At 34.5% G+C, this 115,343-nt stretch carries 104 protein-coding genes, 6 tRNA genes, 2 pseudogenes and 1 other annotated feature (2 of these 113 only partly in view); of the genes and pseudogenes, 32 read left to right on the top strand and 80 right to left on the bottom strand.

All coding sequences use genetic code 11. The features are described from left to right. The 12 genes from CaldiYA01_RS05030 to CaldiYA01_RS04975 form a co-directional block, all read right to left on the bottom strand. A tRNA-Leu gene (locus CaldiYA01_RS05030) sits at positions 1-4 on the bottom strand; it reaches 86 nt to the left of the window's first position. A gap of 2,602 nt (positions 5-2,606) precedes the next feature. After that, on the bottom strand, positions 2,607-2,768 hold the full coding sequence (locus CaldiYA01_RS05025; RefSeq protein WP_207182130.1) for a hypothetical protein: 162 nt from the start codon (positions 2,766-2,768) through the stop codon (positions 2,607-2,609). After that, positions 2,765-3,001, bottom strand: coding sequence for a hypothetical protein (locus tag CaldiYA01_RS05020; RefSeq protein ID WP_207182129.1), 237 nt, complete (start codon positions 2,999-3,001; stop codon positions 2,765-2,767). The genes CaldiYA01_RS05025 and CaldiYA01_RS05020 overlap by 4 nt, the downstream gene beginning before the upstream one ends. A gap of 154 nt (positions 3,002-3,155) precedes the next feature. Then, positions 3,156-5,027 (bottom strand): DnaB-like helicase N-terminal domain-containing protein, encoded by a 1,872-nt coding sequence (locus tag CaldiYA01_RS05015; RefSeq protein WP_207182128.1) that lies wholly within the window; start codon positions 5,025-5,027, stop codon positions 3,156-3,158. A gap of 230 nt (positions 5,028-5,257) precedes the next feature. Further along, entirely contained in the window at positions 5,258-5,437 is a 180-nt protein-coding gene (locus CaldiYA01_RS05010; RefSeq protein WP_207182127.1) for a helix-turn-helix domain-containing protein, read from the bottom strand. A gap of 295 nt (positions 5,438-5,732) precedes the next feature. After that, on the bottom strand, positions 5,733-5,945 hold the full coding sequence (locus CaldiYA01_RS05005; RefSeq protein WP_207182124.1) for a helix-turn-helix domain-containing protein: 213 nt from the start codon (positions 5,943-5,945) through the stop codon (positions 5,733-5,735). A 403-nt stretch (positions 5,946-6,348) separates the two neighbouring features. Further along, positions 6,349-6,678: a hypothetical protein gene (locus tag CaldiYA01_RS05000; RefSeq protein WP_207182123.1), complete on the bottom strand. Its 330-nt coding sequence runs from the start codon at positions 6,676-6,678 to the stop codon at positions 6,349-6,351. An 8-nt stretch (positions 6,679-6,686) separates the two neighbouring features. Beyond that, entirely contained in the window at positions 6,687-7,646 is a 960-nt protein-coding gene (locus tag CaldiYA01_RS04995) for a tyrosine-type recombinase/integrase (RefSeq protein ID WP_207182121.1), read from the bottom strand. Positions 7,647-7,920: 274 nt separating this feature from the next. Next, positions 7,921-8,005 (bottom strand) — tRNA-Leu (locus CaldiYA01_RS04990). Between the two features lie 139 nt (positions 8,006-8,144). Continuing rightward, a complete protein-coding gene (locus tag CaldiYA01_RS04985) occupies positions 8,145-8,537 on the bottom strand; it encodes a secondary thiamine-phosphate synthase enzyme YjbQ (RefSeq protein ID WP_207182119.1) in 393 nt (130 codons plus the stop codon). Positions 8,538-8,556: 19 nt separating this feature from the next. Further along, positions 8,557-9,069: a nitroreductase family protein gene (locus tag CaldiYA01_RS04980; RefSeq protein WP_207182108.1), complete on the bottom strand. Its 513-nt coding sequence runs from the start codon at positions 9,067-9,069 to the stop codon at positions 8,557-8,559. Between the two features lie 20 nt (positions 9,070-9,089). Continuing rightward, the gene (locus tag CaldiYA01_RS04975) at positions 9,090-11,453 is read right to left on the bottom strand and encodes an ATP-binding protein (RefSeq protein WP_207182106.1); all 2,364 of its coding nucleotides are present in this window, start codon (positions 11,451-11,453) and stop codon (positions 9,090-9,092) included. Positions 11,454-11,636: 183 nt separating this feature from the next. Between CaldiYA01_RS04975 and CaldiYA01_RS04970 the strand changes: the two genes are divergently transcribed. Next, a complete protein-coding gene (locus CaldiYA01_RS04970; RefSeq protein WP_207182100.1) occupies positions 11,637-12,395 on the top strand; it encodes a DUF6062 family protein in 759 nt (252 codons plus the stop codon). A gap of 8 nt (positions 12,396-12,403) precedes the next feature. On the opposite strand, the gene CaldiYA01_RS04965 is transcribed toward CaldiYA01_RS04970, so the two are convergent. The 4 genes from CaldiYA01_RS04965 to CaldiYA01_RS04950 form a co-directional block, all read right to left on the bottom strand. Next, the gene (locus CaldiYA01_RS04965; protein ID WP_207182098.1) at positions 12,404-13,213 is read right to left on the bottom strand and encodes an Asp23/Gls24 family envelope stress response protein; all 810 of its coding nucleotides are present in this window, start codon (positions 13,211-13,213) and stop codon (positions 12,404-12,406) included. A 47-nt stretch (positions 13,214-13,260) separates the two neighbouring features. Further along, positions 13,261-13,938, bottom strand: a complete 678-nt coding sequence (gene ispD, locus CaldiYA01_RS04960; protein ID WP_207182093.1) for a 2-C-methyl-D-erythritol 4-phosphate cytidylyltransferase — start codon at positions 13,936-13,938, stop codon at positions 13,261-13,263. 14 nt (positions 13,939-13,952) lie between these two features. Beyond that, complete coding sequence (locus tag CaldiYA01_RS04955; RefSeq protein ID WP_207182732.1) at positions 13,953-15,605, bottom strand: FAD-dependent oxidoreductase; 1,653 nt, start codon at positions 15,603-15,605, stop codon at positions 13,953-13,955. Positions 15,606-15,691: 86 nt separating this feature from the next. Next, on the bottom strand, positions 15,692-18,241 hold the full coding sequence (locus tag CaldiYA01_RS04950; RefSeq protein WP_207182090.1) for a cation-translocating P-type ATPase: 2,550 nt from the start codon (positions 18,239-18,241) through the stop codon (positions 15,692-15,694). Positions 18,242-18,435: 194 nt separating this feature from the next. Between CaldiYA01_RS04950 and CaldiYA01_RS04945 the strand changes: the two genes are divergently transcribed. Both CaldiYA01_RS04945 and CaldiYA01_RS04940 read left to right on the top strand, forming a co-directional pair. Then, positions 18,436-20,181, top strand: coding sequence for an ABC transporter ATP-binding protein (locus tag CaldiYA01_RS04945; protein ID WP_207182088.1), 1,746 nt, complete (start codon positions 18,436-18,438; stop codon positions 20,179-20,181). Beyond that, positions 20,178-21,971 (top strand): ABC transporter ATP-binding protein, encoded by a 1,794-nt coding sequence (locus CaldiYA01_RS04940; protein ID WP_207182086.1) that lies wholly within the window; start codon positions 20,178-20,180, stop codon positions 21,969-21,971. Before CaldiYA01_RS04945 ends, CaldiYA01_RS04940 begins: the two co-directional genes overlap by 4 nt. A gap of 50 nt (positions 21,972-22,021) precedes the next feature. Here CaldiYA01_RS04940 and CaldiYA01_RS04935 read toward each other — a convergent pair whose 3' ends face one another. The 15 genes from CaldiYA01_RS04935 to CaldiYA01_RS04865 all read right to left on the bottom strand — a co-directional run bounded on the left by CaldiYA01_RS04935 (position 22,022) and on the right by CaldiYA01_RS04865 (position 29,400). Then, positions 22,022-22,393: a hypothetical protein gene (locus tag CaldiYA01_RS04935; RefSeq protein ID WP_207182080.1), complete on the bottom strand. Its 372-nt coding sequence runs from the start codon at positions 22,391-22,393 to the stop codon at positions 22,022-22,024. Between the two features lie 136 nt (positions 22,394-22,529). Then, positions 22,530-22,919, bottom strand: a complete 390-nt coding sequence (rplL, locus tag CaldiYA01_RS04930) for a 50S ribosomal protein L7/L12 (RefSeq protein ID WP_011917713.1) — start codon at positions 22,917-22,919, stop codon at positions 22,530-22,532. Positions 22,920-22,957: 38 nt separating this feature from the next. Continuing rightward, the gene (rplJ, locus tag CaldiYA01_RS04925) at positions 22,958-23,482 is read right to left on the bottom strand and encodes a 50S ribosomal protein L10 (RefSeq protein ID WP_207182079.1); all 525 of its coding nucleotides are present in this window, start codon (positions 23,480-23,482) and stop codon (positions 22,958-22,960) included. A 22-nt stretch (positions 23,483-23,504) separates the two neighbouring features. Then, positions 23,505-23,705, bottom strand: a sequence feature (ribosomal protein L10 leader region). A 15-nt stretch (positions 23,706-23,720) separates the two neighbouring features. Beyond that, complete coding sequence (gene rplA / locus CaldiYA01_RS04920) at positions 23,721-24,413, bottom strand: 50S ribosomal protein L1 (RefSeq protein WP_207182077.1); 693 nt, start codon at positions 24,411-24,413, stop codon at positions 23,721-23,723. A 77-nt stretch (positions 24,414-24,490) separates the two neighbouring features. Continuing rightward, positions 24,491-24,916, bottom strand: a complete 426-nt coding sequence (gene rplK, locus CaldiYA01_RS04915; RefSeq protein WP_013290324.1) for a 50S ribosomal protein L11 — start codon at positions 24,914-24,916, stop codon at positions 24,491-24,493. Between the two features lie 41 nt (positions 24,917-24,957). Then, positions 24,958-25,482: a transcription termination/antitermination protein NusG gene (nusG, locus tag CaldiYA01_RS04910; RefSeq protein ID WP_207182075.1), complete on the bottom strand. Its 525-nt coding sequence runs from the start codon at positions 25,480-25,482 to the stop codon at positions 24,958-24,960. Between the two features lie 47 nt (positions 25,483-25,529). Continuing rightward, positions 25,530-25,799 (bottom strand): preprotein translocase subunit SecE, encoded by a 270-nt coding sequence (gene secE, locus CaldiYA01_RS04905; RefSeq protein WP_207182072.1) that lies wholly within the window; start codon positions 25,797-25,799, stop codon positions 25,530-25,532. A 23-nt stretch (positions 25,800-25,822) separates the two neighbouring features. Next, positions 25,823-25,987 (bottom strand): 50S ribosomal protein L33, encoded by a 165-nt coding sequence (gene rpmG / locus CaldiYA01_RS04900; protein WP_013290321.1) that lies wholly within the window; start codon positions 25,985-25,987, stop codon positions 25,823-25,825. A gap of 170 nt (positions 25,988-26,157) precedes the next feature. Next, a tRNA-Thr gene (locus CaldiYA01_RS04895) sits at positions 26,158-26,233 on the bottom strand. Between the two features lie 43 nt (positions 26,234-26,276). Continuing rightward, positions 26,277-26,350: transfer RNA gene (locus CaldiYA01_RS04890), tRNA-Gly, on the bottom strand. A gap of 50 nt (positions 26,351-26,400) precedes the next feature. Continuing rightward, positions 26,401-26,619 (bottom strand): DUF1858 domain-containing protein, encoded by a 219-nt coding sequence (locus CaldiYA01_RS04885; RefSeq protein WP_013290320.1) that lies wholly within the window; start codon positions 26,617-26,619, stop codon positions 26,401-26,403. A gap of 71 nt (positions 26,620-26,690) precedes the next feature. Further along, positions 26,691-27,443 (bottom strand): nucleotidyltransferase family protein, encoded by a 753-nt coding sequence (locus CaldiYA01_RS04880; RefSeq protein ID WP_207182070.1) that lies wholly within the window; start codon positions 27,441-27,443, stop codon positions 26,691-26,693. A gap of 16 nt (positions 27,444-27,459) precedes the next feature. Continuing rightward, positions 27,460-28,140 (bottom strand): GntR family transcriptional regulator, encoded by a 681-nt coding sequence (locus CaldiYA01_RS04875; protein WP_207182068.1) that lies wholly within the window; start codon positions 28,138-28,140, stop codon positions 27,460-27,462. A gap of 38 nt (positions 28,141-28,178) precedes the next feature. Further along, positions 28,179-29,033 carry a 4-(cytidine 5'-diphospho)-2-C-methyl-D-erythritol kinase gene (gene ispE / locus CaldiYA01_RS04870; RefSeq protein WP_207182065.1) on the bottom strand — a complete coding sequence of 285 codons (855 nt, stop codon included), beginning with the start codon at positions 29,031-29,033 and terminating at the stop codon, positions 28,179-28,181. 275 nt (positions 29,034-29,308) lie between these two features. Further along, a tRNA-Ser gene (locus tag CaldiYA01_RS04865) sits at positions 29,309-29,400 on the bottom strand. 140 nt (positions 29,401-29,540) lie between these two features. Here CaldiYA01_RS04865 and asnB point away from each other — a divergent pair. From asnB to argF, 4 genes are all read left to right on the top strand, one after another. Beyond that, positions 29,541-31,376, top strand: a complete 1,836-nt coding sequence (gene asnB / locus CaldiYA01_RS04860; RefSeq protein WP_207182063.1) for an asparagine synthase (glutamine-hydrolyzing) — start codon at positions 29,541-29,543, stop codon at positions 31,374-31,376. Between the two features lie 126 nt (positions 31,377-31,502). Continuing rightward, a complete protein-coding gene (carA, locus tag CaldiYA01_RS04855; protein WP_207182061.1) occupies positions 31,503-32,573 on the top strand; it encodes a glutamine-hydrolyzing carbamoyl-phosphate synthase small subunit in 1,071 nt (356 codons plus the stop codon). Between the two features lie 6 nt (positions 32,574-32,579). Continuing rightward, on the top strand, positions 32,580-35,813 hold the full coding sequence (carB, locus tag CaldiYA01_RS04850; RefSeq protein WP_207182050.1) for a carbamoyl-phosphate synthase (glutamine-hydrolyzing) large subunit: 3,234 nt from the start codon (positions 32,580-32,582) through the stop codon (positions 35,811-35,813). Next, a complete protein-coding gene (gene argF / locus CaldiYA01_RS04845) occupies positions 35,788-36,714 on the top strand; it encodes an ornithine carbamoyltransferase (RefSeq protein WP_207182044.1) in 927 nt (308 codons plus the stop codon). The genes carB and argF overlap by 26 nt, the downstream gene beginning before the upstream one ends. Positions 36,715-36,806: 92 nt before the next feature. On the opposite strand, the gene CaldiYA01_RS04840 is transcribed toward argF, so the two are convergent. The 15 genes from CaldiYA01_RS04840 to CaldiYA01_RS04770 form a co-directional block, all read right to left on the bottom strand. Continuing rightward, a complete protein-coding gene (locus CaldiYA01_RS04840; protein WP_207182041.1) occupies positions 36,807-37,094 on the bottom strand; it encodes a hypothetical protein in 288 nt (95 codons plus the stop codon). A gap of 87 nt (positions 37,095-37,181) precedes the next feature. Next, complete coding sequence (locus tag CaldiYA01_RS04835; protein WP_207182040.1) at positions 37,182-38,297, bottom strand: aminopeptidase; 1,116 nt, start codon at positions 38,295-38,297, stop codon at positions 37,182-37,184. Between the two features lie 30 nt (positions 38,298-38,327). Beyond that, on the bottom strand, positions 38,328-39,050 hold the full coding sequence (locus CaldiYA01_RS04830; RefSeq protein WP_207182730.1) for a pseudouridine synthase: 723 nt from the start codon (positions 39,048-39,050) through the stop codon (positions 38,328-38,330). After that, positions 39,043-40,233, bottom strand: coding sequence for a tRNA uracil 4-sulfurtransferase ThiI (thiI, locus tag CaldiYA01_RS04825; RefSeq protein WP_307729594.1), 1,191 nt, complete (start codon positions 40,231-40,233; stop codon positions 39,043-39,045). The genes CaldiYA01_RS04830 and thiI overlap by 8 nt, the downstream gene beginning before the upstream one ends. 3 nt (positions 40,234-40,236) lie before the next feature. Next, complete coding sequence (locus tag CaldiYA01_RS04820) at positions 40,237-41,385, bottom strand: cysteine desulfurase family protein (protein WP_207182038.1); 1,149 nt, start codon at positions 41,383-41,385, stop codon at positions 40,237-40,239. A 16-nt stretch (positions 41,386-41,401) separates the two neighbouring features. After that, a complete protein-coding gene (locus CaldiYA01_RS04815) occupies positions 41,402-42,133 on the bottom strand; it encodes a 16S rRNA (uracil(1498)-N(3))-methyltransferase (protein WP_207182036.1) in 732 nt (243 codons plus the stop codon). Positions 42,134-42,144: 11 nt separating this feature from the next. Continuing rightward, positions 42,145-43,059, bottom strand: coding sequence for a 50S ribosomal protein L11 methyltransferase (gene prmA / locus CaldiYA01_RS04810; protein WP_207182034.1), 915 nt, complete (start codon positions 43,057-43,059; stop codon positions 42,145-42,147). A gap of 38 nt (positions 43,060-43,097) precedes the next feature. Then, positions 43,098-44,264, bottom strand: coding sequence for a molecular chaperone DnaJ (gene dnaJ / locus CaldiYA01_RS04805; protein ID WP_207182026.1), 1,167 nt, complete (start codon positions 44,262-44,264; stop codon positions 43,098-43,100). Positions 44,265-44,405: 141 nt separating this feature from the next. After that, entirely contained in the window at positions 44,406-46,229 is a 1,824-nt protein-coding gene (gene dnaK, locus CaldiYA01_RS04800) for a molecular chaperone DnaK (RefSeq protein WP_207182018.1), read from the bottom strand. 51 nt (positions 46,230-46,280) lie between these two features. After that, a complete protein-coding gene (gene grpE / locus CaldiYA01_RS04795; RefSeq protein ID WP_207182012.1) occupies positions 46,281-46,949 on the bottom strand; it encodes a nucleotide exchange factor GrpE in 669 nt (222 codons plus the stop codon). A gap of 22 nt (positions 46,950-46,971) precedes the next feature. Then, entirely contained in the window at positions 46,972-48,003 is a 1,032-nt protein-coding gene (hrcA, locus tag CaldiYA01_RS04790) for a heat-inducible transcriptional repressor HrcA (RefSeq protein ID WP_207182010.1), read from the bottom strand. A 110-nt stretch (positions 48,004-48,113) separates the two neighbouring features. Further along, entirely contained in the window at positions 48,114-49,244 is a 1,131-nt protein-coding gene (gene hemW, locus CaldiYA01_RS04785; RefSeq protein WP_207182008.1) for a radical SAM family heme chaperone HemW, read from the bottom strand. Between the two features lie 28 nt (positions 49,245-49,272). After that, positions 49,273-51,081, bottom strand: a complete 1,809-nt coding sequence (lepA, locus tag CaldiYA01_RS04780) for a translation elongation factor 4 (protein ID WP_207181999.1) — start codon at positions 51,079-51,081, stop codon at positions 49,273-49,275. A 34-nt stretch (positions 51,082-51,115) separates the two neighbouring features. After that, complete coding sequence (locus tag CaldiYA01_RS04775) at positions 51,116-52,363, bottom strand: CapA family protein (protein ID WP_207181997.1); 1,248 nt, start codon at positions 52,361-52,363, stop codon at positions 51,116-51,118. Next, positions 52,360-53,298 carry an RluA family pseudouridine synthase gene (locus tag CaldiYA01_RS04770; protein WP_207181995.1) on the bottom strand — a complete coding sequence of 313 codons (939 nt, stop codon included), beginning with the start codon at positions 53,296-53,298 and terminating at the stop codon, positions 52,360-52,362. Before CaldiYA01_RS04770 ends, CaldiYA01_RS04775 begins: the two co-directional genes overlap by 4 nt. A 79-nt stretch (positions 53,299-53,377) precedes the next feature. On the opposite strand from CaldiYA01_RS04770, the gene CaldiYA01_RS04765 reads away from it, so the two are divergent. Both CaldiYA01_RS04765 and CaldiYA01_RS04760 read left to right on the top strand, forming a co-directional pair. After that, a complete protein-coding gene (locus tag CaldiYA01_RS04765) occupies positions 53,378-54,502 on the top strand; it encodes a glycosyltransferase family 4 protein (RefSeq protein ID WP_207181994.1) in 1,125 nt (374 codons plus the stop codon). Between the two features lie 40 nt (positions 54,503-54,542). Further along, positions 54,543-54,621, top strand: a tRNA-Pro gene (locus CaldiYA01_RS04760). 16 nt (positions 54,622-54,637) lie between these two features. Here CaldiYA01_RS04760 and CaldiYA01_RS04755 read toward each other — a convergent pair. Continuing rightward, the gene (locus CaldiYA01_RS04755; protein WP_238480599.1) at positions 54,638-55,801 is read right to left on the bottom strand and encodes a D-alanyl-D-alanine carboxypeptidase family protein; all 1,164 of its coding nucleotides are present in this window, start codon (positions 55,799-55,801) and stop codon (positions 54,638-54,640) included. 154 nt (positions 55,802-55,955) lie between these two features. Between CaldiYA01_RS04755 and sleB the strand changes: the two genes are divergently transcribed. After that, on the top strand, positions 55,956-56,636 hold the full coding sequence (gene sleB / locus CaldiYA01_RS04750; RefSeq protein ID WP_207181990.1) for a spore cortex-lytic enzyme: 681 nt from the start codon (positions 55,956-55,958) through the stop codon (positions 56,634-56,636). A gap of 22 nt (positions 56,637-56,658) precedes the next feature. Then, positions 56,659-56,964: a hypothetical protein gene (locus tag CaldiYA01_RS04745; protein ID WP_207181982.1), complete on the top strand. Its 306-nt coding sequence runs from the start codon at positions 56,659-56,661 to the stop codon at positions 56,962-56,964. 14 nt (positions 56,965-56,978) lie between these two features. Here the strand turns inward: CaldiYA01_RS04745 and CaldiYA01_RS04740 are convergent, their stop codons facing one another. From CaldiYA01_RS04740 to pepF, 4 genes are all read right to left on the bottom strand, one after another. Beyond that, positions 56,979-57,422 (bottom strand): Fur family transcriptional regulator, encoded by a 444-nt coding sequence (locus tag CaldiYA01_RS04740; RefSeq protein WP_207181981.1) that lies wholly within the window; start codon positions 57,420-57,422, stop codon positions 56,979-56,981. A gap of 265 nt (positions 57,423-57,687) precedes the next feature. After that, positions 57,688-59,511: a ferrous iron transport protein B gene (feoB, locus tag CaldiYA01_RS04735; RefSeq protein ID WP_207181979.1), complete on the bottom strand. Its 1,824-nt coding sequence runs from the start codon at positions 59,509-59,511 to the stop codon at positions 57,688-57,690. A 17-nt stretch (positions 59,512-59,528) separates the two neighbouring features. After that, entirely contained in the window at positions 59,529-59,750 is a 222-nt protein-coding gene (locus CaldiYA01_RS04730; protein WP_207181977.1) for a FeoA family protein, read from the bottom strand. Positions 59,751-59,981: 231 nt separating this feature from the next. Further along, positions 59,982-61,847 carry an oligoendopeptidase F gene (gene pepF / locus CaldiYA01_RS04725; RefSeq protein WP_238480598.1) on the bottom strand — a complete coding sequence of 622 codons (1,866 nt, stop codon included), beginning with the start codon at positions 61,845-61,847 and terminating at the stop codon, positions 59,982-59,984. Between the two features lie 302 nt (positions 61,848-62,149). Here pepF and CaldiYA01_RS04720 point away from each other — a divergent pair, with 302 nt between their 5' ends. From CaldiYA01_RS04720 to CaldiYA01_RS04690, 8 genes and pseudogenes are all read left to right on the top strand, one after another. Further along, on the top strand, positions 62,150-62,662 hold the full coding sequence (locus CaldiYA01_RS04720; RefSeq protein ID WP_207182728.1) for a flavin reductase: 513 nt from the start codon (positions 62,150-62,152) through the stop codon (positions 62,660-62,662). Then, positions 62,656-62,757 (top strand): annotated as a pseudogene (locus CaldiYA01_RS12545) ((2Fe-2S)-binding protein); the annotation flags it as partial. The gene CaldiYA01_RS04720 and the pseudogene CaldiYA01_RS12545, both read left to right, overlap by 7 nt. Positions 62,758-63,017: 260 nt before the next feature. Then, complete coding sequence (locus CaldiYA01_RS04715) at positions 63,018-64,733, top strand: permease (protein ID WP_207181968.1); 1,716 nt, start codon at positions 63,018-63,020, stop codon at positions 64,731-64,733. Between the two features lie 39 nt (positions 64,734-64,772). Further along, complete coding sequence (locus tag CaldiYA01_RS04710; protein WP_207181966.1) at positions 64,773-65,348, top strand: nitroreductase family protein; 576 nt, start codon at positions 64,773-64,775, stop codon at positions 65,346-65,348. 211 nt (positions 65,349-65,559) lie between these two features. Continuing rightward, entirely contained in the window at positions 65,560-65,979 is a 420-nt protein-coding gene (locus CaldiYA01_RS04705; RefSeq protein WP_238480596.1) for a sigma-70 family RNA polymerase sigma factor, read from the top strand. Between the two features lie 6 nt (positions 65,980-65,985). Beyond that, entirely contained in the window at positions 65,986-67,134 is a 1,149-nt protein-coding gene (locus CaldiYA01_RS04700) for an anti-sigma factor family protein (protein WP_207181960.1), read from the top strand. A 29-nt stretch (positions 67,135-67,163) separates the two neighbouring features. Continuing rightward, positions 67,164-68,063 (top strand): ABC transporter ATP-binding protein, encoded by a 900-nt coding sequence (locus CaldiYA01_RS04695; RefSeq protein ID WP_207181959.1) that lies wholly within the window; start codon positions 67,164-67,166, stop codon positions 68,061-68,063. Next, positions 68,063-68,917 carry an ABC transporter permease gene (locus CaldiYA01_RS04690; protein WP_207181958.1) on the top strand — a complete coding sequence of 285 codons (855 nt, stop codon included), beginning with the start codon at positions 68,063-68,065 and terminating at the stop codon, positions 68,915-68,917. Before CaldiYA01_RS04695 ends, CaldiYA01_RS04690 begins: the two co-directional genes overlap by 1 nt. Positions 68,918-68,963: 46 nt before the next feature. Here the strand turns inward: CaldiYA01_RS04690 and CaldiYA01_RS04685 are convergent, their stop codons facing one another. The 4 genes from CaldiYA01_RS04685 to CaldiYA01_RS04670 form a co-directional block, all read right to left on the bottom strand. After that, positions 68,964-71,195 (bottom strand): ABC transporter permease, encoded by a 2,232-nt coding sequence (locus CaldiYA01_RS04685; protein WP_207181957.1) that lies wholly within the window; start codon positions 71,193-71,195, stop codon positions 68,964-68,966. Beyond that, positions 71,195-71,893, bottom strand: coding sequence for an ABC transporter ATP-binding protein (locus tag CaldiYA01_RS04680; RefSeq protein WP_207181956.1), 699 nt, complete (start codon positions 71,891-71,893; stop codon positions 71,195-71,197). Before CaldiYA01_RS04680 ends, CaldiYA01_RS04685 begins: the two co-directional genes overlap by 1 nt. 82 nt (positions 71,894-71,975) lie before the next feature. After that, positions 71,976-72,611 carry a TetR/AcrR family transcriptional regulator gene (locus tag CaldiYA01_RS04675; protein WP_207181955.1) on the bottom strand — a complete coding sequence of 212 codons (636 nt, stop codon included), beginning with the start codon at positions 72,609-72,611 and terminating at the stop codon, positions 71,976-71,978. 240 nt (positions 72,612-72,851) lie between these two features. Continuing rightward, a complete protein-coding gene (locus CaldiYA01_RS04670) occupies positions 72,852-73,433 on the bottom strand; it encodes a SurA N-terminal domain-containing protein (protein ID WP_238480595.1) in 582 nt (193 codons plus the stop codon). A gap of 201 nt (positions 73,434-73,634) precedes the next feature. Here CaldiYA01_RS04670 and CaldiYA01_RS04665 point away from each other — a divergent pair, with 201 nt between their 5' ends. Continuing rightward, positions 73,635-74,957, top strand: a complete 1,323-nt coding sequence (locus CaldiYA01_RS04665) for an ATP-binding protein (RefSeq protein WP_207181954.1) — start codon at positions 73,635-73,637, stop codon at positions 74,955-74,957. A 54-nt stretch (positions 74,958-75,011) separates the two neighbouring features. On the opposite strand, the gene CaldiYA01_RS04660 is transcribed toward CaldiYA01_RS04665, so the two are convergent. The 4 genes from CaldiYA01_RS04660 to CaldiYA01_RS04645 all read right to left on the bottom strand — a co-directional run bounded on the left by CaldiYA01_RS04660 (position 75,012) and on the right by CaldiYA01_RS04645 (position 81,708). Further along, positions 75,012-76,760: a DUF262 domain-containing protein gene (locus CaldiYA01_RS04660; RefSeq protein WP_207181952.1), complete on the bottom strand. Its 1,749-nt coding sequence runs from the start codon at positions 76,758-76,760 to the stop codon at positions 75,012-75,014. Next, a complete protein-coding gene (locus tag CaldiYA01_RS04655; protein ID WP_207181950.1) occupies positions 76,760-79,423 on the bottom strand; it encodes a phospholipase D-like domain-containing anti-phage protein in 2,664 nt (887 codons plus the stop codon). The genes CaldiYA01_RS04660 and CaldiYA01_RS04655 overlap by 1 nt, the downstream gene beginning before the upstream one ends. A 96-nt stretch (positions 79,424-79,519) precedes the next feature. After that, positions 79,520-79,999: a hypothetical protein gene (locus tag CaldiYA01_RS04650; protein WP_207181948.1), complete on the bottom strand. Its 480-nt coding sequence runs from the start codon at positions 79,997-79,999 to the stop codon at positions 79,520-79,522. A 44-nt stretch (positions 80,000-80,043) separates the two neighbouring features. After that, positions 80,044-81,708 (bottom strand): hypothetical protein, encoded by a 1,665-nt coding sequence (locus CaldiYA01_RS04645; protein WP_238480594.1) that lies wholly within the window; start codon positions 81,706-81,708, stop codon positions 80,044-80,046. Between the two features lie 144 nt (positions 81,709-81,852). On the opposite strand from CaldiYA01_RS04645, the gene CaldiYA01_RS04640 reads away from it, so the two are divergent. Next, a complete protein-coding gene (locus CaldiYA01_RS04640; RefSeq protein ID WP_207178215.1) occupies positions 81,853-83,082 on the top strand; it encodes an IS256 family transposase in 1,230 nt (409 codons plus the stop codon). 7 nt (positions 83,083-83,089) lie between these two features. Here the strand turns inward: CaldiYA01_RS04640 and CaldiYA01_RS04635 are convergent. The 9 genes and pseudogenes from CaldiYA01_RS04635 to CaldiYA01_RS04600 form a co-directional block, all read right to left on the bottom strand. Next, a pseudogene (locus tag CaldiYA01_RS04635) lies at positions 83,090-84,256 on the bottom strand (DUF1156 domain-containing protein); the annotation flags it as partial. Between the two features lie 34 nt (positions 84,257-84,290). Further along, the gene (locus tag CaldiYA01_RS04630; protein ID WP_207181946.1) at positions 84,291-84,893 is read right to left on the bottom strand and encodes a DUF3780 domain-containing protein; all 603 of its coding nucleotides are present in this window, start codon (positions 84,891-84,893) and stop codon (positions 84,291-84,293) included. Then, positions 84,886-88,104: a DUF499 domain-containing protein gene (locus CaldiYA01_RS04625; protein WP_207181944.1), complete on the bottom strand. Its 3,219-nt coding sequence runs from the start codon at positions 88,102-88,104 to the stop codon at positions 84,886-84,888. The genes CaldiYA01_RS04630 and CaldiYA01_RS04625 overlap by 8 nt, the downstream gene beginning before the upstream one ends. A gap of 93 nt (positions 88,105-88,197) precedes the next feature. Continuing rightward, the gene (locus tag CaldiYA01_RS04620) at positions 88,198-90,402 is read right to left on the bottom strand and encodes an AAA family ATPase (RefSeq protein WP_207181936.1); all 2,205 of its coding nucleotides are present in this window, start codon (positions 90,400-90,402) and stop codon (positions 88,198-88,200) included. Positions 90,403-90,464: 62 nt separating this feature from the next. Continuing rightward, positions 90,465-93,749 carry a DEAD/DEAH box helicase gene (locus CaldiYA01_RS04615; RefSeq protein WP_207181934.1) on the bottom strand — a complete coding sequence of 1,095 codons (3,285 nt, stop codon included), beginning with the start codon at positions 93,747-93,749 and terminating at the stop codon, positions 90,465-90,467. Positions 93,750-93,963: 214 nt separating this feature from the next. Beyond that, a complete protein-coding gene (locus tag CaldiYA01_RS12280) occupies positions 93,964-94,041 on the bottom strand; it encodes a hypothetical protein (RefSeq protein WP_238480616.1) in 78 nt (25 codons plus the stop codon). A 34-nt stretch (positions 94,042-94,075) separates the two neighbouring features. Further along, the gene (locus tag CaldiYA01_RS12460; RefSeq protein WP_307729598.1) at positions 94,076-94,144 is read right to left on the bottom strand and encodes a hypothetical protein; all 69 of its coding nucleotides are present in this window, start codon (positions 94,142-94,144) and stop codon (positions 94,076-94,078) included. Positions 94,145-94,420: 276 nt separating this feature from the next. Continuing rightward, positions 94,421-95,359 carry a DUF4846 domain-containing protein gene (locus CaldiYA01_RS04605; RefSeq protein WP_207181932.1) on the bottom strand — a complete coding sequence of 313 codons (939 nt, stop codon included), beginning with the start codon at positions 95,357-95,359 and terminating at the stop codon, positions 94,421-94,423. Positions 95,360-95,372: 13 nt separating this feature from the next. Beyond that, a complete protein-coding gene (locus CaldiYA01_RS04600; RefSeq protein WP_045165448.1) occupies positions 95,373-95,576 on the bottom strand; it encodes a hypothetical protein in 204 nt (67 codons plus the stop codon). A gap of 301 nt (positions 95,577-95,877) precedes the next feature. Here CaldiYA01_RS04600 and CaldiYA01_RS04595 point away from each other — a divergent pair, with 301 nt between their 5' ends. Together CaldiYA01_RS04595 and CaldiYA01_RS04590 are read left to right on the top strand one after the other, a co-directional pair. Further along, complete coding sequence (locus CaldiYA01_RS04595) at positions 95,878-96,816, top strand: KaiC domain-containing protein (protein WP_207181930.1); 939 nt, start codon at positions 95,878-95,880, stop codon at positions 96,814-96,816. 34 nt (positions 96,817-96,850) lie between these two features. Beyond that, positions 96,851-97,234 (top strand): regulator, encoded by a 384-nt coding sequence (locus CaldiYA01_RS04590; RefSeq protein WP_207181929.1) that lies wholly within the window; start codon positions 96,851-96,853, stop codon positions 97,232-97,234. A gap of 10 nt (positions 97,235-97,244) precedes the next feature. On the opposite strand, the gene cysK is transcribed toward CaldiYA01_RS04590, so the two are convergent. The 6 genes from cysK to CaldiYA01_RS04560 all read right to left on the bottom strand — a co-directional run bounded on the left by cysK (position 97,245) and on the right by CaldiYA01_RS04560 (position 104,071). Beyond that, on the bottom strand, positions 97,245-98,171 hold the full coding sequence (gene cysK / locus CaldiYA01_RS04585; protein WP_207181927.1) for a cysteine synthase A: 927 nt from the start codon (positions 98,169-98,171) through the stop codon (positions 97,245-97,247). A gap of 96 nt (positions 98,172-98,267) precedes the next feature. Beyond that, on the bottom strand, positions 98,268-98,576 hold the full coding sequence (locus tag CaldiYA01_RS04580; protein ID WP_207181925.1) for a phasin family protein: 309 nt from the start codon (positions 98,574-98,576) through the stop codon (positions 98,268-98,270). 20 nt (positions 98,577-98,596) lie between these two features. Then, a complete protein-coding gene (locus tag CaldiYA01_RS04575) occupies positions 98,597-100,240 on the bottom strand; it encodes an ABC1 kinase family protein (RefSeq protein WP_207181923.1) in 1,644 nt (547 codons plus the stop codon). Between the two features lie 6 nt (positions 100,241-100,246). Further along, positions 100,247-102,268, bottom strand: coding sequence for an NAD-dependent DNA ligase LigA (gene ligA / locus CaldiYA01_RS04570; RefSeq protein ID WP_207181921.1), 2,022 nt, complete (start codon positions 102,266-102,268; stop codon positions 100,247-100,249). Positions 102,269-102,311: 43 nt separating this feature from the next. Beyond that, positions 102,312-103,412, bottom strand: coding sequence for a Nif3-like dinuclear metal center hexameric protein (locus CaldiYA01_RS04565; protein ID WP_207181919.1), 1,101 nt, complete (start codon positions 103,410-103,412; stop codon positions 102,312-102,314). Then, a complete protein-coding gene (locus tag CaldiYA01_RS04560; protein ID WP_207181914.1) occupies positions 103,406-104,071 on the bottom strand; it encodes a tRNA (adenine(22)-N(1))-methyltransferase in 666 nt (221 codons plus the stop codon). Before CaldiYA01_RS04560 ends, CaldiYA01_RS04565 begins: the two co-directional genes overlap by 7 nt. 98 nt (positions 104,072-104,169) lie before the next feature. Between CaldiYA01_RS04560 and CaldiYA01_RS04555 the strand changes: the two genes are divergently transcribed. Next, positions 104,170-104,322, top strand: a complete 153-nt coding sequence (locus CaldiYA01_RS04555) for a hypothetical protein (protein ID WP_207181912.1) — start codon at positions 104,170-104,172, stop codon at positions 104,320-104,322. Positions 104,323-104,327: 5 nt separating this feature from the next. Here the strand turns inward: CaldiYA01_RS04555 and CaldiYA01_RS04550 are convergent, their stop codons facing one another. Both CaldiYA01_RS04550 and CaldiYA01_RS04545 read right to left on the bottom strand, forming a co-directional pair. Further along, positions 104,328-105,410, bottom strand: coding sequence for a D-glucuronyl C5-epimerase family protein (locus CaldiYA01_RS04550; protein ID WP_207181910.1), 1,083 nt, complete (start codon positions 105,408-105,410; stop codon positions 104,328-104,330). Next, entirely contained in the window at positions 105,407-106,567 is a 1,161-nt protein-coding gene (locus CaldiYA01_RS04545) for a glycosyltransferase family 4 protein (protein WP_207181908.1), read from the bottom strand. Before CaldiYA01_RS04545 ends, CaldiYA01_RS04550 begins: the two co-directional genes overlap by 4 nt. 411 nt (positions 106,568-106,978) lie before the next feature. On the opposite strand from CaldiYA01_RS04545, the gene CaldiYA01_RS04540 reads away from it, so the two are divergent. Continuing rightward, the gene (locus tag CaldiYA01_RS04540; protein WP_013290262.1) at positions 106,979-107,248 is read left to right on the top strand and encodes a metal-sensitive transcriptional regulator; all 270 of its coding nucleotides are present in this window, start codon (positions 106,979-106,981) and stop codon (positions 107,246-107,248) included. Between the two features lie 44 nt (positions 107,249-107,292). Then, positions 107,293-107,619, top strand: coding sequence for a thioredoxin (trxA, locus tag CaldiYA01_RS04535; RefSeq protein WP_013290261.1), 327 nt, complete (start codon positions 107,293-107,295; stop codon positions 107,617-107,619). Positions 107,620-107,690: 71 nt separating this feature from the next. Here the strand turns inward: trxA and CaldiYA01_RS04530 are convergent, their stop codons facing one another. From CaldiYA01_RS04530 to CaldiYA01_RS04520, 3 genes are all read right to left on the bottom strand, one after another. Beyond that, entirely contained in the window at positions 107,691-108,416 is a 726-nt protein-coding gene (locus CaldiYA01_RS04530) for an SIMPL domain-containing protein (RefSeq protein ID WP_207181906.1), read from the bottom strand. Positions 108,417-108,515: 99 nt separating this feature from the next. Further along, positions 108,516-109,337 carry an AraC family transcriptional regulator gene (locus CaldiYA01_RS04525; RefSeq protein WP_207181901.1) on the bottom strand — a complete coding sequence of 274 codons (822 nt, stop codon included), beginning with the start codon at positions 109,335-109,337 and terminating at the stop codon, positions 108,516-108,518. A 78-nt stretch (positions 109,338-109,415) separates the two neighbouring features. Continuing rightward, entirely contained in the window at positions 109,416-109,847 is a 432-nt protein-coding gene (locus CaldiYA01_RS04520) for an EamA family transporter (protein ID WP_207181900.1), read from the bottom strand. 109 nt (positions 109,848-109,956) lie between these two features. Between CaldiYA01_RS04520 and CaldiYA01_RS04515 the strand changes: the two genes are divergently transcribed. The 6 genes from CaldiYA01_RS04515 (at position 109,957) to ychF (ending at position 114,497) form a co-directional block, all read left to right on the top strand. Further along, positions 109,957-110,157, top strand: coding sequence for a hypothetical protein (locus tag CaldiYA01_RS04515; RefSeq protein ID WP_013403025.1), 201 nt, complete (start codon positions 109,957-109,959; stop codon positions 110,155-110,157). Positions 110,158-110,230: 73 nt separating this feature from the next. Further along, positions 110,231-112,048 carry a heme NO-binding domain-containing protein gene (locus CaldiYA01_RS04510; protein WP_207181898.1) on the top strand — a complete coding sequence of 606 codons (1,818 nt, stop codon included), beginning with the start codon at positions 110,231-110,233 and terminating at the stop codon, positions 112,046-112,048. Positions 112,049-112,071: 23 nt separating this feature from the next. Next, complete coding sequence (locus tag CaldiYA01_RS04505) at positions 112,072-112,326, top strand: hypothetical protein (RefSeq protein WP_207181890.1); 255 nt, start codon at positions 112,072-112,074, stop codon at positions 112,324-112,326. Between the two features lie 38 nt (positions 112,327-112,364). Further along, a complete protein-coding gene (locus tag CaldiYA01_RS04500; protein WP_207181888.1) occupies positions 112,365-113,039 on the top strand; it encodes a lytic transglycosylase domain-containing protein in 675 nt (224 codons plus the stop codon). 48 nt (positions 113,040-113,087) lie between these two features. Further along, on the top strand, positions 113,088-113,246 hold the full coding sequence (locus CaldiYA01_RS04495; protein ID WP_207181887.1) for a hypothetical protein: 159 nt from the start codon (positions 113,088-113,090) through the stop codon (positions 113,244-113,246). 162 nt (positions 113,247-113,408) lie between these two features. Next, positions 113,409-114,497, top strand: a complete 1,089-nt coding sequence (gene ychF, locus CaldiYA01_RS04490; protein WP_207181886.1) for a redox-regulated ATPase YchF — start codon at positions 113,409-113,411, stop codon at positions 114,495-114,497. A gap of 70 nt (positions 114,498-114,567) precedes the next feature. Here ychF and larC read toward each other — a convergent pair whose 3' ends face one another. Next, positions 114,568-115,343, bottom strand: the 3' portion of a protein-coding gene (larC, locus tag CaldiYA01_RS04485) for a nickel pincer cofactor biosynthesis protein LarC (protein WP_207181885.1). The gene runs 352 nt beyond the window's last position; only the last 776 of its 1,128 coding nucleotides appear in the window; the start codon falls outside the window, past its right edge; its stop codon occupies positions 114,568-114,570.

Raw genomic sequence — 115,343 nt, 5'->3', positions numbered from 1 at the left:
CGGCATCGCAATTATATATTTTAATAGGGTTTTCAAGCATTGTCAAGAGTCTTTTTACTCGCAAAAACCACCAAACACCTTTAAAAAACTCATTTACCGAACAGGACTTTTAAGTGTTCTCAAATTAAAACATTCAAAAATCCTGTATGGTTTGTTCGTTATCAGTTTAACCCCAAAGTAAAGAATTCTCAATAGAGAAAATTTGTTTGAGTTTAATTGCTATCTGTTGCCATAACAGCATATCATAACATCCAATTTTATGCTTCAAAATATCGGCTAAAGGCAGCACGCAACAATGAACCTTCTTCAAATTCTTGCCCCCTACACCTTGCTTTTGGCTGCTTCATGGCTTTACTTTCCTTTTAATTGCTGCCAGAAATCAATTCTATTTTGCAAACAAAGGTCAAAGAAAAGGTAGTTTGACATATCCAAACACTATTGACGACCTCGCAACTTGCGAACCTATAACACAACCATTGAATAAACTTTCCTAAAACCAAAAGCTTTTGACTTTAAATAATTGCCACATTTTAACATTGCACAAAATTGCTATTTTGTGCAAACATAAATTTACAATGCCACCTTATTTGTCTTACTATGCCATGGTTTTGGTTTTCCAAATGCTAATAATCATCTTTGTTGTAATTTATTTTCTGTTCTGTAAACTGCCCTATCTCCTTCATTACCAGTTACAAAATAGCACAGTTTGACCCTATTTTCCTAATTGAAAATCATTCTCAATTAGCCATCTCTCAAGGTTTGGATGTGTAAACTTAATACCCCACCAAGGTTTACTCATTTTGTGCAAAAATGTCGCATTATACCATCCAAATTTAATCCTGTCTCTCTCTATCTCAAATCAACATCCAAACAACCAATTAAGGTAACCTGCTTTTAAATTCACCAGTTTTTTATAACCTTCACACTTTAACATAAACAATTCAGTCTCTATATTGCAAATACCATTTTACAACAAAACCTGAAAAGTCTTGATATTGCTTGTTTAGAATTAAATTGCCTTCTATTACTTGATACTTCTAATATCAAAGGCAATTTTTCCAAACAAAATCCTTTGAAATCGGTTTCTTTTGATTCAAAATTCAACGGGTAATATTTTTATACTACCCTTAACTTTGTTCGCTATATGTTCGCTATGGTTTTTGAAATTTTAAATCTCCAGCAAAGAACTAAATAACTTTGGGATAACCTTTTAGGGTAGACAAAACAAAAATACTGCAAAGTCTTGATACTGCTTGGCTTAGAATGATTGACAGTAAAGCCTTGATACATCTACAACGAAAGCTATTTTCATAGCAAGATTTGTGTATAAAGCCTTTATAAGCTACAAAAAATAGCTGGGTAATATCTTTATACCACCATTTAGATTTTTGCTTCTCTGCATGGCTGTATTTTAAATTTTCAACAACAATTAGTGATAAGCTTTTAGACAGGAAAATTTAATAACAGCAAAATAACTCCAAAACCTTGATATTGCTTGATTTGTCAGGATATGTTTTAAACCCTTGATATGTCTAAATTACAAAGCAATTTCACAAGAAAAATTGTTTTAGAAGCCTTTATAAGCTTCAAAAATTGACAGGGTAATATCTTTATACCCCCCCCCCTGTTAATTTTTGTTTGTCTATGGGGCTGTATTTTAAAATCTTGACAATTCCAAATACACTTTAGATTTTCAGCCTTAAAATCGGGAATATACTTTGTAAAATCAATGAGAATTACCACAAACATAGAAATGACATGCCTTTGGACTTTTTTCGTACTTTTTTCGTACTTTTTTCGTACTTTTTTCGTAAAAGGGCTATGTCTTAAAAGCCTTGATATTTCCAATGTCAACCGACTTTTTACCCTTTTTTCGTTTTTTTCGTATGATATTTTTTAAAAATCTCATGACTAATTTGTCAAGCTAAAATTAGCAGCCAAAGAATAGATTTGACTTAAAAGATGTGGACAGGATAAAATAAGTCATAACCACATTTAGACCACAAAGAACAATGCAAAATAAAGTCCATGCTTTAAAATTTTAACTGTGATTCTTTAAATCTTATTTGCTGTTTAGAATAAGAAATACTTGTTTTAAGTTGTATACATTCTTTGTTCAAGTTTAATTTCTTTTTATTTTTAGTTTGCTTAATTTAAGGCTTTTATTCTAAATTTTTCTTTGGCAATTGATTTTCATAATTATTCAAAGTTTAGTGCATGATTATCTTTTTTTATAGTGGACAATTTGTTTTTGTCTTTAATTGCCATCCTTCAAGTTTCAAGCCATTTAGTAAAATTTAAAGTAAACCAATCAAATAGATTGACATTCACAATATGAATAAATTCTTGAATTCCATTATTTTACTTTTGCTTGTTTTAGAATATAAATGCTGCTTGAACATTTAAAGTTTTAAAACTTAATTTGTGCTATAATTTACTTTGAAGTTTTTATTTGATAATTTATATCAACTTTTGATTTTACTTTTGTTACTGCCTTTATTTCCCCTACCACATTCAGTTTTTAAGCACATTTCAAGCTGGTAGGGTATGCAATTCTACAAAGTGGCTAAGAAAAGAAAAGAGACCACAACTAAGGTGGTCTCTTACTACTTGGCAATATATTTTGGACAATGTATTTCTTTCACTCTAAAACTCTGTTTGCAATTGTTTTTACACTTCTCACAAAGAGAATGGTATTGAATTTTACCCTTGTCGTTTCTGAAAAAATACCACTCATCAATGTAATTTCTCTTTGTTTTTGTCATCATGATAAAGACCCCCTTTGTTTTCTGTTTGTTTGTATTAGCCCAATTAGAGACACTGTTAAAATAATCACAACCCAAATCCCAGCTGCAATTAAAAACACATTGTCAAACATAGCACTAATTGCCAAAAACAAGCTGTGTTGAAGTGAACAAACAATATCTTTTTGTTTTACCCAGAAATAAGCTGGTAGAAAGACTAAAAGAATCAAAAAATACAAAGCTAAAATCCATATCATTTAAAACACCTCTCTTTTGTTATTGATGTGTTAAAAAACAAAAAGCAGCCTTTATTGGCTGCTTTTATAATGTTGTTGTTTTTTAAATCCCCAATGGGTAGGCTAATCTGCTAAGGCACAGGCACATACACACAGACACAGCTTTAAAACTAAACTAAACAAAAGCTAATACTGGTTCGGTGTGTTTCACTTCTACCGCAATAATTTCATTACAATTTTTACAATAATACCCACCAATAGCCGGTGTATATCCAAGTAATGTGTTGCATTTCAAACAGGGCATTTGTTGATGTGAAAAGAATGTGTCAACTTCTTGCGTTGTTACCTTCTCAGTCGTATAAAATATAATTTTTTGGTCTGTCTTACTTATCTCTATTTTCCTTATTTTTTGCTTAATTGCCTCAACATTCTCATTAGTGCTGTTTAAAAAGTGTGAACTCTGTGAACTCTGTGAACTCTGATTCTTTAAATCCACATCTGATAAGGCTTTTACAGAGTTCACACTTGGCTCTAAGTTAATAGAAAAGTGTGAATTCCAGCTTATGGGATTCACAGAGTTCACACTCTTCACACTCTTCACAGAGTTCACGCTCTTCACAGAGTTCATTGTATTCATAGAATTGTTGTCGCTCTCTTCGCTTTCAGCTAACACATAAAGACCATTCACAGATTTTATTAAACCTGCGCTTGACATTTTAAGTAGCAATCTATTAGTTGTGGTTCTGTTCTTGCCTAAGTATTCTGCTACTTGTTTTGGTGTTGCTGCACCGCCTAAGTCCCTGATAGCCTCTAGAATTTCCCTTCTTTCTTTTGATAATTTATGTTCTTTTGCAGTTCCCAATAGTATCCAAAAACTATTTTCAAATCTTAAAGCTAATTCCTGTTCTTCTACGTCACGTCCAGTAATACGTAAACAAGCCTCTACCTCGCCACGCTGTCTTTGTAGATGTAAAATAGTATCAACTGCTGCTGTCACACGACCAAGCACACCTTCTACAAAATCATCGACAGCACTTTTCTTGGTATGATGCAATAATATCAATGTCGCCCCTGTTTCAACGCACAAATTCTGCAAACCTAAGATTACTTCATAGTCTTGCTCATAAGTATTCTTTCTTAAATTTTCAATAATTTTCATTTTTACTTTAAAAACTTTTAATGTATCTACAAATACAACTTCAATATTGTTCTTCTTTATGATATGCTCCAACCGTTCAAGGTTTAATGCTTCAATTTTTTTGTCATCCTTAGTAATAAATTTCAGATTGTCACTTCCTGGAAAACCTAATGTCAACAATCTGTCTTTTATACGTCTTTCTGTGTCTTCCAGTGCTAAATATAGCACCTTGTAATTCTTTTTAGGCAAAAAACCTAAAAAATCCTGACCTGTAGCAAGAGCACAAGCAAGTTGCAAAGCAAACCAACTTTTGCCTATTTTTTCGTTGCCTGCAATAATCGTGATCCCTTCACGTGGTATTATCTCGCCTATCAAAAAATCTACAGGTGTTAAGTCTTTTTGTAAAAGTTCTGAAGCAGACGTCAAAATTAATCCCGCTTCTTCTTTAACTTGAAATGCTTCATTTGTTATTGCCTCCATATCTTTCAAAAGCTGCTTTGCTTGTTCAAGATTCCCTTCTTGTAAATCTTTCAAAAGCAGCTCACCTTTTTTTATCATTTTGCGCTGTATAGATTTTTCTTTAACTATCTTTGCATAATACATAACATTTGCTGTTGTGGGAGTGTTTATAATAAGGTTAGTTAGATATTCACTCCCACCTACAACATCATAGCTTCCTCTTTCCCTTAGCCGTTCTGAAACTGTTATAACATCTATGGGCTTGCCTTCTTTAAAAAGGTCCATGATAGCAGAAAAAACTTCTTTTAGCTCTGGAGTTGCAAAATCTTCTTCTCTTAAGATCTCTGCAACCTCTGATATTGCTTCTTTACTAAGAAGCATAGCACCAATGACTGCTTCTTCACTTTCCAAAGACTGTAGATTAGATGTATTAGTTTTTAAAATATCCATTGTGTTCTACCTCCTTTAGTATTTTTTAAAGAGAAAACAAAAATAAATGCCAAATCCTCAAAGTTTTTATTAAAATCGTGTTGACTTTTAAAAAGAGATGCAATAAAATTAAAATTAATGAAGTTTAATAATAAAAAGCGAAAAAAAAGAATTAAAAAGATAAAAAAATGTAGCAAATGGCTTTGTAATCAAAGCCTATTTTTTTCCCACCCCACCCCCACCCCAAACCATTATTGTGTTACTTTGTCTATCCACTCTTTAAGCTTATCCTTAGGAATCAAAACTTTCCTACCGACCCTGATTACAGGTATCTCTTTGTTCTTGATAAGTCTGAAAACTGTCGTCAAACTCAGTCCCAATACCTGTGCCGTCTCTTTTGGAGTATAGGTTAACTTTTCATAATCATTCATTTTATAACCCCCCAATTTTTGTTTTTTTCAATATAACAAACTTGTTTTCTGTCCAATATATTGTGTTACCTTTTTGTTTCTCACATAATATATTATATCAAATTTGTGTATCAAAGTTTATGTTTTTGTTATCTATTACTTTTGTTGTTACTTTTGCTGTTACTTAGTTTTGCATAATTGCCTTACACCCTTAAAACACTGCATTTATTAAATGCAGATTCAAAATTTTTCCTCTAAAAACTATAAATTGCCTCTAAAAATCGTGATTTTGCACAATTGTTACTTGAAAAAAAGATTAATCCTCAATCTCTTTTAAAGACCCATCTTCATTGAACAACTCATCTTCTGGCACATTGAAAAATTTAGCCAATCTCTTTTTTACCTTTGGATAAGCTTTTCTTTCCCCTCTTTCAATTGAAGTCAACAAAGTGTAATTGATACCAGCTGCCAAAGATAGCTTTGCTGATGATAAATTATGCTGTTTCTTCAAATACTCTAATTTCGTCATTTTAAATCAACTCCTTTCCTGTGTTTTTCAAAAATAAAAGCTGCCCCAAAAGAAGCTTAAAACTTCTTCTGAAGGCAGCTTTTTTTTAAAATTTGTGTGTTCACTTTTTACCCTTCTATATACTATTATACCACAAATGTTGTAAAAAACCCTATTTTTAGCTGTGTTGTGAAAAATGCACTATTTTAAAAGGCTTGATACTATTGAAATAAAAGGTAGTGATAACGTCACATGATAGTGAATACTTCATTTTTATTGTGCATTTTGCTATCAATTCAATTGCTTGGTATTACTGATTTTCTTTCTAATACCATACCCTGTTTGGGTATACAAAAACATTTGTTCTGTATTGATAAGGTTTACATAATACAATTTTTAAACTTGTGCATACAACTTTTTTATCTCAGTATGTCATTACAACTTCTGCGTCTTCTTTTTCGTCCACTACAGCAATTACACCTGAAAGCTTGTCCTCGTTGGCATACACTCTTACAACACTACTTTGAGATGGTAACATTCCTAAAGCCTTATCAATCCCTTCTAATAGCTTAAACCACGCTTTTATTCTTTTGTCTCTGTCAATTTTTCTGTTCACTTGAAGATAAACATTTTTAATGCCCATTTCCTCTAAAATTAAACAACCACCACCTGCAACCTGATTGTCTTTAAACACGTCACTGTAGCCAACAAAGAAGTCTATTTTGTTTTCCTCATCATAAAAATGGTATAACATCTTTAAACTCACTCCTTCTTTTTATTTTGATTTTTTATATTTCCAACCCTGTTTAAGGGTTGTTTTAGCAAAGTGTTAATCGGTGTTGCCTTAGCATGAATTTCTTGTAGGTCTTTCTGGGTAAAGTGGACGTACTTTTTTGTCATTTCCAATGTTGTATGTCCCATTATCTTTTGCAAACTCAATTCATAACCACCATTTTTGAGATACAGCAAAGCAAACATATGCCTTAAATCATATGGTCTTATTTTCACACCTAATTGTTTACTATACTCTCTCATTCTTTCATTCCATCTATACCTGTTTAAAGGCTTTCCTGATACTGAACAAAATACAGGAACGCTGTCATCCCATTTGGGATGTCTTGAAGATATGAGTTTTTTAATTGCGTTTGCTGTTACTGGTGAGATTGGCAACACTCTTGATACTCTTGTCTTTGCTACATCTGAAGGAATTACAACCTGCAAATTCTTAAAATCAAAATGGTCTTTTAGCAAAGAAAAGGCTTCTTTCGGTCTTATTCCTGTGTCAAGTGTCAATAACATCAATGCATAATCACGTAAACCAGCAAATGTTTTTCTGTTTGGTAACTGGAGTAGCTTTTGAAGTGTTTCAATGTCAATTTCAACAATTCTGTCATCTGTCTTTCTTGGCTTGAATTTAGCAATGGGATTTGACGGAATAATCCCTTCTTCAACACACCAATTTAAAAAGGCTTTCAAGTTTTTCATTCTTAGATTGTAAGTCACTGGTTTCATTGGTTGCGATAAATACTCAATCAAACACTTTCTTAACTTCTCTGTGTCATTAAAGCAATCTGGGTAACGTCTAAAAAATGAACTGATGTGACGTTCATAGTCCCTAATCGTTAAATCACTTCTACCTTGTGCTTTTTTGTAAGATAAGAAAAGCTGTAATGCGTCTTCCCAATCTGAATTTGAATTGTTGACTTTGAGTTGTTTAGGCATAATAAAAACCACCTCACACCTACTTTTATTCTTTTGGTGTTTGGTGGCTGCGTTTGGATAATACTTTGTTCTCCTGTTTTTATTTCATGACCATAACAGACCTTTTTACTCAATTGTGTAAATTTAAAATGTTCAAAGCCTTGATAATTCTTAGTTTCTAATTACATCCATATTTGGTAGTTTTAAGTCCTGTGCGTCTGCCAGTTCCGCCACTCCGGCATCGCAATTATATATTTTAATGATTTCATTTGTTTTTGTCAAGATATTTTTCCTTTGGTGCGGGTAGAGGGACTTGAACCCCCACGGCTGTTGCCACTAGATCCTAAGTCTAGCGCGTCTGCCAATTCCGCCATACCCGCTTGTTTTTGCGTATTATATTTTAGCACAAGCTTTCTTCTTTGTCAAATGTAAAGGTTTTTGCTCCGAACACCTATTTTAATTTTCTTTCTATAGATTCATAAAAGATGTTCGGAGCACATAAAAGTTTACTTTACGAAATTATTTTATATACACATATATCTTTCTTCTCCTTGGTCCATCAAACTCACAAAAGAACACCCCTTGCCATGTACCGAGCATCATCTCACCATTTCGAATTATAATATTGACTGATGAACCTATTATGCTTGCCTTTATATGCGCATCAGAATTACCCTCATTATGGCTATACCCATTGTTCACTGGTACTAACTTTTCAAGCTGCTTTTTTATATCACTTACAACTGACGGGTCAGCATGTTCATTGAGTGTAATGCCTGCAGTTGTATGTGGAACAAATACTGTCATTAGTCCCTCTTCAATATTAGATTGTCTAATAATTTCTTTAAGCTTACTTGTGATATCAATAAAGTCAACTCTCTCTTTTGTTCTTATCTCAATTTCCCTAAACAATTAGAAATTCCCTCCCGTATTATTTTCTTTGGTACTTGTTCCAGTGAAGTATTGAAGATAGGGGCTTTTTGTTTCTTACAGGTTCTTCATCAGCATAACCTATTGCAATGAGTGCACATAGTTCTAAATCGTCTGGAACATTTAGCAGCCTCTTGACATCTTCCGAATGCTCCTTTTTATAGCTTGCAACCCAACAACTTCCAAGACCTAAGGCTTTTGCAGCTATTAAAATGTACGTTGTTGCCGCTGACATATCTTCTAAAATATATTCGAAATCTTTTTCATAAAGCACAGCAACACAGCAAGAGGCATCTTCTATAAATTTGCCATATCGAGCTTTTTGAGCAATTTGTCTTTTTACATCTTCGTCTGTTACCACAACAAATTCCCAACCTTCATTTCCTCTTGCAGTAGGCGCAAATCTTGCAGCATCAATTATCTTTTCAATAACTTCTTTATCGATAGCCATATTTTTTTTATATTTTCTGATACTTCTTCGAGATTTTAAAACTTCCAACATATCCATAGACATCTCAAAATATCTCTCCTTTCTTACTCATCTTTTTTATCACTAATACTCACTAAATTATCTAAGTATTTTTTTAACTTTTGTTTTGCCAAAAGTACTACTTCATTAAACTTTTTACCTGTCAAAATCTCAACAGCCTCATCTATTGATTTTACTGCCCATATATGAAAATTTTCTTTCCTAACTTCCTCTACCACCTCGTCACACAATACTAAATTTTTAATATTTTGATGTGGAATTATAACACCCTGCTTGCCATTTAAACCCTTTTTCTTGCAAACATAATAAAAACCTTCTATCTTTTTTGTCACACCACCAACAGGCTGAATAACCCCCTTTTGGTTTACAGAACCTGTAATTGCTATCCCCTGATAAATTGGTACATTGCTCAAGGCTGAAAGCAGCGCACAAAGTTCAGCTGCTGATGCAGAATCACCTTCAATGCCAGAATATAGCTGTTCAAAGCATATAGCAGCGTTTAAAGCAAGTGGCATATCTTGAGCAAACAGTTGAGAAATATATCCTGAGATAATTAAAATACCTTTGCTATGAGTTTTACCAGACATTTGTACTTCACGTTCAATATTTATTATACCACTTCTTCCGCTACTTGTGGTAACTGTTATTAAAGAAGGTTTGCCAAAAACATAGTCACCAACATCCAAAATCGCAAGAGCATTTATTTGCCCTACCTTGTAGCCATCCACATCAACCAGAATAGTACCTTCCTCAATCATCCTATTTATTTTTTCCTCATATTTTGCACTTCTGTATTCTTTTTCGCAAATTGCTTTACTCACATGTTCCTTCTTCACCACATTGCTTCCTTCAAGTTCTGCCCAAGTGTTAGCTTCTGCCAATATTTCAACAATTTCATTAAACCGCGTTGAAAGCTTTTCCTGATTCTCAACAAGTCTACAGGAATATTCAATTACTTTCTCGACAGCATCTTTTGAAAATGGCATAGCATTTTCATTTTTACAAAATGAACTAATAAACTGAATCATCTTATAGAGATTATCTTGATTGTAATCCATTTCGTTGTCAAAATCAGCTTTAATCTTGAAAAGCTTTTTAAAATCTTCGTCGTATGTGTATAAGATGTTATAAATATACTCACTGCCAATTAAAATCACTTTCAAATCAACTGGTATAGGTTCTGGTTTTAAAGAAGGGGATATAAAAAGTCCGTAAATATCCTTTAGATTTTCAATGAATATCTGACCTGTTTTTAGTACTCTTTTCAAGGCTTCCCATGCTTGTGGATAACTCAGCAAATCCTTGGCCTGAAGGATAAGATATCCCCCGTTTGCTCTGTGAATCGCTCCAGCCTTGATTTTTGTGTAGTCTGTAACAAGGATGTTACCCATCTCGTTATCATATTCAATTTTACCTATGAGATTGTAATAGGTGGGATTTACTTCATAAACAACAGGAGCACCATTTAATTCTGAATTGTCAACAATTACATTAACTTTATATTTATCAAGTCTTGAGATCTTTTTGTATGGAACAAATTGTAAAGGAAATTGTGAATCTTCCTCTTCTTTGTCTAAAAAGTCATCAAGATTTTCTATAATGTCATCCATTACGCTATCAATATAATCCAAAATCTTTATGTTATCTTTATACTTGTTTCTGATTTCATATACATAATGACTTATTGTAAAGACAGCTATCCTTTTTTGTAGTTCTTTTATTCTCTCTTTCAATTCTTTTTCAAGCATCTTTATTTTTTTTAAAACTTCTTGTGTTTCAAGTTGAAGCTTTTTTACCTTTCTTTCTATTTCGTCTCTAATAGATTTCTCTAACTCAGGATATTCTTCTTCCGAAATCGCTCTACCATTTACAATAGGAATGAAATACACACCACTTGGTGTATACTTTATCTCAAAATCATATTCCCTTGCTTCTTCAGCTAACCTATCTAAAAGCTGTGTCCTCTTTTCCTGGTACTCATTGTAAATATTGTTTTTATCATTTTCATATTCCTCACTATTAAAAACCTTCTTTAAATCATTAATTACATACTCCAAAAAATCTGCCATATCTTTCTTAAAAACCTTACCCATTCCATTCGGAAGAGATATTGCAATAGGTGAATCTGGATTGACAAAGTTATAGACATAGACCCAGTCGTTCGGAGCAGGTTTGTTTTTTGATATCTCCTTTAAATAATTTTCAGCAAAACTTGTCTTACCTGTACCTGTGGGACCACACATGTAAATGTTGTATCCTTTTGTAGTAACACTCAATCCAAATTCAAATGCTCTTTTGGCTCTTTCTTGCCCAATTATCGTGTTCAAAGGTTCTATCTCATTTGTGGTTATAAATTCAAAATTGGATAAATCTACATTCCTTTTTAATTTATCTGGTGTAAGTTTCATAAACATTCACTCCATCTTTATAGTTTTGCCTTAAAAATTTTATACCCTTTTTTAAGATATTTATTCTTTTTTATAAAAAACTTTGTTGTTAGAATGAGAAAATGGCTGTAAAATAAATGTTATGAACTATTTTAAAAATGGTAACAATTAATAAAATGAAAAAATATAAGGAGTTGGATTTAAATGGGAAACGAAAAGATATATATGATTCCTGTCAATGATGCTTTCTCGATAAATTGCGAATGTGCTTTTTGTTACCTTGAAAACAATTTTGAAAAACAATGTATTGAAATTGTGCTTGGAGAAAGTGTTATGGAGGTTGATACAAGAATAGAGACAAACAAAAAAGGGTTTTGCAGAAGACATTTTCATATGTTGCTTGAACAAAAAAATAAGCTTCCTTACGGACTTATATTGGAAACTCATCTCAATGAGATAAAAAAACATCTTGAAAATCTTATATATTTTAATCTTTCAGAACCAACATCGCAACAAAAAGAAAGGTTTATCAAAAAACTTTTTGGCAATCATAATTTGAACAAAAACAAATTAACAGATATAATCCAATACTTAGAAAATCTTTCTACTCAATGTATTATCTGTGAAAGAATTCAATCAAGGATGAAAAATTACTTTGAAGTATTCTTTTTCATGTGGAAAAACCAGAAAGAATTTCAGCAAAAAGTTCTTTCTTCAAAAGGATTTTGCTTACATCATTTTAATGAACTTTTAAAATACTCCATAGACCATATGTCTGGAAAAGAATTTAATAACTTTGTCGAAAAAATTTGCAAAATTGAGCTTGATAATCTTTCCCGAATTTATATAAACGTTTGTGACTTTAACAAACAGTTTGACTATCGAAATGCCAATAATACTGTAACCGAAGAAATAAGAAACTCTCTACTGAATGCCACTGAAAAACTTGGAAAATACAAGTAAAAATATCTCTACACTTGTATTCCTTTAGCAATGATGTGAATATACTCTACATTTATTGAGGTATAATATTCTATCTCCTTTTTTATCTCTCTTTGTAGTTCTTCAAGTATAGATTTTATGTTGCAACCAAATTTTAATATAACCTCAATCTTTATATACAACAGATTATTCTTGATAGCAAGGTCAATTGAAAGTATCTTAGTAATATCTTTGCTTTTTTTAATAACTCCTCGAACATACGCAATCAAGACATTTTCTGAAATAGTATATTCGCCCAAATAGCTAAAGGTAGGCCTTACTATCGTCTTTTCGGCAACAATATAATCGTTGAGGTTAATTCTCTTAAAAAGTTTTAAAGGATATATCAGCAAACCAGAAAAGTCTTTTTTTATTTCAAAAGTTGGAACAGGTACAACGTGTTTTCCTTCTTTATTTCGCATGGTTATTGCTTTTTTTATCTCAAGGTCGCTTGAAACTTCCTTGATATCAACAAACCTTTCAATAGTTCCCAATTCCAATCTTTTTGCTATCATCTGTGCCATCTGTTTGGATGTAGCTAAAATTAAAATAGAATCAATGTTTAAATCCTTTATGGCCTTTTTTACCTCATTTGCATGTTCAGCTTCCATAAAAAGTGCTCTTCTAACCGAAGCCAAATATGTAGGTTCTTTCTTTGCAGATTTTCCAGCAACAAGTTTTGAGTTGTAAACTAAAATACCATCGTCTATTATAGCGCTTGCTCCCAGCATTTTTGCAACCACTATTGCCTTATAGCTTTTACCTGTACCACTTGGTCCAACTAAAGCATATACCTTCACAGCCTCACAACCTTTTTAAAAAGTTATAAAACTTTTCAAAATATATTTTAATACCAATATCCCTTTTCCACAATAGCCTCTGCTATCATAAGATCTTCTTTCGTTGTTATTTTGAAATTTATCTTGCTATTTTCAACTATCTTAGGCTTTATACCTAACTGCTCAACATACTGAAGGTCATCTGTGAAAAATTCATTTTTAAACATCTCATATCCTCTGTATATTAAATCAAATTTAAAAACTTGAGGTGTTTGTATCAAACATATATTAGATCGTGGCAATGTATTTTGTATGTAACCATCCTCTACAAACTTTACAGTATCATTTGCCAAAATCCCAGGTGCCACTGCAAAATGAAACTTAACCTCTTTTACAAGCTTTTCAATTAGCTGTAAAGTGATAAAAGGTCTTGCAGCATCGTGGATTGCAACAACATCACATTCACCTTTTAAAATTTCCAATCCCCTTTTTACTGTGTCTGCTCTCTCTTTTCCTCCATAATCCCAAGAAATAATCTTGTTAAATTTATTCTTTAAATATTTTGCAATATCTTCAAAACCTTGAGGTACAAGTAACACGACTTTATCAATAAAGTGTGATTTCTCAAAAACTTCCAGAGAATATTCAACAATCATTTTACCCTTTAAAAACAAAAATTGTTTGGGGGTATTCCCCCCAAACCTTGTGCCTTTGCCTGCTGCACACAAAATAGCACATGTTTTCACTCTTTTCCCTCCAGTTACTCTACCATATCAGGATAATACATTTTCCATGATGTCCATCCACCACTCATATTTAAACATTCAAAACCACTTCCCTTTAAAATCAAACATCCGTGATATGACCTAAATCCAACACCACAATAAACTATAATCTTTTTGTCTTTCGGAAGTTCGTTTAGCCTTGACCTCAGATCATCCACAGGGATATTTATCGCTCCCTTTATATGTCCAAACTCGTACTCTTCAGGTGTTCTTACATCTAAGATAAGATACTCTGGATTTTCAAGAAACTCAAACACTTTGTCTGGTAAAACATTTTTTACCTCTCCACGAATTATATTAGAAGCTGTCATACCAGCCATTATAACAGGGTCTTTTGCAGATGAAAATGGTGGCGCATAAACAAGGTCAAGATTTTCTAGGTCAAATACCGTCAAACCTGCATATATTGCAGTTGCAATAACATCTGCTCTTTTGTCAACTCCTTCCTTACCAATAACTTGTGCTCCATAAATTTTTCCATTTGAATTGTCAAATATAAGTTTTATTGTTAGTTGTTTGCCACCTGGATAGTAGCCTGCATGATGGAGAGGATGAACAATAGTCACATTATAATCAAGTCCTTGGTCTTTACACTCTGCTTCACTAAGCCCAACCTTTGCCAAAGCCCAGTCAAATACCTTGATAATAGAACTGCCTATTACCCCTTTGAATTCCAAGTTTCCACCTGCTGCATTGCACCCAGCAACTCTTCCCTGTTTGTTTGCTGGTCCTGCCAAAGGAATCCATACATTTTTGCCTGTGATAATACTTTTTACTTCAACAGCATCGCCAGCTGCATAAATGTCAGGGTCAGAGGTCTGCATTTTGCTATTTACTACAATTCCTCTGTTCACCTCAAGACCAGCTTCTCTTGCAAGTTCAACATTTGGTATCACACCTGCTGTCTGAAAAACAATATCGCATTCTACCTCTTCACCATTTGAAAGTTTTAACTTTTTTGCAACTCCGTCAGAAACATCTGCATCAACCACAGATACTCCTGTTTTTATATTAATGCCTTTTTCTTTTAATGTATACACAACAGGGTTTGTCATCTCTTTGTCAAACTGAGGCAAAATAGAACTTTTCAGTTCAACAATAGTACAATCCAAACCCAGAAGATTTAATTGTTCAGCAAGTTCCATGCCAATATAGCCAGCTCCAATTATAACTGCTTTTCTAATTGGAGTTGTAGAAAAAGTCTCTTTTATTCCATCAACATCGTAAAGTGTAAAACATGTATAAGAGTTTTTGCAATCTTTCAAAAAAGGCAAAACAAAAGGTCTTGCACCTGTTGCAATGATTAACTTGTCATAGCTTTCTTCATATGTTGTATTATTTCTTTTGTCTAAAACAGTTACTGTTTTCTTACTTCTGTTAATTTTAATAGCCTGGGATAACGTACGAACATCAATGTTATATCTTTTTCTAAATAACTCTTCTCTTACAACAAGTAAGCTATCTCTTTTTGGGATTGTTCCACCAACATAGTACGGAAGACCGCAGTTTGCAAATGATACATATTCTCCCTGCTCAAGTAACACAATTTGAGCATGTTCGTTTGTTCTTCTAGCTTTTGTGGCTGCGGATGCTCCAGCTGCAACTCCACCAATTATAACAATTTTCATTTGTTTGGCATTCTCCTTTCTATTAATGATTTTAATTCCAAATGTTATTTCTTTATCAAGTAACTTTCTCATTCAATTTTATCACTTTAGATATTTTTTGCAAATATATTATGAAGCAAAGATGGAAATAATGAACAGATTATGATGATACCCCATTCTAGACTTTTTAGGGGACTTACTCCAAATACTATACCCATCTGTGGTATATATATTACCAGTAAAAATAAAACAAATGATGATATTACAGCTATTAAAAGGTATATGTTTCCAAACAACATTGAAAATATATTCCTCTTATTTGTCGAACATTCAAATGCAAAAATGAGTTGAGATATTACAAGCGTTGAAAATGCAACAGTTCTTGCTGTTATAAGGTCATAACCTTTAAAAAGAGGTAAATAAAACGCCAAGGTTGCAAATATACCAATTGAAAATCCTCTTATTACTATTTCTTGCATTAGTCCACCTGCAAAAAGACTTTCTTTTTTAGGTCTTGGTGGTCTTCTCATTAAGTCTTGATCACCTTTGGATAGAGAAAGAGCTGCTGCTGGAAGCCCGTCTGTTACAAGATTTATCCATAAAATTTGCATAGGCAAGAGTGCAATTGGCAAATTTAACATTGAAGTGAAAAGCATTATCAATACCTCGCCGATATTACAAGCAAGAAGATATTTAACAAACTTTCTTATATTGTCATAGATAATTCTTCCTTCTTCAATAGCATGAACAATTGTGGCATAATTATCATCAAGTAATATCATTGAAGCAGCTTCCTTTGTAACATCACTCCCACTAATTCCCATAGCAATACCAATATCTGCTTCTTTGATTGCTGGTGCGTCATTTACTCCATCACCTGTCATGGCAACAATGTTCTCTTTTCTTTTAAAAAGTTTTACAATTTTTAGCTTAGAAAGTGGATCTACTCTTGCAAATACCGAAATATTGTCAATATTCTTTTCAATAAACTTTTCATCTTTCTCAACTTCTTCGCCTGTGACTACCTCTTCTAAGCTTTCTGCAATTCCAAGTTCCCTTGCTATTGCAAATGCTGTAAGTTTATGATCACCTGTTATCATAACCGTTTTAACCCCAGCTTTTCTTGCCCTGTTAATTGCCAGCTTGACACCTCTTTTTGGTGGGTCTATCATTCCTATAAGTCCTAAAAATACCATATCTTCTACATCATGAGAATTTAGCTTCATGCACATAAGCAAAACTCTCAATGCTGCACTGCACATTAGTTCATTTTTTTTTGCAATTATCCTCTTTTCATGGTAGGTAAGTTCTTTTATGGCCCCATCTTGACACATATAAAACTTGCATTTTCCAATCAAGCTTTCATACGCGCCTTTAACAAATAAAATGTTGCTATCACCATATCTTACTATTACACCCATATATCGTTTATTAGAATCGAATGGTATTTCTGCTATTTTTTCTTCTTTTTTTATATACTCTTTGTATTTTTTTGCTAATACCAAAAGGGCTATTTCAGTTGGATCGCCACTTGTTTTTAATTCATTTCTAATTTTTTCTAACTCTGCATTGTTGCAATTTATAGCACACATCATTATATAATCAAGAAGCTGATTCTTTACAATTCGACCATTTAAAAGAATCCTTCCTTTTAAATCATATCCTGACCCTTCAACCTCTATGCTCATGTCGACTGTTTCTATTTTTTTCACAGTCATCTTGTTTTCTGTCAAAGTCCCTGTTTTGTCTGAACAAATAACATTTACACACCCTAAGGTCTCAACAGATGAAAGCTTTCTTACAAGTGCATTTTTCTTTGCCATACGTTGAACACCGATTGCCAAGGTAATTGTTACAACAGCAGGAAGACCTTCAGGAATTGCTGCAACTGCTAAACTTATTCCTATCATAAACATGTCGTAAATATTTTGTTTTCTAAATATTCCCATTATTACTATTATACTACATATAACTATACAAATTATAGCAAGTATTTTACCAAGTTGGTTTAATCTTACTTGCAAAGGTGTTTTAATCTCCTGTGTTTCTCCAAGTACCTTTGCTATTTGTCCCATTTTGGTGTTAAGGCCTATTGAAGTAACCCTCATTAAGCCCTTTCCTTTGACTACATATGTGCCCATATAAAGCCTATTCTCATCGTGAACATCCTTATCCACGGCTATAGACTCACCTGTTAAGATAGATTCATCAACCTTCAGTGAATATCCTTCAACTAATACTCCATCAGCTGGAATTCTGTCCCCCTCTTCAATAACCACAATGTCACCTACTGTTACATATTTTGCTTCAATTACTTCTAATTTCCCATCCCTTATGACCTTGGCTTTGTACGAAATATAATTTTTTAATGATTCTAAAGCTCTTTCAGCTTTGTATTCCTGAATAAATCCCATTGTTCCGTTTAAAATTATAAGAAAAAAGATAACAATAGCATCTAAAAACTCGCCAAGTAAAAATGATAAAGCCGTTGATACAGCTAAAATCAGAACCAAAATATCTTTGAACTGGTCTAAAAACATTGAAAAAGGTTTCTTTCTTTTTTCAATTTTAATCTCGTTTATACCATATTTTATCATATTTTCTTCAACTTCTTTAAAAGAAAGTCCTTTCTCAAAGCTTTTAAGATTGTTCAGCATTATAGCTCTACCATCCTCGCCCGAATATCTATAAACAATATTATTAAAATGCTTAAGGTTTTATGAAGAACAATAAAAGCTTAAAAAAGTGAGCTAAATATTAAAATTCTTATATTTATTTTCACATAAATCTGGTTTATAATGTATCAAAGTAGACAAAAAATGAAAATTTAAATTTGGAAGGTGCTTTTTACGTGAACAATTTAAAAAGATTATCCCCATATTTTCGAAAATATAAAAAATTTTTAATTCTTGGATTTGTTCTTATTTTTATGTCAACAACCTTTGCAATGGTAAATCCATATATTTCTAAATTAATTATTGATGAAGCAATTTCAAAGAAAAAGTATTATTTGCTTTTACCATTTGTTACAACAATGCTCTGTGTAAGTTTAATACGAGGTTTCATAAGATATGGTCATTCATATTTACTTGAAAATGTCTCTCAAAATATACTGTATGAGCTCAGAGAAACACTTTATAATTTTTTGCAAAGACAGACCTACGAATTTTATGACAAAACTCGAACAGGAGAACTCATGGCACGCATGACAGGCGATTTGGAAGGAATTAGAATGTTTTTCTCCACTGCCTTAGCTTTGTTTGCTGAAAATATTTTGAACTTTTCGATATCTCTTACCATAATGTTTATTTTAAATGTAAAGCTAACAGTAGCTTTACTTTTCTCAACGCCTATACTGTTAATTTTGGTTTATATTTTTGACAGAACCATAAGACCGGAATTTATTAAGATACGTGAAAAGTATTCTAAACTCAACACAGCAACTCAGGAAAATATTACAGGTATCAGAGTTGTAAAGGCTTTCTCTCAAGAAAACTTCGAAATAGAGAAATTTTCATCTGCCAATGACGAATATAAAGAACAAAATATAACGGTTGGACTAATTTGGGGCAAATTTTTCCCTATGATTGAGGCAATAACATCATTACTTGTTTTGATTATTTTCGCACTGGGCGGTTTTATGGTAATTAAAAATTCGATAACAATTGGAACACTTATGGCTTTTCAAGGATATCTTTGGGCCATAATTTGGCCTTTGAGGTCATTGGGATGGATTATAAGCATGGTGGAAAGAGCAAACGCTTCTTGTGAAAGAGTATTTGGATTGCTCAGTACACCTGTAAAAATCAAAGGAAAGCCAACTCCATTTGAAGTCAAAGAAGGGTATGTAAGATTTGAAAAAGTGTATTTCAAACACTCTGGAAATCTTGTATTAGAAAACATCAATTTTGAAGTAAAACCTAAAATGAAGGTTGCTATAATGGGACCAACAGGTTCAGGAAAATCTTCTATTGTAAATCTCATACCCCGTTTTTATGACGTATCAAGTGGAAAAGTACTAATAGACGAAATAGATGTAAAAGACTATGACCTAAAAAAACTCAGAGGAGCAATTTCTGTAATCCCTCAAGAGACATTTTTGTTTTCTGACACTATTGCAAATAACATAGCATATGGCGTGGAAAGTGCTTCTCTTGAAGATATCATAAACGCCGCAAAACTTGCTCAGGCACATGAATTTATTATCCAATTCCCAGATGGATATGATACTCTTGTTGGAGAGAGAGGAATTGGTCTTTCAGGTGGTCAGAAACAACGAATTGCAATAGCAAGAGCTCTTTTAAAAAAACCAAAGATACTGGTGCTCGATGATGCAACATCAGCGATTGATATGGAAACAGAGTATTTGATAAGTAAAGCGTTAGAAGAATATTTCAGAGATTGTACCGTATTTATCATTGCTCATAGGATTTCAATGGTAAAAGACTGCGACTTGATACTTTATCTTGAAAATGGAAAGATTGTAGAACAAGGAACTCATAATGAACTTTTAGCTAAAAAAGGTAGATATTATAATATATTTGTTCAGCAATACAAAGATATTCTGAGTACACAAAAAGAAGGTGATAGGTTTTGAGTAATTCCATTAAAAGACTTAGAATTGAAGAAGATGAACCAATAATAAAACCTTTTAACTGGTCACAGTTTGTAAGACTTATGAGATATATAAAACCATATAAAAAGTATTTTATATATTCATTTCTTTTAATGATACTTGCTACATTCTACAATCTTGCCGGACCTTATTTGATAAGATTGGTTATTGATATTGATATTCCCAACAGAAACATCCATGCACTTTTGTATAAGGCAGTTTTCTATATTTTGCTTACCTTTTTGTACGTAATAAGTCTTCGTATAAGAACTATCTTCATGACAAAACTTGGCAACAGTGTTGTTTCAGATATTCGAATGCATCTTTTTACCCATCTTCAAAAACTGTCTCTCAGCTTTTTCGACAGTCGACCTGCAGGCAAAATAATGGTAAGAGTATTGAATGATGTGGATTCTTTATCAGAACTTTTGTCCAATAGTATTTTGAACGTGCTTGTTGATACCTTAAGCCTTTGGGCTATTATAGTAATAATGCTTTCAATTGATATAAAACTATCCATTGTTGCACTTGGTGTTCTTCCTTTGTTAATCTCAATAATAATGATATTAAAAAACTCAATAAGGACAAGATGGCAAGATGTTAGAAAAAAATCTTCTACTCTCAATGCTTATATACATGAAAGCATACAAGGAATGAAAATAACTCAGGCTTTTACAAGAGAAGAAAAAAACTCCGAAATATTTAAAAATTTAAACACAACATTCAAAAATACATGGATGAAAGCAATCAGAGCAAACAATCTATTTTGGCCAACCGTAGAATTTACGGGAACTCTTTCAAGCGTTCTCATATTTCTTTTTGGCATTTGGATGATGAGAAAGGGATATACAACACTTGGCATAATCATAGCATTTTCAAATTATATTGGAATGTTCTGGCAACCTATCAATAATATATCTAATTTTTACAATCAGTTGTTGGTTGCAATGGCATCAACCGAACGCATATTTGAAATTCTTGATATCCAACCGGATGTTCAAGATGCTAAAGATGCATATGATTTACCACCAATTAGAGGCGAAATAACATTTGAAAATGTTTCTTTTTCATACGACGAGGAAAAACCCGTTTTAAAAGATGTTTCATTCACCATTAAAGCTGGGGAGACAATTGCGCTTGTAGGTGAAACAGGTGCAGGAAAAACCACAATAATAAATCTCATTGCAAGGTTTTATGATCCTCAAAAGGGAAGAGTTTTGATTGACGGGCATAACATTAAAAACGTGACTTTAACTTCTTTAAGAAAGCAAATGGGCATAATGCTACAAGACACTTTCATATTTTCTGGTACAATTGCGGATAACATACGATATGCAAAACCTGATGCCACAATGGATGAAGTAATTAGGGCTGCAAAGATTGTAAATGCTCATGAGTTTATCATGAAAATGGAAAACGGATATGACACAGAGGTCAACGAAAGAGGAAGTCGCCTCTCTATCGGCCAAAGACAGCTCATCGCATTTGCCAGAGCACTTTTAGCTGATCCAAAAATACTTATATTAGATGAAGCAACCTCAGCGGTAGATACTCAAACAGAAATCCTAATCCAACAGGCTATAGAAAAGCTAACATCGGGCAGGACCTCAATTATTATAGCTCACAGACTGTCTACCATCCGAAATGCTAATAGAATATTTGTCATCCATGATGGACAAATTGTTGAAGAAGGCAGTCATACTCACCTTCTTGAGAGGAAAGGTTATTATTATAATCTTTACAACTCACAGTTTAAATATTTTGAAAAATAATGACATAAGTAAAAAATGGCTGGTAAATAAAGCCAGCCATTTTTTGTGATTCATGCCTGGTATCTGTTTATTGTCCTGTGAAGTTGTGTCTGCCATTTTTCATAAACCGGTATTATTTCGTTTTGATACTTGGCAAGAAGCTTTTCAGCTACTGGCTGTTTGTACATCTGAAGAAGTTCGCTCAACCTCTCTTGAAATTCATTTTCTGTGTTCTGAAGACTTTCTACGTCAAACTCATCTTGAATTACTCTCAGAGCACTTGAAATGCTCAAAAAAGCTTCAATGATATCGTTTAAAAGATAAAAAGAATCTTCAAACCTCAGCTGAGGAATTTGAACATTCATGATATGATCTAAAGCTTCTGACATGGTAGAAGTAAGCTCATTTATTTTTTGGATAATCTCTAAGTACTTTTCATTCATTTTTTCTAACCCAACCTTCCTTGACTTAATAGTATAATATGTAATTTATAATATCACATTAAACTCAAGATTTCATCCATCAAATTGAAAAAGGGCAGGAGATTTCTCCTACCCTTTTTCTGTAATTTGACATTCACTATTTGAGTTCAACCTTTGCTCCAACTTCCTCAAGTTTCTTCTTGATCTGCTCAGCTTCGTCTTTTGAAACATTCTCTTTGATTGGCTTTGGAGCACCATCAACAAGATCCTTTGCCTCTTTCAAGCCAAGACCAGTTATCTCTCTTACAACCTTGATAACCTTGATCTTATCGCTACCTGCATCTGCTAAAATAACGTTAAATTCTGTCTTCTCTTCTGCAGCTGGAGCTGCTGCCTGAGCACCAGCAACTGGAGCTGCTGCAACTGCAACTGGAGCTGCAGCAGTAACACCAAACTCTTCTTCCAAAGCTTTTACCATCTCAGAAAGTTCTAATACTGTCAATGTTTTGATTTCTTCAATCAATTTTTGAACCTTTTCGCTTGCCATCTTTAAACAACCTCCCACTTTAAATTTTTTTATTTATGTTAAGCACTCTGCTTCTTAGCAATAGCATCGAGTGCCAGAACAAGCTTTCTAATTGTACCAGAAAGTACATAAACAAGACCCGACATTGGCGCGTTTAAGCCGCCAAGCATCTTTGCAACAAGTTCTTCTCTTGATGGAAGTTTGGAAAGTGCGTCAACCTCTTTTTCAGAAATCACTTTACCTTCAATAAATCCGCCTCTTATTTCTAACTTTTCAAGGTCTTTTGCACCTTCTTTTAATACCTTTGCAACCTTTACAGGGTCATCATACGAAAATGCAACGGCTATAGGCCCTTCAAAAAACTGTTCAAGTTCAGAAAGATTATTTTCCCTTACAGCAAAGGTAAACAAAGTCTTTTTTACAACCTTGTACTCAATTCCTGCTTCTCTTAGCTTCTTTCTGAGTGCTGTATCTTGTTCAACGGTAATTCCATGATTGCAAACAATCACACCAGCTTTTGCTTTAGACAGCTTTTCCTTGTATTCATTCAAAAGTTGTTCTTTAACCGCTCTTGACTTTGCCAATAAATTCACCTCCCTTTTGTACACAATAAATCAAAAAGCCTCTTTAAGTTTACCTTAAAGAGGCTGTAATTATCCCTCCCCATTTGGTCAATGAGAAGTAATATATACTACATCTGACCAATGGGCTTGCAAATAATTACAACCTCGGTAGGCAAACTTTTAAGCAAAGTACTTTTAAAAAGCACTTTGCACCTACTGTCTTCGGTTGTAGGTTATTCACTTTTTTAACTTTAGAACATTATAATGGTTTTAATGGGTTTATTTTAATGCCAGGTCCCATTGTTGTTGCAACCGTAATACTTTTTAAAAACTGCCCTTTTGCAGCGACTGGTCTTGCCTTGATAATTGCTTCCATAAGTGTTCTGTAATTTTCAAGAAGTTTTTCTTTACCAAATGAAACTTTACCAATTGGACAGTGAATTATCGCTGTTTTGTCAAGCCTAAATTCAACTCTACCAGCTTTTGCCTCTTTTACAGCTTTTGCAACATCCATTGTTACAGTCCCTGATTTTGGGTTTGGCATCAAACCCTTGGGACCTAAAATCTTACCAAGTCTTCCCACCAAACCCATCATATCGGGTGTTGCAATACATACATCAAAGTCTGTCCAACCTTCATTTTGAATCTTTGCAACAAGCTCTTCTGCACCTACATAATCTGCTCCTGCTTCTTCTGCTTCTTTTGCCTTGTCACCTTTTGCAAACACTAAAACTCTCACACTTTTACCTGTACCATTTGGCAAAACCACAGTACCCCTTACTTGTTGATCGGCATGTCTTGGGTCAACGTTTAACCTTACATGCACCTCAACTGTTTCGTCGAACTTTGCATAAGATGTTTTTAGCGCAAGTTCAATTGCTTCTTCTGGGTCATAAAGCTTTGTCTTATCGACAAGTTTTGCAACTTCTTGATATTTCTTACCTCTGAACATTCTCTTAAATAAACCTCCTTTGTGGTATTTCCGGCTATAAATTAACCTCCCACATTCTGTCGTGTGTATAAAAAATATTAGTCTTCAACTACAATTCCCATACTCTTTGCAGTACCCTCAATAGTTCTCATAGCAGCTTCCAAAGATGCAGCAGTTAAATCAGGCATCTTCTGTTCGGCAATTTTTCTGATTACATCTCTTTTCAACGTAGCCACTTTTTGCTTGTTTGGCTTTGGAGATCCACTTTCTATTCCTGCAGCTTTTTTCAACAGAACTGATGCTGGAGGTGTTTTTGTAATAAATGTAAATGACCTATCAGAATAAACAGTTATAACAACTGGAATAATCAATCCAGCATCCTTTGCTGTCCTTTCATTAAACTCTTTGCAAAACTGCATAATGTTAACACCATGTTGACCTAACGCAGGTCCGACAGGCGGTGCAGGTGTTGCTTTACCTGCTGGAATTTGAAGTTTTATTTGTGTTAAAACTTTCTTCGCCATCTCTACTTTTCACCTCCTGCTTAACTTGAATTTAGAATGTATTACAATCTTTCTACCTGATGGTAATCAAATTCCACAGGAGTTTCTCTCCCAAATAGGTTAAGCATTACTCTTACTTTTTTTCGCTCTTTATTTATTTCAACAACTGGCCCATAAAAATCAGCAAATGGACCAGATACAACCTTCACATTGTCACCAACTTCAATGTCAAATACTTCCACAACCTCTTCTTTGATACCCATTGCTTCTATTTCTTCATCTGTAAGAGGTGTGGGCTTAGATTCAGGTCCCACAAAGCCAGTTACGCCTCTGACATTTCTTATCGTGTACCATATATCATTGTCCATTACAGCTTTGATTAACACATACGACGGAAATTTCTTTTTTTCTTTAACAATCTTCTTTCCATCTTTAACTTCAGTAACAAGCTCAGTGGGAATCCTAATGTCTAAAATTCTATCAGACAAATTCCTATTTTCAATTATTTTTTCTAAATTAGCTTTTACTTTATTTTCATAGCCTGCATAGGTATGGACAACATACCATTTTGCTCTTTTATCGCTCATTTTGAAGGGCTAAAAGCCCGCCCTCCTTTTTTCTTAAGAATTACCTTTTATCTTATCTTCAATAAAAGTTTGAAAATAAGCTGGTCGTATATTAGGTCAGCAAGTAAAATGAACACTGTGAAAAATAGTGTAAATGTCAACACCACAATTGTGTGCTTTACCACCTGTTTTTGTGAAGGCCACACAACCTTCTTCATCTCTATTCTAACATCTCTGAAAAACTTGAGAGTCCTTCCCCACCATTCTTTAAAACTCAACTTTTTTTTATTTCCTTGAGTTTTTACAACTACCTTCTCCACCTTTTTCTTCTCCACCATTATTCACACATCCTCTTTCTTAACTATTTAGTTTCTCTATGGATGGTGTGTCTTCGGCAAAATTTGCAGTATTTTTTAAGCTCGAGTCTATCTGGGTCATTTTTCTTATTCTTTTCTGTCGTGTAATTCCTGTTTTTGCATTCAGTACATTCAAGATGAATTATCATCCTCGCACCTTTTGCAGCCATGTTAATGTACTCACCTCCATCACAAACCTTCTATAAGTGACCTTATCCTCTTTCCTTTTCCGAACAACACCTTGTATTTTTCAACAATGAAAATTAGCAAAAAAAAATAAACCTTCTTTGCTTGACTTTTTAAATCTATCATAAACAATTAAAATTGTCAATAACTAAAATGGAGCCCACGACCGGGCTCGAACCGGCGACCTCCGCCTTACCAAGGCGACGCTCTGCCTGCTGAGCTACGTGGGCGCTTACAAAAATAAAGGGGAGCATACCCCCCCTTTTTGTCATTTGGAGCGGGTGATGGGAATCGAACCCACGCTGCCAGCTTGGGAAGCTGGTGTTCTACCATTGAACTACACCCGCACTACCACTTACTATTTTAATACGATTTGTTGAAGATGTAAAGTCTTTTTTTATTCATCCAAAAGACCTTTGCTTTTGAGATACTCATTTAGCTCGTCAACAAGCTTTTGCGCATCTATTCCATGAAGCGCACATGCCTCTTCAATGCTTTCTCCTTGAGCAGAAGGACAACCCAGACAGTGAAGACCATTGTTTAAAAATATTGGAATGGTCCCTCTATCAATCCTCAATACATCTGCTATTATTGTATCTGTTGTAATTCTTGGCATTCTCATTTGCCTCCTTCTTAAGATAAAAGTATCACTACTTTTTATATTATACCACAATTTCAATCGGAATTCTACCTCTTTTTTTCAAGATATAACTTTGCCACCATAAGGTCAGAGTCTTTATCCACATCTTGCCCCAATTCAGGATATGTAGAGATAATAGCCTTAGCTTTAACCTTGAAAACCTTAGATACCCTTTTTTCAACTTTTTGGATTGAAAGTCTTTTTGTTAAAAAAAGCAATAAAATAGTAGGTCCTATTAGTCGTGCCATGGCAATAGGATTTTTGCGCTTTTCTACAAGCTTTTCTGCAAGTGAATAACACCTTTCAAATACTGATGGAGTTATTATAATAGCATTTCCCCCCGTAAATGTTCCTTCTTTTACAGTCCCATATGTCCTTTTCATTTGAGGATATTTCTCATCATTTACACTCTTTTCAACAATTGGATAACAGATGTCCGCTCCAGATTTAATTGACTCTTCGATAAAATGATCTATTGCCTCAGCAGTAATAAATGGCAGATCTGCAGTTAAAAATAAAATTTTTTTGTTGTCGTTCAAAAATTCTATCGCTTTTTTGGCATTTCTCATTATCGAATTGTCTTCTTCAATAAATTCAACCTGTGGATATCTTGAAATCAAAAATTCTTTTAATTGACCTGGACCCACAACAACCCTGCGCGAAATATGCTTGGAATTGCATACTGCATCAAGTACATATTCTATTAAAAATTTTTCTCCAATTTTAATCAATGCCTTACATTCATAAGGAGTACCTGATTTGTTTTTATCAGATCCAGCAAGTATTACAGCATTTATCATATTATTCACCTTTTTGTTAAGATTTTAAACTGTTAATAAGCTCTATTTCCTGATTTTTTATGTGCTCTTCTGCTATCTTCTGAGCTTTTTCAACATCTCCACCAATAATTGCTTCTACAATCTCTTTGTGTTCTTTTAAAAGATTTTCACTTCTCCTGTAAATCTCTTTAAGATATATTATCCTGAATCGGGTTATCTGCTCACGAAGGTTATTTATTATATGTTGGAGTTTCTCATTCTTTGCCCCTAAGTATATCAAATCGTGCAACTTTATATCATCGTTTATCATTCCTTCAATATTCCCAGACTTAAAATTTTTCTCAAATGAATATAAAACCTTTTTAAGCTGTTCCTTTTCGGATTTTGTCATTCGCTGGGCTGCAAGACCTGTCGCAAGCTTGTCAAGAGCAGCTCGTATCTCCAATACATCCATTATTTCTTTTTTGGATATATCAGCAACGTAAGCACCTTTTCGGGGAAGCATCACAACAAGCCCTTCAAGTTCAAGCTTCCTTATAGCCTCTCTAATAGGAGTTCTTGAAACACCAAGCATTTCTGCAAGTTTTATCTCCATAAGTCTTTCACCAGGTTTTAAATCGCCGTTTACTATCATATCCCTGAGCTTTTCAAACACAATCTCGCGCAGAGGTTTATAATTCTCTATTAAAAAATAATGTGATTCATTCTTTTCATTCATTTTTTATCACAACTCCTACTAATATTAAATTACTAAAATCAGTTACCTTCACACGTTGTAGTCAATATAATTTCTTTTATGAATACTTTAAGCCTCTCTGCAGCTTTTAAAGCATCATACTTGTTGCCAAAAATTCCAAACACAGCCGGACCACTTCCTGTCATAACAGTTCCAAGAGCATTGTTATTTCTCATAATGTCCTTGACTTTATTTATAACTGGATATTGATTTACTGTAACTACCTCTAAAATGTTGCAAAGGTTTTTTGCTATCTCTTTTATATTACCCTCTTCTATTGCTGAAATCATAGCTTCTATGTTTGCTCTCTTCTTTATCTTGCTAAGGTCAAGCGCCTCGTATACAGCCTGAGTAGAAACATATACTTCTGGCTTTGCAATGAGTATATTCATCTGAGGAGCTGATTTTAGCTTTATCACCTTTTCGCCAATTCCCTCACAAAGAGCTGTGCCACCTACTAAACAAAATGGAACATCAGCTCCAATCTCTCTTCCGATTTCCATAAGCTGCTGCTCAGAAAGATTTAGCTCAAATATTTTGTTCAGACCTTTTAAAACTGCTGCGGCATCAGTACTTCCTCCAGCTAAGCCTGCAGAAACCGGGATATTCTTTTCAATATGTATTTTCACACCTTGTTTTATGTTAAAACGCTCTTTTACAAGAGAGGCTGCAATGTATGCGTGGTTTTTATTGTCAGTTGGAATATTTTCACTTGAAGTTGTTACAATTATACTGTCTTCTTCTATCTTTTCAATATTGATTATATCATACAAATCAACTGTTTGCATTATAGTTCTTATTTCATGATAGCCATCTTCCCTTTTCGAAAGTACATCCAATGCTAAGTTGATTTTCGCATAAGCTTTGAGTTTCAACTCATTCCACACCTTTCGCAATGAAAATTATCAAAGAATTATTGTGTATATTGTATTCTTTTTATTAGGTCTCAAATACTATATTATCACAAAATATTAAGAAATATGAGGAAATTGATTCTATCAATTTATAACGGCAAGATGAAATGTAATAAAAAAAGACCATATTTCTTCATGGTCCTTAAAACCTGCTCAATTATAATATTACACTATGTATCAAAAAACTTGCAAGCACTTTTGTAGCAGTAAAATAAAAATTCCAATTAAAAATTAAATGGCGGAAGGGGTGGGATTCGAACCCACGGCCCGCTTCACGCGGGTCACTGGTTTTCAAGACCAGCTCCTTAAACCACTCGGACACCCTTCCGCTAAAATCTTCTTTTTCTAGCGCAAGATTTATTATAAACCATCTAAATTGATATGTCAATAACCCAAAACATCATTATTCACCATCTTACCTTTTGCTTAATATATTGATACTGAAATTCTAAAATTTGTTGTGAAAAAATGTGCGGATTTAGTGGATGGGTATGTTTTAGCTCAGACATTTCTAACTTTCGCGATGTAATAATAAGGATGACTGATGCACTTAGTCATCGCGGACCTGATGAAGAAGATTACTACGTCACTAAACATGCTCTGCTCGGGCACAAAAGACTCACTATTATAGACCCTGAGGGTGGCAAACAGCCAATGATTAAATTTCATGGTCAAGAAAAATTCATTATAGTCTATAACGGTGAGCTTTACAACACTCAAGAACTTCGGTCAATGCTTCAAAGCTTAGGGCATCACTTCAGTTCATACTCTGATACCGAAGTTGTGTTGACCTCTTACATTCAATGGAAAGAAGAATGCGTGAAATATCTAAATGGTATATTTGCTTTTGCAGTTTTCAATGAAACCAAAAACGAACTTTTTATAGCTCGTGACCATTTAGGAGTAAAACCGCTATTTTTCTCCTTTAAAAATGGCAACTTTATTTTTGGTTCAGAAATAAAAGCTCTTCTAAAGCATCCTTTAATATCTACTAAGGTCAATAAAGAGGGTATTTTTGAGCTTATAGGTCTTTGCCCTGCTAGGTCTCCATTTTCAGCAATTTTCAAAGATATCATAGAACTTCCTCCTGCACATTATGTAATATACAACGAAAATAAATATGAAATAAAAGAATATTGGCATTTAAAACCAGAAAGGTTTGACAACACTGTAGATGAGACCATTGAAATAGTTAAAAACCTTGTCACAGATGCAATAACAAGACAACTTGTTTCCGACTTTGAAATATGCTGCTTTCTGTCAGGTGGGCTGGATTCAACCATTATCACAGCTATTTCTGCTAACCAGTTAAGAAAAGAAGGGAAAAGATTAAAAAGTTTTTCTGTTGATTATAAAGATAACGCAAAATATTATAAATTCAATCAGTATCAACCCACCTTAGACAGCACCTATGCTAAGATAGCTTCAAAAAGTATAGGAACAGACCACATTGTAGTTGAAATTGACAATGAACTCTTATGCAATGCCCTCTCCCTTGCCACAGTTGCAAATGACCTTCCTGGCATGGCTGACATTGACTCATCACTTCTCTTGTTTACAAATGAAGTGAGAAAATATGCAAAGGTTGCCCTATCGGGTGAGTGTGCTGACGAGATTTTTGGCGGATATCCTTGGTATTGGAGAGACGATTACAAAAATTTTGAAACATTTCCATGGTCACCTTCATTAGAATTTAGAAAAAATCTTCTGTCGAAAAAATATTCAAAATCTGAGCTTGAAGAGTATGTTAATTCAAGATACAAAGAGTCGGTTGAAAAAGTAAACTATCTTGATAGTGACTCTCAGGAAGATGTAAAACATAGAATTTTGTACTATTTGAATGTTAAGTGGTTTATGGTAACGCTTTTAAATAGAAAAGATAGGATGAGCATGGCAAATTCTTTGGAGGTAAGAGTTCCATTTGCTGATTATAGAATTGTAGAACTTTTATACAATGTTCCTTGGAAGATTAAATATCTCGAAAATATTGAAAAAGGCCTTTTAAGACGCTCATTTGAAGAAATTATTCCTAATGAAATAAAGAATCGTAAAAAAAGCCCTTATCCTAAAACCTATAATCCCGAGTATCTCAAAAAAACAAAGCAAAAGGTTTTAGAGATTATAAAAAATAACTCTCCTATATTTGAGATAATAGATAAAACTTACTTGGAAAACATAACAGAAAAAGAATTTTTCCCCTCAGATAAACCTTGGTTTGGCCAACTAATGACTCTCCCACAGTTTTTTGGATATATTATCCAGCTTGATTTTTGGATAAAAACTTACAATGTAGACTTCGAATAAAAATAAATTCGATATTGTATTTTTATTCATTTTGGTTTATAATTTAATTGACAACTTTTTAGTATTGAACTTAAGCTAATATTTTGGTACGCTTTTATTTAAAAATGCTCAAGAAGGAGAATGGAAATGAAAAAGGCGGTACTTGTTTTAGAAGACGGGCTGACATTTGAAGGAATTTCACTTGGCAGTGAAGGCGAAACAATTGGTGAAATTGTATTCAATACATGCATGACAGGATACCAAGAGGTGCTGACTGATCCTTCTTACAATGGCCAGATTGTTACAATGACATACCCCCTTATAGGCAATTACGGAATAAATAGTGAAGATGTGGAGTCATACAAACCTCATGTTGAAGGTTTTATTGTCAGAGAAGCATGTAAAACGCCTTCAAATTTCAGAGCTCAGAAGACATTGCATGAATATTTAAAAGAAAATAATATTGTAGCAATTGAGGGTGTAGATACACGAGCTATAACAGAACACATACGCAATAAAGGTTCAATGCTTGGCATAATCTCAACAGAGACCGATAATAAAGAGGTTCTCCAGAGCAAAATATTTGAGTATAAAAAACAAAAGCCATCTTTGGTAAAAGAAGTTTCAACCACTCAGGTATATAGAATTGAAGGCAGTGGCAAGAGGGTTGCTGTTTTGGATTTTGGAATAAAGCAAAATATCTTGAGAGAACTTTCAAAAAGAGGTCTTGATTTGTATGTATTTCCATATAATAGCTCACTTAGCCAAATAATGAAAATAAATCCAGAAGGGTTTGTATTCTCAAATGGACCGGGTGACCCTGTTGATTTAGAAGAAATCTTCTCTACTTTGAAACAAATAATTGAGTTAAAGAAACCTATTCTTGGAATTTGCCTTGGCCATCAACTTTTGGGTTTGTGTTTAGGACTTAAGACATATAAGCTGAAATTTGGTCACCATGGAGGAAATCACCCGGTTAAAGACTTGATTTCCGGAAAGGTTTATATAACCTCACAGAACCACAACTATGCAATTGAATATAAAGAATATGAAAAAATAAAAATCACACATATAAATGTAAATGATAAAACTGTTGAGGGGTTTGTTCATCTTGATTTGCCAATAGTATCTGTTCAATACCATCCTGAGGCAAGCCCAGGTCCACATGACTCAAAATATATATTTGACCAATTTACTAAGCTTTTGAATGGAGTGTAGAAAAAGATGCCAAAGAGAAAGGACATAAAAAAGGTTTTAATAATAGGCTCCGGTCCAATAGTAATTGGGCAGGCTGCTGAGTTTGACTATTCAGGAACTCAGGCCTGCCGTGCTTTAAAAGAAGAAGGAATAGAAGTTGTGCTTGTAAATTCCAACCCTGCTACAATCATGACTGATACAGAAATTGCTGACAGGGTATATATTGAACCAATCTCAGTTGATTATATTGAAGAAATAATTAAAAAAGAAAGACCACAGGGCCTTTTGGCTGGGCTTGGTGGTCAGACAGCGCTCAATATGGCATTTGAGCTTGCCGAAGCAGGAATTTTGGAAAAGTACGGAGTTTCTCTTCTTGGTACATCGCTTGAAACAATTAAAAAGGCAGAAGACAGGGAACTTTTCAAAAAGACCATGATTGAAATTGGAGAACCTGTGCCAAAAAGCATCATAGCACACTCTGTACAAGAAGCTGTAGAATTCGCAAGAGAAGTTGGATACCCTGTTATTGTTCGCCCTGCCTATACCCTTGGCGGCACAGGCGGTGGAATTGCTTACAGTGAAGATGAACTAAGATACATTGCAAGCAAAGGATTAAAACTTTCTTTAATTCATCAAGTATTGATTGAACAGAGTGTTCTTGGATGGAAAGAAATAGAATATGAGGTCATGAGAGACAGCAATGACAATTGCATTACAGTGTGCAATATGGAAAACATAGACCCTGTGGGAATACACACAGGTGACAGTATTGTTGTTGCCCCATCCCAAACTCTTTCTGATAAAGAGTATCAAATGCTTCGAAGTGCTTCTTTAAACATAATAAGAAGTCTTAAAATTGAGGGCGGATGTAATGTCCAGTTTGCACTAAATCCGAACAGCATGGAATATGTAGTAATTGAGGTAAATCCAAGAGTGAGCCGTTCGTCTGCCTTAGCATCAAAAGCAACAGGGTACCCTATTGCTCGAATTGCTGCAAAAATAGCAATTGGTCTTACACTTGACGAAATAATAAATCCTATCACCCAAAACACATATGCAAGCTTTGAACCGTCTATAGACTATGTTGTTGTAAAAGTGCCAAGATGGCCTTTTGATAAGTTTGAAAAGGCAGACAGACGTCTTGGTACACAGATGAAGTCAACTGGCGAGGTCATGGCAATTGGAAGAACATTTGAAGAAGCGTTTTTGAAAGCAATAGATTCACTGGATGTTAAGATTAACTACCAGCTTGGGCTTAAAAAATTCGAAGAGATGGCAGATAGTGAGCTTTTAGAGTATATAAAAACTCCAAACGATGAGAGAGTTTTCGCAATATGCGAAGCTCTTTCCCGAAATTATGATTGCAAGTTCATCTCAGACCTCAGCAAGATTGATTACTTCTTTATAGAAAAGTTCAAAAACATAGTTGATATGTCAAAACAGCTCAAAAAATATGACATAGAATCACTGCCATATGACCTTTTACAAAATGCTAAAAGACTTGGGTTTGGTGACTCTTACATTGCAAATCTTTTAAAAGAGGACGTGGACGAGGTAATAGAAATAAGAGAGAAATGTAAGCTAAAACCTTCTTTCAAGATGGTTGATACCTGTGCAGGTGAGTTTGAAGCAAAAACACCATATTTTTATTCCACATACGAAAAAGAAACTGACTTAGTTGTAAGTTCAAAGCCTAAAGCAATTGTAATTGGTTCAGGACCAATTCGAATTGGTCAGGGAATTGAATTTGATTATTGCTGTGTTCATTCAATATTTGCATTAAAAGAAGAAGGAGTTGAAGCTATAATCATCAATAACAATCCTGAGACAGTATCAACCGACTTTGATACATCAGACAAGCTCTTTTTTGAACCTCTTACAAAAGAATGTGTTTTAGATATAATAAAACAGGAAAAACCAATGGGTGTAATTGTTCAATTTGGTGGACAGACAGCAATAAACATGGCTTCATACCTTGCAAAAAACGGTGTGAAGATCCTTGGAACTTCTATGGAAAGCATTGACACTGCAGAAGACAGAGACAAGTTTTTGAATCTTCTCAAAAACCTCAATATTCCTTATCCACCCGGTGGAGCTGCATACAGCTTGGAAGATGCGGTGAGGGTTGCCGAAAAGATTGGCTATCCTGTTCTAGTAAGACCATCTTATGTTCTTGGCGGAAGGGCAATGGAGATTGTCTACAGCCGTGAGGAACTTGAAAAATATATCAAAGCTGCAATTGAGATATCAATAAAGCATCCTATTTTGATCGATAAATACATCCTTGGAAAAGAGGCAGAAGTTGATGGAATCTCGGATGGAGAAGATGTGTTAATACCTGGGATCATGGAACATATTGAAAGAGCTGGTGTTCATTCTGGAGACAGTATGGCAGTATTCCCACCCCATACACTTTCTGAAAGGGTTAAAGAAAAAATTGTTGATTATACCATAAAACTTGCCCGTGCCTTGAGAGTTGTAGGACTTTTCAATATTCAATTTGTAATTGACAAAGATGAAAATGTTTATGTAATAGAAGTAAATCCTCGCGCAAGCAGAACTGTGCCAATTTTGAGCAAGGTTACAGGAATTCCTATGATTAAGATTGCAACTAAACTCATACTTGGCAAAAAGCTCAAAGACTTGGGATACCAAACAGGCCTTGTAAAAGAACCAGACTTTTTTGCAGTAAAAGCTCCTGTATTTTCGTTTTCCAAATTATCAAAGGTGGATGCATACTTGGGACCAGAGATGAAATCCACCGGCGAAGTTCTTGGTGTCTCCAAAAACCTAAAAGTTGCTCTTTACAAAGCTTTCATATCTTCCAATTACAAATTTGTAAAAAGCGGAAGTTGTTTGATTTTAGCACCTGAAAGTGAAAAGGATGCTATACAGCAGATAATACGAAAATTATATGAAGTAAACTACAAAGTGTTCCTATTAGATAGCATGAAGGATTATATAAAAGGGCTAAATGTAGAGTTTATAGACAAAGAGACCGCTCAAAAGTTGCTACTTGAAGACAAATTCTCGTTTGTAATAAATATTCCATCCAAAGACAAAATGCAAGAGTTTGGTTTTGTTTTGCGAAGACTTTCTGTGGAGTTTGGAATCACAACATTGACATCGATTGACACAGCACTGTATTATGTGGACGTTCTATCTCTACTACATGAGATTGAAAAAGATATTTACTGTCTGAATGATTTATTTAAAGATGAAAGGATGAAGTGCTATGAAACATTTCCTACATCTAAATGACCTTTCAAAAGAAGATATTATGTATTTGGTTGAGCTCGCAAGCAGACTCAAAAAAGAAGCTAAAAAAGGTCTTTACTTTCCCTATTTAAAGAACAAAGCGCTAGGACTTATATTTACAAAGGCTTCAACAAGGACACGTGTATCATTTGAAGTGGGAATCCATCAGCTTGGCGGATATTCACTCTATCTTGGGAAAAATGACCTTCAGCTTGGCAGAGGTGAAACAATAGAAGATACAGCAAAGGTTTTATCGCGATACCTTGACCTAATTGTGATAAGAACATATGAACAAAAAGAGGTCGAAGAATTTGCAAAATACTCTTCCATCCCAGTTATAAATGGTCTTACTGATGATTATCATCCAACCCAAATCATAGCTGATTTTCAGACAATTTTTGAGGAAAAAGGAAGGCTCAGTAATATAAAGATAGCATATGTGGGAGACGGCAACAATGTAGCAGCCACACTTTTGGTAGGCGCAGCAAAACTTGGTCTTGACATTGCAATTGCAACTCCACCCGGCTATGAAATAAAGAAAGAGGTTGTAGATTTTGCACTTGATGAGGCAAAAAAGAGCAAAAGTAATGTCATCTTTACTAATAGTCCAAAAGAGGCTGTAAAAGACGCTGATGTTGTCTATACAGACACATGGGTTTCGATGGGGCAAGAAGAAGAAAAGGAAAAAAGAATAAGGGATTTTGAAGGATATCAGGTAGACAGCTCTCTTATGAAATTAGCAAAGGATGATGCGATATTCTTGCATTGTCTTCCAGCATACAGAGGGTTTGAAGTAACCTCAGAGGTTATAGACGGTCCGCAATCGAGGGTATTTGATGAGGCAGAAAATAGACTTCATGCTCACAAGGCTATAATGATTTTTGTATGTCTTGAAAGAGTTTGAATCAGGGGGTTTTCAAAGAAACTAATAAGGCTGCCAGCCAAGTCAAGGTGCTAAAAATTGAAACTTTGGTTGCTGAGCAGCCTTATCAATTTTTAGTTTTTATTGTTTCTGTATGTGTCTTTAAAAATCTCATAGTTTCCAAATGAAGTCATGCAAATCAGTATGGAATTAATGATAAGAAGCATAATATCCTTAGGTGTATTTTGATGAGGTATGAAGATAAACGAAAGAATAAAAGTTATAACAAATGTGTATATTCTGATTACATAATCTTTGCACCGTTTTTTAAAAATGCTTTTTGTAAACTGGACAATTACATTCGTAGCGATAGCAATACCAGCAAATGTCCCAAGCTGCTGAGCAGAAAGATAATTTTCCATTTTTCATCCTCAATTAATATATTATGTCTACTTCTATGATATTCTTAAAAGGCAAATACTGTGAAAAAATTTTTTCAAGTAAAGAGTCTATTTTAAGTTCTCTGGGTTCAAGCCCTCAAGTTCTTTTATCACAAATCTTCCATCTTTTCTAATGAGCTTTCCATCAAAGTAAATTTCCCCACCACCATATTCAGGTGTTTGAATGAGTACAATGTCCCAATGCACAGCTGATCTGTTGCCATTGTCAGCATCCTCGTATGCGCTACCTGGTGTAAAATGAATGCTTCCTGCAATCTTCTCATCAAAAAGCGTGTCTTCCATGGGCTTTGTAATATATGGATTCAGACCAATTGAAAATTCACCAATATACCTTGCACCCTCGTCGGTATCCAGTATCTTGTTGAGCTTCTCTGTATTGTTAGCAGTTGCCTTTACAATCTTTCCATCTTTAAATTCAAATCTTATATTTTCAAACTTGAACCCTGCATAGTTCGAAGGTGTATTGTATGTTATATAACCATTTACAGAATCTTTGACAGGCGCAGTGTATACCTCACCATCTGGAATGTTCATGTGACCATCGCATTTGATAGCTTTCATGCCTTTTATTGAAAATCTCAAATCTGTATCTTTTGCTACTATCCGAACCTCATCTGTCTTTTGCATAAGCTCAACCAAAGCGTCCATTGCCCTTGACATTTTGCTATAGTCAAGATTGCAAATGTTAAAATAAAAATCTTCAAACTCTTCCAAACTCATCTTTGCCTGTTGTGCCATTGAATAGTTGGGGTATCTTAATATGCACCACTTCGTCTTTGGAACTCTGACCTCTCCGTGAACTTTGTGAAACCATATTCTTTGATACAGATTCATCTTCTCGTCTGGGACATCAGAAAGTTCAAATGGATTTGGTGAAGATCTAATACCTATATATGCATCCATTTTTTCCATAAGATCTCTTTCATTTTGAGCGATCATTTCTATCTGCTCTTCTGTTGCATTCAAAAGAAGAGTTCTGAGCAATGTAGGATGTTTTAGCCACAAAAATGGTTTTGCACCTTTTGAATATGAAAGTTTTACAAGTTCTTTTGCAAGTTCAATCTCCTGTCCAATAAGCTCAATTAAAATGTTCTCGCCTTCTTTTAATTCAACCGAATACTCAATAAGGTTTTTTGCAAGGAGTTTTAATCTCTCATCAGTCAATTTAGCACTCTCCTTTCAGTTTTTTAATTTTCATTTTTCAAACACCTTGTTTGCTGTTTCTCTATCTAAGAAAACAAACTCCCCTTCTTTTAGCTTTCCAAGCTGGAGTTTGCCTATTGCAACTCTTTTTAGTTTCAAAACCTTATGACCAATTTGGTCACACATTTTTCTTATCTGCCTGTTCCTTCCCTCATGGATTTTTATCTCAACCAGAGCATTACCATTTATAAGCTTTAAAATCTTAAATTTGGCAGGTGCAGTCATTTTCCCATCTATCAAAAGACCTTTTTCAAATCTTTCTATTTCTTCCTTAGAAGGAATGCCCCTGATTAAGGCTATATAGGTCTTTTCAATATCGTGTTTTGGATGTGTGACTTTGTATGCAAACTCGCCATCATTTGTAAGAAGAATCAAGCCAGTTGTGTCAAAATCAAGCCTCCCCACAGGAAATACTCTTACATTTATTTTGCCCTTCACCAAATCAACCACTGTTTTTCTTCCTTTTTCATCCTTTGCAGAAGAAATAACTCCAAAAGGTTTGTTAAGCATTATATATACCTTCTGCATCTGCAGAGTTATCCTCTTTCCATCTACTTCAACCACATCTTTTTCTGGATCAACTTTGAACCCAAGCTGGTTCACAAGCTTTCCGTTTACTTTTACCCTGCCTTGCAGGATAATCTCTTCACACTTACGCCGAGAAGCAACACCGCACTGTGCCATAAATTTCTGAAGTCTTACAAGCTCACCTATCTCTAATCACCATCCACTCGGTATTTGTTACTGCCTTTTCAATCAGTTCTTCTGCCTTGAGCTTGCTTTCCTCCGCCAAAACTTGTTCAAGCTTTGGTTTGGTTTTTGGATGTTTAGGAACAAACACAGTACAGCAGTCTTCATAAGGAAGTATAGAGATATCATATGTGCCAATCTTCTTTGCAAGTCTTATTATCTCTTCCTTGTCCATACCAATGAGCGGTCTGAAAACCGGCATTGAAACAGCTGCCTGCGCGCAAAACAGGCTTTCCATTGTCTGGCTTGCAACCTGACCTATGCTCTCACCAGTAATCAAAGCAAGTCCACCATTTTGCATGGCAATCTTTTGTGCAATCTTCATCATGAACCTTCTCATTATTATTGTCAAGAATCTCTCATCACAATTTTCATAAATAGAAAGCTGAATTTCAGTAAATGGAACTATATAGAGCTTTATCTTATCTGTGTATTTTGCCAAAACCTTACACAAGTCTATTACCTTTTCCTTTGCTTTCTCGCCGGTGTAAGGGAAACTGTAAAAGTGAATTGCTTCTATCTCAACACCTCTTTTGGCAATCATAAAACCGGCAACAGGACTGTCTATACCGCCAGACAAAAGAAGGTGCGCCCTGCCACCTGTGCCAAGCGGCATTCCTCCAATACCTTTTTCTTCTGATGAATAGATATATACTTTGTCTCTTATTTCAATATTCAAAGTAAAATCAGGGTTGTGAACATCCACAGTAAGTCCATACATCTTAGCAAACTTTCTCAAGATATGCGCACCTATTAACTTAGAGACATCTGGAGACTTTAGCTCAAATTTCTTATCTGCCCGTTTAGTCTCCACCTTAAAAGTCTTCTTACCCTTCTCAAGCTCACTTTTGGTAACAACTTCAGCAGCCTGTTTTATTCCTTCTAATTTCTTTTCAGCAATCTCGCATATGGTAATTCCTACAATTCCAAAAACGCGTTTGAGCCTTTCTATAGCTTCATCAAAATATTCCTCACTCAAATTTTCAACAAATATCCTGCCCTGCTCTTTTTTGACTATAATTGAATCAAGGTCAGAAAGTCTTTTTTTGATATTCCTGACCAAAGTATCCTCAAAAAAAGGACGATTTTGACCTTTTAACGCAAGCTCACCGTATCTTATCAGCAGTGCTTTCAATTTTGAGCCCATCCTTTACTTTTTTATTTTTCTCAAAAATCGTAGCGCTTTTTCAATGCACTCAAGTGCATAGTCAACCTCTCCAATTTGATTGAGGTAAGAAAACGAAAAACGTATACTGCTTTCTGCAATTTCCATCCTTTTTCCCATGCTGTGCAAAACCTTGTTGTAAGTTCTGCCTTTTGACGAGCAGGCAGACCCAGAAGATGCAAATATACCATAACTTTCAAGTGTGTGAAGAAAAACTTCAGATTTTACGCCCAAAAAAGACACATTTAATATCGCATCGGATGTCTTACCTAAAGGAGAGTTTATCACAACGCTATCTAAGCTCAAAAGCCCTTCAATAAATCTTCGTTTTATATTCCTCAGCTTATCAGGTTCAGAAGCTTTTAGCTTTTCATACACCTCAATTGCTTTAGCAAACGAAAAAATTCCTGGCATATTCTCCGTTCCAGGTCTTATACCTTTTTGCTGCTGTCCTCCAAAGATTATCGGCTGGATGTTTATACCCTTTCTAATATACAAAGCTCCTATTCCTTTTAATGCGTGTATTTTATGACCACTTATCGACATAAGGTCGACATTCAATTCTTTAACATTGGTCTTTTCTTTCATAAAAGCCTGAACAGCATCTGTGTGAACAATAACATTTGGATTTTTCTTTTTCGCAATTTCAGATAGTTTCTTCACGTCAAATATATGCCCTGTCTCGTTGTTGACAAGCATCACACTTACCAGAATGGTATTCTGGTCTACAAGCTTCTCAAACTGCTCAAAATCTAAATTTCCTTCAGCATCCACAGGTACATATTGTATCTCAAATCCATTTCTTTCTAAATACTCAAGTGTAGAAATAACAGAAGGATGTTCAACAAGTGTTGATACAATCCTTTTTCCTCTTTTCTGATGTGCAAATGCACAGCCAATAAGTGCTAAATTGTTTGCTTCTGTTCCACCAGATGTAAAATAAATCTCATCGCTGCTACTTCCAAGTTTTTTTGCAATAATTTCTTTTGCCTCTTTCAGTCTTCTTTCGGCCTCAACACCAAGTCTGTGAAGCGATGAAGGATTGCCATAGGTATCTAGCAAAAACTTTGAAAGCTGCTCAATTACCTCATCAAAGGGCCTTGTGGTTGCAGCGTTGTCAAAGTACACATTCATAATTTTGCACTTCCCTTCACATTTCTCCAAGTTCATGCATTAGGATGGAAAGCGCGGCAATTGAAGCTGTCTCACTTCTGAGTATTCTTTTGCCAAGCGAAATAACTTGTACATTTTTAAAGGTTTTTAACTCTTCTATCTCTTCTTCTTCAAAACCACCTTCAGGTCCAATCAAAATCCCAATGTTATTATAATCTGAAGATAAACACCACTCTGAAGTTTTTGATTCCTTCTCATGAGGAATAAAAAGAAAATCAAGCTTATCTAAATATTTCTCTTTAATCTCAGAAATTCTAATCGGCATTTCGATTGAAGGTGGTATAGGACGAAGACACTGTTTTTGGGCCTCTTGCGCAATTTTGCGCCACCGTTCGACCTTTTTTTCCTGTTTTTCTGAAATATCAATTACCACTCTTTTTGACACCACAGGTACAATTGTTTTTACTCCAAGCTCTGTTGCCTTTTGCACAACAAAATCCATTTTTTGGTTTTTGATAATACATTGAAATAAAAAAATGTTTTTGGTACTTTCTCGGTCATTCAAAGTTTTGCTTTCTATCAAAAGTTTTATTCTGTCTTTGGAAACTTCAAGTATTCGCGATGAGTAGTCATAATTGCCATCACATAGATTTATTTTATCTCCTTCTCTTTTCCTTAAAACCTTGACTATATGATTTATATCTTCTTTATCTATGATGTAGGCAATATCATTCTCAATGTTCTGCTTTTCAACAAAAAAGATTGGCACTTAATATCACCCTACGCAGTTTTTTTGCTAACAACCAAACACCATGTACCCATTTTTTTCACTTCTACAATTTCAAGACTATTTTTCTCAAAGCTTTTCAAAACATATTCAAGCCTGTCTTCAATAATGCCAGAAGAGATAAAAATTCCGTTGTCTTTCAAAACTTTCTTTACATCTCTTGAGAGCCTCATAATGATATCAGCAACAATGTTAGCAACAACCAAATCAAACTTTTCTTCTATACCTTCAACAAGGTCATTCTTTTTTATCTCAATCTCAACTCCATTTAACCTTGCGTTCTCTTCTGCCACCTTAACAGCAACCTCATCAATATCAACTGCCAAAACTCTTCTTGCCAAAAACTTCTTTGCAGCTATTGCTAATATCCCCGAACCTGTCCCAACATCAAGAACATCCATCTCTGGCTTTACATATTCCTGGATAGCCTCAAGGCACAAAATGGTTGACTCATGAGTTCCTGTGCCAAATGCCATACCAGGGTCAAGCCTAACAATTGTTTTGCTGTCTTCGGCTTTATAATCTTCCCATGAAGGAACAATTGCAATATTGCCTATCTCAACAGGTTTATAATACTTTTTCCACTCTTCTGCCCAGTCTTTTTCATCAATCTCAGAAACGCTAATTTTGCCTTCTCCTACATTAATATATTTTGAAGCCTCTTTAAGCCTTTCCTCAATTGTATGGATAAGCTCTAAAATATTGCTGTTTTCAGGAAAATAAGCATAAACTCTTGCATAATCCTTTTTTGTAAACTGATTTTCATCAATATAATCCCATAAATTTGGTCTTGTCACAATCTCATTGTCTTCAATGGCAACACCGTTTGCTCCAAGTTCGTATAAAATATTTGAAATAGCATCTTCTGCCTCTTCGGTAGTCTTAATTGATATCTCATACCATCTCATTTGTTCTTTCTTCTCCTTCTTTCAAATTCAAAAGTACTTTATGAAAAAGCTTCTCTTATTCTATCCCAAAAATGTTTTCTCTTTTCATACCCTTCTTCAGATGAAAGTCTTTCAAACTCTCTCAAAAGTTCTTTCTGCTTTTCTGTAAGCTTTTTTGGAACCTCCACTATAAACTTTACAATAAGGTCGCCTCTTCCTCGCGAACGCAGGTTCGGAACACCCTTGCCTCTAATTCTGACCTCATCACCATTTTGTGTCCCTGGTTCAATTCTCACCTTTGTCTTACCATCAAGCGTTGGAATTTCTATCTCTCCACCCAAAGCTGCATTAACAAATGTTATTGGAACCTCAATATAGAGGTCTTGCCCGACTCTTTTGAACACAGGATGAGGCGCTACTTTTATTCTAATATGCAAATCACCGTTTGGTCCACCTTTTATGCCACTTTCACCCTCGCCTCTTAATGTTATTACCTGACCATCATCAATTCCTGCCGGAATGTTAATCTTTACTCGTCGCTGTCTTCTTACATTTCCTGTTCCGCCACATTCTCTGCATGGGTCTGTTATAATAGTTCCTGTTCCGCCGCATGCATCACAGGTTTTTATGGTGGTGAACTCTCCAAAGAATGTTGCCTGTCTTGACCTTATCTGGCCGGTGCCGCCGCACTTTTGACATCTCACAGGTGCAGAACCGGGTCTTACACCACTTCCACCACAAACGCTGCACTTTTCAGTTCTGTAAATTGGTATCTCTTTTTCACAACCAAATACAGACTCTTTGAGAGTCAGCTCTAAATCGACATATATATCAGCACCTTTTTTTGGTGTCTCTTTTCTTCTTCTGGATGTTCCAAATATATCAAAACCTTCAAATAGGTCTTCAAAAATGTCGCCAAAACTACCAAAATCAAAGTCAGCAAACCCACCGCCAAATCCACCAGAAAAACCACCGCTGCCTTGCGCACCATATTTCGGGTCAAACGCTGCATGGCCAAACTGGTCGTAAAGCTTTCTCTTTTCAGGGTCGCTCAAGACTTCATATGCTTCATTTATCTCTTTGAATTTTTCCTCTGCTTCTTTATTACCTGGATTTGCATCAGGATGGTATTGTTTTGCAAGTCTTCTGTAGGCTCTTTTTATCTCTTCCTCTGTTGCATTCCTTGAAACACCTAAAATTTCATAATAGTCTTTTTTTTGTGCCATTCTTCATCACCCGCTTATTTTACTGGACTGAATATTATTATATACTAATAACATGAATTTCACAAATAATCATAAAAAGGACCAAAGCCATTTTTAAAAACTTCATGACTTTGGTCCTCTACCTTGTTTTCATTATAGTCTTTAGTATACTTTATAATCAGTATTTACATTGCCATCAGGACCACCTTGGCCGCCACCTGGGTTTTGTCCACTCTGTGGTCCCGATGTGGTATAACCCTGCTGATAAAGTCTTGTAGACACATCATAGAACGATTTTGTGAGTTCATCAATTGCCCTTTCAATCTGTTCTTTATCTTCACCATTCATAACATCTTTCAAGGATTTTAGTTTTGACTCAATCTGCTGCTTTTCAGCATCTGTCATCTTGTCACCAAGTTCACGAAGTAGCTTTTCTGTCTGGTAAATGATAGAGTCTGCTCTGTTTCGGGCCTCAATTAGTTCTTTTCTCTTTCTATCCTGTTCAGCGTACATTTCAGCTTCTTTAATAGCTCTTTGAATCTCTTCTTCACTCAAATGTGTCTGGGATGTTATTGTAATCTTCTGCTCTCTTCCTGTGCCAAGGTCTTTTGCTGAAACATGTACAATACCGTTTGCGTCTATATCGAATGTAACCTCAATCTGTGGCACTCCTCGCGGTGCAGGTGGAATACCATCAAGTATAAATCTTCCAAGTGTCTTGTTGTCCTTTGCAAGTGGTCTTTCTCCTTGCAGAACGTGAATCTCAACCTGTGTCTGACCATCTGCTGCTGTTGTAAATATCTGGCTTTTTCGTGTTGGAATTGTAGTATTTCTTTCAATAATCTTAGTGAACACGCCACCCAGAGTTTCAATTCCAAGGGAAAGTGGTGTTACGTCCAAAAGCAATATATCTTTTACTTGACCTCCAAGAACACCTGCCTGGATTGCAGCACCAATTGCAACACACTCATCCGGATTTATTCCTTTAAACGGCTCTTTGCCAGTAAGTTTCTTTACAAATTCCTGAACATAAGGAATTCTTGTTGAACCACCAACTAAAATAACCTTGTCAATCTGCTCTGGGGTGAGCTTTGCATCAGAAAGTGCTGTCTCAACAGGCTCTCTTGTTTTTTCTACAAGGTCTTTTATAAGTTCTTCGAACTTTGCGCGTGTCAATACCATATCAATGTGTTTTGGACCGTTTGCATCTGCTGTGATAAATGGCAGATTTATTGTTGTCTGAAGCGCAGACGAAAGTTCAATCTTTGCCCTCTCTGCTGCATCTTTTAGTCTCTGGAGCGCAACTTTGTCTTGTCTCAAATCAATTCCGTGCTCTTTCATAAACTCATCAGCTATATAGTCGATAATCCTTTGGTCAAAGTCATCACCACCAAGTCTGTTGTTACCAGATGTTGCTAAAACTTCAATAACTCCATCGCCAATCTCCAAGATTGAAACGTCAAATGTTCCACCGCCAAGGTCATATACCATTATCTTTTGATGACCTTCTTTGTCAAGACCATAAGCTAAAGCTGCTGCTGTTGGCTCGTTGATGATTCTCAAAACTTCAAGTCCTGCAATTCTACCTGCGTTTTTTGTTGCCTGCCTTTGCGAATCTGTAAAGTAAGCAGGAACAGTTATAACGGCCTGTGTTATTTTTTCACCAAGATATGCTTCTGCATCAGCTTTAAGTTTCATCAAAATCATAGCAGATATTTCTTCTGGGGAATATTCCTTATCATCTATCTTTATTCTTCTGTTTGTGCCCATATCTCTCTTTATTGATATAATAGTCCTTTCAGGGTTTGTGATAGCCTGTCTTTTTGCTGCATGACCGACAAGCCTCTCACCTGTCTTGGTGAAAGCTACAACTGATGGAGTTGTTCTGAATCCTTCTGCGTTAGGAATTACAACAGGCTGACCACCTTCAATAACTGCCATACAAGAGTTTGTTGTACCAAGGTCTATACCTAAAATATGAGCCATTGTTATCAACCTCCTTATTTCTAAAAATTTAGTTTCAAATTCTTACTTAATTTAATTTGCATTTGCAACCTTTACAAGACTATATCTAATAACTCTATCTTTTATCTTGTAACCTTTTTGGAATTCTTCAATTACAACATTTTTACCGTACCTTTCATCTTCAACATGCATAATTGCATTGTGAAGGTACGGGTCAAATTCTTTATTTAAAGCCTCAATTGGCTCAACACCAAGTTTGGAAAAAATATCATCAATCTGTTTTTTTATCATTTCAAGCCCCTTTAAAAGATCATCATTTGTATCTTTTGAATTTTTTGCAGAATCAATTGCTCTTTCAAAGTTGTCAACAATCGGAAGGAATTTCCCAACAACATCAGCAACAACTTCATAATACATATTCTCTTTATCTTTTGCTATTCTCTTTTTGTAGTTATCAAAATCAGCAGCTATTCTCTGACATAGACTTTTGTACTCTTCAACCTCCCTTTCTTTCTCTTCTAGCTGCTTTTTTAAAGTTTTCACAATGTCCTCTTGGTGAGGTTCAACTTCAATATTTTCACTACTTTCATTTGCCCCATCATTTTCCTGTGTTTTTGCTGCGTCCTCTTGAGATTCTTGAGAATTTTCATTTTTTCCCCCGAAATTTGCTTCTTCTAAAATCTGAGCCTCAGAAGAATTTACATCCTCACTCTTTAAATCTTTGTTTTCCATTTCAAACATCTTCGCAAATCACCTCTTTAATTTATTCTGTGAAAAGTCTAGTCAAAATATCAGATAATGTATCGCAAATATAATCAATCAGTGAAACTGTTTGAGAATATCTCAGCCTTTTTGGACCAATTATGCCTATCGAACCAGCAATATTATCACCTATTTTGTAAGTGGAAAGAACAATACTGCACTCTTTTAAATCCTCTATGGGATTTTCTGTCCCAATCCTGATGGTTATATGTTCATGCATTGCAGAGTTTATTATTTGTCTTAACATCTCCTTTTGCTCAAATATATGCAGAAATATCTTTGCCTTTAAAACATCACTAAACTCTGGAAAATCAAACATGTTCTTGATTCCACTCAAAACAACTTCTGTACTATCAGCAGCACTAATTGTGCGCAATACATTTTCAATTATTGGCGACAAGATTGTTTTGTTTTTACCAAGTATATTTTCGATGTCAAGTACAATTTTCTGATCAATCTCTTCAAGTCTAAGTCCGCTTAGTTTTTCATTAAGGATATTCGATATATATATGAAATCTTTTATATCCACATTCTCCGGTTTGTCCAAGAGAATATCTTTCACAAGACCTGTGTTTGTTACTAAAATTAGTATATATCTTTTGCTATCAACCGGTACAAGTTGAAGAAACTTTATAAAACTCTTTTTTACATTTGGTGTTGAAATTACAGCTGTGTAGTTCGTAAGATTAGATATTATTTTCGCAATGGTTTCCATATATTCATTTATTTCATTAAATTTAATATTAAGCTGCGACCTGATATATTCAACTTGCTGTGGCGAAAGTCTTGATACCTTCATCAGCTCATCAACGTAATACCTGTAGCCCTTATCTGAGGGAATCCTACCAGCTGATGTGTGAGGCTGCTCTAAATATCCCATCTCTTCTAAATCCGACATCTCATTTCTGATTGTAGCAGAAGAAATACCAAAAATGTACTTCTTAGCAATTGTTCTTGACCCAACAGGCTCACCTGTATTTATATAATCATCTATAATGGCTTCCAGTATTCTTTTTTTTCTTTCATCCAGCATTTTCCTCACCTTACTGTTAGCACTCTCTGTTGATGAGTGCTAATTCTAAGATATAAGATATCACTTGAGTAGATTTTTGTCAAGTATATTTTTGACTTTCTTTGACCTTTTTATACAAATTCCCGCCACACCAAATTTGCAAGGTCAATTCCTCTTTCTGTAAGTTTTAGACGGCTGTTGTTTACCTCTATCAATCCATATTTTTTCAGCTTCTCAATTTGAGAGTTGTACTTTCTTTCAAACTCTACGCCAAATCTTTCTCTAAATTCATCAAGAGAAAATCCTTCTATCTTTCTTAGCCCTAATATGATAAACTCCTTTTCACTTTCTTCATTTGAAATAAACTCCTCCCCTTCCACAGCTAAACCATTTTCCTTAATTTTCTTAGCATATTCGTTTATATTAGAAGTGTTATAATACCTACAACCCTCAAAAAATGAATGAGCTGCACAGCCAATTCCAATGTATTCCTCTACATTCCAGTATTTCAAGTTGTGTTTGCACTCAAAACCTTTCTTAGCAAAATTAGAAATCTCATAATGATAAAGTCCAACCTCAGAAAGTATTCTCTTTGCCCACCAGAACATTCTTCTTTCTTCATCTTCGCTTGGCAATAAGCTCTTATACTCTTCGTATCTTTCAAAAAGAGGTGTTCCCTCTTCTATCTTCAGTGAATAAATTGACATATGAGGCGGTGAAAATTCTAAAAGAGTCTTAAGTGTTTGCATAAAACTTTTAAAAGTCTGATATGGAAGACCTGTGATAACATCAACGCTAAAATTTACAAAATATAAAGGTACCACACTCAAAATCTTAAGCGCAACTTCAGAATTATGGACTCTACCAATTGCTCTCAGTTCTACATCGTTAAGCGACTGTATCCCCACACTGAGTCTGTTTACTCCTGCCAAGCTGTAGCTTCGAAGTTTTTCCTGTGTGATACTCTCAGGATTTGCTTCGATGGTTATCTCGCAGTTGCTTTTAATCTTGAAATTTGAATATAAAAATTCTAATAGTGCTAAAATATACTTGGCAGAAATGAAAGAAGGTGTGCCACCCCCTATATAAATTGTGTCTATTTCAATTTCATAATTTTCTTTATAATAAATTAACTCACTTTCAAGCGCTCTAAAATATGAAAAAATCACATCATCATTTACATTTTCATATGACACAAAATCGCAGTAATAACACTTCTTTTTACAAAATGGAATGTGAATATATAGTCCTACAGTTTTCAATTGTAAGTTGCACTTCCTTCTAAATGTTTTAATCTTCAAGCTTTAAAACAGCCATAAATGCCTCCTGCGGTATCTCAACCTCGCCAACCTGTTTCATGCGCTTTTTACCTTCTTTTTGCTTTTCTAAAAGCTTCTTCTTTCGCGTAACATCCCCGCCATAACACTTAGCAAGCACATCTTTTCGCAAAGCTTTTACCGTTTCTCTTGCAATAACCTTACTGCCAATGCAAGCTTGAATTGGTATTTCAAATAAGTGTCGAGGAATCTCCTCTTTTAATTTCTCAACAATTCTTCTTGCTCTTTGATAAGCTTTATCCCTGTGAACAATAAACGAAAGTGCGTCAACAACTTCGCCTTTTATCATAATGTCAAGCTTTACAAGTTTTGACTCAGTATACCCTATAAATTCATAGTCAAACGACGCATAACCTTTTGACCTTGACTTTAGAGCATCGAAAAAGTCGTACACAATCTCCATAAGAGGCATTTCATAAGTGAGAATAACTCGTGTTGTCTCAATATATGACATATCTTTAAAAATTCCTCTTCTTTCCTGGCACAGCTCCATTACACTACCTACAAATTCGTTTGGTACCATAATAGTTGCTTTTACCATTGGCTCTTCCATCTTGGCAATCTCGTTCGGGGGTGGCAGTTTTGTTGGATTGTCAATATACAAAACCTCACCGTCTGTCTTTGTAACCTTAAACACAACAGAAGGTGCTGTTGTGATTATATCCAAATCATATTCCCTCTCAAGCCTTTCTTGAACAATCTCCATATGCAAAAGCCCAAGAAATCCACATCTAAAACCAAAACCGAGTGCCGCTGAACTTTCTGGTTCAAAAAACAGCGCCGCATCGTTTAACTGAAGCTTTTCTAAAGCTTCTTTTAGCTCTTCGTACTTCGTATCTCCTGTCGGATAAATTCCACAGAACACCATTGGATTTAATCTTCTAAAACCCGGTAGAGGTTCATCAGCCGGATTGTTCGCATCAGTTATAGTATCACCAACTCTTGTATCCCTTACAGTCTTAATTGACGCTGCAATGTAGCCAACATCACCTGCTCTCAGCTCATCACATGGAATTAACATCCCTGGTTTAAAATACCCAACTTCTGTTACAGTAAATTGAGCACCTGTTGACATCATCTTAATGGTCATATTAGGTTTTACAACTCCGTCAAACACTCTTACATACGCCAAAACACCTTTGTAGTTGTCATAAAGCGAATCAAAAATCAAAGCTTTTAGTGGTTTTGAATCGTCACCTTTCGGTGGCGGAATATCTCTTACTATCCTCTCTAAAACCTCTTCAATATTAATACCCATTTTAGCTGAGATGAGCGGTGCATCTGATGCATCAAGTCCAATCATATCTTCTATCTCTTTTTTGACCTCTTCAGGTCTTGCACTTGGAAGGTCAATCTTGTTTATAACAGGTATTATCTCTAAATTGTGTTCAAGCGCGAGATAGACATTCGCAAGCGTCTGTGCTTCAATACCTTGGGTTGCATCAACAACCAAAATTGCACCCTCACAGGCAGCAAGGCTTCGTGAAACTTCATAGGTAAAGTCAACATGACCAGGAGTATCTATCAAATGAAAGGTATATTCCTTTCCATCCTTTGCTTTATAGTTGAGCCTTACCGCCTGGGCTTTTATGGTAATCCCTCTTTCTCTTTCTATGTCCAAGGTGTCAAGGACCTGGTCCTGCATCTCTCTTTCTGTTAGTGCTCCTGTGAGCTCAATTATTCTGTCAGCTAAGGTTGACTTCCCATGGTCTATGTGAGCAATTATGCAAAAGTTACGAATTCTGTCTTGTCTTCTTTCCACCTCAGTATAATCCCCCTACATACTCAAATTTTGTTTATTGCACAGTTCTAAGCCATTTATCAACATCTTCAAGCAGTTTCTTGGCATAATTAATGTAGGATGTTTTTACATCAGTTCTATTTAAAATGTCTTTTGCTTTAAGAACAATAAAATCATAGTAACTTGCATTCCTTCTTGTCTTTCTAAAGATATATATTGGCTCAACTGATACCTTTTTAGTGAGCTTATTTTCTTTTTTAACAAGATCAAGTCTCACTGTCAAACCAAATCTATTGTATGGAAAAATAACTGTCTGGTCGCACAGGAAATTACCAAGCGAATAAAATACTATCCCTTCTTTTACGTTGCCTGACTCATCCTCAACCTTAACCTTTTCAAACGGCTGAATTGTATGAGTATGAGTACCAATTACAATATCAACACCATTCTTTATAAGCTCTTTTGCAAATTCTTTCTGCTCAAAACTAACTGAGTTTGAATTTTCAACTCCCCAGTTTGTATATGCTATTATAACGTCACAATTTAACCCTTTCAAGTATTCAATTTCATTTTGAATTTCATCTTTGTTTAAAATACTGATAAAGTTTTTGTAATTTAAGTTTTCTCCCAAATAGATTGATGAAAGATCTTTTGTAAATGCAGCAACACCAACTCTTATATTATTTATATCAAAAACTTTTGAAGTATGTTCTTCTTGAGTAAACTTAACACCAACTGTTTCAATTTTAGCATCTTTTAGATTTTTTACTGTTTGCTGTAAACCATCTATTTTCCCGTCAAATATATGTGATGATGAAAGTACTGCAAGATTAAACCCAGCTGATTTTAGAATGTTTAGAACCTCTTTTGGAGCATTGTACTTTCCATATGTTGAAACAGGGATAACATCCGTAATTGTGCTATCAAACTTGAAAATACTAAGGTCCGCATAAGTGATATCTTTCACATTTTCCAAAATGTCCCCAAATACATAATTCTGAGATTGCCTATCATAATAAGATCTTAAAAGATAGCCGTTGAAAAACACATCTCCTGCCATAAATAAACTTGCCTTGTATTCTTTTGGTTGGGACTTAAGCTTAACAGACAAAGAATTGTTTTTAGCAGAAGTATTCTTATTCTGCTGTGTCTTTGGCAAAGTCTTTTGCTGAGGTTTTCTAAAAACCTCTTCTGAGACAGGAATGTATTTTTTGATGTACATATTTTCATAATAAAAAAGAGCATTTATTCCTATCAAAAGTATTATGATAAATGACCCCAATACATATAAAAGCTTTCTCATATCTCCAGCCCTCTTTCTTTATATACGTTTATTGAAGAAAAACCTTCGATATCAACTGGGAATTCTACTGTCTCTTTTACTATCTTTTGACCATCCAAATATCTCAAAACACCTTTTTTACCAATCTCAAATTTAAGATAATAAGCACACAAGGCTTGCATTTCTGCCTTGTACTTTTTATTTAGCTTCCAATCACCATACTTGTTGTCACCCAAGATGCAAAGCCCAACGTGCGCAAGCTGCGACCTGATTTGATGGGTTTTGCCAGTTTTGATTTCAACATCAACAAGCTGCAAGTCATCTTTTTGTCTCACAATTTTATATGCTGTCACCACTTCTGAATATCCATCTTGTGGAAAGTCAGAAATATATACTTTGCTTTTTTTTGAATCTTTTTTAAGATAGTGAACAAGCACTCCACTTTCTGACAAATCAGCTTTTTTAGTTATACATAAATACTTCTTTATAATTGCCCTTCTACTCATATATTTTAACATCTCGCTTAAAACTTGTCTATTTTTTGCAACAATCATAAGTCCTGCTGTGTTCCTGTCAAGCCTGTGACAAAGCTGAGGAAGCTCTTCTTTGCTGGAATAATTATCTTCTATCCAGTTGACAACTGAGTACTCATTGTTAGAATCTGGATGTGACGGAATTCCGTATGGTTTGTCAATTACAACAATGTTATCATCCTCGTACACTTTAAGAATCTCCACTTTTTTGTACTCCAAAAATCTTTCTTCTATTTCAAAACTTACTGTGTCTCCAAACCTCAAAACCTGTCCTCTTTGAGCGGGAAGCAAACTTACAATAACTTCTCCTCTCCTGAGCATTTTAAAAATTACACTCATTGGAATTGTAGGATATTTCTTTTTTATGGCTTTTTCCACTTTTACCCCTGCCAGTTCCTTATCTACTACAAAATTTACCACCACTTCAATTACCACTCCCTTTTAACACATGAGAATACTAATATCATATAATAAAATTGACCAAATTGAAAATGAAAAAATCATGAAAATTGGCATTGATGGTAGAGCTGCTAAATGGTATAGGGGTTCCGGTATTGGCACATACACCTATCAGCTTTTAAATTATATCAAAAAACTTGACAAAGAAAATGAGTATTTAATAATCTGGCCTGATAGCTGCGAGACAGAGTTTGTACTTGCACAGAATATAAACATCAACCTTCTTCCTCAGCAGTTAGATAAGTTCTGGGAAGAAATTATGATAAAAGAGATTATACTTCAAAATGATATCGATATATATCATGTCCCTCAAAATGGTATTGGGCTTCCTTTGTCTAAAAAGTGCAGTTACATCATTACTCTGCATGACATAATTCCTTTCAGGCTTCCTGAAACAGTTGGACCGGGCTATTTGAGAATATTTAGAGATGTCGTCCCAAAAATTACAAAAATAACCGACTGTATTATCACTGTATCTGAGTTTTCTAAAAAAGATATCTGCGAATACTTCGACATCCATCCATCAAAAGTATTTGTAACATATTTAGCAGCAGAAGACATATATAAGCCCTTACCAGAAGATGAAGTCAAAACCTTTCTTTTGCAAAAATTCAACATTGACTTTCCCTACATTCTTTATGTAGGTGGTTTTTCGCCAAGGAAAAATCTCAAAAGATTGGTTAAAGCTTATTCCTTAATAAGAGAAAAAATCAAGCATATTCATCTTGTTATACCGGGGAAGTTCAGCAGAAGTTATGAGGAAATAAAAAATCTGGTTGAAAATCTTAAGCTCACTTCCCACGTGCATTTTCTTTCCTATGTGGATGTAGAATTTATGCCATATATATACAACGGTGCTTTGCTTTTTGTATATCCATCGCTGTACGAAGGATTTGGTCTTCCACCACTTGAGGCAATGGCTTGCAAAGTCCCAACTATAGCAAGCAACACAACTTGCCTGCCTGAAGTTTTAAAGGATGCTGTACTGTACGTTGACCCTTATTCTGAAGAAGATATCGCTCAAAAAATATTGCTTGTTTTAGAAAATGTAGAGCTGCGAAATCAACTTGCTCAAAAAGGTTATTTGCTTTCAAAAAGTTATAGCTGGGAAAAAACAGTTATGAATACCATAAAAATTTATCAGCAAATTTTTTCCTTGAAATATTAAAAAAATTAGAATATAATTGATGATGTAAATAACAAAAGGCCGGGGCGTAGCTCAGTTTGGTTAGAGCGCTAGCTTGGGGTGCTAGAGGTTCGCTGGTTCAAGTCCAGTCGCCCCGACCATTTTATTTTTTCAAGTTTAGATTTCAAGCCTAAAAAGCATCCGAAAAATATCAAAAAGATTTCTCTTGGGAATATCCTTTTTTGCAATTAAGTCATATGCCCCTAGTAATTTCCCTTCTTGCCATAATTCTAATTTCCCAATTTTTTGTCCCGTTTTCACAGGCGCTGATATTTGCTGAGGCAAAATTACTTTTGGTTCAACTGTACTTTCATCACCTTTTTTAACAAGAAGCTTGACATCTATGCTCAAAATTGTTTCTACCTCTTTCTCAATTCCATTTTTCACTTTTACCTTTCCAAAATAATATCCTTTAGAATAAGGACTGTACATTGAAAAATTTGCAAAACCCCAATCCAAAAGCTTTGTGGCTTCATTAAACCTTGTTTTGCTATCCGGTGCTCCCATTATAACCGCAATTAAATGAAGGCCATTTCTCAAAGCCGATGCTGAGACACAAAACTTTGCCTTGTCGGTAGAACCTGTTTTGACGCCTGTGCATCCTCTATAAAACCTTACAAGCTTGTTTGTATTTGTAAGACCAAATTTGCCTTCTCTTATGGTATCTACCCATGTTGTAAGGTATTTTCTGATAATCTTATGTTTTAAAAGTTCTCTTGACATTATTGCAACATCATATGCGCTTGTGTAATGATTCGCAGCATCAAGTCCATATGGATTTACAAAATTTGTGTCAAGCATTCCAAGTTCTTTTGCTTTTTTGTTCATCATATAAACAAATTCTTGGACGCTTCCTGCAATATGCTCAGCAAGTGCAACACACGCATCATTTGCTGAGGCAATTGCAATTGATTTTAAAAGCTCTTCAACTGTCATCTCTTCATTTTCCTTAAGATAAACTTGAGACCCTCCAAGGCTTGATGCGTTTTGACTTGCAACAACTTTGTCAGAAAGTTTTATCCTACCTTTTTCTATTGCTTCGCATATCAAAATCATGGTCATTATCTTGGTAATTGATGCTGGGGGAAGTTTTTCATGTGAGTTCTTTTCATAAAGAATCTTTCCTGTGTCAAAGTCAACAAGTATTGCTGATTTTGCTGAAATTTCTAAGGACGGTTTTTGGGTTTGAATGGCGTTTGCAAATACTTTATTGTGGTTTACTTGTGAATATACAAATAATAGAAATAATAATATTAAATTTACTAATTGTTTTCTCACCATGTCATCACCCCAATTCTTTAATTCTCCTACTTTTAAATTATCTGCACATTCAGCTTTGGTTATTCATTCATACATATTCTCAAAAAGTTAGATACATAATACTATTTGTAAAATTTTATTTCAGCGTGAATCAAGCTGCACGGGGTGATGATAAATGAGATATGTAAAAGCATTAATATTACTCATCCTTTTGAGTTTGAGTGTGTATACTTTAGTAGATTATCAACACCTAAAATTTAGATATACTCTTTCTCCTATTATTCTCTCATACTATGGGTCTACAGGACCAGAGGTTATTGAAATTCAAAAAAGACTAAAACAGTGGGGATATTACGATGGACCAATTGACGGTATTTATGGATATAAAACATATATGGCGGTAAGATATTTCCAGGCAAAAAATGGCCTTAAAGTAGATGGAATTGCAGGAAGCGAAACTCTCAGAGCACTTGGAATTGTAACAACAACATCACGTTCATCTTATAGCTCAGACCTCAACCTTCTTGCACATCTTATCAGCGCAGAAGCGCGAGGTGAACCTTATGTTGGACAAGTTGCAGTAGGAGCTGTAGTGCTAAATAGAGTGAGACATCCAAGCTTTCCAAATTCTATAGCAGGTGTAATCTATCAACCAGGGGCTTTTGAGTCTGTAGCAAACGGTCAGATAAACCTCACGCCGACTGTATCAGCAATAAATGCTGCAAGAGATGCACTCAACGGATGGGACCCAACAGGCGGTGCAATTTACTTTTTCAACCCTGCAAAAACTACTAATAAATGGATATGGAGTAGGCCAATTGTAGCTGTTATAGGTAATCATGTATTCGCAAGGTAAAGGAAGGTGAATCAATTCAAAGATGCAACTGCCTTTTAAATTTTACCCACAAGAGCCTTTAGCAGGCGATAAATTGATAGTGTCTTACAATAATGGTATTTTACTGGATGGTCTTGAAAAGGAAATTTATCTTAAATTTAGGTTTGGAGATGAGTTTGCAGAAGGCAAAGTTTATGAAACTAAAATGATAAAGAAAAATGGCGAATATATAGCAGTACTTCCTCTGCTCAAAAGTGGTTTTTTATTTATTGCATTTAAAGACAATTTGGGAAATTTAGATGATAACAATGGAAACTTTTATAAGATAGGTATAAAATCAAAGGAATGAGAAGAAGCTCCTTCTCATTCCTTTTTACAATCTTTACATATACCATAGAACTTAACAATGTGATTGACAACTTTAAACCCTTTTTCTTTTTCTATTTGATCCTCTAAACTTTCAAGAAAATCATCCTCTGCTTCTTCCACTTTCCCGCACTTTATACATATCAAGTGATGGTGATTGTGAGAATCTTCGCTATTCGAAAGTTCAAAACGTGAACATCCGTCGTCAAGGTCAATCTTGTTAAGAACTTTTAAATCGTTCAAAAGCATTATAGTTCTGTATACTGTTGCAAGTCCAATCTCTGGCATTTTCTCTTTTACTATCTTGTAAATCTCTTCAATGCTCAAATGTTTGTCTTGATTGTCTAGGATTGAATCTAATATTATTCTTCGTTGGGTTGTGAGCTTATAACCTTTTTGCTTAAGCTGATCCTTTATTTCTTCTAACTGATCTTTTTTCATTCTGAATATCACTGCTCCGCCACATCAATTTGTAATTTGCAATTTATTTATGATATACATTTTATTCTCTCAAAAGCTCAGATGTCAAGACTTCATTGAACAACTCTTTTTGCAGGTTTTGCAATTTCCTGAACACTTAAACGCTTCAAACAAAGATGCGTTACACCGCGGACATTTTTTGTTTGAAATGTCCACCTCATAACCACACACAGGACATTTTACTTTCATCACAAAAACACTCTCCCTTTTGTTTTGGACTGAATCTTTAAAGTATTATATGTGCAAGAATCCCTCCCACTAAAATCGCAATCACAGCAGAAGAAACCCACACAAAAACTGAATATTTAAGCCCGTTTTCTTTTGTCATCATAGCAAAAGAAGTAATGCAAGGAACAAACAATGTTGTTGTTACAAGCGCAACAAACATCTGACTTTTAGTTGTTGGTATTGTTACAAGTCCTGCAGCTCCGTAGTCTCGTCTTATAATGCTCAGAATAAACACCTCGGTTATTTCTTTTGGCAACTTTAAAAATCCTGTAACTACAGGTTGCGCAAAATTTTCTATCGTATGAAGAAGGTTTGTTGCATCCAAAAATCCAAGTACAAACGTTGCAACAACAAATATAGGAAAAGCCTCTGTCAAGAATCCCTTTGACTTATAATACGTCTTTTTCAAAACATTTGAAAGTTGGGGAACTCTCAAAGTTGGGAGATCTATAAAAAGAGATGTTGATTCACCTTTTATAACTTTTTTCAATATCCTGCCCACCAGTCCGAAAATAAAAGCAATTATCAAAATATAAGCAATAAGATACCAAAATCCAAGTCTTGAAATAAGCCCGCTGATTATTCCAAGCTGAGCAGAGCATGGTATTGTGAGTCCCAGCAAAAACATTGTAATGAGCCTTTCTCTTTTTGACCCTAATATTCTTGTTGTCATTGTTGCCATTGTAACACAGCCAAAGCCCAAAATTATAGGAATTATCGCCCTTCCATTTAAACCTATCTTATTAAACACTCTGTCAACAAGCGCTGCAATTCTGGGAAGATAACCGCTGTCTTCTAATATACTCATAAAAAGGTGGAAGGCTACAACAAGAGGAAACAACAAACCAAAAAAGATGATTGGAAACATAGAAAGAATTCCATAATTACCAACAATAATCTTTTGCAAAAAAAGATTACTAACAAACTTACCTACAATCCCTTTTATGAAGCCAAGATAATACTCTCCCATTACTGTATTCATAGTAAAGTCAACCAGTCTTTGCGCAACAAGCACTCCCATGAAATAATACATAATATATAAAGTGGCTAACAAAATAGGAATTCCTGTGACAGGATTTATGAGAACTTGACTTAGTTTGTTTTTAAACTCAAGCTTTTTGGTATCAAACTTGACAGTTTTATTGAATATCTCATCCACATAGGTGCGTCTCAAAGCGTATATATTTTCTTGAAGTTCAGATACTGATGAACTGAATACATTTTCAGCTTCGGCAAGGCTTTCCCAAGAAAATTTCTTTCCTTCAGATTCTAAAATCTTTTCTAAATTAGGAGTGGATTTGCCCTTTTTAAAAAGATTTTTGTCTATAGCCTCCTTTAACTTGTCAATACCTTCTCCCTTGCTTGCCGATGTGGCTATCACTTCAACACCAAGGTTCTCTTTTAGCTTTTCTATGTCAATTTTGATATTATTTTTCTCAACCTCGTCAACCATGTTAAGTACAACTATGACTTCTTTTTGGTAATCAATAAGCTGCTGTGTTAAGAATAAGTCTCTGTCAAGATGGACACTGTCGACTACATTTATAATCTTCTGCGTATTCAGCACAATATCACGCGTTACAATCTCTTCATCATTGAAAGAAGAAATTCCATAAACGCCTGGTGTGTCGACAATAACATAATCCTTGTAAAATCCATAATTAACATCTACAGTTGTACCGGGATAATTTGAAACTTCTACATATCTTCCTGTCAGTTTATTGAAAATAACCGACTTCCCAACATTAGGATTTCCAACAAGTGCTATTACCTCTTTGTCATCTGGAATATTTAGCATCTCTTGAACACAGTGACAGTTCAAATCTATCTAACCCCTTTCTACTTTTGAGTCTCAACTTCAATTTGCTTAGCAAGACCGCTTCCTATTGCAATCTCTTGGTGATTTTTCCTGAGAATAATAGGACCATTATTTATTTTAGCTACACATTTTACTTTGCTTCCTTCATTTATACCAAATCTCAAAGCATACACACGTGCGGTTTTGCTTTTTATGCTCTTTATTATAACTTCCTGGTCTTTTGAAATCATATCCAGCGTCAAAGCTGATCACCTCTCATGATATTTAACATAAAACTCTCTGGTTTTTTGAAAACAATTTATAATTGATATTTTATGTTAATTGATAATCATTTTCAATTATATAATAACAGATTTTTCTTCATGGGTCAAGAAAAATATTTGAAAATGTATCCTCTTTATTTAAAACTAAAAAAAGGGACTACTCCTCTTCTTTACGAGCAGTCCCTTTTATCTTTCTCTTTTTTTCTACACTTATATCTTTCCTTGTTTTTTCAAAATCTTTTCCATCTCGTCAACAAGCTGACCAAAATATATTAACAAGTTGTCAACAGGCTCTGTTGATGTCATATCAACACCTGCTTTTTTGAGAACATTGATTGGATAATCTGAACTTCCAGCTTTTAAGAACTCTATATATTTAGCAGTATCTCCTTTCTCAATATTCTTTACAACCTCATTCGCAGCAGCCATAGAAGTTGCATATTTGTAAACATAAAAGTTCATGTAAAAGTGTGGTATTCTTGCCCACCATAGCGTTGCAAGCTTATCAACTTCAAAACTATCACCGTAATACTTCTTCATCAAGTTACCCCAGATGTTGCACAAAGTTTCTGCAGAGAGTGCCTCGCCTTTCTCTACCCTTTCATGTATTTCCTTTTCAAACTCTGCATACATAACCTGAGTATAAACAGTACCTCTTATATTTTCTACTAAGGTATTTAGTAGATAAAGTCTTTCATCATCACTTTTTGCTTTCTTAAGTAAATAGTTAATCATAAGAAGCTCATTTGTTGTTGAAGCAACCTCAGTTGTGAATATTGGTATATTAGAATTTATATACTTTTGTGTCTTGTTTGTATAGTATGAATTTACAGCGTGCCCAAGCTCATGAGCAAGGGTTAATACCGAATCCATAGTATTATTATAATTCATAAGGATATAAGGATGTGTATCATATGCTCCCCATTGATATCCACCTGTGTACTTGTTCTCGGTCTCAAACACGTCTATCCATCTGTTGTTGAATGCAATGTTTAAAACCTTTAAATAATCATTTCCAAGTGGCTTTAAACCTTCTAAAATCAACTTCTTTGCCTGCTCATAATCAATATTCATTTCATAATTTGCTATAAGCGGAACATACATATCATATATATGAACTTTGTCAATATTGAGGACCTTCTTTCTGAGCCCCACATACTTATGCAAGTACTTAATATTGTTATTAACTGCCTTGATAAGATTATCATAAACACTTCTTGGAACAAATTCTTGTGCTAAAGAAGCCTCTAATGCTGAATTATATTTTCTTGCCTTTGCAAAAAACACATTCTTCTTAACCTCAGCAGTCAATGTAGCTGCCAATGTATTTTTAACTTTGTCAAATGAGGAGTATATACCTTCAAATGCTCTCTTTCTAAAATCTCTGTCCTTGCTTTCAAGATACTTTCCATAACTTGCCTCGGTAAGTTGAATCTCATTACCCTTGTCATCCTTAATCTTTGGGAATGTGAGATCTGCATACTTTAGCTGAGTGAATATATTGTATGGTGAGCCTGCAAAATCTTGAGCTAACGCTAATAATTCTTCACCCTCTGGGGAGAGCGTATGAGGTTTTTGCTTTAGAACAGCATCTAGATACATTTTATAATCTGCAAAACTCTTATCTTGCATATAGGATTTTAAAGTTTTTTCAGGCAAACGCAAAAGTTCTGGCTGGATAAATGAAACCGCTGCCGAGACTTGCGCATACATCGTCTCAGATTTTGATCTCATTTCACTGACCTTGTTATCAGCCTGATTTTCATCAGCCTTCATATGAGCATAAACATAGACTTTGTCTGCAATTCTCATCATTTCATCTCTTAGTTTCAAACATTCAAGCAACTTATTTTTGTCTGAAAGCTTACCTTGGTAGTTTTTAAACTTAGGAATGTAGTAATTCAAAACTTTGTTGAGATCTGCATTCCACTTTTCTGGTGAACTATAGATGTCTTCAAGATTCCACTTGTACTTGTCAGGGATTTCACTTCGTTTCATTATCCCTGTTGAAGAAAAACCAATAACTGTTGTGGCAACAAAAGAAATGACAATAGCAAGGACTAAAAACTTTTTCAAATGTACTCTTTTCATCTTGCTTGCGGCAGTTGCCGTCTTCCCCCTTTCTTAAAAAATTGTATTGGTACGCTTTTTTGAATTTTTAAATTTTTATGATTATATAATATTAAAACTATTTTTGCAATATTGTTGTAACAAAACTTTAATTTGCTTGCCCAATAAAAAAGAGTACTATAATTCCCCAATCTGTTGAATTTTGCAGTTGAAATAATTTGAAAATTAAAATTTATTGTAGTATATTTAAGTTCAAGACAACAATTGCAAACTCTAAGAACTTCAAAATCTCTATCGAGGTGATTTTCATGGCACATAAAATGGTCAAAATTGAAGACCTCAATTTTAACCCCTTTACTCTAATTGGACAAGAGTGGATGCTCATTACAGCAGGGAACATCAACTCATTTAACACAATGACTGCAAGTTGGGGAAGCCTCGGCTATATTTGGGAAAAGCCTGTTTCCTTTTGTGTAATAAGACCTCAGAGGTTTACAAGAAAGTTTGTTGAAGAAAATGAATTCTTTACACTCTCGTTTTTCGGTAGGGAGTATAGGTCAGCTCTTGAAATCTGCGGCAAATACTCTGGCAAAGATGTTAATAAGGTTGAGATGGCAAGGCTCACCCCCAAAGAAGATAAAGATTTCAAAACAGTGTTCTTTGATGAAGCTAACCTTGTTTTTATTTGCAAAAAGATTTATTTTCAAGATATAATCCCTGAGAATTTCTTGGACAAAGCTATTTACAATTTTTACACTGCAAAAGATTATCATAGAATGTTTATTGGGGAAATTGTTAAAGTGCTACAGAAAGAAAGATAAATAACCTAACTGGAAAGTGCTGTGCAGATATTGTAAAAGAGGCATTTAATAAGGCTATAAAGATTAAGGAAGGAAAAGGGGACTGCCTCAACTGATGCTTATTGGCAGTCCTTTATTTCTGTCTTAGAAAAAGTATTTGCCTTGCCGCTTATATACACTCTTTGGTCATCTATTCTGAGTTTTAGCACTCCTCCTCTCTTTGAAGCCTGATAGGCCACAAGTTGTGTCTTTTACAGTTTTTTCCTCCAGTATGGGGCAAATAGGCAGTAATCAAAAAGGTTGTAATAAGATTTTTAAGTAGTATAATATTCCTTGTAATCGATTTACTCAAATTCTGAAAGGAAGGTTATTGCAAATGGCATACAAAAACTTTAAACTGGCAATATACTGCCCTGCTGGATTTTTAAAAAATGTGGAGTTTGAAACACTTGAAAAAGATTTAGAGTTTTTCAAAAGACACTTAGACATCTCAAAGGTATACCTTGAGACACACAGAGGTGCAGATACCGTCCCAAGAGAGAAAATGCTCAGAATAAAAGAGTTTTTTGAGAGGCAAAATATTAAAACATCTGGTGGAATCACTGCAACTGTGGTGTTCGGAAATGAAGAGCTTGATTATTATAGAATCTTTAATACTTTCTGTTACACAAACCAAAAACACTTAGACAAGTTAAAAGAAATTGTTCAATATACAGCTTCTTTGTTTGATGAAATCATTTTAGATGACTTTTTCTTCACCGCCTGCACATGCCCATCTTGCATTAGTGCAAAAGGAAATCTTAGCTGGAGCGAATTTAGATTAAATTTAATGACAGAGGTTTCAAGAGAGTACGTGATAAAGCCTGCAAAAAGTGTTAATCCAGATGTAAAATTAATAATCAAATATCCAAATTGGATAGAGTCGTATCAAGAGACAGGTTACAACCCTCAAACTCAGGTAGAGATTTTTGATTATACTTATACAGGTACAGAGACCCGCGACCCTGCTTATACACAGCAGCATCTTCCAAGGTATGCAAGCTATTCACTTTTGAGATGGTTTGAAAATCTAAAACCAGGCAAAAACCTTGGTGGATGGTTTGACTCCTTAGATTGTCTGTATAATATTGGCAGCTACCTTGAACAAGCAAATTTAACTGTATTCGCAAAAGCAAAAGAAATTACCTTGTTTGACTTCTCACACCTGAGAAACTCTGTATTTGTCCCAGCACTTGGGCTGCAGCTGCGTCATCTTGATGAGATTTGTAAATACATTGAAAATCCTATAGGAATTCCTGTTTACCATCCATTTAATTCATATGGTGAAGACCACATTTATGACTACTTAGGAATGGTTGGAATACCATTTGAACTCACTCCATATCTTCCTGAAAACAGTAATATTGTTTTTATCACAGCTGACTGTGTAAATGACAAAGATATCATTAAGAAGCTTAAAAATCATCTCTTAGCTGGAAAAGATGTAATAATGACCTCTGGTTTTTTAAAAGCCATGCAAGGAAAAGGAATTGAAGATTTGACCTCTGTGAGAGTGACAGACAAAAAGGTTTTTACAAACTTATTTGCCATCAAAACAGAAGTGTGTTCATTTTCAAAGTATGTATATGGTAAAAAAGAAATACTAATTCCTGTCTTAGAGCACAGGACAAATGCGTCATGGCAGGAGATTGTTGCAATCTCAGGTGAAAACAACTTTCCTGTCCTGATGAAAGACTTTTATGGCAGAGGGACTATTTATACATTGACAATACCTGAAAACTACTCCGACATTTACAACTGGCCACTTGATGTCTTGACTGAAATTCGAAGGGTATTTATGAAAAATTTTGATTTCTACATTGAAGCTGAAGAAAAAATTGCTATTTTTGTATACAGCAATGGCACTTTCATAATAGAGTCCTTCTTGCCTTACAGAACTAAGGTAAATTTACACATTAAGAACAAAAATAAAAAACTTGTTGATCCTTTAAAAGCTTCTGATCTTAAAGTTTCTATGATATCAGAAAATGAAAATATCTATGAAATCAACTTAGAACCAACAAGTTTTAGAGTCTTGAAATTAGAAAACTAAATTTTTTGGAAACTCTTTTGAAGGGAGAGTGCTTGCAAAATGAGCAGTGTTTTTGAAAATGAAGTAATAAAAGCAATTAAAGAGCGTCGTAGTGTAAGAAGTTTTTTACCTACCCAAGTTGAAGAGGAAAAAATAAAACTTTTACTTGAAGCTGCAATCTTTGCTCCATCTGCAGTAAATGGTCAGCCATGGTTTTTTACAGTAGTTCAAAATCTTGATATTTTAAACAAAATGAATCAAGAAATAAGAAATATTATGCTTCAGTCTTCTGATGAAAACTTAAAGAAATTCGCATCAAAAGAAGATTTTAACGTTTTCCACAATGCCCCAATGGCTATAATTGTTTCAGGAAAAGAAAATAGTCAATCTGCCCAGGTTGACTGTGCAGCTGCAACCCAAAACATCCTTCTTGCTGCAAAATCTCTCGGTTTGGCAACGTGCTGGATAGGATTTGTCGGGATACTTTTTTCAAGTCCAAAAGCACAAGATTATATAAAACTTCTGAAAATCCCTGAGGGATACAAACCTTTGTGGGCAATTGCTTTAGGATACACTGAAAATTATCCTCAAACAGTACCTGAAAGAAACTGGAATGTGGTTGAGTGGATAAAATAGATAGTTTATCTTACGCTAAAGCATATTCAAAGTGGGGGTTAATACCCCCACTTTTCTATTTCAATATTATATTAAGCAGCCTTGATTTTAATTCCTCTAATAATGTCACAAATCCTGTTTTTAAATTGTTTATAATATTAGAAAACAAAAAAACAAAGGGGGTTTTGGGTCGCTGGACTTCGAGCAGATTTACTCTAAATACTATCAAAAGGTGTTAAATTACCTGCTATTTACATTGAAAAGTTCAAAAGAGGCAGAAGACATTGCACAGGAGGTTTTCTACAAGCTCATTAAAAATCCCCCTCGCGAGGATAATATCCAAGGATGGCTTATTACTGTTGCAAAAAATCTTGCAATAAACTACTTAAAATCGCAAAAAAGAACTACTCTCGGAGAAAAGTATCTGCTTCTTTCTCAAACCCCAGAAGATGATATTGAAATACTTCAAGTCAAAATGGCACTTGAAAAACTGCCTGAGGAACAAAGAGAGCTGCTAATTTTGAAATACTCTGGATATACATATGAAGAGATAGCAAAGATTATGAATATAAACCCGAATTCTGTTGGCACTATGATTGCAAGAGCTCAAAGGAAGTTCAGAAAAATATATGAAGAGGGGGAAGGAGAGTGATATTTGATGTGCTATAGCGAAGGAAAGCTCCAAGAGTTCATTGATGGGGTGCTTTCTAAAGAAGAAAGTTTGCAAATAAAAAAACATCTTCTTGTGTGCAGAAAGTGTAGAAAACTCTATAATGAACTGAAGGAGACAGATGAGTTTGTATCTATGAAAATGCAAAAAGTCCTCAATTTAAGCTCAAATAACAAAAAGGGAGGGTTATTGAGGATGCTTAATAAAAATAGAAAAGTTGTTCTTACAGCAGCTTTAGCAGTCATCTTTTTAGTCAGCATAATATTTACACCATTTGGAAAGGCTTTATCAGATGCTTTGAAAATTTTCAGAGCTTCGTCCATAGAGCCAGTTGCAATTACTATTTCTGACCTTCAGGAAATTGAAAGCAAGCTGCAGCAGATTAATGCTAATTCTACAATTGATTTAAAACAATTTGGGAAAATTGATTTTAAAAGCTCAGAAAATAATAGCATATATGTGGAATCATTAAACTCAACTGAATTTGAATCTGCAAAGAACATTTTTAAAAAATACAATATAAATCCTGATGAAATAGCTTATCTTTGGCAAAAAGAAAATATCAAGAGTATGATGATAAACGAGAATCCAAATATAGAATTAAAATTTAAACTTGACATTGACAAAGTAAACCAGCTCTTAAAATCACTTGGCTCCAAAACCTTGCTACCTCAAACACTTGACCAGAAAGAGTTTGTGCTTACCATAGAAGGTGCACTTAATTTAATGTTCTACCCTATAAAAAATTCTGAAGAGTCCAAAAAAGGCACTGTATATATGATACCATCATTAGAAATAGGAATTGTAAAAGTTCCAAAGTTAACAACCCCAGTTGAATTAGATGAGGTTAAAATATATGAAACAATAGCAAACTTACCGTTTGTTCCAAACAATATAAGGTCTCAGCTTCTTTCAATCAAAGACCCTCTTTCAACACTCCCTGTACCTGTGAACAAGGATCTGTATGATTATAGGAAAATTAAAATTGGAGGCAATGACGGACTGGTTGTCTACCTTAAAAACAATCCTAATGATAGGACCATCGTATGGGTGGACCACAATAATAGTGTAAAATATATTAAAGCAGAGTCTACCTCCGAGCAAAAGCTTCTTGAATTTGCAAATTTGCTAAAATAACTGAAAAATAAAAAAGGCAGGGATGGTACTTGATACTGAACACAGAAAACCTTACAAAAGAATATTCGTCTAAAAACGGGTGCTTTAATATAAACCTTGAAATAGAAAAACCCATGGTGTTTGGGTTTTTAGGTCCAAATGGTGCTGGAAAAAGTACACTTGTAAAAACCCTTGTGGGGCTTTTGAGACCCACAAGGGGAAAGGCTTTTTTGCTTGGGAAACCTCTTGATGATATTGTTATTAAATCAAAAATAGGCTATCTTCCTGAAAATTTTAAATACCCTGACTGGATGACAGCTTATGAGGTTATGGAATTTCACTGCCAGCTTTTAAGAATGAAAAACTACAAAAATGAGATTTATTCTCTGCTTGAAAAGGTAGGTATAATTGAACACAAAGACAAAAAGATAAGGTGGTTTAGCAAAGGGATGCAGCAGAGGCTTGGACTTGCAGTCAGTATGCTAAACAGACCTGAGATAATATTCTTAGATGAGCCAACCTCTGCACTTGACCCAATTGGCAGAATTGATGTGAGAAATATAATAATTGAATTAAAAAACCAAGGAACAACAGTGTTTCTAAACTCACACCTTTTGTCTGAGGTCGAAAAGGTTTGCGACATGGTTGCTATAATCAACAAAGGGTATATCGTTGCGATGGGTACAATTGATGAGCTGACAAGAAAAGCCTTAAAGGTAACTTTTGTGCTGGATAAAGTAGATAGCAAATTATTTGAAATTATGAGTTTGAAAAATATAAATGTCTTGACTCATTCGCAAAATACCTTAGAGGTAGAACTTTCTTCGCATGAAGACATACCCATCCTTGTTGAGGAATTTGTGAAAAATGGTTATAAGATGTACGAAGTTAAAAAATCCCAAGAGCTTGAAAATGTGTTCTTGCAGGTTATAGGAGAGGGGTTTTTCTGATGGCGGCAATAATAAGATACTCTTTTAAAGAATTTGTGAGAAAGAAAATATTTTTGATTACAATTTTGATGTCAGCAGCCTTTTTGTTTTTGTACAGTTGGGGGTTAAAAGAAATAGCAGAAAATCTAAAACAGCAAAGTACTATGATGACATTTGCAATGCAGCAGGTTACTGTATTTTCATCGCTTGGGTTTTACTTTTCACACCTGATGGTTGCTTTTTTGGTTGTGTTCGCAACATCAGGAATAATTTCGTCTGAGATTGAAAATTACAATGTCCACACAATCATTGTTCGTCCAATTGCACGTTGGAAATATGTGCTTGCGAGGTACTTAGGTGCCTTGATTTTTATAACTCTATATTCAACTGCAATATTCTTTAGCATCTACACTATCAACAAGACTTTTGGATTTTCAATTGATCACACAATATCACAGGTAGTTTTGGGATGGCTTTTGTTTGAATTAATTGCGATTGTCCTTTTGACAGTTACAATATTCTTTAGCACATCGTTTTCAACTCTTGCAACGGGAATACTTGTTGTACTTCTGTTTGGATTTGCAATGATAGGAGGTTTTTTGGAACAGATTGGCTATGCAATAGCAGATTTTTCAAAGGCTTCAACAACACTCCAGACAATTGGTATTGTATCAAGCTTGATCTTGCCAACTGACAATATTTATCGTGAGATGGCAAATATTCTTTTTAAATCTAATTTGATTGACTTTTCAAGCATTGACCCATTTGCGGGAATATCAAAAAATAGTATATACATGAGAATATATTGGTTTTTCTATGTATTTGCTTTAATGTATTTAACCATCAAAAGGTTTGACAAAAAGGACTTGACATAACAAAAAGGGCTGAGCTTTTTTCTCTTGCAAGCCAGCCCTTTTGACATCAATCAAGCTGCCCTTTTAATATCTCAACCGGCATTACCTTTGCTATTTTCTGCCTTGCCAAAAACCTTGAAATTAGAAAGACTAAAAGAAGTATTACAAATGTAGACAATACACTCTGCACGCTCAAATCAAGGCTCATTGCAAAATCTATATCTTTTGTCACTGTGCTCATAAGCCCATCCATTGTAATTTTAGATAGTGGAATTCCTGCAACAAATCCTATAAAAAACGAAATGTAGTTAAAACCGAGAATCATTTTAAAAATACTCCTTTCACTATGCCCCAGCATTTTTAAAATTCCTATATTTTTCTTGTTCTCATTTAAAGTCAAAGTAGACAGAACATACACAATCAAAAGAGCAAGGATAGCAGCAATTAGCGCCATCACACCTATAGTCTTTGATAAGTCGCCAGCAGATGCCTTTATTGTATTTACAAGCTCAGATTTTGTGTAACTTTCAAAAATTAAGCTCTGTGGAATTTCCAACTTTTCTTTTGAGAATATCCCAATATACTCTCCACTGCTATATCCAAAAAGCTTATTAAAACTTTCGAGTTCCATATACCCATTGTTCCCAACAGGAAGGTTGGCAACTTTTTTCACTTTTAAAGTATATTCTTTGCCTGTAAATTTGTTTTTTAGTTTAATCTTATCTCCTTCGCCAATACCAAGTTTGCTTGCAAGAGGTTTGGTTATGATAAGCTCACTTGACACAGAGATTTCTTTTCCTTTTTCATCATACAGTTTTATCATATCTGAGTTACTTTTAATACCGTAAATTGTAATACTCAGTTTTGTCCCTTCAATGTCAAAAGACAAAAGGTTGTATGGCTCAGATGTAGCTTTTAACTTAATCTCAGGATGGGCAGAAGAAGAATTCAAAGAATAAAGATAATTGTACTTAAAATTTTTCTCATATGTTCTTTCTATTGCAGTTATGATCGAATCTTTTGCAGTCATACCATACATCATAAGGATTGTTGAAAAGATTATCCCAACTGCCAAAATTAGTTCCCTGCCAATATGACGCCAGCCATATTTTAGCATAATCCTTGTTCCAAACTCAAATCTGTCAAAAAACTTTATTGAAGGAAGCTTGCCAAATTTTAATTCATCAACGCCGTGAAGCATCTGAACAATTGTGAGGTTGAAAAAGTTCTTGATTGCAAGGTAACCTGAAAGAAATATAAATATGGCTGGGAGAAGCATCGCAACAAATATGTGCTGCCATGGCAAAATTGACTTTATCTTTGGTAATGTAAAATATGACCTGTAAAACTGTGCAAAAGGAGATGCTTCAATAACCCCAAGTACAACACCGAAGATGGAACCAAAAAGCCAAATATAAAGTGGAAACCTCATGAAGACTTTTAGTACATCTTTTTGTGTATATCCCATTGAATAGATTGTACCAATTTCAGCATGCATAGTATTTATTACCCTTCGCATGACAATAAAGAGTATAAAAGATGATACAAGAATTATAAAAAGACTGAGTGGCAAAGTTAAGTTCTTTGCATTTTTAACTTTTATCTCTGTATACATTATTCGCGGATTCTGGTCTCTTTGTACAAATTTCAAAAGCCCCCAGTTGCTGTTTAAAAACTCTTTAAACTTGTCAATGTTTTCAACTTTGCCTTTGAAACAATAATAATGAATAGGAAAAATGTTGAAAAGTCTTCTCATCTCATCTTCATTTATAAGAGCAAAACCAAAATGCTCAGGGTCAGGAAGTAAGTCTTGGTCATTTTTAATAATGTAAATATAATCTGGAAGATAAGCAATGCCTGAAACCTTGAAATTTTCTCTACCGACAGTCAGCACTGACCCTATTTTGAGCTTGTGTTTTTTGTAAAAAGCAGGGTCTATGAGTATTTCGCCTTTTGACGGCATTCTGCCTTTTTCGATATATGGTTTGTTTATTTCTTTGGGCACTGAAAAAACTCTCAGCGTAAAATGGTCATTTTGGACATCAGTAAATAGCCTTTGTTCTACATTAATTTTAAATTTTTCTTGTAGAAGTTTTATATCAACCTCTTTTGCAGTAATAAAATTCCCATCTTCCTGATTGTATTTGTTTTTGAACATTTCATAGTTATAATCTATATCTTGCATTGACGCAGCAAAAAGTGTATATGTCATTGTGGCAATAGCAACAAGCAGCATTATAGAAAAGAACTGTAAAAACTCTCTCTTGATTACTCGCAGGGGAATTTTTTTGATGACCATCACCATGTCACCTCTTGAGCAGAAATCTTTTGAAGATTTTTCGAAAATTCTACAAGACTACCTGACCTCAGCCTCAATGTAGCATCTGCCATTTTAGAAATTGCAAGATTGTGTGTAATTATCAAAATGGTTGTACCAAACTTTTTATTTACATCTTCTAGAAGTTTTAACACAAGTTTGCTGCTGTCATAGTCAAGTGCACCTGTTGGCTCATCGCACAAAATCAATGCAGGGTTTTTGACAACTGCCCTTGCAATTGCCACCCTTTGCTGCTGTCCGCCAGACAGTTCAAAAGGAAATTTGTTCTTTTCAGAATAGACATCCATCATTTTTAATACCATATCAACATCCAATGGATTTTTGCTAAGATGTGCACTTGAGAGCACATTTTCATATACCGTAAGACCATTTATGAGGTTAAAAAACTGAAATACAAAACCCACATAGTCGCGCCTGTACTCAGAAAGCCTTTTTTGGTCCATTGCAGTTATCTCTTTGCTATCTACAAAAACTCTGCCTTCATCTGCTCTGTCAAGCCCGCCAATGATGTTAAAAAGCGTGGTTTTACCTGACCCAGATGGACCTATCACAGTGTAGATTTTTCCTTTTTCGAGCTCAAAACTAACTTCATCGAGCGCCTTGATTGTATTTTGGCCCATCCTGTAGACTTTTGAAAGATTCTCAACCTTCACAAACACATCAAATCATCCCCTTTACTTTTCACCTGTACAATATATTATGACTCACTGGTCATATGACTGTCAAGTCATAATATAAAATTTATTTTTTCCCTATTCCTTCTTTCAAAAGTTTTATAAATTGAGACAGTGCATCTTTAAAATAACTTATGTCAAGATCAAGTGTTGTTGATGTTCTGCTTAGTGCTTCTTCGATTACAAATTTTTTCATATAAAAACTTGCACCTTCTAAGAAAATAGAAATTATAACAGGATCAATATCATCCCTTATATATCCTTTTTGCTGATTGTACTTTATAATTTTTACTAAAAACTCTCTCGACTGCTTCAAAAATTTCTCATTTATCTCATCTTTAAAGGGTGAGTCTTGTGAAAAAAACGCTCTTTCCAAAAGCAGGTACTCACTCTTGAGATCTTTCATTGCGACCCAAGTAGCCTCTATTGAATTCTCATAGTAATCAAATAGATTTACATGTACCATATCAAGCTTTTCAAGAAGTTTCAAAAACCTCTGGTAAGAAACTTCTATTGCGTAAAAGTACATATCTTTCTTGTTTTCAAAATACTGGTACATACTCCCTTTTGCAACGTTGCACTCTCTTGCAACATCAGAGATATCAACCTTATGGTAAGGTTTTTGTGAAAAGTGCTTTATTAATGTATCTGTTATAAGGTTTCTTTTCTCCTCTGGAAGGTTTAAGAATGTTTGCTTAGGCATAAATCTCACCTCAAGATTATTATGACTTTTTGGTCATGTGATGTAAAGAAAATTTTATTTTGATTGAACTCTATGATGCAATATAGCAAAAATAACAAGAAGTAAGTTAGCTATATAAAACAAATGGAGCTGCCAATTCATCTGCTTGGACAGCTCCAACAACCTTGTCATTGTTATTAGTTTATTTATCTTTTGCACTCTTCTCGAACTATATTTTCATTCTTCAACTTTTCTAAAACTTCATTTAGATTTACACCAATTTCTTATTTGTTCAATAACCTTTTTGTCATACTCCTCTCTTGTTATTCCCCATCCTTTGATGAGCTTCTCAATTACATCATTTGCAAACTTTACACTTTCCATATCACCTGAAACTTTTCCACTTATTACGTCTTGCATTGTCTTCTTTGTTTTTTCATAGTAGTCTTTCGCTTCTTTTTCTGACACTATATACCCTTCTTTTTTAGCAGTCTGAAGCAAAAGGAGATTTTCTATCATGCTGTTTAAAACATCTTTTTTTGTCTTTTGCACAGGTGGCTTTAGAAAGCTTGCCTTGTATTTTTTTAAAAGCTTTTGATAAGATTCTTTTCGAGATAAATAGCTTGCCTCTTCTAACGCATACGCAACCTCTAAATCCTTTTTATAAATCTTTTCACCGTTTACAACTGCTACAACTCTATTGTCTTTTGACTGCTGTATATTTTTTATCTTCTTGCCACACTCTATCCAAATATCTGCTGAGAAGACTGTAGAAAATGCCATCAGACTTATTACTACCATTATTATCAAAGAAAAGCATCTTCTAATCTTCTTCTCTTTCAACCTTCTTCACTTCTTTAATTTACTATCTTTTTTTATTGTACCAGATACAAGCTAATTTAATCAAGTTTTGAATCTAACAGAAAGAAAACTTTTCAAATGACATTAGCTTGTTCTAAAATAAATGTAGAGACAAAGGATACCGTTGATTCAAACTTTCTATTACAAAAGATTTAATTTCGGCATAAAGGAGATATACCAGCGATGAATGAGAAAATAAAGCTCTACAGACTGTGTTTTGAAAGCCTAAAAGTCTATCGAAACCTTATTCATGATAATGTTCTTGAAAAGCTGTACAATCTTATCTGCTACATCGACGATGGAAATCAGGATTTTACAAGAATTGTAAATCTTTATAGCACAGTTTATTACAATCTTTTAGAAGCTGGGAAAGGCTGTAGTTTAAAGGAATACATTATTAAGAAAATTCTCTTTAGCGAAAATACTTTTACAAAATTAGCAGCAAAAAGTATTAACAACATAGCAATAAATGAGAGTCTTAAAAAAGCTGCAGCTTATGATTTAGACTGCCTTGAGTTTATATCAAACTTTTCTGCAAAAGAGATAAAAGATTATTTAAAAGAATCTGCTGTCTTGCCAAACTTTTTAGCTGAAAGTTTTTTAGAGCTCAAAGGCACAAATACCATATTGCACAACATCATTGATAACTCTATAAAAACCATCATTGAAAAATTTTTGAAAAAAACTTGCTGGAGCAGTTTAATTGAGGAGCTTGTAGAATTCCACAGGCAAAATGGCTTTGGAATCTTTGCAAAATACAAAGGTTTTTCATGGGATGGCGAGAAGCTAATTGGCATTGAGAACTTAGACCCAATAAGATTAGATAGCCTTGTAAATATTGACAGGCAGAAGAAGATTGTTGTTGAAAACACCTTAGCGTTTTTAAATGGTCAAAGAGTCAACAACATCCTGCTTTATGGCAGCAGAGGAACTGGAAAGTCATCAACTGTAAAGGCACTTTTGAACGAGTTTCATCACATGGGTTTGAGAATTGTTGAGGTGTACAAAGACCAACTTTACACTTTTCCGAGGCTAATTAGAATCTTAAGAGATGTCCCGCTTAAGTTCATAATCTTTGTAGACGATTTGTCTTTTGAAGACATTGAGGAAAATTATACCAAACTAAAAGCCATTTTAGAAGGGTCTTTAGAGGCAATGCCTCAAAATGTTGTTATATATGCAACCTCAAACAGAAGACACTTGGTAAAAGAAAGGTTTAGCGACAGAAATGGTCTTTCTGATGATGAAGTGCACTTTAACGACACTTTAGAAGAAAAACTTTCTCTTGCTGACAGGTTTGGAATAGTAGTCACATACCCATCCCCAACCCAGCAGGAATACCTTGCAATTGTTGATGAGATTGCAAAGAAAAAGGGAATTGAGATTACAGAAAAGCTTCACAGGCTTGCTCTGCAGTGGGAAATGAACTACAACGGCCGCTCAGCAAGAACAGCTAAGCAGTTTGTTGACTGGTATGAGGCACAGGTTAAAATGGAAAAGGGCTAAGGCAGCAAAAAACTGCTTTTTAGCCCTTTTCTTGTTTTGGATAATACCTTAATATTATCCTATCAGCCTTTTTATCTCATTCAAAATTAGCTTTTCTCGTTTATTTATAAATCTTTCAAAGTTCACTTTAATCTCCGAAGGTGTCAGATTATCAGTAGTGTTTTTTAACAATAAATACATTTCTTCATCAATGAAATGACCCTTTAATATCTCTTTTACCTTGTGTTCTGCTTCTTGTTCTGATAGGCCTTTTGATTTTTGAATTTCAATCATCTTTCTTATGTAATCACCTGGACTGCGACGAGATATGCTTCTGTTAGTATTTTCAAAAATCAATGTCCTGTTCATAATTGAGTCAACATCAACCTCCACACCTTTGGCTTTCAAAAAGTTCACTGGAAAAATATGATGGTCATCAAGCTGGTTAAAAGCAATGTTCTCAGGATAATAAAAATCTTTTGCTCCGTTTTTAAATAAAAGATTGAAAATTCCGATATATTTTGAACTTCCCTTTCTCCTTACCTCTTTCAAGGTATATACATTACTCTCTAATTGATTTCTTAATTTTTCCACAACCTCAGGTATTAAGTTATTATTGTTAAACCATGCACATACTTCTTTGAAGTCTTTTGCCATAGTGGTTTCGGTAGAACCTGAATATCGTTCTGAAAAAACTGCACTCCAGTACCATTTTTCAATTTTATCTGTGTCAGGATGATCAAATTTTAAGAAGAATGCAATCATCATTGTAACAATAGGATAATATGGCAACCACTTTTCAAAATCTACTATTCCAAAGTTATTTACCTGGAGCAAATACGGCAATACCTTGTTTTCTGCAATATCAACCACTTTGGCCCAACTCTGGTCTGAAAGAATGTTATTATCTATCCTAAGCATTTCTCGTGAACTGATGTTTTTGTCGGCCGCTAATGCAAGAGCTTGAATAAATGAATATGGAACTGTGGTATTGTCTATTCTTCCTGCAAGTTTTTTAATATTAACACTATTTTCAAATACTTCTTCCCACTTTTCTCGAAGTCTTATGAACTTGTAAAATCTTGCTACAAGAAGATCATAAATGGAAAGTTTTACACCACTTCTATTGATTTTTTCAAACAGTGCAGCAATTTCATCAGGTTTGTCATTATATGATAGACCAAGCGATAGAGTAAAAATGTTATATTTTATCATGTTATCAATATAAGCAAATATTTTATTCGCTTCCTTGTCTTCAAATAATAATTTATACTCTCCAAACCATAATTTATAGAACTCAGGAATATCTTTAAACACTGTCAATGGCAATATTTTTTTCTCTTTTAAAACTTCAAGATTATAGTCTCCGTTTTCATCAATAATCTCCTTGAACTCTCTCCATTTTTTTGACCAGCTAAATACTGCTTCATTAATATTATCAACGGCAAGTTTTTCTAAATCAATAAAAAATGCATAGGGATTTTCAGAATTACGCAGAGGAATATCAGGACTATATATAGCGTAAAACAAAGATGTAAGTCTTTGTTGTCCATCCAAAATTAATATCTTGGGTTGCTCACATATTTGGGGATTTACTTTCTCTGCCCCTTCTACAAAAATCACCTTAAAAGGAACACTTTGTGGATTTGTTTCTAAAATCAAAAAAGTTCCTATAAACATACCTTGAAGAAGTGATTTTATAAGCTCTTCAATGTCATATCTTGTCCAAACAAAATTTCTTTGAAAATCGGGTAGCATACATTCACCATTATAAGCCTTTCTAACTAAGTCCAATAAGTTCATCTGTCCTTGCTGGAGATTCATCAATTACTCCACCCCCTCATCAGCCACTCTTTTCTTTGCTCATTGTCCAAAACCTTTTTGCAGCTTTCCCAGTCGACTTTTTCGACATGTTCTTTATATTTTATATCAAATGGATGCTCGGAATTTAAAACTTCAACTGTTTTGACAATTTCCATCCACTCATCTTTTATAATCTCTGGAAGTGAGCCAATCATATCATAGGTGAGTTTTATTCTGCCAGACAGAACTGCATGAATTCTATCTTCAATAGAATCTTTGTATCTTAAGTTATACACATAAACCTTATCAAATTGCTGACCTATTCTTCTTATTCTTCCCTGGCGCTGCTCAAGTCTTATTGGATTCCATGGAAGGTCAACATTTATAAGAGTGCCAAGTGTTTGCAAGTTCAAACCTTCTGCAGCGGCATCTGTTCCAATCATGAGCCTTATCTTTCTGTCCAATACAAGCTCTTTTATTTCATCACGATCAATACTTGAAAAACTGCCACCTTTGAATACTCCAGATTTATTGCCACCTGCATAAAATCCTATTAGCTCCTCCGTAAAGAATTCAGAAAGGGCTGAAGCAACAGTCAAAGCAGTATCGTAGTATTCAGAGAAAATAATACAACCCCTTTCAAGCCAGTTTAAGTCCTTGAGTATCTGAATTATTTTTGATAATTTTGGGTCATTTTGTTTATTGTACTCAAGAAGTTCTATAATTCTCTCCAAACAATAAAGTTCGTCTCTGTTTATCTTAACCTTATCAACAAATTCTTCAACATCATCCTCATCAAAATCGTCAGCATCAATTTCTTGTTTTTCATAAATTACTTTAGCTGTATTCAACCCTGCCTGAAAAGATGAACCCATTCTTCGTAAAAGAAGAGTCTTGTAAAAGCCTTTTGCACCTGATCTCTTTTTAAGCAGATTTGTGAATTCTTCTGCATATTCATAAGCTGCTTTAAGTGGAGGAGTTAAAATCAGTGCACTGCTGTCATCCTCACCAAAAAGTTCAATGTCAATTTTCTTGAGGTAAGGTTGGTTCGTTTCCGGGTCAATGGTGTTTTCCAGGGTCGACCTCTTTCTTTTGACAATATGTCTTATGAAAGGATTGTATTTTTGCATATAATCTTCCGCAATAATCTCATTCAGAAGTTCTTTTTGATAAGGTGTAAGACTATCATACTCGGTTAAAAGCACATACTCATTGTTTTCCATGCCAAGCGAATTTCTAAGTTTCCCTATTGTGTAAGTATTTTCTTTCGAATGCGGCAATGGATTTCTAATCCATCCCCAGTATTCAGCTTTGCTAATTATTTGTCTTGTTCCTCGCACAAGTTCTATCGCATCAAGTGGTCTTGTCTGCCAGAGACTGAATTCACTTCCCAAAACTTTTTTAGAACCTCTTGCAAGAATACTTAGCAAATCCCAGCCTTCAATGGGATGAAGCTGGATAGGTGTTGCCGTTGCCAAAATCATTGTTTTTGTTTTTTGCGACAATTGCAACAAAAACTTCATAAGATTGTTTGGTTCGGGTCTTTCTGAAGGCTTGCTAAGATTTTGGCGTCTTGCCCGGTGTGCCTCATCAACAATGATGCATTCATATTCAATATCCAAAAGAGGTTTTACAAGATCAGAACCTGATGTTATAAGTCCATGAGATATTATACCTATCCTTCTCGGACACTGCAAAATTGGCGGTATTCCATTTGACTGAGGTTTCACCTCTTGACCTGTCTCCACAATCCACTTTCGTCCATCCCATACAGCAGATGGTATATCGAACATGGTTTTGAGTTCATCCTGCCACTGCCACAAAAGCGTCTTAGGAACAATTATCAAAACAGGTTTGTCCCCATAGAGTGCCGTTAACTGAGCAATCATTCCAAGCTGAGCAGTCTTGCCAAGTCCAACATCGTCTGCCAATATGTATCTTGCACCACCTTCTAAATGCTCGTCAAACACCATTTTAACAAAGTATTTCTGATGATTCCAAAGTCCAAAACCATCTCTGTATACAGGAGATTCAATGACAGCAGAGGCAGGGTCAGGGTCTTTTTGCCACTCTTCAATGGTAATTATCCTGCCCCTGCTAAGTCTTCCTATGTTTTCTATTACAAGTTCGCTCAGATCACATGCATATGGACTTTGCCAGAAATATTCAAATTCTTCTTGAACCCATTCAACGCTCTCGATTGAGTCATCTGCCCAGAGAATTTCATAATTGTCTTTCCATGCAGGTTTTGTTTCGTTTACACTTCCAACAAAAGCAATCTTTTTACCATCAGACAGGGAAATCACCCCTGCCTTGGCATGGACAAGCCCATAAAAGTCGTTTGGTACAACTTTGACTATCATTTTTCTGCTTTTTAAAAGCTCATACAGCTTTTTGAATCTATCTGGAAACTGCTGTGCCTTTTTCTCAGGATTTGATTTGAACCATTCACGAACCATTTTTTGTTTTGCAAGCTTCGCAACCTCAACATCCTTTTTTTCAACTTCAGAGTTGCATATAACCCTTATAATACCCTGAACGCTTTCTATTGCCTCGCCTGCTATTTCCAATATTGACGAGCTAAAATACCCGGCAAGTCTGTCATAGCTTTTTGCGTTTTTGAGATATCTATTTAAAAACTCTTCTGAAATATTAACTTTTCGCGATGAATATCTTTGAAGCATCTAATTTGACAAATCCCCCTCGCTTCTTTATATTTAAAGTTCATTTTCTAATGAAGTTATAATCAAAACCGCATCTTTACTTTATTTGTTTGTATTTTATGTGTCCGATTTTCTGCCAAAACGAGTGTTAAAACACTCTGAACAATAATAAGCTGAATCAGGACGTTTAGGACCTATGAACATGTTTTCTTTTCGGTCTAATTTCATGCACCACCAACAACGTTCTAATTTTTCTTTAGAACAACTGTAGCAATAATAGTTGCCTTTGCGGTCTTTCCTGTTTTCATCTCTTTTAGTCATCTTTTTGCATTCAAAACATTCTACTAAATCTAACTGTGCATAAAGATGCTCACAATAACTTTCCCCATCAACTTCTATTAAATTTCCTTGAAGGCAATCTTCACTACATACGAATATCCCTGCTAATTCTAAACCATATTCATTATTATCGGAGTCTTCTATTAAATTTCTGCAATCTTCACAATAAGGCACATCTTCCTCATGAATTTTACGGCCACAGTTAACACAGTATGAATATATTTCATCACGGTCTGGATCATAATATAACTCACACATGTCGTTTTCACCTATCCTCCTTTTCAGTGTAATTATAATAATCCTTATATTCTATCACTTGAAATTCTTTCTGCTAAATAAGAAGCTATTTGAGAGTCAAGCTTCCAGTGCTGCATGGTGTTTATTTTCTCAAGCCTTGACAGGTATCTGAAAATCAATTCTATCTTAGATTTTTCATTCCAGTATTTTGTTTCAAGCTTTGTCTTTAACATTTCGTGTGCAGCTTCCACAGCTTCTGCAACATCTGTTATTTCTTCTGTTTTCTTTACAGCATTATTAATAGCCAAAAGACACATTCTGAGAGTTGTTGAGCTAAATCCATGCTTTGTTACAACCATCTCCTGCCCGAGCTCTGTTGCTGTTTTTAACCTTGCATTATTTGGCTTTCTTTCTGCAAAAAGTTCATCATAGTCTGCTATACCCAGACTCCTTGCTGCATCCTGAAATACGCCTATTCTCCTTTCGCCCCTTGTTTCAAATTCAATGCCTCTTATATAGAACTTCTCATACGCATCCATCTTTCGCCATATATCATAAACAAAATCTTTATCATACCCGAGAGATTTCAATCCATCTGGAACAACAAAGCTGCTTGCGTATTCCCTCATTGCATCCAGAAACTCTTTGATTTTTTGATTTGTTGCCTTTAGATTGCAGGATGTCAGCACGCGAAGCGCTGCATAATAGCCCGAGAGCTCTAAATCTGTAGGACTGTAAATTGGTTCTTGCTGGCTGCTGTCAAGTTCATACATGAGATTTATTTGTCGCTCAACCTCTTCTTTCCCCACAGGATAAAGCTCTTCAATAAATACAGGCTCTAAATTGCTCTTGTCTATCCTTTTGAGAACAACTGATACTGTTGATTGAACAAAATTACCCTCTGAGATACTGTCTTCTGTTTCTGTTACAATGCTCCATGCGTTGACAGACATAAGTCCTGATTCTAACAAAATTTCAGTCAGGTCTGCAAACACCTCTGAGTCCTGGTGTGTAAACATCAAAATAAAATAGCCATTTTCATGCATATGTGAAACTATGTTCTTCATTGCCGGCAAAAATGTCTCTTTAAAAGTCTCTTTGTCACTTCCCTTTATTGCCAGAGCTCTTTTGCTGTCTGTATACCAGTCCGGAAATACCTCTTTTAAAAACTTCCTGTCCCATGCCAAAAAGAATTCAGACAGCTCATGATAGTTCACAGCATCAGCATATGGCGGGTCTGTTATCCAAATATGGCATTTATAGTTCGTATCACTGGCATTACCTAATTTAATTTCTATATTTTTGTTTTTGACATATCGTCTCGACAATGGTATAATATAGAATTCTTGTAAATTATTTAAAGGTCTGCATCCATAATTGTAAAAAGTATTTAAAGCTTGGTTATAAAAAGTCTGAGCATTAATATGAGTATCATCATTAATCCATTGGCATAATTTTGAATTTCGATTACAACACCTGTTAACCCCCAAAAGCCCAACTATCTTTTCCTCTCTTGTCTTTGCCTCTCTGTCAATAAGCTCCATTAAAAGCCCGTGCAAAAGAAGCTGTCTTGGATTGAAAAGCTGATGCCAGTAAGCCCAACCGCGTTCTCTAATAACCTGATTTGTATTATACCCCTCTTCAATCATATCACTTGGAATATATCCTTTTTGCTGCCACTCATCAAATCTTTCTTTTAGAAGCTCAACAACCTTCATCTCTCTTTCCAAATCTTCTTCATCGGGTGCTTTGTAGTATCTCTGTCCATTTTCGTCTTCATACCTTATGCAATAAAGCCTTTCTTGGGGAGTTAAAATAAAATTGTGTCCACTGTATAATTAGTATTGAAATAATTATCAAGGGGGCTACTTAAAATGAATAAAAACGAAATTATTGAGACTGCTAAAAACATGGCTGTAGAGCAAGTATTAAATATGTATTGCTCCAAAGATGATCCTAACCGCCCAGCTCTAAAGCAACTCTTAGAAAACTTGCTCGATTGCTTTATGTTATCGGAAAGATCAGTGTACCTTGCTAAAAATGACAATGACAAAGGCAATGGTTTTTACGATAGAAAACTTGCAACACCTGTTGGCAGTCTTGAAATCTCTGTCCCTCGCACACGTACTGGTAATTTCCGACCTTCTATCCTCCCTGACCGCTACAAAAGAGTTGATAGTTCATACACTGACCTGCTTATGTCTTTAGTCGTCAATGGTTATTCCGAAAGTTCCCTTGTCCAGACTTTGAAAGCTTTGAATCTTCCATATTCCGAAAATGAAATACTAAAAATCAAAGAAGACCTTAAAAATGAGCTTCAGTTATTCAAACAAAGAGAACTACCAACAAGTGCTTTTGCTCTCATCATCGATGGTTATCATTGTGAAGTTAAGGATAATTCTAAGGTTAAACAAGCTACTTGTTATGTTGTCCTCGGTATCGACTTAGAAGGTAAAAAAGACATTTTCGGTGTCTACACTTTCTTCGGCAAAGAAAATAAGGCTGATTGGATGAAAGTATTTGAAGACTTAATTACAAGAGGGCTAAAAGAGATTCTAATTGTCATAAGTGATGACTTCCCTGGTATTATAGATGCTGTCAAACTTGCTTATCCTCTTGCTGACCATCAACTGTGTTTTGTCCACCTCCAACGTAATGTCAGAAAACATATGACAAAAGAGGATGCTTCAGCTTTTAACAAGAGTTTAGACAGACTTAGAATTTCTTCCTCCGATTTTGACGAAGCTGTACTGAAATTTAAAGAACTTTGCGATGGATACCTTTCAAAATATCCTCGATTTATTAAAGCAATATCAGAAAAAGCAGAGTTTTATCTTGCCCATATGAAATACCCTGAGGAATTAAGGAAGCATATCTACACCACAAACGCCGTTGAAAGTGTAAATAGCATGATTGAAAAGATTAGAGTAAATTCAGGTGGATACTTTCAGTCTGTTGAAGTCTTAGAAATTAATATTTACTTACAGCGAGAGAACTTACGCCGTACAAAATGGAAAAATGGAGTTCCCAGTATTAGAAAATGCATCAATAACATAACCCAACTTTACAACTTGCGTTATAAATTGGAAACACAAAATTCTTGACAAGTCTCCTTTCTTGAAACACATCATCCTCTCTTGGCAAAAACTCATTCTTTTCCCATCGTCTCAATCCCCAAATGGTTTTGCCATTTTCAGTTCTATCTCCTCTAATTGTTGATATACTCGTCTCCATCTTACAATGAGGACAAACAAGATATCCACCTTTAACTGTTCCACTCTTTGCTGCTCTTTCAACTTCTTCTTGACTTGCACCCATCTTAATTTCAATATCAAATCCCTTAATTGCTGGATTTTCACGCAAAACTGCAACTGTTTTTGAATTCTTACCAATCACAAGAGAAGGAATCAAAGGCACTTTATAACCACACTCAGGACATATTGTCTCAACACAGTAGATATATGCATTTGCCCTGTGCCCTTTTGAGTTGTGCTCAACTCCCCACTGCGTAATTATCTTGTCTGCTTCTTCAAATACTCTCTTTTGGAAATCTTTAAGTTTTTCAATCTCTTCTTCTGGAAGACTTAAAAGATTCAATGCTGCCCACGTAAGAAGCATTGCAATTGGATTTAAATCAGATGCAAAGACGTTAAATCCAAGTCTTGCAGCTTCAAATGGAATGCTGCCTCCACCGCAAAACGGGTCTCCAACTGTTGGAAGTTCCCCAAACCTCTTTCTGCCAAGTTCATCTATCAGTTCCTGATAAGAATAGGCATTTGTTCCCAGATATTCATTTATTTCTTTCCACGTGCTTTCTGGCAAATTTTCAAGCTCATCTACTCTTATGCAATATTTCAACTTCTGTTCATACGGCATTCTGCTAAATATTCTGTTTTGAATTTCTTCTCTGTCTGCTTTCGACAAACCTCTTTTGTAAGATATTTTACCATCTACTGAAACCTCAAAATATTTTTCTTTCTCCTCATCTGTTGCGAATTCATATGCTTCTTTTGCAGTGATGCTGCCTTTTCTTCTTGTTTTAAGCCCTTCTTCGTCCATACCCATGAGCTTTAGAAAAATCTCCATATCTTTTTTTGGATTTTCTGAAGCAGGAATAAGATATCCTAAAAGCAAAGCTCGAACAAGCACAAGAGGTTTCCTTCCCCACCACTTGCCAAGACCTGTCAAAAGCTGACCAGACCCAGCTTTTCTCTCTTTAAACGCCTCTTTTGAAAGCTTTAATACAGGAAACTGCACCTCAATCAAAGATTTATCTATCAAAGCAAATTGCCTCCCTTATTAAGCTTTGTATTTAATCTTCATAAACTGTCTTTTGATTTTTCATGCTCTCAAAATCAAGCTGCTTTATCTGTTTCTGGCTAACCGGGTTTTCAAGCAAAGCATATTTTAATGCCTTTCTCCAGCCTTTTCTATCATTTACCCTTCCTGTTGCAGCATTGGTAACACCGTAAAGCCACCATCTCTCTTCAGGTCTTAAACCCTGCCAGTTGACAATGGCAACCGGTACCTGTGAATCATCTGTGCAATCCTCAACTGCCCAGAGCAAAACTACAAGCTCTTTGCCAAAAAGTCTGTGAACAGGATTTTGCCCTTCTTTCCATTTGGCTTTTTTATATCCCTCTTTTTCAAGCCTGTAATTAAACTCCTGAGCAAGATAAGGAGCAACCCTCTGCCACAGCCATTTTGGAATAGATACCTTTAGCTGGCTGTCAAGAGAGTTGCTCTCGTCTATCTGCTGAACTTCCTTCCCTTCCTGCCATATAAACCTTTCATAAACCAAGACCTTTTCATTTTTTCCATGTGGTATTACAACTAAAAAATGGTGCTGTGTCTCTTCTGGATTAAATCCAAAACCTATTGATTCTAACTTACCCTTTTTTTTAGATTTATTCATCTTGTATTATTGCCTCCCTGAACTCTTGCAGTGACCTTCCTTTTTGCTTTAGCCATTCTTCAAATTTCTTTGCATCATCAAACAAAACTTCTGATATGACACCTCTTATGTTTTGAATGTTTTCCGGATAAAAGTTTGTTTTGACTTTTTCTATATTAGAAAAAACCTCTTCAACTTCCTCGCCTTGCTGCTTTCTGGAATGAATAACAACATAGTTATCATCGTCTTTATATATCTCTAAATTATAGCTGACAAATCTGCCACCATATTCTTTTAAAAGGGAAGCTTCTCTATTAAGATCTTCAATGCTGTATATAATAATTTTCTTATTGCTTGAAAGCTTTAACCTTACAGGTTTTTCATAATCCAAAGACTGTTCAGCAACTCCAGGTCGTGTATTGCTACCTATTTTTATAGTCTTTTGTTCAGAATACACACCATCTTTTTCAGCAATTATAATAATCAGTTTACAGTTATCCGGTATTGTAATATCACCGTTTTGAGCTTCAATCCCATTGTATCGTGGGCTTGAGCCGTCAGTTGTGTATAAAACCTTAGCTCTTGGCACAGTTCTCACTTTTATGTGCATTTTCCCTTCATTATCTGTAAAGCGAATGTTGTCGTCTAAGTATATTGGAGATTCAAATTTTACAATATCTCCTTTTGGATAAAAACCTGAAGAATCAACGCATAAGAAATTTATTTTCACCGATTTTGTTCTAAACTCATTTTTATTTTGAACAGTTTGTGAATTTTCTGTTGGTATTTGGTCCCCTTCTTCATAATAAACTGTATCTCCATACATTGGCGTAAGTTTTAACACTAACTCACCCGTATCAAAATCAGGATATAACACCCTTACCATTACAGTTGATTTTTCCTTTGCAGCTTCTCCTCTTAAAACATAGCCAGAGTCTTCTTTCCACAGCCCTTTTGAAATCATGTCCCTTTTTAAATCCTCAAGAGCTTGAGGCGGATGCCAGAACCATCTTGCATCCCTAGCAGCTCTCTCAACAACCTCGCTCCAGCTCATTCTTTCTTGAGTAAACAAAATACTCTCTACTTTTTCGCGAAACTCGTTAATATCAGCAGGCTCAATATATTTCTTTCCCCTCAATACTTCCTGAATAATTCTTTCACCATCTCTATTGTTTCCAAGAAGTCCTGATGTTTTTTTCTCTTGATTATTTTCATTCTGAACCTCAATTTTCACATCTACAGAAATAAGCTCAGCCTCATGCTTGAGTGGAAGTCTTTGCGGGTAGTAAAGCTTGTTGAATGTCTCTCTAATTGTCTCCAAGATGCTGTTTGCCGACTTTGTCAGTTCATTTTCAGCTCTTTTGTATTCAGAGTCTGTTGCAGGAATCCCATCTCTTTTTAATTCTTCCAGAACATCTTCCCAGCAAATATATTCTCTTATCTTTTCCAAAAGGGAATCATACATATTTGTAGAACCAGTCAGGAACAAAAGTCTGTTCTTATATGTCTGATTAGCCCAGAAATCTTTAAGAGCAGGATTTAAGTCACCTCTGTTATTGTAAGGTTTTGAAATAACAAGGGTTACATTGTTCATATCAACAGGAATCTTAGAAATATCATTCGGCAGTGCAATAACCTTTTGATATACTTTCTGATAACAGTTAAAATTACGCGGTTCAAAAAAGCTTCTTAAATACCTTTCTAATCGTTCTTCAGCTTCATCGAGGGTATGCATACTCTTGAATTTTCTCATTCTTGCAACAACATTTTCAACAGGCGCAAGATAAATTCTGTCACTGCTGTCTATTCTTGCATGAAGAGAATTTTGTTTGAAATCTTCTAAAACGTTTGAAAAAATACTCAAAGCCCTGCCGGGTGAAAGCAGGTAAGCATAAATTTCACCTGATGTTAGCCCAAGCGGTGATTTTGTTATCTCAGAAAGTGAAGATAGCAGAATAAGCTTTGCCACTTTGCTTGCAAGGTCTGTGTTATACTTCTGGTCAATAGACTTGGCAGTGGTAATATATGCTGTAGAATAAACATCGTGCATTATTGCATTCTCTAAGCTCTGCTTTATATTGATTATTTCTTCACGCGTGCTGTAGTCGCTCAAATCAAAGTCGCATGGTTCAATAAGATACCTCTCCTTTGCAAGCCGTCCTTCATCTTTATACAAATATTTCATGTAATGTCTCATAAGACGAATGAGTCCTCTTGTTTGCTGGAAATTGACATTTTCTCTGAACCGGCTTACAAGATCCATTATTGCAGGATGAAAAGGATATGTCCTTTTTATTTCTGTGTAAATCCTTTCTGGCTCAACAGTTGTCTGTCCTTTTTTATTTCCTTCTGAAATCTCTTCTTTGTATGCCCTTGCAATCTGGTCAACATCCGCATCATTTTCCGGGTCTTGAGGATATTCAACAAAGAATCTTTTTCGCAAAATACAGTATATATCGTTTGTTACCATGTCAACAGGCTGTATTGAAAAAGCAACCCTGGTTGCTTCTTTGTCAAGCTCAAAAGCCAGAGCACTTCTCAAAAGCTGTCCACCCTGTTCATATGCAGCCTGAAGGTCGGATACAACAATCATAACGTTGGAAAGTTCCTTTTTCTGAATGCTGTTGAACAGATTTGAAAGTCCTATAGACACCACTTTTCCAAAATTGCTCTCGCCAACCGGTATTGAACGTGCATAATCAAGATAAAGCGGAAGCTCGTCCAAAAGTATCAATAATGGGTCGCCTGAAAGAAGATCTGTCCACTCTCTGTCACCCGGTGCATGCATATGATTGCTCAAAATATTGTTTAGTATTTCCTGCTTGCCCAGCTGTTTTGCAATTTCAACCCAGGGAATTGAGTTTGTCCACCTGCCTGTAAAGATGGCAGTTCTTACTCTTCCTTCATAAAAATATGGGTAATTTTCGCCTAAAACCTTTTTTCTTAACTCTGGATACTTTGCTAAAAGCCCAAGCGCAATCATGTTATGGGTTTTTCCGCCGCCCATAGCCTGTCTTAAAACAATCAAACCCTGGCTTTCATCCAAACCTTTGAACCTTCTAAAAGCAACATCAAAAAGCCTTCTCATACCATTTGTTATGTACGTTTGATCAAAAAATTTTTCAGGATTGATTTTGTCAGAAAGAAGGTCTGAAATCTCCTGAACATCCTCTGACGATCTTGTAGCAAATACATCTTCTCTTGGTTTACAAAGTTCGAAAAGGGTTTTCATGTGTGTTTACCTCCGGTGAGTTTTTGTTAATATAATATCAATAAATATTCAATAAATATATTAGCGTTATTTCTATTAAAATTCAATTTTTCTCTAATTATTCACCTCAAATAATCCCTCTTCAAATATTTCATCAAGGATTTCTTCTTCAAGTTCATATAACAAATCGTCTTCACTTTCTAAACTGCTTCTTTCTGATATTTTAACTTCTCCTTGCTTATTTTCAAAGTTCAATATAAACTTCAATATTTCTTCATATTCTTTGTAATTAAATAAATTTGACAACTCCTCTTTGCCTTCCTCAACCATTTCAGCAAATTTTATAATCTTTAGCTCTTTTCTAAACTTTAGATCTAACTCAGACGCTTTTTTCTCCCCATAGTCAGTTATATAATCTTCCAGTTCTCCTCTTTTCATAACAAAGATATTATAATTTTTCAGTCTATCAATAAAGTCATATATTGTTTTCTCTTCTACTTCATACTTATCTAAAATTTCACCATTAATTTTTTTCTGATGTCTACTTTTTATGTATTCCCAAATTAGTTGTAATTCTTGGTCATACTCCCCCATTTGACATACTCGTTCTATTATTTCATAAAATTTCTTTGCATCCAAGCTATTTTTATCAGAACACGCTTTTTTAATTTTACTGTAATCAATTTCATTTTTTTCCCTTTCCCTAATCGAATTTAATATTCCTTTAATTTTACTTATTTCTTCTTCTAAATCTTTACTTATAAATTCCTTAAAATCTTCTATACCATTTTCTAAAATATCAAAATCGGCTATCACAAAGCATTCTATATTTAAATCGGATAATAGTTGCATATAAGATTTAAAATAGCTTTTCCCACCTACTTTAGCAATGCTAATATTTCTTTTTTCTAAAGACCTTTTTTCACCTAACATTTTATCAGCAATTAACGGCAGTAAATAAAACTCTCCACCTTCCACTAAAATAACCTTGTCAGCAAACAGTATTTCTGCATTATTACTCCACAATATATTACTTATTTTCTGAATTTCTCTAATATCCCTTTCTGCATTTAAACGACTTATCTTTGTTTCTATGTTATTTTCTTTTCTAACTACAATTATGTTTTCTAATGGAGTATTTCTGACAAATTCCGGTGAATGTGTGGTTATTATAACTTGGTTTTTTATCTCATCTCTTTTGTTATTATTTACAAAATCATCTAATCTCTGTGATAATGCTCTTTTTGCTTGTGGATGTAAATATATCTCTGGTTCTTCTACAACTAAAAGCGAAGAACCTCTGTGAAATCTGTTGCAATAGTATGAAAATAAAGAAATAGCAATAGCACTCTGAATACCTGAACCTTTGTCGTATAACGGCGAATCAATTCCATCGTTTACAAAAATATTTATACCTTTATATAAATCATCATTTGTATTTTGCAACATTTGAAATGAAATTTCTGTGTTATAAATAGCTTTTTCTAAGTTATTCTTTAAATCCACAACAGCTTCTTTGAAAATTTCTTCTGTTTTCTCTTTTAATTCAGATAATTTGGTCTGGATATCAGATTTAATTTCTTTATTACCTGACTCCCATATATTTCTTATTAACTTTCCGTACCAAGTCCATGAATTTATCCTAAATTGATTCTGAGGATCCCTAAACGCAGGCAAAACTGCACAAGTAATAAGGGCACTCTTTAATTCATTTGATATTGCTATTCTATAATAATTACCATCATCTTTATTTTTTACAATTAGTGAATATACTTTTTTAAATTCATTTTCGTTTTCATGATCTTCTCTGTCAACATATAAGAATATATAAAATTCTTCACATTGCTTAAAAAATTTCAATATTTCCTCGTCATTCGTTATAGAACGTTTATAATCTTTACCAATATCGCTAATATTGCTGGACAACAAATAGTTAAATAAATTAACCTCATCATTCAATTCTACTTTATTATTATATAAATACAATATAGGATTTTGTTTGTTTCCAAGATTTACAATATAAAGTCCTTTTAATTTTTTAATTTCATCAACATTATAATCTTCTCCCTCAAGTTTAACAGCTATAAAAAAATATCTACTTGATTCCTTTACATCTTCTATCTGGCTACAATAAAAATCTCTTTCTTCAAATTGTACTGTAGTTGGATATCTTTCACCTAATAATAGTTCTAAAGCCTTAATAATGTTACTCTTTCCAGCATTATTTTTTCCCACTAAAACATTTTTTCCAGGATTAAATTTAATTTTTTCTTTTTTAATGCTTTTATAATTTACTATGTAGAGTTCTGAAACATACATAATCTATCACCAATCCCTCATTTAACATTATAATTGCAAATTATTGTTTTGCATTAACATTGCTAAAATTCAGGCTTATATTGATTTAAAATATCTTCTACTTCATCCATCTTTCCTAAAAAGTATAACTCTATAATATCCCACCTTGTCTTATTATCTATTTGTTTAGAAAAGAATTCCGTCAATATTTGTTCAGATTTCTTTCTTCTTCTTTCTATATCGCTCAAAATGCCATTAGTATACCTTGGATTATTGGCTAAATATCTCAACTTTTGAGGATCATTTATTCTTATGAAAAGTTCAATATTCCTGCCACCAAAAACTTCATAGCTCGCAAACTTGAATATTTCTAATAGGGATGCAATTTTAATAAATTCTGACATATCTTTATTATCTTTTGACCATTCACCTTTTGAGATTGGTAAATATTTCTCATAAACTTTTGAACTTATAGATCTATCAAGTTTCATTCCGAGAAGTAATCTTATACATTGACTCTTTATGTTACGATATTTATAACTACATACCCTATATCTTTTCTCTCCGCTTTTTGCATCTACCTCATGCTGAATAAACTTAAAATCAGTTGCATTATAACTAAAGGCATCTAATTTATCTTCTTCATCGACTAAAAATAGTTGTAGAATCAGATTAGCAATATATGTGTTAACATTAAAATCACTCAAATACTTTTTAAATAGTTCTAAAAAATCATTTGATGTAAATAATTTATTTCCTCGACCTGTTCTCAGTTCATCAAATATATAAACTAATTTTTCCATTACATTTTCCATTTGTTTTATGACATCATCAAAATCATATTTATAGATGATCCTAAATCTAACTCTCGGGGCTATTTTATCACTAAACTTAAATAACGACCCTTCAAAAAATTCCCTTTTGAACTCAGCAAATGTCTTATTAGAATATTTTTCTTCCCACAACTTAGCTAAATTTATTTCAAACACTTTCCCTGAATCTATAATTTTAGTGTCTCCATTTAATTTATCATTAGAAGGAATCACCCTTGTATTATCAATTTTTATCTCAGTTAAATATTCCCCAAACATGGCTTCAAAATCGCTTACAATTGAATATGGGACATGAATATAATTATGTGAGAATAATCCACGTGGTCTTACAAACAATACTGGATATTGATATTTTTGATATAAATCCTTTGATATAAGCATTAGTCCACTTTTAACTTTATTTTCTAAGTCACTTTCATTTGAAAAAATATATGAAAATGCCTCAGGTGAAACAAGTATATTTCTAACCTTCTTTTCATCATAAATTTCACAGAGTTTTCTCATCATCTCTTTCAATTGATATTGTCTTATAGCAGATAAACCATATAATGTCCTTATATAGCGAAGATCCTTGGGAGTGAAATCAATTATTGCTTTTCCTTTAACTAATTTTGGATTTCTTGCTGCTCTACCAATTTCTTGCACATAATCAGCTAAATTGCCTGTTGGAGCATAGTGATATATATTCACTATGTCCTTTACATCGACACCCATACCAAAAGCTTTTGTGCAAATCATAATCTTTTTTACGCCTTCTTTGAATTCCACTTGATTATCATTCTTTGTAAGCTTGTCTAAGTCTCCATAATATTTTCCAACAAAATGTTTATATTTAGCATCAAGTTCATTATAAATGCTCTCAACATGTGTAGTATAAGGACAATATATCACTGATTTCTCTTTACGTTCTAAAAATTCCTCTATTCTCTCTTTAGCCCTTTCTATTTTAAACCTATCATGTGATCCAACTAAATCCTTATGATATTTTATCTCAAACTCAATATTCTCCCTCTTAGCAGGTCCTAAATAATATTTACACTTTCTCAAATTGAGATTTTCAACGGTCTCTAAGACCGTGTCATCTGGTCCTTGATATACAGCAGTAGCTGTTAAGCACACTACAGGAAATTTCATATTAAGTAATTCTCTAAGTTTTTTAATATAGTCTCCTAAATACCAATAATCCACTCTAAAATCTCTGCCCCATGTAGTAACTAAATGAGCCTCATCAATCACAAACAAACCAAGTTTTCTATTTCCTATTAACGTTTCAATTGGTGAAGAAAGTAAAAATTCTGGGGAAAGATATATTATTGAGATTTCACCATCTTTTAACTTTTGAATAATAATTTCTTTTTCACTATAAGTTACTTGAGAATTTATTGTTTCTGCAAAATTAACACCATTATCTTTCAAACTTTCAACTTGGTCTCTCATTAATGAAATAAGTGGAGACACAATAATCGTGACTGCATTCTTTTTTTCTGCTAAATAAATAGCTGGGATTTGGAACAACAATGATTTACCTGAACCAGTTGGAGCTGTAATAAAAATATCATTATACGAATCATCATTATTATAAGCTTTTTCGCATTGGCTTATTATTTCCGAAATTATATGCCCTTGACTTATTGTTTCAAGTTCAAGGCTTTTATCAGGATCTTTATAAAATTTTAATTCTCGAAATTCACTTTCTTCTCCCCAATATTTTTTTAGAATATAAAGATATTTATTTGCAGTCTCTTCTTTGTTATAAAATTTATTCCCTTTAATTATAGTTACGGATTGATTTATCTTTCTACAAAGACTTACAAAAGATGAAATCTGTTTTTTATTATGTTCTTCTTCTAACTGTATTTTAATCTTGTCAAATATTTCACCATTTTGAATTTTATTAACTACTAATTGATATTGAATATCATTAACACTTATAGTATTCTTGTCTGCAATTCCTATAGAATAATCAAAATCTATCTCATCAAAAAAATTTATTTCTTCAAATCCTTCATCTATATGTTTATTAATATATGAAACAAATGTTACATCTTTATTCTCTTTTATATCCGCATAGAATTGGTAATAAATATCTAAAGGACTTTGATGCAAAATAGGTTGACTTTCTTCTTTCTCTTGTATTTGCTTCAAATAACTATATTCTTCATCACTCAATTCAATATCTACTGGATAATAGATATTAAAAAGATTATTATTAACAATAAGCGGTTTTCTGCCAAATAGAGAAAGGCTCAAAAATGTAGAAATATAAATGAGTTCCTCGTAAAAACCCCATAAAATTTGTATACTTTCACTTTTACCTAAAATTTCCTTTGTGTACTTTCTCTTGTCATAGCCAAAAAATTTTTTTACATCTATGTAACCTTTCGAGTTCAAAAAGTATTCTCCTGATAAATTTGAAAAATTCTTTTGAAACAAATGTTTATAAACCCATGTTGGAAAACCTTTGAAGAAAATAATAGAATCTTTAAATCTCTGGCTGTTTTTCTGAAAAAACTCATCTAACAAAGACGGATACATATAGAATCTCTCCTTACAGCTTTATTGTTTTCTTCTTTTTATTTGCTCTAACACTCCTCACATGTTCTCTCATGTTTCTCCTGTCACTTATATTAGCTAATTTGAACTTTTCGTAAATTGCATCACGCTGCTCATCAGTTAGACATTCCTGGTTATATTTCTTTATTGTTTTTAGCAACTTAACAGTATATATCACATCTGTTTTAACTTTTACTTATAGCTCTGCTTTTGTCGTGAAAACAATTATAGAGATAAACTTTAAATTTTCAAACTCTTTTAAAATCTCTTTCAATGCCTGAATATGACCATAGTTCTGCCTGATTGGATTATAAAATTTTTCTTTTCTTTATATAAATGACTTGCGTCCAATACTCGTCAAACTCATTTCCATAAATCCAACCTTGATAATTCTTTGTCTCAAATTACTATCTTATTTACATTATACCATAACTTAGTAAAATAGATATACTAAAATTAACCGTATCGATGAGCTTGAAATGTTTGTGTTTATATCTCAATGAAGAAAGAATTATTATAATCTTTCAAACTAAATTTTTTGTAAAAATTACATAGAAAAACTTTGGTCTTTCTGGCATTCAAATTTTAAATGTGCCGCATGGAAACAAAATAGATACAAAAGATAAATGTTCTTGGATATTCAGCTCCTCTCTCTAATCCCCAAACCTATACACCTGATCTTTTGTAAACTGCCACTCTGGGGTTACTAAAATATCTCCAAAGTTTATTGAATACCAGGGGTTGTTATCTTCGTTTGCTGGGTTTTTTAAAATGTGAATGTCTTGGGCTGGCATATAGCTTTGTGCAAGCAAGAATATCTTCTCACCTGTCTTCGGATTTTGGGCCATATCAACCACAATAGCGCAATGACCAGGGTCGCTACCTTTTAAAAATACATCTCCAATTTGCAAATCACTCAATGGCACTCTTTTCATTTCTTGAGAAAGTGACAACGTCCCAGCATATGCAAATACCATATCAAGATATTTTCTGAAACACTCATAACTATCATCATATCCAGCAACTTTAATCCAATAAGTTTTGTTCCCTTCAACTTTGATTCTGTAGCCTTGCATCCATTTTTTAAAATCAGCTCTAAAGCCATTTGTGAAGTTAAAGTGAATTTTGTCATATTGTCTGTTCTTATAAAGATACTCTGAATAGAGCCTTATGACAGCATCAGCACACTGTTGCAAATCTCTTGTGCCAACATCCATGTCAATTACTGCAACATATACGTCGTTTGGTTTTTCTTCACCATTATAGTACTTTACCTTTGTGCCATGGGGCTTGAGTGGAAGATTCCTCAAAAATTCAGCAAAAGATCCCCTCGGAACTTCAACTCTTTCATATCCTTCTGGCACCTTTATTCTTTCACTTATTGTTGTGCCATGGCTATTTATCAGACTTTCCTTGTAACTTTGTTCTGATTTATTGGTTGGAAAGGTAATACTACCCTTTTCTTCTAATCTTGGCTTTTTGGCAATTTCAGCTTTTTTCAAGTGAGATTGTTCAGTTGTACAACCAACCATTAAAGAAAAAATAAAAATAGCTGCTGTTGCTAAATATATCAGCTTTCTTAACATCGGCATTTTACTAAGCTCCTTATTTAAACAACTTTTTCAAAAGTGAAAATATGTTAAAAGTTGTTCTGTTATAGATTTTGTTGTACATGTATTTTTTAGGATTTGTTATCCATCCATATCCTCTTGGTGCTTTCAAGCCCAAATTATGTCTTACAAACCTTTTGACGCTTGTCCTTGCAGCTATGCTCTTTCTTATGCTTGGTTTTCTCATACCAAATTTCATTTTATCTCTCCCCAATTGGAAATATAAAAACCAACCTCGAATATTTATAATAATAACATTTTATAACAAAAAAATCCTTCGAATCAACAACTATAGTTTTGAATTTCAGAAATTAAGAAAAAGAGCAAATAATAATTTTCAGAAGAAAAAGCCCAAATTAAAGAGCAAATATCCGAAAAAATCATAAAAATTTTAAAAAATTTGACTTTTTCTGACCTTGACAAAGTATTAATTTGTAATAATATTTAATATTGGAAGGTTGTATGGTCCTCCTTTAAAGAAAGAAAGGAGGTGCAATAAAGTGGCAGCAAAAGAGACCACAGCTCAGAAAACTCAAGATACAGCAGTTCCAAAAACTCAAGAGACAACTACTCTACAGGATGCTGTGAAGCTCAAAGATTTATCTAAATCTGCACCTGAACTATTTGGTGTAAAGACTGGAGTTGAAGGGATAGACAAGCTATTTTATAAACTTGAGTTTTCAAAAGACCAGGGAAAGCCTGTGATAAAACCACTTGGTGGGATTCCTGCGTACTCGGTCATAAACATAAGTGGTGTTGCAGATACAGGTAAAAGCCTTTTTGCTGAACAGTTTGCTGTTGTACAGGCAAATGAGGGAAATAATGTTCTGTATGTTACTGTTGAGACACCTGCTGAGTTTTTGTACTCATCATTGTTATTTCGCGCAAATGCAATGAACATTGACAAATCTAAAGTGGAAGAAAACATCTATATACTTGACGTGACAAGAGATTTTAACATTCGTGGAAACATAAACAACTTTATAAAGACTATTGATAATGCAGCATCAAAGTTTAACATAAAAAATGTTATTATTGACTCTATTACTGGATTTTTTGAGTCAAAGGAAATTTACGCTCGTGAGATTGTAAGGACAATTTATAATTTCTTAAAATCTAAAAAGCTCACCACTCTTATGATTTCACAAAAGAGAAGCGGACAAGAACACCTGTCAGCTGAAGCTGCAGGCGGATATGCTGTGAGCCACATTGTAGATGGTACAATTGTATTTTCAAAACAGGTTATCATGAATAAGTTTGACAGTTCTACCTTTAAAAAGCCAATTGGTGAGGTTATACGTCTCTTGAGGATTGATGGCTGCAGAATGTGCGGTCACGATTCAAAGACATATGTGTTTGAAATAGACCATACAGGGCTTATCAAAGTACTATATCCTTTGTCAAACCTGACAAATCAACAACTAAACGAAAAAGAGTAATAACTGGCGAAAATAGGAGGGAGGCAGGCAAGCCATGAAAAGGATTGAACTTTTAAAACAAGACATGGACAAGGTGATAAAAGAAATTTTTATGATTGCTATAGACATTTTAGGTGGTCCTAAAAAACTTGTTGAGTACAAGAGGCTCACATGGCTTGCATCATTGATGGAATCAATTTTTGTGATTTATCTTCATAACGAAGAGAACAAATCAGCAGATGAAATTGCTGAGTTTTTAGGAATCAGCAGTCAAACAGCAAAGGCAATCTTGCAAAGCAAACCTGAATACGCAAAAATCAAATTAGAAAGTGGCGAAAGCAGTGAAAAGACACATATTGCAGGCGGTATAGCAAAGATTGCATACAAGAAATGGAAAGAAGAAAATGAAAAAGGCTCTATGTCACATCAAGAGACATAGAGCCAAAATTCTACATTCCAACATCAAACAAATCAGTGGACAAATATCTTTCTCCTGTATCTGGAAGAAGAACAACAATCATCTTCTTTTTGTTTTCTTGCTTTTTTGCAACTTCAAAAGCGCCATAAAGTGCTGCACCAGATGATATTCCCACCAAAATGCCTTCTTCCCTTGCTAAATACCTTGACATCTCATATGCATCTTCAGTTTTTACCTTTATTATTTGGTCATATATTTTTGTATTCAATACCTTTGGCACAAATCCTGCACCAATTCCCTGGATTTTGTGAGGATGAGGTTTTTCACCTGACAAAACTGCAGAATCATAAGGTTCAACTGCTACAACCCTAACAGATGGCTTTTTTTCTTTCAAAACCTCACCTACTCCTGTGATTGTTCCACCTGTACCAACCCCAGCAACAAATATATCAACATTACCATTTGTATCATTCCAAATCTCAAGTGCGGTTGTTTTTCTGTGAATTTCAGGGTTTGAAAGATTTTCAAACTGCTGTGGCATAAATGCATTAGGAGTTGAATTACAAATCTCAAAAGCCTTTTCAATTGCGCCCTTCATACCTTTTTCACCAGGAGTTAAAACTATTTGCGCCCCATATGCCCGGAGCAGTTTCCTTCTTTCGATACTCATTGTCTCTGGCATTGTCAAAATAAGCTTATAACCCTTTACAGCGCAAACCATAGCAAGCGCAATACCTGTATTACCGCTTGTTGGTTCAACAATTATAGTATCTTTGTTTATAAGACCTCTTTTTTCAGCGTCTTCAATCATTGCAAGTCCTATTCTATCTTTCACACTCCCACCTGGATTAAAATATTCTATTTTTGCTACTATCTCTGCATCAAGCTCTTTTGAAAGTTTATTTAGTCTCACAAGTGGCGTTTTACCAATCAGATCCACGATGCTGTTGTAAATCACAAATATACCCCCTAATTCCAATCGAAATAGTATGTTTTAATTTAATTATATTACTTTCCTTTCAAAATGTCAAAAAAATTAAATAGAAAAATTTTTCTATTCATTCTTATGTTTTGCAAGCTCTTCTCTTATTATTTCTCTTATTCTTTCCTCTGAAATAATTTCTGACTTTGTTGCAAGGTTCATTTTGTTTAAAATGTTCTCAACCTGTTTTGCGATATAGTCGTTGAGTTCTTTCCTTTGCTCTTCGCCCTTCTCCATAATCCTATTTATCATCTCTTGAACTTCATTTTTGCTAATCTCACCTTTTTCAGCAAGCTCATTTACAAATTTTTCTACTTTCTCTTTTGAAATGGCAAAAACTCCCAGCCCGATGTTGATAATTTTTTCTAATAAATCCTTCACTTCTCACACCTCCACAAATATTATTTTTCTTTTCTGATAATCATGACAAGCATAATAATAATAAGAACAATCAATATTAATATACCCAATCTTAAAGCCCATAAATACCATGCTGATAAAATTGTTTTGTACAAGGCTGGAGAAAGCAAACCTCCAACCGTCATACCTGCAATTATAATACTAACTGAAAGAAGAATAACCGAAAGTGAAACTTTGTTTGCAAGTCTTTCCATTTGGTGCAGAATCTTGTCTATGTTTTTAATCTCGATATTAAGGGTAAGTTCGTCCTCTTCGAGTTTTTCTAATATTGTTTCTGTCTTTTTGGGCAAAAACTCAAGTAAACTAAAGTAAGATGACAAGATGTTAAATAAATTAGCAATGCTAAGTCTAGAAAGCCTATTTTTGACCACAAGCCTATTTACATATGGTAAAATTGCCTCTAAAATATTTAAATCAACTTTTAAAATAGTAATGTCATTTTCAAGAAGGCTAAGCGTCCTGCCAAACAAAACAAACTGCTGCGGAATTTTTAGTTTGTACTTAAACGTTAGCTTAAAAACATTATTAAACACATCTGCTACCTTAATAGAACTGATGGGCTGGTTTATATAGTGATTAACAATACTTTCAATATCATTGTAAAATCTATTGGCATCAATGCCTTTTTGAATTATTCCAAGTTCTTTGAAAGCTTTAATAGCTTTTTTCTTGTCATTCAAGACTATTCCTAAAAGCAAATTAGAAAGATTTTCTCTATCTTGTCTGCTAAGGTAGCCTACCATTCCAAAGTCTACAAAGGCAATTTCGTGATTTTCTGTAATTAAAATATTACCCGGATGGGGGTCTGCATGAAATACTCCTATTTCAAATATCTGCGAAAGATACAGATTTACAAGTTTTTTACCAAGCTTTATTCTCTCTATCAACGGAATTTTTTCAACCTCTATATTGCCTAAGGTGTTTGCCTCAATAAAACTTGTAACAAGAACCTCTTCAGAGCAAAGCTCATCATACACATCAGGAATAATAACTTCATTGGTTGAAAGAGCTTTCCTGAGATTTTTTATGTTGTTTTGTTCAAACCTGAAATCTATCTCTTTTAAAAGCACGTTTGCAACTTCGTTTATTATATCTGAAAAACTGACAATATTTTTTACTGGCGAGTACTTGTCTAAAATTGAACTTATTTTTTTTAAAATCTCTATATCAGTTTTAACCTCATTATCAACATTAGGTCTTCTTATTTTCACAGCAACCTTTTTACCATCTATATAACCTATGTGGACCTGCCCAATTGAAGCTGTTGCAATTGGATCTTTTTCTATATACTCAAACTTGTCATAGATGCCATTTCGGACCAAAATACGTTTTGCCTCGTCAAAAGAAAATGATTTTACGTTTTCCTGAAGATTTTTAAGCTCTGCTATAATGTCTTCTGGCACAAGGTCAGGTCTGTTTGCAAGAAGCTGACCCATCTTGATAAATGTCGTCCCAAGCTCTTCTAAAGCATTTTTAAGTCTCTGTCCTCTATTTACTTTGTTTTCAGAAAACCTTTTAAATTTTACAAGTGGAGTGCTACTAAAGATATAGCCAAAACCGTGTTTTACAAAGACATTGATAATATGCCTCAGTCTATTAATTGTTCTTTTCCTGTTGTGTTGCAAACAAACTCACTCCATTAAAATCTTTTCTACTTCTTCACGCGAGGAAGCCTTTACTAACTTCTCAAAATCTCCTTCGTTCAAAATCTTAACACCAAGCTGCTGAGCTTTTGTAAGTTTGCTGCCAGGGTCCTGACCTACAACCACAGCTGTTGTCTTTTTAGAAACACTTTCTGTCACTTTTGCACCAAGATTTTCTAAAATCTCTTTTGCCTCATTTCTGCTATACTTTGACAAAGCCCCTGTCAAAACAAATGTGTAGCCTTTTAAAATATCTGATTTTGCTTTCTTTTCAGAAACTGTATTTACACCAGCTGCTTTTAGCCTTTCTATTAGGTGTCTTGTCTGATCCTGCCTGAAAAATGTCACAACGCTTTTTGCCATCTTTTCACCAAAGTCAGGAAGACTTAAAAGCTGCTCTTCTGTTATAGTAAAAAGGTCATCTATAGACGATATATGCTCAGCAAGAGTTTTTGCAGCTTTTTGACCAATATGCCTTATCCCAAGCGCATATATTAGCCTGTCTAATGGTCTGTTTTTAGATGCCTGTATAGCTTTCAACAAATTATTTGTTGACTTTACTCCAAAACGCTCCAAGTTAACTAAATCTTCAAATTTTAAATAGTAAATATCAGCAGGAGTCTTTATAAGACCTTTTTCAAATAAGGTTTTTACAACCATTTCGCCCATGCCGGCGATGTCCATTGCATCGCGCGAAACAAAGTGCAAAATTAACCTGTAGCTTTTAGCAGGGCATTCAACACCTGTGCACCTGTAAGCAACCTCATCCTCAAATTTTATAACATCTGCTCCGCAAACAGGACATTTCTTTGGCATCTCAAAAATTCTTTCTTGACCTGTTCGTTTTGAAAACACAACCTCAACAACCTCAGGAATAATCTCTGCAGCTTTTTGCACTATTACTGTGTCGCCAATTCTTATTTCTTTTTGCCTTATATAATCCATGTTATGAAGAGTTGCCCTTGAAACAACAGAACCTGAAATTCTTACAGGCTCCAAAATTGCCGTTGGTGTTAGAATACCTGTGCGCCCCACATTGACTTCAATATCCAAAAGCTTTGTCTCCTTTTTCTCGGGCGGAAATTTGTAGGCAACAGCCCATCTGGGCGACTTTGCAGTCTCCCCCGCAACATCTCTCAGTCTTAGCTGATTCAGTTTCACAACAGCACCGTCTATCTCAAAAGGAAGCAAGTCCCTTTTTTCTTCAATCTTCTTTATAGCTTCAAATGCTTCTTTAATATCCCTGCAAATAACGTAGTCAGGTGAAACTTTAAAACCCAGATGCTTTAAAAACTCAAGCGCCTCTGCATGTGTTTCAAGCTCTTTTTCACACCACTGGACATTGAACACAAATATATCAAGCTTTCTTTGGGCTGTTATTCTTGGGTCAAGCTGACGAAGCGACCCTGCCGCTGCATTTCGTGGATTTGCAAAAAGAGGCTCTTCATTCTCTTCCCTTTCCTGGTTGAGCTTTATAAACTCATCCTTGGGCATGAACACCTCTCCACGAACAACAATGGAGATATCTTCTTTTAACTTTAGCGGAATAGACCTTATTGTCTTTAAGTTTTCTGTGACATCCTCACCTACATTGCCATCTCCACGGGTTGAACCTCTGACAAAAAGCCCATTTTCATACTCAAGCGCAACAGAAAGCCCGTCAATCTTGTATTCAACAACATAGTCAAAATTAGATGTACCAAGAAGTTCCTTTAGTCTTCTGTCAAAATCGTAAAGTTCCCCTTCATTGAACACATTAGAAAGCGAAAGAAGCGGTACACGATGTACAACCTCTTTAAAACCTTCTTTTACCTTCCCACCAACCCTTTGTGTAGGAGAATCTGGAAATACATATTCAGGGTACTGTTTTTCAAGCTCAACAAGCTCACGATATAACATATCATATTCATAGTCGCTGATCTCTGGATTATCTTCAACATAGTATTTATAATCATGATAATTGATAAGATCAACAAGTTCTCTTATTCTCTTTTTTATAAACTCGCTCATATGCCTTTTTCACCCTCTATGTTTATAATTTTAAAATTTGAGTTTAGTAAATGTTTGTATAACTGGTATTGATTTTGGATTTATATATTTTTAGATCATCTTTTTTCTTAAATTCTTCTAAAAGGCTGTAAACGATATCTACAAAAACCTTCTCGCTCTCATAATGTCCAAGCTCTATTATGCTCATCGATAGCGACTTTGCCAGCAAAATCCCGTGGTGACCAACCTCGCCTGTGATAAGACAGTCTGCACCTTTGAAATATGCATCCTTTATAAGGTCCTTACCAGAACCACTGACAATGGCTATCTTTTTAAAAGCATCCTTTTGAATACTTGCCTTTACGAAATCAAGGTTTAGTTTTTGTTTTAACTCTAAGATAAGATCTTTTGCCAAAATTTTCTTTTCTCCAATAACTCCTAAACATTCATATGATATTTCATTTTCAAGCCGGTATATGTCATATGCAACTTCTTCATAAGGATGAGCTTTTAACATCGATTTTATTACATTTTTGAGCTTATCTTCAGGCACTATGCTCTCAAGTCTTACCTCTTTAACCTTTTCAAGCCTCCCCACCTGTCCTAAAAAAGGTTTTGCACCTTCTTGAGGCTTGAAACTACCTTCACCTTCGACTGCAAAAAAGCAGTGGCTGTATTTCCCAACAAAGCCCGCTCCCTCATTTGCCATTGCCTCTAACACATTTTGAACATAGTCTACTGGTACATACACAACAACTTTAAAATACCCACTTTTTTGTTTGATGCTCAAACCCTCAATGTTTTCAAGACCTATAAGATTTGCAAGCCAGTGGTTTATACCATGTTTCGAGACATCGGCACTGGTGTGAGCAGAATATATATTTATGCCGTTTTTGATAGCATCTATGATAATCCTTCCTTCTGGTGTGTCATCTTTTATGTTTTTGATTCCCTGAAAAATAAGGGGATGATGAGAAATTATAAGCTTTGCTCCAAGCAAGATAGCTTCTTTTAAAACATCCTCTGTCACATCTAAACATATCAAAACTGAATCTACTTTGTCTGAATAACTCCCAACCTGAAGACCGCAGTTGTCCCATTCATATGAGAGTTTTTTGGGAAAATATGTCTCTATAAACGAAATTATTTCTTGAATGCTTACCACTTTTTCAATTCCTCCTCTATCATAGTTAAAACCTTTTCTTCATATGAGGTATCTAAAAAACTTCTCTTTTTCATCCCCATGATTTTCTGCATCTTTTCTTTCATTTTCAAAAGAAGTTCATAACTTTCTTCTGTTCTGTCATGAATATGTCTTCCAATATAAATATCTTTATCTGAAAAAGATATTTTTTTTTGTAAATAACTTGATTTTATAATAATATAAAACCTGTTTTTGTCCTTTATAACCTTTTCTATTGATATATCAAACCCATTTTCAAACAGCCACCTTCTTAAAAGCTCAACATCTTTCATTGGCTGCAATACCAAGGTGGTATTAAATATTCTGTCTTTTGCCTTAGATAAAATACTACAGATGTTTTCTGAACCCATCCCTGCAATAACAGCTTCATCAACTTCTTCTTCAATTGGATCAAATCCATTGCCAAGCAAAAACTCTATTTTATCATCTACATTTTCTTTTTTAGAAAGCTCTTTTGCTTTCAATAGAGGCTGAAAATTGATGTCAACTGCAAAGACTTTATTTGCAATTTTTCTTTTAATGGCTTCTACCGCAACATACCCGTGGTCACATCCGATATCAGCAAGAGTATTGCATCTATCCAAAAGATTTATGATTCCTTCAATTCGCTTTGAAATCACTAAAACCTTTCTCCCAAAAATCTATATTTTTTTCTAATATCAATTATAATTTTTGTCAATAATAATATCAAACACTTTAATTAAGCAGGATAAAAGAAATGAAAAAGCCAAGTGATATTGAAAGAATAACTGAAACACTGCAAAATTACTTAAATCTTAGCAAGGAAGATAATCAAAACAATTTCAAAACAACCATAGAAAATCAAAATATGCCAATTCTAAAAAAATTAGAAGAAAAAAAGAGGTTGTGAGAAACTTACACAACCTCTTTATTCTTTTCTTCGCTTTTAACGAGATCTTCGATGAAAAGCCGTGCTAAGAGGTAACAAATGGTAGATTCTGCACCCTGGTTCTGGTTAATGCCATCCTCTTCTATACCGTCTCTACATCCCCCTGTTTTTTCATCATACAGAGGTTTTTTGTGAATATTTTCACCTAAAAACCACTTGAAAGCTTTTAAAGCTTTTTCTTTGTATTCTTTTTCTTCAGTGATTTTATAAGCCTCAGTATAGGCTATCACACAGTCACATGCATCAATTGGTTGCTCATCAAAATAAGGACGTTCTTTTCCTTTTTCATACCATCCTCTGTTCCCTATAACTCTTAGAATTCCATTTTCAAATAAAATACCAGACAAGAAATCAAGAGCTTCTTTTGCAGCCTTTAAATACTTTTCTTTTTCTGTAACAGCAAAAGCTCTAAACAAAGCATAGGGAATTATTGCATTGGCATATGTGAGCTTGTCAGAAAACCATTTCCAGTTCTCATCTGAGTGTTTGCGGTAAAAGTTTAAAAGTTTTTCAGAAAGAGCTTCCAAGTACATTTTTGCTTCGCTTGAAAACTCTTTTATGTCGTGCAACATTGAAAGTGCAACTACTGAATATGCGATACTAATAGGATAGCTGAGGTGCAAAACATTTCTGAGTGAACGCTTTAACATCACATACGCAAGCTCTTTAATAGAACTATCAAGTATCTCAGAGCTGTAAACATACGAAAGAGCAATCAAAGACCTTGCAAAACAGTCTTCCGTCCCTTTTTCGTCAATGAATACTCTTGAATAATTCATAAAGTTTCTAAAAAATCCATCCTCGGTATAAGCATTGTATAAAAATGCCATGTATCTGTAAACAAGGTCAAGGTATGATTTGTCACCAGTCTTTTCATAGAGCCTCAAAGCTACAATCAGCGCTCTTGCATTATCATCTGTTGTATATCCTTCTTTGTAGTTTGGGACTGAGAATTTAGCGTGCTGCAAAATTCCTGTTGAGTCTGTCATTCTAAAAAGATGTTTTGTATTTAAAGAAGGAAGGGCAAGCCTTTTTGTTCCTCTTTTCATGCTATCACCCCTACCTTCTTGTTTATTTCAACAACATCATAGAATATATCTATCATTCTCTTTGCAACATTGTGCCAGTACATCTCTTTGCCAATCTCCAATGTCTTTCTTTCGATCTCTTTTCTGAGATTCTCATCTTTCAGAAGCATCAGTATTCCATCTGCAATAGACTGAGCATCTTCAAACTCTACAAGAACACCTCTGCCATCCGAAAGCATCTCCTGAGCGTAAGTGTAAGGTGTCGAAACTATAGCCTTGCCAGAACCAATCGCATATGCAAGCGTACCTGATACTGCCTGCTCCCTCCCTATGTAAGGAGTCAGGTAAATGTCGCTCAGGCGTAAATATTCCATTATTTCTATTTTTGTTAAATATCTGTCAACAAACTGGACGTTGTTTTCTAACTTTAATTCTTTTACTATATTTATAAGTTTTTCTCTATACTCTTCACCTTTTATTCTTTTGATATTCGGGTGCGTTTGACCCAAAATCAGATACACAGACTCTGGAAATTCCTTTCTTACCTTGTTCATTGCTTCAATTGCATACTCTAAACCCTTGCCAGGACTAATAAGTCCAAACGTGGATATTACTTTTCTACCTTTTAACCCATACTTTTCTTTCAAAGTTTCTTTGTCATCAAGTTCCATATATGGTACACCGTGGTGAACAATTTCAATCTTTTCTTCTTCTATGTCATACACTTCCATAAGAACATCCTTGGTGGTTTTAGCCATTGTAACGACCTTGGAACTCAGATCTGCCAGTTTTTTCAGTATTTCAAATTGTTTTGCAGTTGGATTTTTCAAAACTGTGTGGAATGTTGTAATGATTGGTTTTTTGATAAGCTTCACAAATGGGATTATATAATCTCCATCCTCCCCACCAAATATTCCGTATTCATGCTCAATTATCACAACATCAATATCTGACATATTAATAAGATTCGCTGCTTTTACATAACCTGAAAATTTATCTTGATTAATGTCATATAGTACTCTATTGTCATAAATATGCTTGTCTTTGCTCAGAGCTATTATATAACAACGTCTTACATCATTATATTTTTCAATTGCATTTACCAAATCCTGTGTAAAAGTGGCAATACCACATTCTCTTGGAGGATATGTGCTTACAAATACTGGCTTTATAGCCATTTAAACCCCTCCTTTTCAAAAACTATTTATTTTGTGGCTAAAATTATTTTTCCCACTGCCACTTTTACTTATACCTTACCATCAAAACCACTGGAAAACTACAAACGACATGAGACTTGAGTTTATACCCTGATTTGTTTTACTTTGACCTTCCTTGATTTTCATTATACCTATTTGTGAATACTTGTCAATTATTAAAAGTGTTTATTTTAGACAATTTAAGGCTAAATTTTTTGATTATTTTTAATTTTCTCGGGATAAATTTATTATATCTTTAATTTTCTCTTAAAATCTTATGTTTACTATAGTAACATTTTACAAAAAATTATTTTTAAAAAATGTTGACAAAATAAAAAATGAGGGTATAATAAATAAGTAATAGGGGTATATGGTATGGGGAGGGTTATAAAGGTGGATGAACTGAGCAAAGAAAAAGAAAATCTTTTGCTGAGACTCAGAAAGATTGAAGGACAGATTAAGGGTATTCAGAAGATGATTGAGAATGACAAGTCTTGCAACGATGTTTTGACACAGATTGCAGCTGTAAAAGCTGCGCTAAATAAAGTTGGGGCGATTATACTTGAAAAGTATTCAAAGTCATGCATTGCTGAGTACAAAAATACTGAAAATGAAAAAAGTATTGATGAGTTGATTGAAACCTTATTAAGGTTTATCAAATAAATAAAAGTGGGTATATATAAAAATTGAAAGGAGATGTGATAAAAATGGCAGATAACATTGTAACTTTAACAAGTGAAAACTTCGAAAGAGAGGTCTTGCAATCAGACATTCCCGTTGTTGTTGATTTCTGGGCAGCGTGGTGTGGCCCGTGTAGAATGGTTGCACCTGTTATAGAAGAGCTTGCTCAGGAATATGCAGGAAAAGTAAAATTTGCAAAACTCAATGTAGACGACTATGGCGACATAGCATATGCATTCAGGATCATGAGTATTCCAACAATAATGCTCTTCAAAAATGGCAAGGCAGTTGACAAGATTATCGGTGCAAGACCTAAGAGTGACTTTGTAAACTTTATAAACAGAAATCTCTAATGCTTCTAAAACTAACTTGAAAAGGCGGCAGGGATAAAACTGCCGCCTTTTTGCGTATATTTTAGAAAATCTCAGTACACCAATGTCACCTCTGCCTTTATCTCAATTGTGCCAGGCTGAATTTGGGTTGATGCTGAAGAAGCCAAAGCTTCTGCCTTGTAGTAGACTATAGGAGGAGTGTTCACATAGCTATTTTCAGTAACAGATTTTGGCTTGCTAAGACTTATACCAAGTCCTTTTGCAATTGTTGCTGCTTTTTGCTTTGCATTCTCAAGTGCTTTTGAGAGTGCCTGGTTGTAGTAAGACGATGAGTTCGAAATATCAAATGTTAGGCTACTAAATGTATTTACGCCATTTTTGAATGCAGTATCAATTGTCTTACCAACAATAGAAAGATTTCTTACAGTTACGGTCAAATCAGTTGATGCATAAAAGCCTACTATCTTTGAAGTACCGTCATCTTTGTTGTAAGAATATTTTGGATAAACATTTACTCTAAGTGTCTTTATATCCTTTGGGTCAATTCCAAGCTTTTTTATTGCATCAATGGTTTTGCTAATCTTTGCTGCAGTTTGAGAGTATGCAGCATCTGCACTGATATTTTCACTCAAAACCCCAAATGTCAAAATGGCCACGTCAGGTTCTACATAAACCGATGCCTGTCCTTTCACAGTAATTTCTGTTTTTGACTGATCAGTTCCAGAAGAGGCATCCACCTTTGGTGCAAAAAATACCAAAAAAGTTGCCAAAAGCAGCAAGATTGCTAAACTCACAGATCCAACTTTTTTGTTTTTCATTTTCAACTAAATTCCCTCCTAAAAACAACTTCTTTTTGTTTTTTTATTCTACTTTATATAACGCCTAACTTCCATAAATGTTGTGACCTTTACAAATTATTATCCAAAAAGTTTTTTGAACTGCATTGGTGTTATTCCCTCTAATTTTTTGAACATATAGCAGAAATAACTTGGATTTCTAAATCCAACTTCATAACAAACTTCTTTTATTTGAATCAGCGGGTTTTTTATCAAAAGTTCCTTTGCTTTCTGAATTCTAATTCTTATTAAGTATTCATAGGGTGTTGTTTGAAAAGTTTTCTTAAAAATTGAGCAAAGATGCTGTGGCGAAAGACCAATCAATTTGGAAAGCTCTTCAAGAGTAATATTCTTGGCAAAATTCTCTTCGACATATCTTAGGATTGGAAGTAGCTTTAAATAATTACTCTCAAAATTTCTTTCAATCTTGTTCTGGAGATTCAATACCATGTGAAGGATAAAGCTATAAATAAGCTGAGAACATTCAATTGAAACAATATAATTGTAATATGATGCTTTATTCGAAATAGCTTCTAAAATGCCTTCCAAATACTGCTTGCTTGAGAGTTTAAATATTTCAAAAGGTTTTATTCCCATGGTTTTTAATATCATCTCACAAGCAGGGCCATTGAAAGTAAGCCACACTGTTGACCACTCAGAAGATATCGCATAATATTCGTGGGGAACACCTGGCCACAAGAAAAATGCCACAGACTCATCAACAATGTACTCCTTCCCATCCACAATTAAAACTCCTCTACCTTGCGCGGTGTGAAGATAATGAAAATCCGGATGCCCATTCTTTCGAACAATATGCTCTTGAGACTGGTTAAAGCCCACGCTTTTAAGATAAATAGGAAGCTCTTTTTCCAAAGAAGTGTTGACTATAAAGCAAGTTTTCATAATGCTGTCTTTCCCCTTTTAAAAGTCTCAAAGCTTGTTTTTCAAAATCTGTAAAATGATATTATATTGAATAATCTTTTAGCCTAGTGCAACAAATATAGAACCTGCGGCAATTAGCAGCACTCCAATTGCTGTGTAAAATGAAACTTTCTCGCCAAGAAAAATGGTAGCAAGTACAATTGCAAACACAACCGAAAGCCTGTCGATTGGCGCAACCTGCTGAACCTTGCCATTTTTGAGAGCCAAAAAATAGAAAAGCCATGATAGAGCTCCTGCAACCCCGCTTAATACAATAAACAAAATAGCTTTTTTGTCAGCCAAAACATCTGAAACTTTGTTCAGTCTTCCTTGAAATGCAACTACAATAATTAAAAAAGCAGCCATAATCACAGCTCTTATAGCTGTTGCAACATTTGTATCAATGCCTTTTAGACCAATCTTCCCAAATATTGCAACAAGAGATGCAAACAGAGCTGATAATAAGCCGAATATTAGCCACAAATAGTTCATTTCAACATACCTCCAAATCAACCCGATGTATAGCTAATTACATTTTAGTCAATAATCAAAATGATAGCAATTAAAATTTTTAAAAAGAGGGAGAGGTACTTAAGGTCAAATGAAAGGGTCAATTGATATTTTGTCTCAGATTTCACAGCTCAAAGAGGTTGACTATAAAAACACCTTGATGATAACCTCGCTAATTGAAGTTTTGGTTGACAAAGGAATTATTGCACGAAAAGAAGTATTTGAAAAATCTATATTTTTGGACAGACTTATAGAAAGCGAAGCACAAAGGAGAATTGAAAAGAGCACATAAATGTTGTGCTCTTTTTCAATTTTTGTGGTATTATTTATATATATCGCACTTTTTTAGAAAGGGGAATGAAGGCTTGAAAGGGACTGTTGTTTTAACCTGGCTTGAAACAATTGGTAATATATGGGGAGATGATGTTAAAAAGTATGCAAAGCAAGGTATGGGGCTTGACGAATCGGTAATAATTTCACCAACAGACGATATTGACGATGAGCTTGTTCACAAGATGATTGAAAAAGCATGTGAAAAGGCAAATATTACACCATCTAATATGTGGAGAGAAATTGGCAAAAATAATATAAGAACCTTTAGTAAATGGTTTCCTTCATATTTCCAAAGGCTTTCATTAAAAGGTTTTTTGGAATACATGGACGATGTCCACAGCCAGCTTACTCGAATGATAAAAGGTGCAAAACCACCCAGAATTATCTTTGAAGAAATCTCTCCAAACGAAGCATACATAACATATGTGTCCAAAAGAGGATTTTATGATTATTTTCTTGGTCTTCTTGAAGGAAGTGCTGAATTTTTCAATGAAAAACTTGACTTTGAAGAACTCGAAAAGTTCAAAGATGAAGAAGGGTTTTATCATCTAAAGATTAGAATTAAATTTGAAAAGACAAATAGAAAGGTTAAAAAAGCTTATTTTAATATAATAGCAGGCTTAGGCTTTATAAAATCTTTGGAGTTTAAAATTTCTATATTTTCAACTATTGCTGTTATAGTTTTAAGCTTTATATTCGACCCAAATAAAACTGAATATGCCAATCATCTTCTTATGGCAGGTTTAACTTTCATTACTACGTTCATTGCAGCATTTTTCATCTTAAGACCACTAAAGCCTATTTATGACGAGCTGAAGTCACTCAAGAATCTGGATTTTAGCGGCTCACTCGTTATAAAGACAAATGACAAATTAGAAAACTTTGCAAAAATGTTAGCAACCACAAAATCTTCTGTTAAAAAAGATTTGCTTTTGCTCAAAGGTGGAAGTGACGAGATATATAACTTTTCTAAAAACATTAAAGAAATTGCTGATAAGATGAAAAATCTTTCAGATTCGGTTGCTGGAATTGTTAATGATGTTGCTCAAGGTGCTGTCCATCAGGCTGAAGAAATCGAAAAGGCTGTAACAACTTTGAATGAAAATATTGAAAATCTCAAACAAATTGTATCTCAACAAACTCAAACAAAAGATATTTTGACTGAGGTGAATAAAATACTTAACAATTCTGGAAAGGACATAAGTGAAGCTGCTGAGGATATAAATAGAATAAGCACCGAGTTTTCTGAGATAGTTCAAAAAGGAACTAAACTTTCTGAAGAAGCAAACGAAGTTATGAAGATAACATCAACAGTCGCAGAGATTTCAAACCAGATAAATATGCTTGCGCTCAATGCATCAATCGAAGCTGCGAGGGCTGGAAATGTTGGTGTTGGATTTGCAGTTGTAGCAGATGAGATAAGAAAACTTGCAGATAGCACAATGTCATTTGCTAAGACAATTAACAAAAATCTCAAAAACTTTGTTGATGAAATTGAATCTCTTTCAACTACCCTCACCCAACAGTTTGAAAAACTCACAAAGAGTGAATCAACTTTAAATGATGTGGTGAATAATAATAACCAAAACATTGAAAGAATATCAAATGTAGTTGAGACTTTAATTTCGCAAATTGAATCTCTATCACAAGAAGCAGAAAGAATTGCAAGTGTATTTGAAACAATTACATCTCTTTCGGCAATATCACAAGAAAATTCTGCATCAGCTCAGCAGATGGCAGCTTCAATCTCTATGTATGCAGAGAGCATAAAAGAACTTTTGAACAAGGTTGCTGACCTTGAAAATCTTTCAAATGTGTTTAAAGAAGAGCTTTCAAAATACCGATTATAAAAATAAAGAGGAGGGTTTTGAAAATGTGCAAAACTTTTATAGCTGCAATTTTGGTGGACAACAGATTGCATGATGCACCAAAACTTCAGGAAATTTTAACAAAACATGGCTGTCTAATCAAAACAAGACTTGGTATTCATGAGGCAGGCGACAGTTGTTCAAATCAGGGGCTTATCATCTTGCACATGCAAGCAACAGAGGATGACATAAAGGCATTTGAAAACGATGTGAAACAGCTTGATCATGTGAAACTTCAGTATATGAATCTTGAATGCTAAAGGCTTTTAAAAATAAAGTAGCTTGAGGGGATTTTGTTATGGCAATTTATAACGTTCAGGATTTAATTGTTCAAAAATTTTCCCAGATAGTGCAAAGAATATCAAGCAAAACTAACCTGCCCCAAAATTTTAAATATATATTTGCGCAAAACTTCGAAAGTGTTGTTCATGCAACTAATACAGAAAGCAATATAGTATTCTCAAGCATACAGTCGAAAACTGTAGATACCATTTTTAACCAACGGCTTGGTAGCTATAACTTACAAAGCTCAAGCTATTCTTATATGCCTACAGCTAACAACAGGTTCAATCTTAGGAAAGATGACATAATTTCAATTGCAACACAAAAAGCAAAACAATATGGTGTTTTGCCAAGCTTAGTCTTAAGCGTAATTGAAGCAGAATCAGGTTTTCGTCAAGATGCAGTCTCTAAGGCTGGCGCAATTGGTCTTATGCAGCTTATGCCCCAAACAGCAAAATCTCTTGGTGTAAATCCATATGATCCTATTGAAAACTTAGATGGTGGTATAAGATACTTGAAAGAAAAAATTGAAGAATTTGGCGGAAATATTGAGCTTGCGCTGGCAGCTTACAATGCAGGTCCAGCAAATGTTTTAAAGTTTGGTGGAATACCACCATTTGATGAGACTATAAACTACGTTCAAAGGGTGCTTTTGCTTTCTAAAAAATACAGAGAATATGATGATGTATAATCTCCCTCTTCAGTTGCACACATTAATAGAAAGAGGGGGAGATTAAAAATGGTTAGAACAAGAAAGCTGTATAATCGCCCAAGAAATAGATACAACATGATCAAGGCAAAAAAGAATATGTTGTGTATGCTTGGTTCTTATCTTACAGGGTTTTTTAAGGGTATAATGATTGGAATGATAATCGGGAAAAAACTCAGAAAAGATTAAAAGGTTTTTCAAAAATTCTTAGCGCCACCTTGTAAAATGGCTCAAAATAAAGTGGGGTGGCGTTTTTATTTTGCGCAATTCTAAATTGATTTTTGACACAAAGTATTCTATACTGTTTATTTGTAAAAAACAAAAGATTTTCATAGGAGGCAAAAAAGAAAAATGCGACTTGGTATTGTTGGACTTCCAAATATAGGCAAAAGTACTCTCTTTAACGCAATAACAAAAGCGGGTGCAGAAGCTGCCAACTACCCATTTTGTACAATTGAACCCAACGTGGGAGTTGTTGCAGTACCTGATGAAAGACTTGATGTACTTGCCAGAATATACAATCCTGAAAAGGTAACACCTGCTTTTATTGAATTTGTTGACATTGCAGGACTTGTAAAAGGTGCAAGCAAAGGTGAAGGCCTTGGTAATAAGTTTTTATCTCATATAAGAGAGGTTGACGCAATTGTTCATGTTGTTCGCTGTTTTGACGACACTGATATAGTTCATGTGGAAGGAAGTGTAAACCCAAGAAGAGACATTGAAACAATCAATTTAGAGCTGATATTTGCTGACATGGAAGTGCTGGAAAGAAGGCTTGATAAGACAAGAAAACTTGCAAAAAATAACAAAGAAGCAGCACATGAGCTTGAAATCATGGAAAAGATTTATTCTACATTGGAAAGTGGCAAAATGGCAAGAACGCTCAAATTCGATGATGAAGACGATTTGAAGTTTGTAAATTCGTTGAACCTTCTTACATTCAAACCTACAATTTATGCAGCTAACATCTCTGAAAAGGATATTGGAAAAGAAAATGAATATGTAAAAGTAGTGAAGGAAATTGCAGCAGAAGAAGGTTCAGAAGTAATTGTCATTTGCGCTAAAATTGAAGAGGAAATTGCTGCGCTGCCAGATGAAGAAAAGAAAGAATTCTTAAAAGAACTTGGCATTGAAAAATCGGGACTTGACAATCTAATCCAGGCAGGATACAAGCTTTTGGGGCTGATTTCATTTTTGACAGCAGGAGAAAAAGAAGTAAGAGCATGGACAATCAAAAAAGGAACAAAAGCACCTCAGGCAGCTGGCAAAATCCACAGTGATTTTGAAAAAGGATTTATAAGAGCTGAAGTTGTTCCGTTTGAAGTGCTGGTAGAATGTGGTGGTTTTGCCCAGGCAAAAGAAAAAGGACTTGTCAGAACAGAAGGAAAAGATTATGTCATGCAAGATGGTGATGTGGTTATATTCAGGTTCAATGTATAAAGATATTGTATATTGCAAGAAGGGGGCTATCCAATGTATTTTTAGGATTGCCCCTTTCTCATCTTTTTTATTATTCAGTTAACTTTTTAATATCTTCAAATTCAAGTTTGATTTTTTTAATATCTTCATAAGAACTTATCTTTAATCTCAGCTCGGGATTATCCTGAATTCTCTTCTCCTGTCTTTCCATCTCTATCCTTTGCATTTTTACAAATCTAATGCCAATAGTAGATGTCCACCGAAAGATTGCAGATACTACATCATCAAAGTTTTGAGCTTTTGTTATAACCCCAATCTTGTAAGCAGGCCGACCTTTTTTCATGAAAATTGGAGTAAAATAGACATCCAAAGCACCGCTTTGCATTATCTTCTCAAGTGCAAGCGAAAGATGTTCACCTGTCATATCATCAACGTTTGCAAATATTTCAAAATAATCGCCATCAAAATTCAGTTTTTTTTTTCCAACTATAGCTCTCACAACATTGGGAATAGGAAGATCTTTTGTCCCTGCACCATACCCAATCTTTTCGATGGTCATATTCGGCATTTGGGAAAATGAGCTTGCAACTGCTGCTGCAATCCCAATGCCTGTTGGGGTTATGAGCTCAGATTCGATATCCTTTGTGGAAAGTGGAACACCATTTTGTCTTGCAATCTCTAAAACAGCTGGTGCTGGTACAGGAATAATGCCGTGCATGGATTTTGTAAAACCTCTGCCGTCACAAAGAGGCGAAAAGATTATTCTTTCAGGCTTTAAATAATCTATACAAAGAGAAAATGCAACAATATCCACTATTGAATCATCTGCCCCAACCTCGTGAAAAGAAATATCATCTGGATTCATAC

Origin of the sequence: Caldicellulosiruptor diazotrophicus (assembly GCF_017347585.1) — a bacterium.
Classification (GTDB): Bacteria; Bacillota; Thermoanaerobacteria; order Caldicellulosiruptorales; family Caldicellulosiruptoraceae; genus Caldicellulosiruptor; species Caldicellulosiruptor diazotrophicus.
This window is presented reverse-complemented; position numbering and strand designations above follow the sequence as displayed.

What these genes read in the sequence shown, in the direction of transcription:
- CaldiYA01_RS05025 (WP_207182130.1), bottom strand. Translation starts at nt 2,768, where the DNA reads ATGATGACAAAAACAAAGAGAAATTACATTGATGAGTGGTATTTTTTC.
- CaldiYA01_RS05020 (WP_207182129.1), bottom strand. Translation starts at nt 3,001, where the DNA reads ATGATATGGATTTTAGCTTTGTATTTTTTGATTCTTTTAGTCTTTCTA.
- CaldiYA01_RS05015 (WP_207182128.1), bottom strand. Translation starts at nt 5,027, where the DNA reads ATGGATATTTTAAAAACTAATACATCTAATCTACAGTCTTTGGAAAGT.
- CaldiYA01_RS05010 (WP_207182127.1), bottom strand. Translation starts at nt 5,437, where the DNA reads ATGAATGATTATGAAAAGTTAACCTATACTCCAAAAGAGACGGCACAG.
- CaldiYA01_RS05005 (WP_207182124.1), bottom strand. Translation starts at nt 5,945, where the DNA reads ATGACGAAATTAGAGTATTTGAAGAAACAGCATAATTTATCATCAGCA.
- CaldiYA01_RS05000 (WP_207182123.1), bottom strand. Translation starts at nt 6,678, where the DNA reads ATGTTATACCATTTTTATGATGAGGAAAACAAAATAGACTTCTTTGTT.
- CaldiYA01_RS04995 (WP_207182121.1), bottom strand. Translation starts at nt 7,646, where the DNA reads ATGCCTAAACAACTCAAAGTCAACAATTCAAATTCAGATTGGGAAGAC.
- CaldiYA01_RS04980 (WP_207182108.1), bottom strand. Translation starts at nt 9,069, where the DNA reads ATGTCTATGGATATGTTGGAAGTTTTAAAATCTCGAAGAAGTATCAGA.
- CaldiYA01_RS04975 (WP_207182106.1), bottom strand. Translation starts at nt 11,453, where the DNA reads ATGAAACTTACACCAGATAAATTAAAAAGGAATGTAGATTTATCCAAT.
- CaldiYA01_RS04970 (WP_207182100.1), top strand. Translation starts at nt 11,637, where the DNA reads ATGGGAAACGAAAAGATATATATGATTCCTGTCAATGATGCTTTCTCG.
- CaldiYA01_RS04955 (WP_207182732.1), bottom strand. Translation starts at nt 15,605, where the DNA reads ATGAAAATTGTTATAATTGGTGGAGTTGCAGCTGGAGCATCCGCAGCC.
- CaldiYA01_RS04950 (WP_207182090.1), bottom strand. Translation starts at nt 18,241, where the DNA reads ATGCTGAACAATCTTAAAAGCTTTGAGAAAGGACTTTCTTTTAAAGAA.
- CaldiYA01_RS04935 (WP_207182080.1), bottom strand. Translation starts at nt 22,393, where the DNA reads ATGAATGAAAAGTACTTAGAGATTATCCAAAAAATAAATGAGCTTACT.
- rplL (WP_011917713.1), bottom strand. Translation starts at nt 22,919, where the DNA reads ATGGCAAGCGAAAAGGTTCAAAAATTGATTGAAGAAATCAAAACATTG.
- rplA (WP_207182077.1), bottom strand. Translation starts at nt 24,413, where the DNA reads ATGTTCAGAGGTAAGAAATATCAAGAAGTTGCAAAACTTGTCGATAAG.
- rplK (WP_013290324.1), bottom strand. Translation starts at nt 24,916, where the DNA reads ATGGCGAAGAAAGTTTTAACACAAATAAAACTTCAAATTCCAGCAGGT.
- nusG (WP_207182075.1), bottom strand. Translation starts at nt 25,482, where the DNA reads ATGAGCGATAAAAGAGCAAAATGGTATGTTGTCCATACCTATGCAGGC.
- secE (WP_207182072.1), bottom strand. Translation starts at nt 25,799, where the DNA reads ATGGTGGAGAAGAAAAAGGTGGAGAAGGTAGTTGTAAAAACTCAAGGA.
- rpmG (WP_013290321.1), bottom strand. Translation starts at nt 25,987, where the DNA reads ATGGCTGCAAAAGGTGCGAGGATGATAATTCATCTTGAATGTACTGAA.
- CaldiYA01_RS04885 (WP_013290320.1), bottom strand. Translation starts at nt 26,619, where the DNA reads ATGCCAAGAATTACAACAGATACAATAATAGCAGATGTATTGAGGATT.
- CaldiYA01_RS04880 (WP_207182070.1), bottom strand. Translation starts at nt 27,443, where the DNA reads ATGATAAATGCTGTAATACTTGCTGGATCTGATAAAAACAAATCAGGT.
- CaldiYA01_RS04875 (WP_207182068.1), bottom strand. Translation starts at nt 28,140, where the DNA reads ATGAATGAAAAGAATGAATCACATTATTTTTTAATAGAGAATTATAAA.
- asnB (WP_207182063.1), top strand. Translation starts at nt 29,541, where the DNA reads ATGTGCGGATTTAGTGGATGGGTATGTTTTAGCTCAGACATTTCTAAC.
- carA (WP_207182061.1), top strand. Translation starts at nt 31,503, where the DNA reads ATGAAAAAGGCGGTACTTGTTTTAGAAGACGGGCTGACATTTGAAGGA.
- carB (WP_207182050.1), top strand. Translation starts at nt 32,580, where the DNA reads ATGCCAAAGAGAAAGGACATAAAAAAGGTTTTAATAATAGGCTCCGGT.
- argF (WP_207182044.1), top strand. Translation starts at nt 35,788, where the DNA reads ATGAAACATTTCCTACATCTAAATGACCTTTCAAAAGAAGATATTATG.
- CaldiYA01_RS04840 (WP_207182041.1), bottom strand. Translation starts at nt 37,094, where the DNA reads ATGGAAAATTATCTTTCTGCTCAGCAGCTTGGGACATTTGCTGGTATT.
- thiI (WP_307729594.1), bottom strand. Translation starts at nt 40,233, where the DNA reads ATGGGCTCAAAATTGAAAGCACTGCTGATAAGATACGGTGAGCTTGCG.
- CaldiYA01_RS04820 (WP_207182038.1), bottom strand. Translation starts at nt 41,385, where the DNA reads ATGAATGTGTACTTTGACAACGCTGCAACCACAAGGCCCTTTGATGAG.
- prmA (WP_207182034.1), bottom strand. Translation starts at nt 43,059, where the DNA reads ATGAGATGGTATGAGATATCAATTAAGACTACCGAAGAGGCAGAAGAT.
- dnaJ (WP_207182026.1), bottom strand. Translation starts at nt 44,264, where the DNA reads ATGGCACAAAAAAAAGACTATTATGAAATTTTAGGTGTTTCAAGGAAT.
- dnaK (WP_207182018.1), bottom strand. Translation starts at nt 46,229, where the DNA reads ATGGCTCATATTTTAGGTATAGACCTTGGTACAACAAACTCTTGTATG.
- grpE (WP_207182012.1), bottom strand. Translation starts at nt 46,949, where the DNA reads ATGTTTGAAATGGAAAACAAAGATTTAAAGAGTGAGGATGTAAATTCT.
- hrcA (WP_207182010.1), bottom strand. Translation starts at nt 48,003, where the DNA reads ATGCTGGATGAAAGAAAAAAAAGAATACTGGAAGCCATTATAGATGAT.
- CaldiYA01_RS04775 (WP_207181997.1), bottom strand. Translation starts at nt 52,363, where the DNA reads ATGAGAAAGCTTTTATATGTATTGGGGTCATTTATCATAATACTTTTG.
- CaldiYA01_RS04765 (WP_207181994.1), top strand. Translation starts at nt 53,378, where the DNA reads ATGAAAATTGGCATTGATGGTAGAGCTGCTAAATGGTATAGGGGTTCC.
- CaldiYA01_RS04755 (WP_238480599.1), bottom strand. Translation starts at nt 55,801, where the DNA reads ATGGTGAGAAAACAATTAGTAAATTTAATATTATTATTTCTATTATTT.
- sleB (WP_207181990.1), top strand. Translation starts at nt 55,956, where the DNA reads ATGAGATATGTAAAAGCATTAATATTACTCATCCTTTTGAGTTTGAGT.
- CaldiYA01_RS04745 (WP_207181982.1), top strand. Translation starts at nt 56,659, where the DNA reads ATGCAACTGCCTTTTAAATTTTACCCACAAGAGCCTTTAGCAGGCGAT.
- CaldiYA01_RS04740 (WP_207181981.1), bottom strand. Translation starts at nt 57,422, where the DNA reads ATGAAAAAAGATCAGTTAGAAGAAATAAAGGATCAGCTTAAGCAAAAA.
- CaldiYA01_RS04720 (WP_207182728.1), top strand. Translation starts at nt 62,150, where the DNA reads ATGGCACATAAAATGGTCAAAATTGAAGACCTCAATTTTAACCCCTTT.
- CaldiYA01_RS04715 (WP_207181968.1), top strand. Translation starts at nt 63,018, where the DNA reads ATGGCATACAAAAACTTTAAACTGGCAATATACTGCCCTGCTGGATTT.
- CaldiYA01_RS04710 (WP_207181966.1), top strand. Translation starts at nt 64,773, where the DNA reads ATGAGCAGTGTTTTTGAAAATGAAGTAATAAAAGCAATTAAAGAGCGT.
- CaldiYA01_RS04700 (WP_207181960.1), top strand. Translation starts at nt 65,986, where the DNA reads ATGTGCTATAGCGAAGGAAAGCTCCAAGAGTTCATTGATGGGGTGCTT.
- CaldiYA01_RS04690 (WP_207181958.1), top strand. Translation starts at nt 68,063, where the DNA reads ATGGCGGCAATAATAAGATACTCTTTTAAAGAATTTGTGAGAAAGAAA.
- CaldiYA01_RS04685 (WP_207181957.1), bottom strand. Translation starts at nt 71,195, where the DNA reads ATGGTCATCAAAAAAATTCCCCTGCGAGTAATCAAGAGAGAGTTTTTA.
- CaldiYA01_RS04675 (WP_207181955.1), bottom strand. Translation starts at nt 72,611, where the DNA reads ATGCCTAAGCAAACATTCTTAAACCTTCCAGAGGAGAAAAGAAACCTT.
- CaldiYA01_RS04665 (WP_207181954.1), top strand. Translation starts at nt 73,635, where the DNA reads ATGAATGAGAAAATAAAGCTCTACAGACTGTGTTTTGAAAGCCTAAAA.
- CaldiYA01_RS04660 (WP_207181952.1), bottom strand. Translation starts at nt 76,760, where the DNA reads ATGAATCTCCAGCAAGGACAGATGAACTTATTGGACTTAGTTAGAAAG.
- CaldiYA01_RS04655 (WP_207181950.1), bottom strand. Translation starts at nt 79,423, where the DNA reads ATGCTTCAAAGATATTCATCGCGAAAAGTTAATATTTCAGAAGAGTTT.
- CaldiYA01_RS04650 (WP_207181948.1), bottom strand. Translation starts at nt 79,999, where the DNA reads ATGTGTGAGTTATATTATGATCCAGACCGTGATGAAATATATTCATAC.
- CaldiYA01_RS04640 (WP_207178215.1), top strand. Translation starts at nt 81,853, where the DNA reads ATGAATAAAAACGAAATTATTGAGACTGCTAAAAACATGGCTGTAGAG.
- CaldiYA01_RS04630 (WP_207181946.1), bottom strand. Translation starts at nt 84,893, where the DNA reads ATGAATAAATCTAAAAAAAAGGGTAAGTTAGAATCAATAGGTTTTGGA.
- CaldiYA01_RS04625 (WP_207181944.1), bottom strand. Translation starts at nt 88,104, where the DNA reads ATGAAAACCCTTTTCGAACTTTGTAAACCAAGAGAAGATGTATTTGCT.
- CaldiYA01_RS04620 (WP_207181936.1), bottom strand. Translation starts at nt 90,402, where the DNA reads ATGTATGTTTCAGAACTCTACATAGTAAATTATAAAAGCATTAAAAAA.
- CaldiYA01_RS04615 (WP_207181934.1), bottom strand. Translation starts at nt 93,749, where the DNA reads ATGTATCCGTCTTTGTTAGATGAGTTTTTTCAGAAAAACAGCCAGAGA.
- CaldiYA01_RS04605 (WP_207181932.1), bottom strand. Translation starts at nt 95,359, where the DNA reads ATGCCGATGTTAAGAAAGCTGATATATTTAGCAACAGCAGCTATTTTT.
- CaldiYA01_RS04600 (WP_045165448.1), bottom strand. Translation starts at nt 95,576, where the DNA reads ATGAAATTTGGTATGAGAAAACCAAGCATAAGAAAGAGCATAGCTGCA.
- CaldiYA01_RS04590 (WP_207181929.1), top strand. Translation starts at nt 96,851, where the DNA reads ATGAAAAGGATTGAACTTTTAAAACAAGACATGGACAAGGTGATAAAA.
- ligA (WP_207181921.1), bottom strand. Translation starts at nt 102,268, where the DNA reads ATGAGCGAGTTTATAAAAAAGAGAATAAGAGAACTTGTTGATCTTATC.
- CaldiYA01_RS04555 (WP_207181912.1), top strand. Translation starts at nt 104,170, where the DNA reads ATGAAAAAGCCAAGTGATATTGAAAGAATAACTGAAACACTGCAAAAT.
- CaldiYA01_RS04550 (WP_207181910.1), bottom strand. Translation starts at nt 105,410, where the DNA reads ATGAAAAGAGGAACAAAAAGGCTTGCCCTTCCTTCTTTAAATACAAAA.
- CaldiYA01_RS04545 (WP_207181908.1), bottom strand. Translation starts at nt 106,567, where the DNA reads ATGGCTATAAAGCCAGTATTTGTAAGCACATATCCTCCAAGAGAATGT.
- trxA (WP_013290261.1), top strand. Translation starts at nt 107,293, where the DNA reads ATGGCAGATAACATTGTAACTTTAACAAGTGAAAACTTCGAAAGAGAG.
- CaldiYA01_RS04530 (WP_207181906.1), bottom strand. Translation starts at nt 108,416, where the DNA reads ATGAAAAACAAAAAAGTTGGATCTGTGAGTTTAGCAATCTTGCTGCTT.
- CaldiYA01_RS04525 (WP_207181901.1), bottom strand. Translation starts at nt 109,337, where the DNA reads ATGAAAACTTGCTTTATAGTCAACACTTCTTTGGAAAAAGAGCTTCCT.
- CaldiYA01_RS04520 (WP_207181900.1), bottom strand. Translation starts at nt 109,847, where the DNA reads ATGAACTATTTGTGGCTAATATTCGGCTTATTATCAGCTCTGTTTGCA.
- CaldiYA01_RS04515 (WP_013403025.1), top strand. Translation starts at nt 109,957, where the DNA reads ATGAAAGGGTCAATTGATATTTTGTCTCAGATTTCACAGCTCAAAGAG.
- CaldiYA01_RS04505 (WP_207181890.1), top strand. Translation starts at nt 112,072, where the DNA reads ATGTGCAAAACTTTTATAGCTGCAATTTTGGTGGACAACAGATTGCAT.
- CaldiYA01_RS04500 (WP_207181888.1), top strand. Translation starts at nt 112,365, where the DNA reads ATGGCAATTTATAACGTTCAGGATTTAATTGTTCAAAAATTTTCCCAG.
- CaldiYA01_RS04495 (WP_207181887.1), top strand. Translation starts at nt 113,088, where the DNA reads ATGGTTAGAACAAGAAAGCTGTATAATCGCCCAAGAAATAGATACAAC.
- ychF (WP_207181886.1), top strand. Translation starts at nt 113,409, where the DNA reads ATGCGACTTGGTATTGTTGGACTTCCAAATATAGGCAAAAGTACTCTC.